The organism is Microvirga sp. GCM10011540, from assembly GCF_042650665.1.
In the GTDB taxonomy this organism is placed as follows: Bacteria; Pseudomonadota; Alphaproteobacteria; order Rhizobiales; family Beijerinckiaceae; genus Microvirga; species Microvirga lenta.
In genome coordinates, this window is record NZ_JBHSBQ010000141.1 from 1 (window position 1) to 111096 (window position 111096).

Below are 111096 nucleotides of genomic sequence, written 5' to 3' on the forward strand. Positions count from 1 at the left end.
CATCGTCTCGTCCACGATCTGGAGTTTGTCCTGGAGGCTCCAGCGCCGCCGGCGCTCTGTGCCGAGAACTTCGATCTTCATTGATCTACTGACCTTAAAGCTAGCCTTAAGGTCAGAACGTCACGTGTAAACAGCACTCTCACAAGAGGGCCCACGCCGAGTGCTTACGCTTTATCCTGCATGAAGCAATAAAGATGCAGCTGAAGCTGCGCTGAGAGCTTATGAAGAAGGCCACCCAGCTATCTGTGAGCCAAAAGAAAGGTCAGATGACGCGTTCGGTGCATTCGGCCCTTCGCATCGTATCCGTCGCCACATCGAAGGGCTATTATATGCACTCATCTTTGTGTTACGATTAAAATATGAACTTCATATCAGTAACTTAGCTTACATAAAGCACATGCCGCGTTGCTAGCCGGCGTGATACACGTAGAGCAACAATCTTCTACCGAGAATTCCATCTGCGAAGCAATTCTAGTAGCCTCTCGTCATTACGAAGAATCGGATTTCCATCACGTATGCGCCGGAGCGTCGCTTCCGTTGCGAAGGGCCAAGCAGCCACATTGTCTGGGAGGATTGCATGTAAAATCGCCAGAACTTTTTCTGGATAAAGGTCAGCAAGATTGTCTTTGGAGCGTCTGAGATTAGGAAGGAACAGATACTCTCGGTCAATTGTCGTAAGAAGCGGCAGCACGATATCAGCTATGATTGGAAAATTCTTAGCATCAGAAAACGCTAAGTCACAAAGCCGGACAGATGCGGAGGCCGTCTTAACAGACTTCTGGCGCGGCCAGACATCTTTGAGAAACTCTATCAATCTGTCCGTATGCGTCTTATGCACACTATGCGCTCCAAGTTCTGACACATGCTCCACCTGCCAAAGCATTTGAGACCTGAACTCGTCGCTGGAATGCAAGATCACCTCATACAATTCTGCATTTGAGATGTAACGCTTTCCAGATTGTTGCTTGGACGCCCAGCCGCTTAAAAGCATGCTGCAAAGTACGTTTTCATACCCCTTACTCAGGCCTCGGAATTCCGAATTCCGTGCAAGACGCAGCAAGCTCGGCTTTAATCTCTCAAACAACTTAGAATTAGGAAACCTAGCTCCCCAGAAGAATCCGTCCCAGATCGCTTCTCGTTCAGATGTTGGGCCTTTCTCCAACCTCGAAATCAGATTTGCCTCAGTCCATTTAGGATCGATAATATGAAACCAGACCAAATTATAGCTAAGGATGGAAAGTACGTGGCAACGTGCATCTCCTTCCAAAAGGAGCATCTCATTTACAAGGCTGAGCCAGCTAGCCGGGAAGCCTTTCCCCGCCTTCAATTCATTCTTATGGGGATGAGAAAATAGCGCCTCTGCGATTTTTCCTGCGCGGGAATTGATTGCTTCAGACGACCAGTCGCGTGCTCCGCTTCCGCGCACGATGCTAGACTTGCTTTCGGGCAGCCTCTCCCGAAGCGCATGGATGCATTTCAGTATGAGAGCTTCGAAAAGCTCAAGATGTTCCGTCGCAAGCCTCTTAGAATTTCGATCTATCCATTCAGATACAGGCCACGTAATTACCCACGGCGTTGCTGGGGCTGGTTTCAGGCGCTGACGGTCGCGAGAATGGTGCCGAAGACGGTGGCACCTGGTGTGAGCCGAGCCGTATCGACGACGGTGCGCACGGCGGCTTCGCCTTCAGCCGCCCACATGGCCCGATAGCCGTTGGTCACCTTGCGCTGAATCACGGCCGGTCGGAGCGCGCGCTCGCAGGCGTTGTTGGTCGCCTCAACCAGGCCGGACCAGTGGGCGAAGGTCAGAAGCTGATCGCGAGCGCGCCGGACCTTGCTCTGCAGGGCGCGGGCGAGATCACAGGAGGTCGGCGCGGCCAGGATATCGTCCAGACTGCGTTCCAGGGCCCGGCGCTTGCGAGCCAGGGTCGAGGCGGCCAGGGTTGCGACTTCCTGCGCCAGGGCAAAGGCCCGGTGCAGCCACAGCTTGAGGCGGGAGGGCAGCACATCCGCGCTTGCCTCATCGGCATAGGCCACATCGCGGGCGAGATGAGCCAGGCAGGCCTGGTGGGCGTCCGCATGGCCCTGCTGCGCGCTGTAGCGGTCGGAACACCAGACCTCAGGCCGGTGTCCGCCCATCACGGTCCGGACCACGATGGCACCGCGGGTCGGCGCGGCGTGATGGACCACCGCCTCCGAGCAGCGAAACACCCAATGGTAGGCGTTCGAGCCCTCAATCCGGACGCCGGTCTCATCGGAAACGACGACCCGGGCTTGCCGCAGTGCGGCCACCGCCCGGGCCCGGCCCTCGGCAAAGCGCCCCTGTGCCCGGCGCAGCAGGTTCATCAGGCCGCCCTGGCTGAGCGTCAGGCCGAACAGGTCGGCGAATGCGCTTTGCAGCCGCTCGTAGGACAGAGCCTGGAAGGTCTTGAGATAGGTCGCCATGGCATGGATGCGCGGCCCGAACGGCGTGCCCTTGGCCGCTTCTGGCACGGGGGCGATAACCTGTGTCCCGCAGGACGGACAGCGCACCGCCAGACGCCGATGGCGCTCGATCCACGGCTTGATGGCGGGCAGCTCGATCCTGTCGTGTTCGCTCACGGTCTCGGTCGGAAGATCGGTCGCCAGCCTGGTCCGGCAGCATGGGCAGTGGTCCGGCTGATGGTCGACGAGGCGATCCACATCCGGGCTCATGGCGCGGCTGTGCCCGTCATGGCCCGGCTTGGCGCCCCCGGGCTTGGCCTGATCACGCCGCTCCTTGCGATCGGTCGCGGGCGGCTTGGAGGAGGTGCGCGAGGTCTTCGGTGGGCGCTGCAGCCGCAGCACCAGCTCAATCAGCTCTTCCTTGCTCAGACGTTCAAGATCGCTGCGGCCCATCCCAGCAGGGAATCAGCGAATCCCGCTTCGCGCAAGGGCCTGGGTAATTACGTTCGTCAGGTATTGATGGTCCGTCCTTGTAGAAGCGCATTGCTGGAGAGACTTTCGATACTTATTTGTTCTGTGGCTATGGCCATTTCCAGCTTTAGGTATGTTGGAGGATGATTGTCCCCAGACCCATACTAATTTCAAGCCTAAATTGCGCTTTTTAACAGTTTGCTGTCGCATAGGTTGTGATATATTTAGGCGCGGCGGCGTGGTTAGACACGCATAACCTGCTTGAGGCCGGGAATTGAGCGCCAAGGTTTCCTAGGAGAAAAAGGCATGGTTACAGGGTAATTCCACCCTCCGCGATCAGTAAGTGGCGGGCCGGGCCAAGTTCTTGAGACGCCGTAGAGCGTCGCCTCCCCTCGCCCGCGCCACACGGCGGCGAGGTCGCGCAGGCCCCGCATCACGAGCCATGTCACCCCCAGCACGGTCACCGGCACGGCGACGAGCAACATTCCTTGAATGAATTCGGGCCAGGTGTGAAACTTCGAGAGCCAATCGGCAATGACGCTGTAGGGCTGGTCCATGACGAACTCCTCCGGTGAGACGACCACCAGGAGCCCTCCTGGTGGCCGGGGAGTTCAGAAGTCGCCTGAGACGACCGTACTGCCCTTTAGGCTTTCGCCCTGGACATACGACAGCACCTCCCCGACCCAAAGGTGAGGAGGCATCGTTGCGGTCGATGCCGACCGCTCAGGTTGAGGTTCTGACGCCCCGAAGCCGGGTGCGCCCGGCTCTACGGTCAGGCTTAGCACGGGGCGATGGGGCGATCCACCGGCAAGCGGTGGCGGACGCGTGCGCGCCCCCGGCGCCGTGGGCCGGAGGCCCCTGCCCGCCCGCGGCCCGTCTCATCGGCGGGTCCGCCCCGTTCGGCTGCGCCACAGAAATCGGGCGCCGGAAACGGGTCGCGCCGCAGGCCGCCATTTGGGATCTCCTTCCCGGGCATCGGGCCCATGCGAAAGAGGAACCCATCCATGACGACACTCATGAACAAGACCGCCATCGTGACCGGCGCGAGCTCCGGGATCGGCTACGCGACCGCGAAACTCTTCGCCCGCGAGGGCGCGAACCTCGTGGTGGCGGCGCGCCGGGCCGACGGGCTGAGCGCGCTCGTCGCCGAGATCGAGCAGGCGGGCGGCAGGGCCGTCGCGGTCGCGGGCGACGTGCGGGACGAGGGGCTTGCCCGCGCCCTGGTCGAGACGGCGGTCGATGCCTTCGGGGGGCTGGACATCGCGTTCAACAATGCCGGCACGAACGGCGAAATGGGCCCGACGCCCGAGGTCTCGCTGGAGGGCTGGAACGAGGCGCTCGCGGTGAACCTCACCGCCGCCTTCCTGGGCGCGAAGCACCAGATCCCGGCCATGCTCGACCGTGGAGGCGGTTCGCTGATCTTCACCTCGACCTTCGTGGGCCACACGGTCGGGATGCCGGGCGTGGCGTCCTACGCGGCCAGCAAGGCCGGGCTGATCGGGCTCACGAAATCGCTGGCGGCCGAGTTCGGCCCCAAGGGCATCCGGGTCAACGCGCTCCTCCCCGGAGGCACGGACACCCCCATGGCCGAGGCTTGGGTCAGCACGCCGGAGGCGAGGGCCTTCGTGGAAGGTCTCCACGCGCTGAAGCGGCGGGCGCGCCCCGAGGAGATCGCCCGGTCGGCGCTCTACCTCGCGTCCGACGCGTCGAGCTTCACGACCGGGGCCGCCCTTCTGGCCGATGGCGGGGTCTCGATCAACCGCACCTGACCCGGTCGCCGGCGCAGGCCCCAGGCGCCGCGAGCGGACCGGCTCTCCACGCCCTTGCCGTTCATGGCCCGGGCCCCTCCCTCCCCCTTGTGGGGAGGGGCGGCTGCTTGGGCAGCCGGCGGAGATGGGCGCGGGTCAGGCCGGTCGGCGGCGTCCGGCGCCTTCGGGACGGCAGCGGACTACTTGCGCTTCAAGCCGATGACGCTGGCATTCGATGAGCCGAGCCGGAGCTTGCGCTCCAGATCCTCGATCTGCCGGGAAACGGCATTGAGGTTGGATCGGATCGCGTAGAGGTCCGACGCAAGGAGCGAGGGGGCGTAGGCCCCGTCGCCCGCAGCGGCCGGAGCCGGGTTCGAAGGAGGTTCGTCACGCGCCGGCCGGCGCGCACCGGTCATCCAAGCCCACAGCTTTCGCCCGAGAAGAACGATCAGGAAGAGCAGCCCCAGGCCCAGAGCCAGGGCCACAGCCAAAATCCCGATCGCAAAGAACTGATCCCCGCCCATATTCACGCCACACGTGCTCCAACACACTCTCGCCTATCGCTCTGATAACTAGAGCGGAATTCGGACGAGGTGAAGAGACGCCTTATCCCGTCGCGGCCGGGAAGCGCGAGTGTTCTTTTTGCATGAGCGCCATGCCGGCAAGCCGCCTGCCGCTCGGAGCCGCTTCTAGCGGCGCATCGGCGTCCGGACCGGACGCGGCCGGCGGCGTCGCTCCCACCACACCACGACCCTGCGGCGAAGCCTGCGCGCGAGCGGCAGATCGATGGAGAGAATGGCCACGCCCAGAGGGATCATCCAGAATCCCAGGATCGGCAGGAAGCCGACGAAGCCCGCCGCCACGAGCGCAACGCCGAGCCCGATCCGAAGGGCACGCGAGCGCGGCAGACCGACACGCCTGCCGCCGAAGCCGATGTGATGCCTGGTCATGACTCACGTCCCGGGCCGCGGCCCGTGCTGCCGAATTCTCTTCGCTCAGGCGGTGGGTGTGGTCCTGTAATAGGCGTCGACCCTCGCGCCGTACTCGTCGTCGGTGAACGGATCCTCGTCGGCCCCGTAGCGCGGAGCCTCGGCAAGCCGGTCCTTGTCGATGTCGACCACGTAGCCGCCCAGCCGGGTGTCGTAGGTCAGCGAGCGCCAGGGCAGCGGATGATAGCTCTCGCCGATCCCCAGAAAGCCGCCGAAGCTCATCACCACATAGGCGACCTGGCCCGAGACCTTGTCGACCATGAAGTTGTACACGGTTCCGAGCTCCTCGCCGGTCCGGTTGAAGACCGGAGTGCCCTCGACCTTGCTGGAGGCGATCAGGCGCCGCGTTTCCTCAACGGCGATGCCCTCGCCCGCGGGGTCGAGCTCCATCGACCCCGGTTCGCGGACCTGTCTCTCGTCTGGCAGTTTCGTCGGCATGGCATCCTCCTCGGAGGGGAACGCCATGGCGCCGAGGCCGTTCCGGCAGGAGCCGGGCCGCGAGGGCCGATCAGGACCTGCAGCCCGACGCCGCCCCCGTCGGCAGCGGCGGAAGCCGTCCTATGCGGGCAGCCGTCCGTCGGGCGTGTAGCTGTCGACCGCCTTGGGCAGATCCCGCGAGAGCCTCGCAAGCAATTCGTCCCGCGGCAGACCGGTCCGCTGGGACAGGTCGTCCAGCACGTCGGGGCCGATGGCCTGTTCGAGCTCCTGCGGCGACATCTCCTTGTTGGGTCCGTGTCCGACCCAGGATTCCGCCGCCTCGCCCTGGCCGTTCTGCTTGAAGCGCTCCACCAACTCGCCGAGGCCGCCGTTCAGCAATCCGCCGGCACCTGCGCCGCCCGCCATGCCGCCCAGGCCGCCTAAACCGCCCAGGCCGCCAAGGAGGCCGCCCAGCCCTCCCTGCTGCTGGTGGCCCTGCTGACCGCCGGGGCCCTGGCCCCCCGGGCCGTTCGAACCCTGCCCGCCGAGCATTTCGGCAAGCTTGTCCCTGTTCTGGTATCCCGCAATCGCGAGCAGGCCCAACAGGGCGGTCATGGATGGAAATCCGCGGCTCATGCCAATCCTCCTCAGTGTCGAACGAAAACCGGAAAGCAAAAAGCCCGCTGCCAGGCAGCAGGCTCCTGTCGTGTCAGGATTCCGGGTGATGCCCACCGGATCCTAACGGCCGGGAATCCAGGAAGATCCCACGCAAGGACAAGCTCCCTTTCCGAAACGGCATCCGGCGCGCTATGAGGGGCAGCGGCCCAACTTCGGGCCCGACGGCACCGGCACTCAGGGGGAAACATCATGCGGATCATCGTCTATGGCGTCGGCGCAATCGGCGGCACGGTCGCGGCGGCCCTCGCGCTGTCCGGCCAGCAGGTGATCGGCATCGCCCGCGGCGCTCAGCTCGAGGCGATCAGAACCGACGGCCTGCTGCTGCGGTCGCCCGACCGGACCGCGCGAGCCCATTTTCCATGCGTGTCCGATCCCGCCGAGATCGACTTCCGTGCGGACGACGCGATCCTGCTGACGATGAAGACGCAGGACACCCTCGCCGCCCTGGAACGGCTTCGTGCCGCGGGCGTCGTCGAGCAGCCGATCTTCTGCGTTCAGAACGGCGTCACCAACGAGCGCCTGGCCCTGCGCCGTTTCCCCGAGGTCCATGGCGTGACCGTCATGATGCCGGCGACGATCTCGGCTCCCGGCGAGGTCAGCGCCTTCTCGACCCCGCGTCACGGCATATTCGACATCGGACGCTATCCGGGAGGCAGCAACAGGCACGACACCGCTCTCGCCGAGGCCCTGGAGGCCGCGAACATCGCCGCCTTCGTCACGCCCGACGTGATGCAGAGCAAGTACGGCAAGCTGCTGCTCAACCTCCGCAACATCCTCGAAGCCGCGCTCGGCCTGGATGCGGACCTGAAGCACTTCGGCGCCCTGCTCCGCGCCGAGGCCGAAGCAGTCTTCGCGGCGGCCGGAATCCCCTGGCGGGATATCGGGGCCTCCGATCCGCGCCGCGAGCAATTGATGCGCTACCAGCCGATTCCGGGCGTCGACCGTTCGGGCGGCTCGACGACGCAGAGTCTCGCCCGCGGAGCCGGCTCCGTCGAGACCGACTATCTCAACGGCGAGATCGTGCTGCTCGGCCGCCTCCACTGGGTACCGGTTCCGGCCAATGCCTATTTCGTCGAGTTGAGCGCCAGGATGGTGCGCGAGAAGCTCAAGCCGGGCGCGATTTCCGTCTCGGAGGCGGAGGCCGGCTTGGCGGCCGCCGGCGCCCATCTCGGGACCTGAACCGTTCGGGCGCAGGCGGCCGGCTTTCCCGCCGCCGGCTCAGCCCTTCCTCTGGGTCCTCTTCCGCTTCGTGGCCTCTTCGGCGGGCTGATCGCTGACCGCCTCCTTCGCGCTCACGGCGGCCACGGGAGGCGCATCCTCGACGGTTGCCGCCGGGCGCTCCTGCGCGGCGTCGCTCAGCTCGCGCTCCGCCCTGTACCAATGATCCTGCGGGTCGCCCGTGCGGCCCTCCCTCTCCCAGATCTCATAGGCTTTCTGGCGGATCATCTCCTCGCTCGCACCCGTGTTTTCCTCCCGGCCGCCACCACCCGGGCCTTCGAGCACCTGACGGCCCAGATCGAGGCCAATGCGGGGTGTTGCATCCGGACCGGTTTTTTCCTGGGTCATGATCGCTCCTATGTGCCTGTCTGAATATCAATGCTGGCCGCGAAACTTGTTTCCTATCGACCCGAGAGGAACTTCGAGGCGCAGGGCCGGTTGCGGCCCGGCATCCGCAGAAAAGCTGGCGAAGGCGCCTCCCGGCCCTCCTGCGCTTCCCGCTCTATTGCGCCTCCAGCACCCGGATGGCGGCCTCCGCCAGACGCCGATGCGCCTGCGTTGTCGGATGAATGCCATCCCAGAACAGGTGCCCTTCGCAGCGCCGGTTCTGAACGCAAGGGGCGGCAATGTCGGTGAAGCCTGCGGCTGCGGGATCGCTGACCACCCGCTCCGCCATCTGCCACACATCGAGGCGGTGCAAACGCAGGCCGGCCCGGCCGGCGAATTCGGAGAGGGCCCGATCCAGGGCGCTGTTGAAATGTGCCGCGAGCGTGTTCGCGGCCTCAACGGCTTGCCTGCCATGGGCGCGCACCGCCGGAGTGATCCCGACGGCCGGCAGATTGGGCACGAGAATATCGGTCGCGCCCTCGCCTGCCAGATCGGCCACGATACTCCTCAGGGAGGCGACGGCGGCGTCCACGATCCGATGAGCCTGGGGCTGGCCGACGGTCGCCAGCAGATCGTTGCCCCCGCCATACACGATGTGAAGCGTCGACCCGCGCGCCCTGGACCCCTGCAGGTACGCGCTGGCCTGCGCCCGCAGGCTGGTGTTGCCGGACCGTGGGTCGAGACGGGCCCCGCCAACGGCATAGTTGGATCCGCCCGTCCGGCTCGGTTTCAGGGTCAGGCCGAACCGTTCGGCCAGATGCTCGACCCAGACCGGTCCGTTCGAGGCCCGTCCGGCATTGCCATTGTCGGACAGGCTGTCTCCGAAGACGACGATCCGATCGAAGGCTGCCAGGGGATGGACGGATGAGCTCATGAGGGTGAATGCTGCGGCGACGATGAGGGAACGGACAAGGCGATGCATGATGCTACCCCCTTGGAAATCGAGACTTCATGCTGCTTCCGCCCTGGCCCGGATGCGCCTCGCCCACCCTTGCAGGACCTGCTTTCCTATGTCCGCCTGTTCCGGCGCGAGAAGTACCAGATTGCGCCGATGACGATGATCACCAGCAGGATGATCCACCAGTAGTCCGTGATGCCGCCGGTTTGTCCGACTTCGGTAGGATCAGTGGCCGGAGGCGAACCGGGAGTTGCCGGAGCTTGCGCCCAAGCAGCGGACACGGCCATGAGGACGAACGCAATCGACGCGATAAGCTGATTCATGAAGCTGTCTCCCCCGGGGCTGCACCTTCGAGTCCGTGCCGCGTGTCCTGAAGAGGACTGAACGCCTCCGGCGAAGAGGCGTTCCTCCGGTTCGAGTGATTACCTTCCCGCCGGACGGCTCGCAGCCGCCTCACGTCCCGCAGAATGTCCGCAGGACACGCTCGTGCGGCTCCGGCGGCTCCGCATAGCGAGCAAGGGAAGGCTGGTCGTCGTAGGGCTTGGAAACGACCGCCAGCAGCTCCTCGAAAGGTGCGAAATCGTTGTGCTCGAGGCCCGCCTGAATGACAGCCTCGACCCTGTGGTTGCGAGGAATGAAGGCCGGATTGACGGCCCGCATCGCCGCTCGGCGGCTTGCCCCGTCCTGCGGCTCCTGAGCAAGCCGCTCCCGCCACCGCACGGCCCAGGCATCGTAGGCAAGGGGATTGATGAAGAGGTTCCTGACGGCCTCGTCGCCTTCAGGGCCGGCCGCTGCATCGCTCAACCGCCGGAACGTCAGGGTAAAGTCCGCCCCGTTCTCGGCCATGGCTTTCAGAAGATCTCCCGCCAGCGCCGGGTCCTCCTCCCGCTCTGTTGCCAATCCGATCTTCCGCCTGAGCCCTTCATGGTAGGCGGTCTCGAATTCCCGAGGAAACGCACCGAGCGCCTCGTTCGCCTCGGCAACCGCCTTTTCCTCGTCGTCGGACAGGAGCGGCAGAAGCGCCTCCGCCAGCCGCGTGAGGTTCCACAGGGCAATGCGCGGCTGGTTGCCATAGGCGTAGCGGCCCTGCTGGTCGATCGAGCTGAAGACCGTGGCTGGATCGTAAGCATCCATGAACGCGCAGGGACCGTAGTCGATGGTCTCACCCGCAACGGACATGTTGTCGGTGTTCATGACACCGTGGATGAAGCCGACATGCAGCCACCGCGCAACGAGATCCGCCTGAGCGGCGATGACCAGGTCCAGGAACGCGCGATAAGGCCGGTCGCTCCCGGCGGCCTGCGGGTAATGGCGGCCGATGACGTAGTCCGCCAGCAGGCGCAGTCCCTCCACATCCTGGCGGGCCGCGAAGAACTGGAACGTCCCGACCCGGACATGGCTCGAGGCGACACGGGTGAGAACCGCTCCGGGGAGCGGCATCTCGCGCGCGACGACATCCCCCGTCAGTACCGCGGCCAGCGCACGCGTCGTGGGAATTCCCAGCGCCGCCATCGCCTCGCTGACGAGGTACTCGCGCAGCACGGGCCCCAGCGCCGCGCGGCCGTCGCCACGGCGCGAAAAGGGGGTCGGCCCGGAGCCCTTGAGCTGGATATCGCGGCGGACATCATCCCGGTCGACCACCTCGCCGAGGAGAATGGCGCGGCCATCGCCGAGTTGCGGCACGAAATGTCCGAACTGATGCCCGGCATAGGCCATGGCGATGGGCTCGGCCTCCTCCGGCACGCGCCTGCCGCACAGGAATTCCACGCCTTCAGGACTGGCGAGCCGGTCAGGATCGAGGCCGAGCTGCACGGCAAGCTCGCGGTTCAGCCGAATAAGCTTCGGTCCCGAGACAGGCGTGGGCGCCACCCGTGCGTAAAACCGATCCGGCAGCCGGGCGTAGGTGTTGTTGAACGGGAAATGGACTGTCATGGGCCGCTTTTCATCCAAGGCATACTGAGATCGTGCCTCTTGCCTTGGAGAACAAGCTTTCAGCCGCAGATTCGGTTCGCGTGGCAGGTCTCGAAAACCGACGATCCTGCAGTCAGGGGGCTCGAATGCACCGTCGATGGCGGGAACGCGAAACCGGATTCACTCGTCCGGATGCGCGATTCCCAGGTGCCGATGGGCCTGGGCTGGGGTCATGTTGCGGATCTCCTCCTCAGTGAAGCCTCTCTCGCGCAATTGCGCTCGCTGCTCCTTGGTGATGATCAGCGACACGCCATCCTTCGCAGCAGGCCGGGCCCGTGCCTTGTCGGATGGAACCAGGCCGAGATCCTGTTCGAGGCTCCGCCTCAATTGGTCGAGATAGTCGTCCAAGCTCTGCTCCTCACAGCCCCTCCGTTCCACATGAATCGGTCGAAGGCCCCATAGGGTAGAGAGGCAACCGGTGTTCTGCCACCGGGTTCGAGCTGAGCAGGGAAAAGTTGCCGTGTGTCCAGGAGGCAGGTCCGCAGGCGACGGGATCTTCGTGTCTCCGACATCGCACCGCACCGGCTCTCGGGAACGGCCGGGGGCGCAGCCCTGCTGCATCCCCGTCGTGGCTCACGCGGCCAGGGACGACGCATCGCGCCCGTCATGGATGATGAACGCGGCAGGCGCAGCCGGATCGGGGCTTCTCTCCTGGTTCAGGAGGTTCAACGCCGCCTTGACCTCCGGCAGGCGCGAGGGCTGGCTCGCAGGCATTCCTTCCCCTTCCGCGAGGTCGATCAGATACTCGTCCCAGGCCCACCGCCACAGGATCTCGCGCTTGCTGTCGATGGTCAGGAGCGGATGGCGCAGGATATCGCCGGGGGAGGCGAACACGGCGGCCGGGTTGACGAAGGCGCGGTCGAGTTCCGGCAATTCGGGAATGTGGCAGCGGCCGTGGCGCCCATGCAGAAAGGACAAGGACACGACCCTGCCCATCGCGTCCGCGGCGTCTCGCTCCGCCTGCTGCGACGGAAGGGCGCCGGGCGCCCAAGGCCGCTCTTCGATCAAACCGGATAGCGGGGGCTGGCTCTGCCCCACGGGGAACACTTGCCGTTCCATTGCACTCCTCCAGGTGCCGTTCGATTGCTGCTCTTCCTCATAGGGTTCGACTAGTTGACCGGCGCCGGTCCGAGCCAGAGATGCAGACCCAGGCTCAGTACGAACGAAAGCGCCGCTTCGTCCCAAGCCGTCAGGTGCAGCGCCAGGGGCTGGTCTCCGCACAGGCAGGCGTAGGCAAGGGATGTCATCCCGGCCAGGAACATCAGGCCCGCAAAGGTGAATGGGATCAGGCTCGGCGGTGCGAGACTGGCGAAGCACAGGCAGAATGCGACCGACATGCACCACCGCAGCAGCACCTCCCTGTTGCGCCGGTCCGGATCGCGACGATCCTCGTCGGGATTGAACCAGTCGTGGAAGGGTGACCAGTCCTGCGGGTTGAACGTGGTCATGGCCGCCTCCTCAGCTGAGGCCGCTCCGGTCGAGGGCCTGCAGGGCCCCGAGAATGTCGTCCAGCGGCACGAGCGTGCCTGTCCCGGGAAGTCTGCGCCAGTTGGGCATGCTGTCGACCGCGCAGGCGTCGGAGGCCCAGGAGGCAAGGAGCTCCCGCTTCTCGCCGTCCGTCATGGCAGGATCGGCCAGGACATTCCACGGCTCGGGAGCGGCAGCACCGGCCTCCAAGGGGTCCGCAACGGGCATTGCCGCTGCCTTGACGGCAACGTTGCGGCTCGGAGCCACCCGGCGGATTTGTTCATCGGAAAACACTCTCTCCATCATCGATCTCCCTCCTAAAAGCATGGCCCGTGGCGGACCGCCTCATGCCTGCGCAGTCGCGCCAGTCTCCCGGTCGAAGCCGACCGTCGACCGGTGGAGAGGGGGAGAAGTCGAAGGTTCTCATCGCCACATCCTCCAATGAGCAACATGGATCCGAGAGCGCCGGACACCCGCCGGCGCCCGCTTCGCCAAGCTCAACGAGCCTTGGCGCTCAACGAGATGATGGCGCCGTCGCGCTTTTTCAAGAGGTCGAACTCTCACTCAGAAACGAGGCTGCGCGGCCTCCTCTCCTGCCGAGAATGCCGCCTCTTTTGGGGACGGGAGAAGGCGACGAACAAATGGAAACCGTTGAGGCGCACACCCGTTCTGGCCGCCTCCCTGTCGAAACCCAGGGGAACCGTTCCGTCTTCGTCCAGGTGGCCGACGGACCGCCATCGGCGCGGCTTGACGAAACCCGGCACGCGCCCGCCCACGGGCACGGCACAGTGAAGGTCCGGCTCGCGCCGGTGCTGAAACAGCCTGTAACGGCACCTCGGTTCAACCGGGATCTTCCAGTCGCCCATGCTTCCGAACGGCAGGCCCTTCTCGGCGAAGGGAACAGGGGGCGTCAGAGCCTCATCAGGGACGAAGGTGCGATGCATCTTGGCCTCCGTGAAAGCTGTCTGTCTCCAATGCGTCTCGTTGGGAGAAGGAGGATGATATCCGAGTCTGCGGCAGTCCTGTGGCAAGTCCGAAGCCGCCACCCGTGCTTAGACCTGGCCCAAGAATCTCTTGATCCTTTCCGGTCCTTCCAGGCAGGACTGCTCGCGACGAAAGGGAGAAGACGCCAAGCGCCCTCTCCCGACCGGCAGGCAGATGCCGGCTGTCCGAAGCCGTTCGGCTCATTCCGCCGCAATGCGATAGGCGCCCTCGCGGTCGCTGCCGACCGGCATTTTATGGCGATCGAACTCGATCACGTGCGGCTCCTCAAACCGGCTGCGGGCGGCGCGAGGACGATCGTTGCGGCGCGGCTCCACCGGACTGCGCAGGAGCATGTCCTTGTCGATCCGCTCGGCCTTGTCCTCGCGCAACTCGCGCTTGGCTCTCCGAAGCTGTTTTGCGACCTTTTCCAGAGCGGTTCTGAAGGCGGCATAGATATCCTTGTTCTTCGCCTCGCCGCTCATCATCCTCAGCGCCCCCATCTGAATGTTGACCGTGCATCGGTACGTGATGCCCTCCCTGGTGAAGTGGACGGTCGCGGTGTTCAGATGTCCGAAATACTTGCCAGCAACCCGCTCGATGCTCTCCCTGGCATAGCCGGGAAGCACCTCGCCGAGATCGATGTTCGAGCTTTGCACCAGGATGGTCCGATCCACGCTTTTCAGCTTCATTCGCTCCTCCTTGGTTGAAGGTTCGCCCTCGACACGGCTCAAGGGCCGGATAATCGCGGGCCGATTTTTGAGTTCGGTATCGTGACCGGTTCCTGCAAGCCCCGCTGCCCCACCCGGCCCTGGAACTTGTTCCGCGCTTTGGCATTGGCGAGGCGCACCCACACCCTGTCGCAACCTCAGCTTCTCAGGGAGGTCTTCATGCACCGTCTTGCACGACATATCGACCTGCGGCGGCAAATCCTGGCTGTAGCTCTGGCAGCCCTCGTCCTGGCGCCCGTGCCGGCGATGGCGCAGCAAATCCCCGCCGATTTTACCGCCATCGTGAAGCAGAAGATGCCTGCCGTGGTCGCGATCACCACGAGGCAGCGCGTCGAGGAACGGGAGCGGATCCAGTCGCTGCCCGAGGACCTGCCTTTCCGTGAGTTCTTCCGCCGGTACTACGACGAACGCCCAGGCCCTCCGCGGCAGCCGCGGCAATCGCTCGGGTCGGGCTTCGTGATCAGCGCCGACGGTCACATCGTGACCAACAATCACGTGGTCGAGGATGCGGACGAAATCCAGGTGGTCTTCGGAGACCGCAACAACGTCCCCGCAACGCTCGTCGGCCGGGATCCGGCGACCGACATCGCGGTGCTCAAGGTCGATCCGCAACCCAACATGGCCGTCGCCCCATGGGGCAACTCGGATGCCGCCGAGCCGGGCTCCTGGGTGATCGCGATCGGAAGTCCCTTCGGCCTCGGCGGGACGGTGACCGTGGGCGTCGTTTCGGCGCGCTCCCGCGACATCCGCTCCGGGCCCTACGACGACTACATTCAGACCGACGCCTCGATCAACCGAGGCAATTCCGGTGGTCCGCTCTTCAATGCCCAAGGCGAGGTGATCGGCGTCAACACGGCGATCTTCTCGCCCTCGGGCGTCAATATCGGCATCGGCTTCGCGGTCCCGTCCAACACGGCCCGATTGGTGGCGGATCAGCTCATCAGAACGGGCCGCGTGGAGCGCGGGTATGTCGGGTTGCGCCTGCAGGAGATTACGCCGGCGATTGCCCAGGCTCTCGGCCTCCCAGGTACGGACGGCGTGCTCGTCGCGTCCGTCGAGCCCGGCGGCCCGGCCGAGAAGGCAGGCATCAGGACGGGGGACGTGGTGACGCGCTTCAACGGGCAGCCCATCGACAGCGGCAGGGATCTCTCCCGCGCCGTCGCGGCGACCAGTCCGGGGACACAGGTTTCCCTTTCCGTCATTCGGGACGGGCAAACGCAGGAGCTGAGTGCCGTCATCGGTCAGCGAAGCGGCGCGATGGCGGCCCTGTCGGAATCCCGAGACGGACCGGATGGCGGCAGGCGGCTCGGCCTGGCGCTCAGCCCGATTCCAGAAGCAGCCCGCGGCCAACTCGGCCTGGAACCCGGAATATCGGGCGTGCTGGTCCAGCGTGTCGAGCCGAACAGCCCGGCGGCGGAATCCGGCCTCAGGCCCGGGGACGTGATCGTCTCCGCCAATAACGGGGCGGTCAGCGCACCATCCGACGTGGCGAGCGCCTGGGCGGAGGCCCAAAGACAGAAGAAGCCCGTTCTTCTGCGGGTCCGGCGCGACGACCAGTACCTCTTCGTCGCCATCGAAGCATAGCGGAGGCGCCTCCTGCGAATGCGAGGCGTCCACTTCGAAGCAAAGGCACCTGGCGCCGGCCGGCTCGGCGCCAGGTGCCGTGCTCAAGCCGCCATCTTACGGAAAGCTCTGCAGTCTCTGCCAGCCTGTCTCCGTGGAGCCCTTGAAACGATTGGGAAACATTCGTTTCGAGAGCGCCTCTTGTCCTCTCGGGGCCTCCGTGCCGTGTGAAACCGCGAAGGCTCCCGAAGGGACCCCTGGAGGGGTTGATAGGCGGGGAAACGATCCCAAATTTGGGGCGACTTCCACGCAACCATGGAGATCTCACATGGCGGAAAGACTGACGCGTCGCGAAGTGGAGGCTCTCATCGGAGCGACAGAGGACGGAACGGTGGCGGAGATCCTGCGCCTCGATCCCAGCCCTGCCGAAATCGCCGAGGCGCAGGCCTGGGTCGAGAACGAGGAGGCGATGCTCAACGAGGGCCGGTCGATCCCATCGGGCCGTGTCGGCCGGTTGATCGAGATCCTCAACCTGCGCGAGGAAGAGCTCCCGGCGGTTCCGAGACTGTAGCGATCCGGAACCGGCTCGTCTCGCCGGTTGCCGATCACCAGGGAGAGGTCCGGAGATGCAGAGGACACTGGTCCCGTTCATTATTGGGAATATTGTGCCCGGAGGACTCGCGGTCCTCTCCTTCCCGTCGGTTTTTCACTCTCTGATGTCCATGCACTATCCCGATGCGCCTCCCTTGCCGCATGTGAAAGCGCTGGACGGGCAACCGCAGCGCGCGCACGAGCATGTCCGGACCCGGGTCCAGCGGCCGCTCCGGAGGAAAGAGCACAGTTCCGCAGGCCGGCGCAGACGGGCTCCTGCGCAGATGGAGGATGCTCCTCGTGCAGCGCCCCAGCCTCGTCGAGGCCATTCGGAGCGCCAGCCGCAGCCCGCTACGACGGCTGCAGACTCACAGGCCGCTCAAAGCTAGCGTTTGCCTCGACGCGTTGGGCGGCAACCTCTTCGATCTGTCGGCGGATGGCCGGGTGATCCGCCAGGAAAGCCTGGAAGGCACGCACATCCAGGCGGAGCAGGAAGCAGTAGCCGATCGCATACACGTCCGACTGGCGCGGAAGCCCCGTGAGCAAGGCAATCTCCCCGACGAAGTCGCCACGGCCCAGCCGCACCTTCTGGCCGGGAGCGTTCACTTCCAGAGCCCCCGAGGAGATGAAGTAGACAGCGTCTCCCGGGTCCCCGCGCCGGATCAGACGCTCGCCGGGCACGGCGAATATCGGGCGCAGCAACCTGGCCAGCGCTCCGATCTGTGCCTCGGAGAGCTCGGCAAAGAGGGGCAACTGCGCCACAAGCTCCCGCGCATTCACCGCGAGATCCAGCCGAGGCTGAATCTCGGCCTTGCGACGCTCCTCCTCCACGGAGCGGCGGAGGTTGGCGTGAAGCTCCGGGCCGATAAGGCCATCGGCGAGAAGAACGTCGTATTCCAGCTCCTCCTGCCTCAGCGCGGTCTTGCGCAGAAGCCGACGCTCCAGAGACTCGGCATAGGTCGGGTACTGGAGACGAAGGGCCTCAAGGGCGCGGTCGATGGCCTCCCGGCGCCTGTCCACCATCTCTCCCAGCACCTCGCCCACCCTCGATCCGAGGATCGGAGCGATCTTGCGGTCGACGAACGGAACCAGCTCCTCCACGATGATCCGGGTTGCGAACAGCATCTCGAACCTCCTCGCGAGGAGGCGCTCCAGAAAACCGCTGATGCCGATCCGGCGATGCAGGAACTGGGCGATGTCGAAGCGCCAGTTGAAGGCCAGCGTCTGCTTCACCGCCCGCTGGAACTCGGTTCGGCCACCGCTCCGGGCGCGGTCGAGGAGCAGTTCGCTCTGTGCCAGGAGCGGCTGGACGAGCCCTGCCGAGACCGTCCGGGCCCTGTAATGCTCCAGAACCACGTCGCGCTCGCGTCCGGCCAGGGTCACCAGCCCCAGGGAGAGGCGGGAGCGATCCGAAAGTTCCTGCCCCTGCTCTGTCTGGGCCGCAGCCTGATCGATCCTCTCGGCGTAGCGGCGGGCCTCGGCAAGGGCTGTCGCCGACTCGACCTTGTACAATTCGGCCACGTCCTCGACCGCCTCCCGGACGTTCTCGAGCGCCACGGCCAGAACCTGTCCGCGCAACGCCAGGTCCTGGGGCGACAGCCGGTCGAGTCCGAGCCACTGGATGAGCCAGCGCATCGTGGTGCCCTGAACGAGCAAAGTGAACAGCACGAAGCCTGTCGCCAGAATGGCCACGAACCGCTTCACCTCCCCCGTCAGGGCATAGTTCTCCGTTACCGCAAGCGCGAGCGCCAGGGTGACGGCGCCCCTGAGGCCGCCCCAGAGGATCACGAGGCGGTAGGGCGGACTGACGGGCGGCGACAGGCGGATGGCCGTCAGGAGCGGCAGGATTCCGAACAGCACCACGACGCGCGCCAGCAACGCCGCGGCGGCCACCACGAGAATGAGAGCCAGATCGAGCCAGGTGAGATCCGCAAGGAGCCTCGGCACCAGGATGGCCGCGAGCACGAACACCAGAGAACTGGCCCAGAAGGCGACCTGCTCCCAAATGCCGGTGAGGTAGCTCCATCCGTCCGGAGAGGCCCGTGCCGGGCCGAGCAGGTTGAGGGTCATGCCCGCGATCACGACGCCGATGACGCCGGAGACGCCGAGAACCTGCTCCGAGACGATGTAGACGAGATAGGGCAGCGCGAAGCTGATCGACACCTTGGCGGGGCGGTGGTCCGGGATCGAGCCGATGAGCCACGCCGCGGCGCGGGCCCCGACATAGCCGACGAACGCTCCGCCGAAGAGGGTTTGGGCGAAGCTGAGGCTCGCTTCGACGAGGCTCAGCGGCTGCGCGGCCACCAGCACCGCCAGGAAGACGCTGAAGAGGGTGATGGCCGCCGCGTCGTTGAGAAGGCTCTCGCCCTCGACGAGCCGCCCGAGCCGAGCGGGAGCTCCGATGTCGCGGAAGATGCCGACGACCGCAATCGGATCGGTGGTCGCGACGATGGCCCCCAGCAGGAGACAGACGATAAGCGGCTGCTCGGCGAACGGCACCAGGGCAAGACCGATGATGACGGTCGCGATGAGCACCGCGAACACGGCCAGGACGAGGATCGGAACCCAGTCGGGGGCCATGCGCCTCACATCGAGCGTCAATGCCGTCTGGAACAGCAGGGTCGGCAGGAAGACATAGAGGAAGACCGTCGAGCCGACCGGGAAGTCGAGGACCGCGCGGGCGACTTCGTTGAAGGCGTCGGTGAGCTCCGTATACCAGAGGAAGGTGGCGCCCGTGCCGATCACGATGCCGATCACCGCCAGGAGAACGCTGAAGGGCAGCCGGACGATGCCTGCCAGGGGCTGGGCCAGACTGATTACCACCAGAAGGACAGCGAGCACCGACAGGATGATTGGCAATTCCACGGCGGGTCGCGCTCCAAGAGGTTCGGGCAGGGATATGTGTGTTTTAGCGGACCCCGTCCGGCGCCGTCCATAGACAGCTGCCGGATCAAGGCACCGGGCGTGTGTCGGCGCACTCCGCGCGGTTTACCCGGCGAGGCAGGCCGCAAGGCAGCCTTGAATTCTTCTTCGGCCGAGGCGGAGGTAACGGGACGGCGAGGAGCGCCCACGGGGAAGGCATGACGGCTCGTCCATCCGCCCGTGCGTCGTCCACCGGTTGCCGGACAGACGCCCGGCGCGGCAATCAAGCAGCGGCGCCAGGCCGCCGCCTGGAAGGTCCCTGCCGGAGCGGGCCTATCGGCTGCGAGACCTCACGGCCCGACATTGCCGCCTGTGCTGCCGAGGACGCTGCCCGTGGTGTAGCTCGAGTCCGGCGCCGCCAGGAGAACGTAGGTGGAGGCGATCTCGGCAGGCTGCCCCGGACGTCCGAGAGGGGAATCGGCGCCGAAGGTAGGGAGCGCATCGGGCAGCTGTCCGCCGCTCGGCTGCAGGGGCGTCCAGTATGGGCCGGGCGCGACCGCATTCACCCGGATCCCGCGACTCGCGAGCTGCTTTGCCAGCGACTTGGTGAAGGCCACGATTCCGGCCTTCGTGCAGGAATAGTCGAGAATCGACTCCGGTGGGTTGTAAGCCACCACCGATGCCGTGTTGATGATGGTCGCACCCGGGGGCAGGTGCGGCAGCGCGGCCTTCGTGATCCAGAACATCGCGTAGAGGTTCGTCTTCATCGTCGCGTCGAACTGCTCGGTCGTGATGTCCTCGATCGAGGGCTGCGCGGTCTGCCGCGCGGCGTTGTTGACGAGGATGTCGAGGCCGCCGAGTTGCTGCACGGCATCGGAGACGAGACGCCGACAGAACTCCTCGTCAGTGATGTCGCCGGGAACGGCAACGGCCTTGCGGCCCTCCGCCTCGATCAGTGCGATCACCTCCCGGGCATCCGGCTCCTCCTCCGGGAGATAGTTGATTGCGACGTCGGCCCCCTCGCGGGCGAAGGCGATGACCGCGGCCCTGCCGATGCCGGAATCCCCGCCCGTCACCAGCGCCCTGCGACCGGTGAGCCGGCCGGATCCACGATAGCTCGTCTCGCCGTGATCGGGCCTCGGCTCCATTCTCGAGGTCAGGCCGGGCCAGTCCTGCTGCTGGGGCGGGAAAGGCGGCTTGGGATACTTGTCGGTGGGGTTCTGGAGCAGCGGCGGGCTTGCGGCCTGACCCGAGGAGCCCTGCGGATTCCCCTGCTGTGCCTGCGCCACGCCCAACAGCGCAGGCGCAGCAACCAGTCCTGTCCCCAACCCGTTCACGATGTGGCGGCGTGTCGGGGGCGCAGTGGGATTCTTCGGGTCCATGATTCTATCCTCTCGGAATGATTGCCGACTGAAATTCGACCGGATTTCGAACTCGTGATCGACCTTCCGTTCGGCTCGATCACACGGCGAGAGCCTCAAGGATGAAATGGAGGGCGCCGGGCGGCGTCTCGGCCTCGCACTCGAGCCGTAACTCTTCGCGACTGCCATCGTTCCTGCGGCGACGGACGAATATTGACTGAGACCGCCGCTACAGCTGAGAGACGAGGCTGTTTGCAGTCGTTGACAACCGTTGCTCATGCAACCAATATTCAGAGAACGTTACGCAAGGCCGACTTGCGGACGACCTGTCATGTTCGCAGACCCGCTCGCCCTGAACCTGTCGGCTCCGGCGCCGCCTCCGGCACCGGAGAGGAGACGACAGCCACCCCTCGCACCACGGAGAAATGCCATGGCTGAGAAGGCCTTCGCCTCCACCGCCGACACTGCCGACAAGACCGTCTCCTTTACCGAGATAGGTCCGGATCTCTACGCCTACACGGCGGAGGGAGACCCGAATTCCGGCATCATCGTCGGGGATGACGGTTGCATGGTGATCGACGCGCAGGCGACCCCGGCGATGGCGGAGGACGTGATCGCACGCGTCCGCAGGGTGACCGACAAGCCGATCAAGTACGTGGTGCTCTCCCACTATCACGCCGTGCGCGTGCTGGGCGCCTCCGCCTACAATGCGCAGGGAATCATCGCCTCGAACGCGACCTACGACCTCATCGTGGAGCGGGGCGAGCAGGACAAGGCCTCCGAGATCGGCCGTTTCCCGCGCCTGTTTCGCGGCGAGAACACGATTCCCGAAGGACTGACCTGGCCGACCATGACCTTCGAGAGCGGCATGTCCGTCTTTCTGGGCAAGCGCGTGGTCAAACTCTTCCACCTCGGGGCCGGCCACACGGCAGGCGACATCGTCGCCTGGGTTCCCGATGCGGAGGTGATGTTCTCGGGGGATCTCGTGGAATACCACTCCGCCTGCTATTGCGGCGATGCCCACCTGCGGGAATGGCCCGGCACCCTGGAGGAAATTCGCGACTTCCAGCCCAAGGCCATCGTGCCCGGACGAGGGGACGCTCTTCAGGGGGAGCAGATGGTGCGCGAAGCCCTGGCGATGACACGCGACTTCGTGACGACGCTTTACGGAGCAGCCGAACTGTCCGTGGCGCGCGGGCGCAACCTGAAGCAGACATTCGCGGCGACGCGCGAGGTCATGGACCCGAAATTCGGCGATTTCGCCATCTACGAACACTGCCTTCCCTTCAACGTCTCCCGCGCCTTCGACGAAGCGTCCGGCATCGACCATCCGGTGATCTGGACGGCGGAGCGGGATCGCGAAATGTGGGCATCGCTCCAGGGATAGGCGGCCATCGAGCGCGAGGGGAAGGGAGACGCCATGAATACCCGCAAAGCCCTCTATCAATTCGGCTATCGCCGCAGTCCGGACCAGGACCGCCCCTCCCCGGCCCGCCATCCCGTCGTCGTGGTCGGGGCCGGGCCCGTCGGTCTGTGCACCGCAATCGATTTGGCGCAGCGCGGCGTGCCCGTGGTGCTGCTCGACGATGCGGACCGGATCGGCGAAGGCTCGCGCGGCATCTGCTATGCCAAGCGAACCCTGGAAATTCTCGACCGCCTCGGGGTCGCGCAGGCCTGCCTCGCCAAGGGAGTGACGTGGAAGGTCGGCAAGGTGTTCCAGCGCCATGACCTGCTCTACGCCTTCGATCTGCTGCCCGAGGACGGGCACAAGATGCCCGCCTTCATCAATCTCCAGCAGTATTACCTTGAGCACGCGCTGGTGGAGCGAGCCGCTGAGCTGCCGAACCTCGAACTGCGCTGGCGCAACAAGGTCAGCGGCCTCACGCGCCGCAACGACGGGGTGACGCTCTCCATCGAAACACCCGAAGGACCGTACGATCTCGACGCGGACTGGGTGGTGGCGGCCGATGGGGCGCGCTCGGGCCTGCGCGGAATGCTCGGCCTCGCATTCCAGGGCGAGGTGTTCGAGGACCGTTTCCTCATCGCCGACGTGAAGATGCAGGGAGATTTCCCGACCGAGCGATGGTTCTGGTTCGATCCGCCCTTTCACGAGGGCCGCTCGGCCCTCCTCCACAAGCAGCCGGACGACGTGTGGCGCATCGATCTCCAGCTCGGTCCCGATGCGGATGCCAAAGCCGAGCAGAGCCCAGAGCGCGTCCTGCCGCGGCTGCGGCAGATGCTGGGACATGACGATTTCTCGCTGGAATGGGTCTCTGTCTACACGTTCCAGTGCCGCCGCCTCGAACGCTTCGTGCACGGGCGCGTCGTCTTTGCCGGAGATTCCGCCCACCAGGTGTCGCCCTTCGGCGCACGGGGCGCGAATTCCGGCATTCAGGATGCGGAGAACCTCGCCTGGAAACTCGCGCTCGTCCTCAAGGGCGAGGCTCCGGAGCGGCTGATCGACACCTACGATCTCGAACGCTCCGCCGCCGCCGACGAGAATCTCGGCCACTCGACCCGCTCGACCGACTTCATCGCGCCCCGCTCCGCTCAGGAGTTGCGCTTCCGCAATGCGGCACTTGCACTGGCGCGCCACACGCCCTTTGCGAAAAGGATGGTGAACTCCGGCAGGCTATCAATGCCATCGACCTACGAGTCTCCGCTCTCGACCCCCGACCAGGACGTCTGGGCCGGATCGGCTCGTCTCGGAGCCCCCCTTCCCGATGCGCCCATGCGGGATCGCCACGGCAGGCAGGTGTGGCTGCTGGAGGCGCTCGGCGACCAGGAAACCGTGCTTCATGTGCCGAACGGCGCTCCGCCGCCGCCTGGCCCTCGCACCCTCGTCGTCGGAGAGGACCTCATCGACGAGAATGGCCTCTTCGCACAGCGCTTCGATTCTCGCCCCGGCAGCACCTATCTCGTTCGGCCGGATCAGCACCTGGCCGCACGCTGGCGGCACCCGCATGTCTCGGCAATCGAGAGCGCTTCGCGCCGCCTGCATGGTCGAGAGGAAGGACACGCATGACCGCACTTCTGAACGAGAGCCGCTTCCCCGACCCGGACCGGGCCTACCGGGCTCTCATCGAAGCGCATCGCGGGTTGTCGGACGAGGAGAGCGCAGCCCTCAACAGCCATCTGGTGCTGATCCTCGCCAACCATATCGGCGATCAGGCCGTCCTCCAGGAGGCAATCGCCCTGGCCAAGCAGAGCATGGCGCAGCCGGAGGCGGTGTCCGGCTGAACAGCGCCCTACGCGCTCAATCGTGCTGAAGCCGGATCTCGGCTATTCGATGCCGAGATAGGCGGCCTTGACCTGAGGATCGGCCAGGAGCGCCGAACCTGCACCGCTATGCGCAACCTTCCCGGTCTCCAGCACGTAGCCGCGGTCGGCGATGCCGAGAGCGGCGCTCGCATTCTGCTCGACGAGCAGCACCGTGATGCCGTCCCGCCTCAGCGACACGATGGCGTCCAGGATCTGGTCGACCAGAAGCGGCGACAGCCCGAGCGAGGGCTCATCGAGAAGCAGAAGCTTCGGGCGCCCCATAAGGGCGCGGCCGATCGCCAGCATCTGCTGCTGGCCGCCTGACAATCCTCCGGCGAGCAGGTGCCTTTTCTCGGCCAGGATGGGGAACATGGCATAGATGCGGTCCCGATCCTGATCGATCTCCTTGTCGCGGCGTCGATAGGCGCCGAGCCGCAGGTTGTCTTCGACCGTGAGCGGTCCGAACACCTGCCGCCCCTCGGGAGACTGGGTGATGCCGCGCTCCACCCTCTGGTGAGGAGACAGGCGGTCGATGCGCTCGCCGTTGAAGCGGATCTCGCCGCCGGTAATCGGCTGGACCCCCGAAAGGGACCGCAGCAGCGTCGTCTTCCCCGCTCCGTTGGAGCCGACCAGCGCCACGACCTCACCGGCGCGGACCTCCAGATCGACGCTCTTGAGCACCTCGATCCGCCCATAGGCGCTTCGCAATCCCTTGACCTCAAGCACGAGCCGCCTCCCGTGCTCCGTGATGTCCGAGATAAGCCTCCAGGACCTTCGGATTGTCCCGCACCTCCCGCGGGGTGCCCTCGGCCAACGGGCGACCGCGTTCGAGAACGAGGATCCGGTCCGAGATCTTCATGACGAGCTTCATGTCGTGCTCGACGAGAACGACCGCGACGCCGCGATCCGCAACCTGACGGATGAGATGGTCGATCTCCTCGGTTTCGACGGCGTTGCATCCCGCCGCCGGCTCGTCGAGCAGGAGCACCTTCGGCTCGGCGGCAAGGGCGCGGGCGATCTCCAGGCGCTTGCAGGCGCCATAGGGGAGCGAGCCCGCAAGCACATCGGCGGAATCCTTCAGGCCCACATAGGCCAGGAGATCGAGCGCCGCGGCTCTGGTTTCCCGGTTCTGGCGCGTCACCGCAGGGGTCCTGAACAGAGCCGGCAGCAGACTGCACTTCTCGCGAAGGTGGCGGCCGACCATCACATTCTCACAGGCCGTCATCCGCTGGAAGATCTGGAGATTCTGGAAGGTGCGGGAGAGGCCGCGCGCCGCGAGCTCGTGAGGCGGCAGACCGGTCACGTCCTCGCCGGACAGATGGATCTTGCCGCGACCGGCGGCGTAGACGCCCGAAACGACGTTGAAGAGCGTGGTCTTCCCGGCGCCGTTGGGCCCGATGATCGAGAGGATCTGGCCGGGACTGACCGAGAAGCTGACCCCGTCGACCGCCTTCACGCCGCCGAACGAGATGCCGACATCCGTTGCCGTCAGGATTGTCATGAGCGCGCCCTCTGGAAAAACAGGGCCGAGAGGCTCGGCACGATGCCGTTGCGCATGAAGATCATCGACACGATGATGATGAGACCGAGCAGGAGATGCTCGTATTCATGGAACACGGTCAGGGCCTGAGGGAGCGTCACCAGGACGGCCGCTCCGACGATGCTGCCGACCACGGAGCCGAGCCCGCCGAGCACCACGATGGTGACGAGTTCCACCGAGTGCAGGAAGCCCGCCTGATCAGGGGTAATGAAGCCGTTCATGAAGGCGAGCGCCGAACCGGCCAGAGAGGCATAGACGGCCGCGATGACGAAGGCCTGCAATTTGAAGCGGGCGATATCGACCCCGACCACCTGCGCCGCGACCTCGCTGTCGTGCAGGGCGCGGAAGGCCCTCCCCGTCGGCGTCTCGTCGAGATTCAGCGCGATCCAGGTTCCGACGAGCAGGAGGCCGCCCGTCACCCAGTACCAGGTATCGGATCCGCTCACGCGCCAGCCGAACAGGGTCAGTCTCGCAACCGGCATACCGTCGGGGCCGCCGGTCCAGCCGCTCTCCGTCGAGATGACGAGCGCCACGAGCACGCCGAGGCCGAGCGTGGCGATGGCAAGATAATGCCCCTTCAAGCGCAGGATCGGCCGCCCGACCAGATAGGCGAGAACGGCGGAGAGCGCCGCGCCGAGGAGAAGGGCAGCCCATGATGGAATGCCCAGATGCGCCGGCCCGATGCCGACCGCATAGGCCCCGATGCCGAAGAAAGCCGCATGGCCGAGACTCACCTGACCCGCCTGCCCCATCAGAATGTTGAGGCCGATGGCCGCGAGTGCCGATACCCACACGAGGGAGGCCACGCGGAAATAGTAGCTGGACGGGAAGACCAGCGGGAGGACGGCAATCACCGCCGCCAGGATCGCGAGGGTCAGGAAACGATGGTTTGCAAAAGCACGCATTCTCAGACCCTCTCGACGACACGCCGTCCGAACAGCCCCTGCGGGGCGGCGAACAGCACGATGAGAATGACCAGGAAGGCGAAGGCATCCTTGTAGGTCGAGCTGAGATATCCGGCGCCGAAGGCCTCCAGAAGACCGAGCAGAAGACCGCCGACGACGGCGCCGAGCGGATTGCCCATGCCGCCCAGCATCGCCGCCGCGAAGCCCTTCAATGCGAGGAGCGTCCCGACGTCGTAGCTGGTCAAGGTGATCGGCGTCACGAGGATGCCGGCGACGGCGCCGATGGCGGCCGACCCGCCGAAGGCAAGCGCCATGATGGTCGTCGTGTTGATGCCGACAAGGCGCGCGGCCAGCCGGTTCGCGGCAGTCGCCAGCACCGCCTTGCCCAGAACCGTGTGCTCAAGGAAGACGTAGAGGCCCAGAACGACGACGCCTGCCCCGCCCAGAACCCAGAAACTCTGGGGCTGAACGGCCGCGCCCATGATGTCGACCGGCGCATCTCCCGTGAAGGCGGGAAGCTTGTGGAACTGCTTATCGAAGACGATTTGCGCGACGCCCCGCAGCAGGATCGAGGCTCCGATGGTGATGATGATCAGCGTCACGGCCGAGGCGCCGCGGGCAGGCTCGATGGCGAGGCGATGGAGCAGCAGCCCGACGACGATTGAGACGACGATGGCGAAAAGCGCCGCCAGTGGCAGCGGAACTCCGGCGGCGAACGTGAAGACCGTCACCATGCCGCCGAGCATGACGAATTCGCCCTGGGCGAAGTTCACCACTCCCGATGCATTGTAGATCAAGGTGAAGCCGAGCGCGACGAGCGCATAGACGGCTCCTACCGTCAGTCCGGAGATGAGGAACTGAAGAAACTCGGCCATTGCGCGGTCTCGCGGCCCCTGGTTGCGAAGCCGGCTGCCGGGAGGCAGCCCGCCATCGTGATGAGACGGGAGCGATGCCTCCGGACCCGTGACGGTCCGGAGGCACCGAGACGAGGGATCAGCTTCCCGACTGCGCCAGGTTCCAGTCGCCGTTCTTGATCTCGAGCATGCGGAAGGCGGAGAGGTCGAGGCCGAGATGGTCCGTCGGCGACATGGTCACGATACCGCCCGTACCGACGAAGCCCTTGGTCTTCTCGATCTCGTCGCGGATCTTCTGGGGATCCGTGGAGTTCGCGCGCTTCATGGCTTCCACGAGGATGAAGAGGCCGTCATAGGCATGACCGCCGAAGGTCGAGACCGGCTGCTTGGTGGCGCTCTCATAGGTCTGCTTGTAGTCCGTGACGACCTTCTTCTGCGGATCGTTCTCCGGCAGCTTGTCGCCGACCAGAAGTGCAGCGGCAGGAAGGCGAACGCCCTCGGCAGCGGGGCCGGCAAGCTCGATGAAGCTCTTCGAGGCGACGCCGTGGCTCTGGTAGAGCGGCGTTCCGGTCATGCCGAGCTGGGCATAGTTGCGGGTCACGATGGCCGGGCCCTGTCCGAAGCCCGGATTCACGACCGCCTGCACGCCCGGCGTGTTCTTGATCTTGGTGAGTTGGGCCGTCATGTCGCTGTCGCGCGGGCCGTAGCTCTCGTCGATGGCGATCTCCATGCCGTAATTGGGCGCGACCTTGATGCACTGCGCCCGCATGGAAGCGCCGAACCCGTCCGTGCCGGAAATCATGCCGATCTTGGTGAGGTTGCGCTTCTTCAGATCCTCGAAGATCTTCTCGCAGGCCATCTTGTCGGTGTGGGGGGTCTTGAACACGTATTCGCGCACGGGATCGACGACTTCGATGGCGCCCGCCAGGGAGATGAACGGCACCTCCGCATCCTGGAAGACCGGGATCATCGCCATGGTCGTTCCGGTGGTGGTGCCTCCCACCATCGCAACCACCTCGTCGTCCTCGACGAGGCGCGTCGCGAAGGTGCGCGCCTTGTTGGCGTCGCCGCCATCGTCGTAGACCACGAGCTCGATCTTCTTGCCGTTGATGCCGCCGGCCTCGTTGATCTTGTCCACGTAGAGCCGGAGCGTCTTGTCTTCAGGCTCGCCGAGGAACGAGGCCGGTCCCGTGGCGGAGAGAACGGAGCCGATCTTGATCGTTTCCTGGGCCTGCGCGGCGCCGGCAAAGGAGAAGCCGAGCGCGCCGGCGGCCAGTACGAATTTGAGGGTGGACGGTGACTTCATCTGTTTCCTCCTGATTGAATTGGCGAGTGTTTTTCTTGTTTTTGCACAGCGGGCCAGACCACTGAAGATCTGCCGACCGCTGCGACCTGAGCTTAGGCCCGAGCGCTGATTGACGCTGTTCCTCCCATCAATATAATTGACCGGACGGTTGGTCAATAGTAAAGGGGCACCACGAGCGGCTGCTCGCAATCGAAAATCGGGAGGGCCACGTTGGATAACGATCCGATCCTCACGGACAGGCGAGAGGGATATCGCGTCATCACCCTCAACCGACCTGACCGTCTCAACTCCTTCAACGAGGCCATGCACGCGGCACTGATGACCGCGCTCCTCGATGCGGAGGCGGACAAGGATTGCCGGGCCCTCGTCCTCACCGGCGCCGGACGCGGTTTCTGCGCCGGGCAGGATCTTTCGGATCGGGTCTTCAGCCCCGGCCAGGTGCCGGATCTCTCCTCCACCCTCGAACGGCTCTACAACCCTCTCGTTCGCAAGCTGCGCAATCTGCAGATGCCGGTGGTCTGCGCCGTGAACGGCGTCGCGGCCGGCGCCGGCGCGAACATCGCCTTCGCCTGCGACATCGTTCTGGCAGCACGCTCCGCCAAGTTCATCCAGGCTTTCGCAAAGCTCGGGCTCGTCTCGGACTCGGGCGGCACCTGGTTCCTGCCGCGGCTCGTCGGACCGGCGCGCGCACGCGCCCTCGCCCTTCTCGCCGAGCCCGTTCCGGCCGAACAGGCGGAGGCCTGGGGCATGATCTGGAAAGCCGTCGATGACGGCGGCCTGATGGACGAAGCGCACCGCCTTGCCGCCCACTTCGCAACACAGCCGACCGTCGGACTTGGCCTGATCAAGCAGGCGCTCGACGCCTCCGAGACAAACGCCCTGGACGAACAGCTGGATCTCGAGCGCGATTTCCAGGGACAGGCCGGGCGCACACCGGACTATCTCGAAGGCGTCACCGCCTTCTTTGAGAAGCGACAGCCCAAATTCACCGGGAGAGCGTGATGGACGCGCAACGGACGGTCGCCGCAGATGCTCCGCACAACCTCGCACAAGCCTGTGCCGACGCCATGTGGGCGGACGACCAGGCGAGCCAGGGCCTCGGCATGGTGGTCGAGTGGGTCGCGCCGGGCGAGGCGGTGGTCTCGATGACGATCCGCCCCGACATGACCAATGGACACGGCATCTGCCACGGAGGCTTCATCTTCACCCTCGCGGATTCGGCCTTCGCCTTCGCCTGCAACACCTACAACCAGCGCACCGTGGCCCAGCACTGCGCCGTCACCTTCCTGCAGCCCGGCCGCCGCGGCGACAAGCTTACGGCACATGCGGTGGAGCGCACCCGCACCGGCCGCTCCGGCATCTATGACGTGACGGTCCGCGACGGCCAGGGCGGGACGGTCGCGGAGTTCCGCGGACATTCCCGGACCATCGCCGGCACGCTGCTCGCGACCGATGCCGCCGATAGCCAATAGATAAAAATCGAGAATGGGAGGTTCCCTTGCTTCAGATTCCGCTTCGTAAGCTTTCCGAACTCAAGCCCCAGCCGACCGAACTCGACCGTTTCGAGCTGGGATCGCGCGACGAGCTCGCTGCATGGCAGCGCGAGCGCCTCGCGTGGTCGCTGCGCCATGCCTACGAGAACGTGCCGCACTACAAGGCCAAATTCGATGCGGCAGGCGTTCATCCGGACGATTTCAAGGATCTGAGCGACCTCGCGAAATTCCCGTTCACCACCAAGGCCGACCTGCGGGACAATTACCCGTTCGGCATGTTCGCCGTGCCTCAGAACCAGATCGCCCGCGTCCACGGCTCCTCCGGAACGACCGGCAAGCCGACGGTCGTCGGCTACACCAAGCGCGATATCGACACCTGGGCCGACGTCGTCGCCCGCTCCATCCGCGCGAGCGGCGGACGCCCGGGCATGAAGGTCCACGTCGCCTACGGCTACGGGCTCTTCACCGGCGGCCTGGGTGCGCATTACGGCGCCGAGCGTCTCGGCTGCATGGTCATTCCCATGTCCGGAGGCATGACGGAGCGCCAGGTCCAGCTCATCCAGGATTTCCAGCCCGACGTGATCATGGTCACGCCGTCCTACATGCTGGCCATCCTGGACGAGTTCCGGAAGCAGGGCCTCGACCCGCGCAAATCCTCGCTCAAGATCGGCATTTTCGGTGCGGAGCCCTGGACGAACGCCATGCGGTCGGAGATCGAGGAGGCGTTCGACATCCATGCCGTGGACATCTACGGCCTCTCGGAGGTCATGGGGCCGGGCGTCGCCTGCGAGTGCGTCGAGAGCAAGGACGGCCTGCACATCTGGGAGGATCACTTCTATCCCGAGGTGATCGACCCCCACACCGGAGAGGTCCTTCCCGACGGCGAAGAGGGTGAGCTTGTCTTCACCTCCCTCACCAAGGAGGCCATGCCGGTCATCCGCTACCGCACCCGCGATCTGACGCGCCTCATGCCCGGCACCTCGCGAGCCATGCGCCGCATGGAGAAAGTCACGGGCCGCACCGACGATATGATGATCATTCGCGGCGTGAACGTCTTCCCCAGCCAGATCGAGGAAAAACTCCTGACCATCCCGGCCCTGTCCGGCCATTACCAGATCGTGCTGACCCGCGAGGGACGGATGGACCAGATGGAGATCCGGGCGGAGATCCGTCCCGAGGCGGATTACGAAGAGACCCGCAAGGCTGCTGCGGACCGGCTCGGCCAGGCGATCAAGGACACGATCGGGATTACGGCCCGGATCAATGTGCTGGATCCCGAAGGTATCGAGCGCTCGCTCGGCAAGGCGAGACGTGTTATCGACCGCAGACCGAAAGAATAGAAGATCCACATGGCACGCACACGCGCCAATGATTACGACGACAAGCGCCGGGCGATCCTCGATCGCTCGGCCGAACTCTTTGCCGAGCACGGCTATGACCGCGCGTCGATGAGCAAAATCGCCGAGGCTTGCGGCGTCTCCAAGGCGAACCTTTACCATTACTACAAGGACAAGGAAGAGCTCCTCTTCGACGTCATCCGCTTCCATCTCGAGGAACTGCTCGGGGTGGTCGAGGCGGCCGACCGTCCGGAGCTGGAGGCCGGACCCCGTCTCAAGGAGCTGATCGCTGCGCTGCTGGAGGCCTATCGCGACGCGGATGCGCAGCACAATGTGCAGATCAACGGCCTGCGTCTGCTGCCGACCGAACGCCAGGCCGAACTGAAGGCCATGGAGCGGGACCTGGTGCGGATCTTTTCCGACGCCGTGGCGGGCATTGCACCCCAATTGAAGGGAACCAAGCTCCTCAAGCCGGTGACCATGTCGCTCTTCGGCATGATCAACTGGCACTATCTCTGGTTCAAGAACAACGGAGACGTGACCCGCTCCGACTATGCCGAGATCGTCGCGCAGCTGATCGTGGACGGCACCCGCAACCTCCATGTGGAGCAGTTCGGCACGCTTCAGCGCGCCAGTGCAGCCGAGTAACGCTTTCGACGCGGCGAATGCGTCGGCTCCTATGCCGAAACCCGCTGCCTCGAAGGAGGCGATCCTTCTTCCGGCTCTCGGATCTGCGGCACGTTCAGTTCGAGCCTGCGCAGGATAGGGTGCACGGCCTCCTGCCACCGGGCGAGGAGTTCCTCCCTGCTCTTCTGCCGCAGCCCGTATTTCCGGTGCTGGTCGAAGTGATCCGACTGGCTGCGGCCGAACGTGTCGGCCACCCGCGGGTACCAGTAGTTCACCGATGCCTGCGCATCGACCTTGTCGTGCCCCTTGCCGAGGGCAACCTGCAGCCCCTCCTCGCCGAGTTCGGCATGGCGCTTCTCGACCGGGAGTATTTCCGACAGCGTATCGGCCAGCGGCTGATAGGAGCCTCGGGTCAGCTCGTCGATCTGCACGACGGTCGCCTGCCCCATGAGCCAGTTCATCACCACCGCGTCGACCCAACCGTTGATGGGGTAATGGAACACGTTGAGGCGCATGTCCCCATCCATTCGACGGGTGCCGAGATTGACGCTCCGGTCGAGCCGCGAGGACCACGGATGCGCCCCGATATACTGGCTGGTATTGGCGCCGAACTGCTCCATCAACTCCAGAACGCGACGGGCATGATTGAACTTTTCGAAGACGATGCGTGTCGCCGTGATGCGCTCCTTCAGACCGGGAGCCAGGTTGATGCAACCGGCAAAGCCGGATGCGCCGGCCATTTCAGAATCGACGAAGATCGCCATGAGACGCATGAGCTCGCCACGGTAGCGCGGCGTCACGTTGTCCGGAGCGCTCAGGCGACCGCCGCCGGCGACGAAGCTGACGAGGCTCTCTTCATCGACCATGGGATCCCCCCTCGGTTACTTGTCGAAATCGACAAGAATCCTGTCAGTCACCGGGTAGCTCTGGCAGGTCAGGATGTAGCCGCGGGCGACCTCGTAGTCCTCCAGAGCGAAATTGGCGTCCATATCGACCTCGCCTTCCACGAGCATCGCCCGGCAGGTGGAGCAGACGCCGCCCTTGCAGGCATAGGGAAGCTCCATCCCCTCGCCCGCTGCCGCATCGAGCACCGAGGCCGTGCCTTTCTCGAACGAGAAGGTCCGGGCGCGTCCGTCGATGATGACCGTCGCCTCGCAGAGATTCTTGCGGTCCTCGGTCTGCGCCTCCTCGGGCCTGCGCTGCCGGCGGCTCGGGGTCGAGGTGGCGAAGAGCTCGAATTTGATCTGGCGCTTGTCGAGGCCGTGCTCTTCGAGGCTTTGCGCAACGCCCAGCATCATGTCCTGCGGCCCGCAGATGAAGGCGGTGTCGATGGACGATACGTCGATCCAATGGTCGAGAAGCTGGTCGCACTTTTCCTTGTTCAGGCGCCCGTTGAACAGGTCGATATCCTGCTGCTCGCGGCTGAGGATGTGGATGAGGCTGAACCGCTCAAGGTGCTCGTTCTTGAGGTCCTCGAGCTCCTCTCGGAACATGATCGAGCTGGAAGCCTTGTTGCCGTAGAACAGGGTGAACGAGGATTGAGGTTCGGCTTGAAGCGTCGCCTTCACGATGCTGAGCAGCGGCGTGATTCCGCTTCCCGCCGCGAATCCGACGAAGTGCCTCTTCCGCTTTTCGTCGAGGGGAACGAAGAAATTGCCCATCGGGGGCATGGCTTCGATCATCTGGCCGGGGGCCAGGTTCTCGCTGGCCCAGTTCGAGAACAGGCCGCCCGCGATTTTCTTGATGCCCACCCGCAGACGGGTATCCGTCGGCGCGGCGCAGATGGAATAGGACCGACGGACCTCATCTCCGTCGATATTGGTTCTCAGCGTCAGATACTGACCCTGGGAGAAGCGGAACGCCTCCTTGTGCTCCTCCGGCACGTCGAGGGTCAGGATGATGGCATCGCGGGTCTCGCGCCTGATGTCGGAGACGGTGACCGGATAGAACTTCGTCATGGAGCGTCCGCTCGTTTCATATGCACTTGAAATAGTCGAAAGGCTCGAGGCAATCGCGGCACTGATACTGCGCCTTGCACGGCGTGGACCCGAACTCGCTGACGCGGAACGTATTCTCCGACCGGCAGCGCGGGCAGGCGATCACAAGCGGCGTGCTGCGCAGGAAGCGATCGAAGGGCGACGGGCTCCCGGCACTCTCCGCAGGAGGCGCAATACCATACGCTTCAAGCCGCCGCCGGCCGCCTTCCGTAATCCAGTCGGTCGTCCAGGGAGGCGAGAGGCGCCGCTCGATCCGAAGTCGCTCGATTCCCCGCGCCCGCAGGGCTGTCTCGATGTCCAAGGCGATGACGCTGGTGGCGGGGCAGCCGGAATAGGTCGGCGTGATCGCCACCACGAGCTCATCGCCGTCCCACCGGACATCCCGGACAATACCGAGATCCATGACCGAGACGGCCGGCACCTCCGGATCCGGAACCTCTTCCAGCCAGCTCTTGATCCGATCGGGGTCCGGCCGCGCCAGGATGCTCGTCATCGCCTCCTCACCACGTGGCGTTGGGATAGGCCCGTTGCAGGAATTGAAGATCGGCCAGGATATAGCCGAGATGCTCCGAGTGGATCCCGCGCTTTCCGCCGCGCTGGGCCCATCCGGGCTGCGGCAGCGTCAGAGTGGCCTCTTCGGCGGTTGCCCGCATCAGGCCGAGCCACGGCTCGCGCAGGGCGCCGAGGTCCGGCCCCACACCCCTGCGGACCATTTCCTGATCCACCTCGTCGGCTTCGAACAACTCGCCCGTAAACATCCAGAGATCGTCGAGAGCCGCCTGCATACGCTCTTGGCTCTCCTCGGTCCCATCGCCGAGCCGGACGACCCACTCGCGGCTCCGCTCCAGGTGGTAGGTGACCTCCTTGAGCCCTTTCGCGGCGATCTCGGCGACGCGGCCGTCAGTGGAATTCATGAGCTCCCGCAGCAGCAGGTAATGCCAGGCATCGAAGTAGAACTGCCGCGCCATCGTGACGGCGAAGTCCCCGTTCGGCTGCTCCACCAGCAGGACGTTCCGGAAATCCCGCGCGTCGCGGAGATAGGCAAGGTTGTTGGCGTCCCGCCCCTTTCCTTCGACCTCCCCGGCCAGATTCAGCCAGAGCTGCGTCTGGCCGATCAGATCGAGGGCCACGTTGGACAGAGCCAGATCCTCTTCCAGGGCCGGCGCATGTCCGCACCATTCGGACAGACGGTGGCCCAGGATCAGGGCGTTGTCGCCGAGACGCAGCAGATACTCGAAGAGGGCTTCCTGCTCGGCCATCACATATGCCCCAGCTCTTCCGGAATTTCATAGAAGGTCGGGTGGCGATAGACCTTGCTGTTGGCAGGCTCGAACAGCGGCCCCTTCTCGCTCGGCGAACTGGCCGCGATGTCCGATGCGCGAACCACCCAGATGCTGACGCCCTCGTTGCGACGCGTATACACGTCGCGGGCATTCATGATCGCCATCTCGGCGTCGGGAGCATGGAGGCTGCCGACGTGCCGGTGAGCGAGGCCGTGCTGGCTGCGGATGAAAACCTCCCAGAGAGGCCATTCTTTCTTGTCGGTCATGATTTACCTCCCGCTCAGGCAGCCTGAGCCTTGGCGCGCGCCGCTTTCTTGGCCGCGTAGGCATCGGCCGCGTCGCGCACCCAGCGCCCCTCTTCATATGCCTTCACCCGCATCCGCAGCCGCTGGCGGTTGCAAGGGCCGTTCCCGTTGATCACCTGATAGAACTCGTCCCAGTCGATCTTGCCGAAATCGTAGTGTCCGCGCTCCGCGTTCCACTTGAGGTCGGGATCCGGCACGGTGAGGCCGAGATACTCGGCCTGAGGCACCGTTTGATCCACGAATTTCTGGCGCAGCTCGTCGTTGGAGTTGATCTTGATCTTCCACCGCATCGACTGGGCGCTGTGCACCGAATCCGCATCGGACGGGCCGAACATCATGAGGGACGGCCACCACCAGCGATTCAGCGCATCCTGGGCCATCTGCTTCTGCTCGGGCGTTCCGCTCGCGAGCTTCATCATGATGTCGTAGCCCTGCCGCTGATGAAAGCTCTCTTCCTTGCAGATCCGGATCATGGCGCGGGAATAGGGACCGTAGGAGCACCGCTGCAGCGGCACCTGATTCATGATCGCGGCGCCGTCGACCAGCCAGCCGATGGCCCCGATATCGGCCCAGGTCAGCGTCGGGTAGTTGAAGATGCTCGAATACTTGGCCTTCCCGCTGTTGAGCTGCTCCATGAGCTCGTCACGGGTCACGCCGAGGGTCTCGGCGGCGCAATAGAGATAGAGGCCGTGCCCTGCCTCGTCCTGCACCTTGGCGAGCAGGATCGCCTTCCGCTCCAGGGTGGGCGCGCGCGTGATCCAGTTGCCCTCCGGCTGCATGCCGATGATCTCGGAATGGGCGTGCTGGGAAATCTGCCGGACCAGGGTCTTGCGATAGGCTTCAGGCATCCATTCCTTGGGCTCGATCTTGATATCCGCGTCGACACGCTCCTGGAAGGCGCGTTCCTCCGGAGACATCTCCTCCTTGGACTGGATGTGATCGACGCCCGTTTTCACCATCTGTGCATACATGGCGTTTCTCCCTGCCTTCGTTGCCTTGTCGCCACCTCACTTCGCACCCCACGGCCCCGTTGAAGATCACCAGGTCCCGGGCAGCATCGAGCGGGTGCCCGCAAGGGCTGAAATACAACGCGGTTTCGGTCGTCAGCGCCCACATTGAACAGCAAACCGAGTTCGAGCACCTTACGAACCCTCCCAATATGTCACAAAAAATACAATATGCAAGAGATTTGTGTAACGGATCAGCCGAGAAGTCCCGCATCGGCAATCGCCGGGAAGGCTGCGAAGCGCTGGCGAAAACCTCCGTCAGCCTCCGGAAGTGCTCCTTCGTCGTTCTGGGCATGGGCGTCGATCCAGCGCTCCGCAGCAGGAAGCAACGTCTTGTAGATCGTCCCGCAGAGCGCCCGGGCCGCGGTTCCGGCCCAGGGTTCCGGCAGAAGCGGCGGCGGCAGCAGCGGGTCCTTCAGAACGGCCCGGCGGTAGTCGTGGATCAGGAGGATCCGCACCAGCAACGCATCGAGATCGGTGAAAGGGGCCCCGCTCTGGAGAGCCTTGAGCGTTCCCGAATAGATGTTGGTGAAGCGCGTATAACGGCTTTCGATCTCCTCCAGCGGCCATGCCCGCTCCACCAGCCGCCGGGCGGTCGGCAGGTCGGCCGGTGTCGCGGCCAGGCGCAGGAACGCCCCCTCACCGCCAGTGGCCGCCGCTGCCGCTATGAACAGATCGGGTCCAAGGGCTCCATATCCCGCCTCCGACAGCTTGGCCTTGGCAGTCTGCCGGTCCTGCGCGTTCTCGAGCAGAACGAGGTCGAAGCCCCCCCGCCAATCCTGCGGCGGATCGGCATAGATCCTCTGCGTCGCCTGGGCGAAGGCCCCCCGCCCCTGGCTGGTGAGCTGGTAATAGCTGTTGCGCCCGACCTTCCACCGCTCAAACCAGCCATCCGAGACGAGGCGGGACAAGGCCGTCCGTACGAGCGTGTCGCTGATGCGGAACGCCCTCATGATTTCATGGAGCGAGGTCAGGGACAGAACCCCACCGCGGGGAACGACCGCATCCCCGAAGACCGTCACGATCAGTGAACCGGCCCTGATCGGCGTCCTCTCGTGAAACCGATCCAGAAGGGCCTCAACGAACGCTGCCATGCGGCCTACTCCAGTTCCTTTGCAGGTTCGGGCGGCATGCGCCCTTTCGCATATTGCACAGCTAACCTATTCCTCTTCCGCGCTTCTCTGTCGAGCCGTGCACGGCCGGAGCCGCGCTTCCAATATTCCTTGACTAACCGGTCGGTCGGTTAATAATACGGAAAAACAGCGCAGCCGTCACATGGGCGCGGGAACACCAATTCAGGGTATCGATATGAGACTTGAGAGCTTCGTTCGCGGAAGTTGGACCGCTCCCGGTCAGGAACTGGCCGAAGTTCGCAGCGCCGTCACGAGCGACGTCGTCGCGCAGGTCGTCAGCGGCGGCCTGGATATGGGCGAGGTCCTCGCCTATGCCCGGCAGGTCGGCGGCCCCAATCTGCGGCGGCTGACGTTCCATCAGAGAGCCGAGCTTCTGAAGCGTCTCGCGATCTATCTGACCGAGCGCAAGGAGCAACTCTACAAGATTTCCTACCAAACCGGCACCACGCGATCCGACAACTTCATCGACGTGGACGGCGGCATCGGCACTCTCTTCGTCTATGCCTCCAAGGGCCGGCGGGAGTTGCCCAACTCCACCTTCCTTCTTGATGGCTCTGTCGAGCCCCTCTCCAAGGCGGGAAGCTTCGTCGGCCAGCACGTTCTGACGTCGCTGAACGGCGTCGCGGTTCATATCAACGCCTATAACTTTCCGTGCTGGGGCATGCTGGAAAAGCTCGCCCCGGCCCTGCTCGCCGGCGTGCCCGTAGTCACGAAGCCGGCGACGATCACCTCCTACGTAGCGCACGCTCTCGTCCGCATGATTGCGGAGTCCGGGATTCTGCCCGAGGGCGCCCTTCAATGCGTCATCGGATCCACCGGCGACCTCTTCGATCACCTGACCTGTCAGGATGTGGTCTCGTTCACCGGGTCGGCCGACACGGCCCAGAAGCTCCAGCGGCACCCGGTCATCGCGCGCGAGGCCGTTCGCTTCATCGCCGAGCGCGACTCGCTCAATGCCGCCATCCTTGCTCCTGACGCAGGCCCCGGAACGCCGGAATTCGACCTCTTCGTCAAGGAGGTGGCGAAGGAGATGACCGTCAAGGCGGGCCAGAAGTGTACGGCCATCCGCCGTGCCATCGCTCCGAACGCACATGTACCGGCTGTCATCGACGCCTTGCGCGAGCGTCTGTCGAAGGTTCAGATCGGCAATCCGGAACTCGAGAACGTTCGCATGGGCCCCGTGGTCGGTCTGGGACAGCGGCGTGATGTGCTGGCCCAAGTGGAGAAACTCCGCGCCGAGGCCGACATCGTGGTGGGGGACCTGGAGAACTTCAATGTCGAGGGAGCGGACCGCGAGCGCGGCGCCTTCATGCCTCCCCTCGTCCTGCACTGCCCGGATCCGATCCGCGCCACCAACGTTCATCGGGTCGAGGCCTTCGGCCCGGTCTGCACCGTCATGGGCTATGACGGGCTCGACGAAGCCGTCACCCTGGCAAACCGCGGCGACGGCAGTCTCGTGGCATCGCTCTACACCTATGACCCCGGCGCGGCGGCGGATCTCGTCTTCGGCGTCGGCGCCTTCCACGGGCGCCTGGTCCTGATCGACCGCGACTGCGCCAAGGAGCAGACGGGCCACGGCTCACCGATGCCGCACATGGTCCACGGCGGTCCGGGCCGGGCCGGCGGCGGCGAGGAACTGGGCGGCATGCGCGGCGTGCATCACTATATGCAGCGTACGGCCCTTCAAGGCTCGCCGGGCATGCTCTCCAAGGTGACGCAGAGCTGGATCAAGGGCGCGCCGGCAATCGAGAAGGACCGGCATCCCTTCCGCTACCACTTCGAAGATCTCGAAATCGGGCAGACCTTCGTCTCAAAGCTGCGGACGATCACCCTCGAGGATATCGAACACTTTGCAGAATTCACAGGCGATACCTTCTATGCTCATATGAGCGAGGAAGCCACGAAGGACCACCCGTTCTTCCCGGGCCGCGTGGCCCACGGCTATCTGCTGCTGTCGTTCGCGGCAGGTCTCTTCGTCGATCCTGATCCGGGGCCGGTGCTCGCCAATTACGGGCTGGACTCGCTGCGCTTCATCAAACCCGTGCAACCGGGGGAGGCCATCAAGGTGCGGCTTACGGCGAAGGCGAAGTCGCCGCGCAACGAGCAATATGGCGAGGTGCGGTGGGACGTGGAGATCACGACCGACAAGGACGAGACAGTCGCGAATTATGAGCTCCTCACGATGAATGCGGTGCGCCCATGACGACAATCTCAGCCCCCTCGCCTGTTCAAGCCGACGGGACTGCAAGCGAACCCGTCCGGCTCTTCCGGACGGGACCTGTCGCCGTGATCGAGATCGACAATCCGCCCGTGAACGCGACGTCGCAGGCCGTTCGGGCGGGCCTGCTCGAAGCAATCCGGGAGGTCGATCTCGACCCGGAGATCGAAGCCGCCGTGATTGCCTGCGCGGGCCGCACCTTCGTGGCCGGCGCGGATATCCGGGAATTCGGGCAGCCCCCGCGCGAGCCGCACCTGCCTGACGTGATCAACGCCATCGAGGACTGCTCCAAGCCTGTCGTCGCAGCCCTTCACGGCACGGCTCTCGGTGGAGGATGCGAGATCGCCCTCGCCTGCCATGGGCGTGTGGTCGACGCCAAAGCGTCCTTCGGCTTGCCCGAGGTGAAGCTCGGCCTCGTCCCTGGTGCCGGCGGCACGCAGCGGCTCCCCCGGCTGGTCGGAACGGAAGTCGCCATCGACCTCGTATCGAGCGGCCGGAACGTCAAGGCTGCGGAGGCCTTGCATCTCGGTTTGGCCGACCGGATCTCGACCGGAGATCTTCGCGCCGACGCGATGGATCTCGCCCGGGAAATGATCGGCAAGCCGCTCCGGCGAACGGGAGACCTGCCCGCGACCCGAATGGGCGCAGAGGTCGCAGCCGCGAAGCTCGGCGAGATTCGCCGGAAAGCGAGAGGCGCAGAAGCGCCCGTGAGGGCGGCCGAACTTGCCATGCTGGCCGCCGACGTTCCGCTGAACGAAGGGATGGCGCGCGAACGCGAAACATTCCTGGAGCTCCGCTCCTCCGAGCAGTCTGCCGCCCTGCGGCATGCCTTCTTCGCCGAGCGCGAGGTCACGCGGGTGCCGGGCCTCGACAATGTCGAACCTCGCCCGGTTCAAAAGGTCGGGGTCATCGGGGCCGGAACAATGGGTTCCGGAATTGCCGTTGCCTTCGCGGATGCAGGCTTCGACGTGAAGGTGGTCGAGACGAACGAGCAGGCTCTGGCGGCAGGCAGGGCAAGGGTTGCCGACATTTACGACAAGCAGGTTGCGAGCGGGCGCCTCACGGACGCCACCCGCAACGAACGCCTAAGCTCGATCAGCTATGATGTCGGCCTCGCAACCCTCTCGGACCGGGACTTGGTGATCGAGGCCGTTTTCGAGGACATGGAGGTCAAGCGCACCCTCTTCCGCGATCTCGACGGGATCCTCCCGCCCGGGACGGTGCTGGCGACGAATACCAGTTATCTCGACGTCGGTGCCATTGCCGACGCCACGGCACGGCCAACGGACGTGGTGGGACTGCACTTCTTCAGTCCGGCGAACATCATGAAGCTCCTCGAGATCGTGAAGACCGATACGACGGCGCCCGACGTGGTGGCGACGGGCCTCGCCGTCGCGAAGCGTTTGCGGAAGGTGCCCGTGGTCTGCCGCGTCTGCGACGGCTTCGTGGGCAACCGCATCCTATCCCGCTACCGCCAGCAGGCGGAGTATCTGATCGAGGAAGGCGCCCTGCCGCATGAGGTCGACGCGGCAATGGAAGCGTTCGGCTTCCCGATGGGACCGTTCGCAGTGTCCGATCTGGCAGGTCTCGACATTTCCTGGGCGAGACGCAAACGCCTCGCGCCCACGCGCGACCCGCGCGAGCGCTACGTGGATGTCGCCGACCGTCTCTGCGAGGCGGGCCGCTTCGGCCGCAAGACCGGTGCAGGCTGGTATCGCTACGAAGGCGGAAAGCGGATCCCCGATCCGTTCGTGACGGAGTTGGTCGAAGGCGCGTCGCGGCGCCGCGGGCTGACCCGTCGCCCGATCTCTGCCGACGAGATTCAGGCGCGCATCCGCGCCGCCATCGTCAACGAAGCCAGCAAGATTCTCGACGAGCACATCGTCGAGCGCCCGCTCGATGTGGATGTGGTGATGATGCACGGCTACGGATACCCTGCCTGGCGCGGCGGACCTCTGTTCGAGGCCGATCGCGTCGGTCTGCAGGCTATTCTCGACAAGGTTACCGAACGGGCCGCTCAGGACGGTCCAGGATGGGAGCCTGCTGCCGGCCTCGTTAGCCGCGCCTCCTCGGGCGCACGCTTCTATTCCTAATACGGAAAACCTCAACGAAGGAGCTAGGACCATGGCCGATGCCTATCTTGTCGACGGCGTGCGGACGCCGATCGGCCGCTATGGCGGCAGCCTTGCCTCAGTGCGGCCGGACGACATGGGAGCGCATGTCATCCGCGAACTGCTGAAGAGGCAGTCATCCGTCGCGTCCGACGCCATCGACGAGGTGATCTTCGGCTGTGCGAACCAGGCCGGAGAGGACAACCGGAACGTCGCGCGCATGTGCGCGCTGCTCGCCGGCCTGCCGACCAGTGTGCCTGGCACGACGATCAACCGCCTGTGCGGCTCCGGCCTCGACGCCATAGGAGCCGCCGCGCGTGCGATCAAGGCGGGCGAGATAGACCTCGCCATCGCGGGCGGGACGGAATCCATGACCCGGGCGCCGCTGGTGATGGGCAAAGCGACGGAGGCCTTCCAACGCTCGGCCGAGATCCACGACACCACCATCGGCTGGCGCTTCGTCAATCCCGTGCTGAAGGCGCAGTACGGCATCGATTCCATGCCTGAAACGGCCGAGAACGTCGCCGAGGATTTCCAGATCAAGCGTGAGGATCAGGACCGTTTCGCGCTCCGCAGCCAGGCACGGGCCGCTGCCGCACAGCGGAGCGGCCGACTGGCGGAAGAGATCGCGCCGGTTTCGATCCCGCAGAGAAGGGGCGATCCCATCCTGGTGGAGAAGGACGAGCACCCCCGCGAGACAAGCCTCGAAAAGCTCGCTGCGCTCTCGACGCCGTTCAGAAAGGACGGATCGGTCACTGCGGGCAACGCATCAGGCGTCAACGACGGAGCGGCGGCGGTTCTGGTTGCCTCCGAGGCGGCGGTCGAGCGCTTCGGCCTCCGTCCGCTGGCTCGGATCACCGGCCTCGGAACGGCTGGCGTCGAGCCCCGCATCATGGGCATCGGCCCTGTTCCGGCAACCCGCAAGCTCCTGGAGCGCCAAGGGCTGAAGGTCTCGGATTTCGACTTGATCGAGCTGAACGAGGCTTTCGCGGCACAAGCTCTGGCCTGCCTGCGCCAATTGGGCCTTCCGGACGATCCGGAGCACGTCAATCCCAACGGCGGCGCCATTGCGCTGGGCCATCCGCTCGGCATGTCCGGGGCACGTCTGGCTCTTACGGCGGCCATCGAGATGAGACACCGCAATGCCAGGCGCGCCCTGGCCACGATGTGCATCGGTGTCGGCCAAGGCATCGCCCTGACCTTGGAAGCGGTTTAGGTTCGGGGTTTATGAACATGGCAGCCGGAACGGGCGAGCCCCGCCGGCGGCCGATCACAACCATGCCACCGGGTGGGAAAGCGAATGATCCTGGTTACGGTGATGTATCCCAATGATGCGGAGGCCGCCTTCGACAGGGATTACTACCTTCAAAAGCATATCCCGCTCGTGAAGGAGCGCTGGACCGAGCTCGGACTGACCGATGTCCAGATCCTGAGCGGCGTCGGACAACCGAACGGCAATCCGCCGATGTACCGGATGATCGCATTGCTGACATTCGGCTCGCTGCAGCAGTTCAAGGACGCGGGCAAAGCTCACGGACGGGAGATCTTCGCCGACATCGCGAACTTCACCAATGTCCAGCCGATCATGCAGATCAACGAGATTGCCGGCTAGCCGAAGCGATCGGGCATCTCTTCGAAAAAGCTCTGACGATGCTATCGTCGGGGACATCAAAGGATGTCGATTGAATGAGGCGCGAAGCCTTGGCGGATAAATCACAAAGGGGGCAACGATGAACAAATTCGACCGCGCGGCGGCGGAGCAGATGCTGACCAGCGTTTTTGCCCGCTGGATTCAGGATCTCGATCTGAGCATCGAAAGCCTGGAGTCCGACGGCGCCGTTCTCCGCATGCCGTTTTCCGATAAGCTCTGTCGCGACAACGGGGTGGTCTGCGGACAGGCACTCATGAGCGTGGCGGACACCGCGATGGTCTTTGCCGTGTCCTCCGCAGCCGGGGCCTACAGGCCCATGACGACGGTCGACCAGACGATGCATTTCCTTCGCCCCGCTGCGAATGCGGACGTGCTTGCGGAGGCGCGGGTCATCCGCCTCGGACGCACAATGGCCTTCGGCAGCGTCACGCTCAGGACGGATGGGGATGGCCGCCCTGTCGCCATGGCGCAGCTTGCTTATGCGCTGCTTCCCGACGGCAAGTAGCGAAGGCTCCGGCCGCTCTTCAGAACGGCAGCGCCACGCTGGTCTTGATCTCCTTCAGGATTACGTTGGTGCGCACGTAGCGGATACCGGGCAGCCGGAACATGAACTCGTCGAGGAATTCGTTGTAGGCCTTCATGTCCCGCACGACCACGCGTAGGTGGTAATCGGCGTCTCCGGTCGTTGCGAAGCATTCCAGAACCTCGGCGCGCGCCGTCACACGCGAAACGAACTCGTCCACGAACTTCGCATCGTGCCGTTCCAGGGAAACGTGCAGGATTGCCGAGGTGGCGAACCCCGCCTTCTCGCGGTCCACCAGAGCCGAGTAGCCAACGATCACCCGGGAATCCTCCAGAGCCCGCACACGCCGCCAGCAAGCCGAAGTGGACATGCCGACGTCTTCCGCCAGTTGCTGGTTCGTCGTCCGCCCCTCCTTCTGCAGCTGCGCGAGGATGTGCTCGTCCTGCTTTTCGATCATGAAATCCTCTGATTCTGGAATTTCCTACCACCTATAGCAGCCGGCGGCATTTTTCTACCAAATCGGTGTTCCGCAGCGGAAAGAATAGGAAACACCTACCAGGTGTTCAGAGTTATCCTTGTCGAGCTCAACGCTCGCTCATAGTTCCGGGGTAGGTCGATGGATACAGGTCAGTTGCTCGATGCCTATCAACTCACCGACCACTACGCCCGCCAGAAGGGCCGGGTCTTCCTGACCGGGACCCAGGCTATCGTTCGGATCCTCCTCGATCAGGCCAGGCGGGACAGGGCGGCAGGCCTCGACACCGCAGGCTTCGTGTCCGGCTACAGGGGCTCGCCGCTCGGCGGCCTCGACCTCGAACTCTGGCGCGTCAAGGAGCAGCTGGAAGCGAGCAGGATCGAGTTCCTTCCAGCCGTCAACGAGGATCTCGCCGCGACGGCCGTACTCGGCTCCCAGCAGGTGGAGACCGACCCAAACCGGCAGGTCCAAGGTGTCTTCGGCCTCTGGTACGGCAAGGGCCCCGGCGTCGACCGCTCGGGTGATGCACTGAAGCATGGCAACGCCTATGGATCGTCGCCGCACGGCGGCGTGCTGGTCGTAGCAGGAGACGACCACGGATGCGTGTCCTCATCGATGCCGCATCAGTCCGACGTCGCTTTCATGAGCTGGTTCATGCCGACGCTGCATCCTGCAAGCGTCAGCGAGTATCTGGAATTCGGCGAGTACGGCTATGCGTTAAGCCGTTTCTCCGGCATGTGGGTCGGCTTCAAGGCGGTCTCGGAAATTGTGGAATCCGGCACCTCGGTCGAACTGCGCCCTCCCCGGACATTTCTCCAGCCGGACTTCACGCCCCCGCCCGGCGGCCTGCACTATCGTTGGCCGGATCTGCCCGGACCCCAGATCGAGGAGCGGATGGAGGCCAAGAAGCACGCGGTCTATGCCTTCGCCAAGGCCAATCCGATCGACCGTCGCATCTACGACATCCCCTGGGCGACATACGGCATCGTCACCTCGGGCAAGGCCCACCTCGATCTGATGGAGGCGCTCCGGCTGATCGGGCTCGACGAAGGAGCCTGCCGGCAGCACGGGATCGATATCTACAAGGTCGGAATGGTGTGGCCGCTCCCGCTGCACGATGCGATGGAATTCGTGAAGGGCAAGCGCGAGATCCTCGTCATCGAGGAAAAGCGCGGGATCATCGAAAGCCAGTTCAAGGAGTATTTCTACGACTATCCGGGCTCCAAGCCCGAGCGCATGGTCGGCAAGCACGACGAGACCGGCGCGCGCCTGATCCCGTGGACGGGCGAGCTGTCTCCGCGCTTCCTCGCCGGCGTCCTGGCCAAGCGGCTGGATCCCATCTTTCCCGACCTCAACCTTGCAGACCGCGCTGCAGCGCTCATACCGGATTCCGAACGGGTGATCTCCGTGCCGGGCGCGACCCGCACCCCTTATTTCTGCTCCGGCTGCCCCCACAACACATCCACGAAGGTGCCGGAAGGATCGAAGGCGCTCGCAGGAATCGGCTGTCACTTCATGGCGAGTTGGATGGATCGGGACACCTCGTCGCTGATCCAGATGGGCGGAGAAGGCGTGAACTGGGCCGCGTCCTCCAGGTTCACAGGGAAAGGTCACGTTTTCCAGAACCTCGGCGAAGGGACCTACTATCACTCTGGCTCCATGGCGATCCGGCAAGCCATCGCAGCGCGCGCCAACATCACCTACAAGATCCTGTTCAACGATGCCGTCGCCATGACCGGCGGCCAACCGGTCGACGGCCCGGTCAGCGTCTATGCCATCGCCCACAGCGTGCGCGCCGAGGGCGTCTCCCGCATCGCGCTGGTGTCGGACGATCCGTCCAAATTCGTGCCTGCGGATTTGCCCGGCGGGGTCACGATCCACCCCAGGGACGATCTTGATTCCGTGCAGAAGGAGCTGCGGGAGATTCCGGGCGTCACGGTGCTGATCTATGAGCAGACCTGCGCCACCGAAAAGCGCCGCCGTCGCAAGCGGGGTCAAATGGAGGATCCCGCCCGTTTCGCCTATATCAACGATCTGGTCTGCGAAGGCTGCGGCGATTGCTCCGTCGCCTCGAACTGCCTCAGCGTCGAGCCGAAGGAAACGCCGTTCGGCCGCAAGCGCAAGATCAACCTCTCGACCTGCAACAAGGATTTCTCGTGCCTCGGCGGCTTCTGTCCGAGCTTCGTCACAGTGGAGGGAGCCAAGCGCCGCGCCAGAACCACGAGCGGGATAGACGCCGGCGCACGCGCCATGAACCTTTCGGCCCCTGCCCTGCCGTCTCTCGAGAAGCCCTTCGATCTGCTGGTCACAGGTGTCGGCGGTACTGGTGTGGTCACCGTCGGAGCGCTCATCAGCATGGCTGCGCATCTCGAGGGCAGAGGGGTTTCGGTTCTCGACTTTACCGGCTTCGCCCAGAAATTTGGGCCGGTTCTCAGCTACATCCGCATTGCCGCACGTCCCGACGAGCTTCATCAGGTTCGTATCGACCAGGGGGCGGCGGATGCTCTGATCGGCTGCGATCTCGTCGTCAGTTCTTCGCCCAAGGCTTCCGGAACCTATCGGCCCGGGACGCGCGCCGTCGTCAATACGGCCGAGATGCCGACAGGCGATGTCGTGCGCTTCCGAGACGCCGATCTCGCGAGCAAGACACGCCTGCGGTCGATGGAGCGGGTACTGGGTTCCGGCAACCTTGCGGCAATCAATGCCAATGCCCTGGCCGAAACGCTGCTCGGCGACACGGTCTACGCCAATGTCATGATGCTGGGCTTCGCGTGGCAGCAGGGCCTCGTTCCCGTTTCCCTCGAGGCGATCTCGCGGGCTATCGAGCTCAATGGGGTCTCGGTCAAGAAAAACCGGGAAGCGTTCGCCTGGGGCCGTCTCTTCAGCGCTGATCCGGAATTCGTGCGGCACGCGGCCGGCGACAGGCCGGAAGAACCGGAGACCTTGGACCAAGTGATCGCACGAAGGATCGACTTCCTGACTGCATATCAGGATGCGGCCTATGCTGCACGCTACGCGGACACCGTCGCCAGGGTTCGCGCGGCCGAGGCCGCCCTCGGATCGGAGGCATTGACCGACGCGGTCGCACGCTCCCTGTTCAAGCTGATGTCCTACAAGGACGAGTATGAAGTCGCGCGCCTTCATATGGAAACCGGCTTTCTTGACGAGTTGCAGCGGGAGTTCGACGGAAACTACAAGGTGAAGTATCACCTGGCGCCGCCGCTCCTGCCCACGAAGCGCGACGCGCGCGGGCGACCGCGAAAGCACGCTTTCGGGCCATGGGTTCAAACGCCGATGAAAGTCCTGGCTCGCCTGAAGGTCCTGCGAAACACACCGTTCGATATCTTCGGATACACGGCCGAGCGACGGACGGAGCGGGCGCTGATCGCATGGTACGAGAAGCAGATCGACATGATCCTCGACAGGTTGAGCGCGGATCGCCTTCCCGATCTCGTGGCGATTGCCAGGGCTCCAATGGAGATCCGGGGTTATGGGCCGGTCAAGGAAGCCGCGATACAGAAGGTCAAGTCGGACGTCGAGCAGCGCGTAAAGCGCCTCGCCACGGAGGCGGTCGTTCTCGACACCCGGCAGCCGGAAGCGCTTCGAGCATAGGAAAGCCGTGGTGGCTTTGCGCTTTCACAGCGGAGGTCCGATCCGAAATCCGGAGTCCTGACCTCAGGCGCTGGCTTCGTGCCAGGTCGCCATCGCCTCGAACACGATCGCATGACGGTGGGCCAGGGCATCAATATCGGCCGAATAGCCACCTCCGATGACCGCCACCAACGGGATGCCGCGGGTGCGCGTCTCTTCGATGACCAAGCTGTCCCGCCGGCGCAGGCCTTCGTCGGAGAGAGCGAGGCGCCCCAGCTTGTCGTCGCGGTGTGGATCGACACCGGCATTCAGGAACACGAGATCGGGCGCAAGGGCATCGAGCAGCCGTGGCAGATGCGCCCGTAGTACATCGAGGTACGCATCATCCTGCACGCCGTCAGGAAGGCCGATATCAAGATCGCTCGGAATCTTGCGGACCGGGTAATTTTTCTCGGCGTGAACCGAGAAGGTGAACAAGTCTGCATCGTCACGCAGACAATCGGCCGTGCCGTCACCCTGATGAACGTCGAGATCGACCACGAGCGCTCGATGGATCCGCCTCTCATGTTTCAGGGCTTTAGCCGCAATGGCGACATCGTTGAACACGCAAAAGCCCGCTCCGGTTTCGCGCTGTCCATGGTGGCTGCCACCCGCCGTGCTCCCGGCCAAGCCATGTTGAAGGGCGAGCTTCGAGGCCAACAGCGTACCGCCGGCTGAGGCTCGCGCGCGGCGTACCACGCCCTCATCCACCGGCAAGCCTATCCGGCGTTCAATCTCGCGCGGGACTGAGCAGGTACAGACCTGATCCACATAAACCGGGTGATGAGCAAGCGCGATGAGATCCGCCCCAGCCTCATCGGGTACGATAAAGCCATGGGAGGCAAGCCCCTTCCCGTGCAAAACCTCGGCCAAGCGCCCGTATTTTCGCATCGGAAACCGATGCCCGTCGGGAAGCGCAGCCTGATAGGCCGGGTGCGATACGATCGGTAATGGCATGAATGCCTATTGTAGCTCCCCATCCGCGTCCGGCAACACGTTCAACCATCGGCAAGCACGGATCGGTCCAGGCGGACCAGGAGGTCTTCCGGGCTATCATAGACCGCAATGCAGCCGGCGGCCCGGAGAGCATCCTCCGGGAAGCCTCCGCACAGAACCCCCACCGACCTGATGCCCGCCTTACGGGCTGCCTCTGCATCGTAAGGCGTATCACCGACAACGACGACCTCCTCCGCCGTCAGGGGTCCGAGCTTAGCCAGAGCTGCGCGAAAGATGTCCGGAAAAGGCTTCGAGCGCTCCGCATCGTCTGATGAGGTGGCGTCCTCGACAAGATCGGCGATATTGGCGATCTCCTTGTAGTGCTCCACCTCGTCCTCTTTTCCGGACGAGGCGAGCACGACCCGCTTTCCCCTGTCCCTGAGGGTTTCGAACAGATCCCGCACGCCAGGGAAAGCTCGCGCCCTGGGCAGGTAGTCGCTCTTGAACAGGTTGGTGCGAAACTCCCGAATCTCCTCTCCCTTTTCGCTCACGAGAGCGGGCGGGAGAAGCCCGTGGAGGATTTGATCGCCACCCTTGCCGATCTGCGCCCGCATGTCCTGGAATGCCACTTCGAAGCCGAAATGCTTGAGTGCCTCAACCCATGCTGCCGCATGCAGATCGACGGTATCGATCAGCGTACCGTCAACGTCGAATATTACCGCCTTGATCATTGGCGCTCCTGAGAAGTGCTTTGACCAGAAAGAGCAGGTAAGCGGAGCCTTTTAGCCATGCTTGAGCTTGAAATAGAGAATGGTGCTCGCAAGCATGAGCGTGATGCTGTTCGCGATGATGAGCGGGATTTCACTCTTCCAGATGCCGTAGACGAGCCAGAGAGACAGCCCAGTCACCAGCACCAGGAACATCTTGAGCGAGATATCCTGGGTTGATCGGGTACGCCAGACGCGAAGCACCTGGGGGATGTATGCGCCGGTTGTGCAAACCGCCGCGGCATAGCCGGCATAATCGAGAAGAGCCATCGCCAATCCATTTGGAAAGGCACGTTAACGCCGCGTCGGATCAGGAGTTCCGCACAACGATCAAGAGGAATTTCAAGCAGGCGTGGAGCCATTCCCGGATCCACAGGTCAAGCTTGCGCAGCAGTCTCATCCCCCCATGCCTCACGGGCCTCGATGCTGCCGTTCAATTATTCGACATGTGAGATCCAACAGGGAGACCGGCCGGAGCACGCCGGCCCCCTCCATTGGACCCCGCGTGAGGAGCCCTCGGTCAAGCTGCCGGGCGCATCCCAGTTTTAGCCGTCGGGATTTCGATATCGACCTCGAGTGTCGAGACGGAAGCGCCACGATCCATTTTGATCTGGACGTTGTCGTGCTCCACGGCCATGTGCTTGGCGATCACCGCCAGGATCTCCTCCCGGAGCGTTGCGACGAGATCGTCCTGCCCTCCCACGATCGTGCGCTCGTGCGCCAGCAGGACCTGGAGACGCTCGCGGGCGACAGGCGCCGATGTCCGGCGGTTGAGGAATTTGAAGATGTTCATGCGGCTCTCCGTGTAAACAACTTGCTCAGCAGGCCCCGCTTCTCCTGCGGAGCGATGACTTCACCGCTCAGACGCCTTGCGGCATCGAGATAGGCGCGGGCCGCGACGCTGTTCGGACTTCCCAACGTGACCGGTGCCCCGATATTGGATGCCCGCAGCACATCGGGGCTCTCCGGGATGATGCCGAGCAGCGGTATGGATAGGATATCGAGGACGTCGTCGACCTTCAGGATTTCGCCACGCTGGGCGCGAGCCGTGTCGTAGCGGGTGAGCAGAAGGTGCTTCTCCACCCTGTCGCCCTGCTCCGCCTTCTCCGTCTTTGCGTCGAGAAGACCGATGATCCGGTCGGAATCCCGGATAGAGGAGACTTCCGGATTGGTTACGACAACGGCAACATCGGCATGCCGCATCGCCAGAGTGGCTCCTCGCTCGATCCCGGCAGGGCTGTCGCAGATGATCCAGTCGAATTGCTCGCGCAACTCGCTGATGACGCGGGCGACCCCCTCCTCGGTCAGGTTATCCTTGTCCCGGGTCTGGGATGCGGGAAGAAGCGAGAGAGTATCGATCCGCTTATCGCGGATCAGCGCCTGGGAAAGCTTCGCATCGCCCTTGATTACGTTGATCAGGTCGAAAACGACCCGCTGTTCGGCGCCCATGATCAGGTCCAGGTTGCGCAGTCCGACATCGAAATCGACGACAGCGACTTTCTGGTTGTTCTGCGCCAACGCCGCACCCAGAGCCGCCGTCGAAGTCGTCTTGCCGACTCCTCCCTTGCCTGACGTCACAACGAGAACCTTTGCCATCCACATCCTCCCGCTAAGGGTCTAGAGCTGTCCTTGCGACTGCATCACCAGCCGGCCTGCGTAGAACCGCGAGCGGGATTGGCGGACGGAAGCCGGTTGCAGCTATCGCGACTGCTACGTATCGCTGCACATCAGTTCACGACCAACATGGTTAGCGGAAGGTTAATGGGGCTTGGCGCAAAAGGAGTATCCTCGACCAGTGCACCGCTATATGAAGGAAAAGCGTTACGAATTCATGATCCCGCCGTGTTGGGACAGCAGAGGCAGGAGAGCGCCTCTCAGAGCCTCCATCTGCAGTTCGGTCTCGCCCTGGCCGCTGTCAGGACCGGAGAGCGCGCGCAACCGGGCATTTTCCGCGGCGAGCCGGTCATTCTCGGCCAGGAGAATCGCCACTTTTTCCTCGGCGATCCGGAGGCGGGCCATCGCGTCGTCGCGCTCCTGCTCACGGATCTGAGCGCGGTCGCGCCATAGCCGCGTCGCGACGGATTCCGCGTCATCGTTCATGTTCGGCTCCTTGCACGATCAGGCCAGATGGCCGAGGGCCGGCCTCCTGCGGGCCTTGTGCCCCTGTTCGGGACAGGAAGGCCCACGCTACCTCGGCCATCATCACCGACAAAGGTTCAAAGGCCGTTATCATACGGCCCTATCCGTGTGCCCTTGTCGCCCCTCTCTCGAGGTGCCACTATTTACTCGGCGGCCGTAGGAACCTGTTCATCAATCCTTGAGCCTTCTGTCGGCACGCTTGGCACCTCGCAGCCGGTTGCGCAGCATCGTCCCGGCTGTTTCGAGACGCGCCTGCCCTCATCGAGAACGCCGCGGTCCAGCAGGCCTTCGACCAGCTCCATCTTCTCCACGACGGGATAGTTGCGCCAGATCTCGCGCTTCATCGCCTCGGGCGAGCCGCCCCCGTGCAAGGAAATCACGGAATACCAGCCCGCCTGGTGGGAAACGGTCAGGTCCTCGATCAGACGGGAAACCTCCATCCGCTGCTCCATCGGGATGTCGGGCCGCCCGCCCAGAACAGCCGACAAGGAGGCCTGGGTCATGGGATTGTGATCCTCGTCCGGGCCCGGCAAGGCCACGATCAGCCCGCCTGACACATAATGAGCCAGCTTGTGCATGTCGTAGATCTTCGTGGCGAGCAGGAGCTTTCCGATGTTGGAGAACACCGCATCCGGCATCACGGAACCACCCGGATCCTTCACGCAGTAGACGGAGGAGGCCACACCGCAGGCATAAAATCCCTCCGTGATCGTGATGAGATCGACCATGGCCTCCCGAATGTGTCCGTGCCGGTCGGGGTCGAGGCCGTTCGCCTCGATCATGAGCGCACCGGCGCCGATCAAAAGGTCCCCGAAGCCAGCACGGGCTCCGATGCAGGAATGGCGGTGATGGGTGGCATAGGACGTGGTGAGAAAGCCGCCCTCCTCATGCTCACCCGCAAGAAACACTCGGTCATGGGGCACGAACACGTCATCGAAGATCACCACGCCGGTCGATTGCCCGTATTTTGCGGAGAACTTCGCGGCCGCCTCACCCGGGCGACCGGCAGGGCGCGCTACGATGGTCACTCCGGGCGCGTCGACAGGCACCGCACAGCACACCGAGAAGTCGGCATCCTCCCTCGTATGTGTCCGGCATGGCATGACAAGGAACTCATGCATGTAAGGAGCACCGGTCACGATAGCCTTGGTGCCGCGGATCACGATGCCGTCCGGGCGACGCTCCTTGATATGAACGTAGACATCGGGATTGGCCTGCTGACCCGGCCGCTTCGAACGATCGCCCTTGGCGTCCGTCATGGCGGCACCGAGTGTCAGGTCTCGATCCTGCACTTCATGAAGATAGTTGAGAAAACGATGGGCATAATCGGTGCCATGAACCTCATCGGTCCGCTTGGTCGCCTGGTAAATGCCGTTGAGAGCATCGTGGCTGAGATAGCGCTGGGCACATCCCGAGATCTTGCAGACCAGTCGGACCGCCTCGAGCTTGTAAAGCAGATCCGTCGAACTCTCGTTGATGTGTAGCATCCGGTTGACGATCTTGCCGGACGTGCCCTGCCGCGCTGTCATGATCGGCAGATGCTCCACCCTGTGAGCCAGATCGTAGGTGATCCCGACCGCGCTCACTCCTGGCGCAAGAAGAGGCTCGTCCGCAACGCTCTCGACAGTACTCCCGTTGACGAAGACGCGCGGCTTGTAAGCACGCAGCGACTCCCGGTACTCGGCGGCATTCATCAGCATGGCGGGCTCCTCTGAGCTTGTTGCAGCATTTGAACAGTGTTAGAAAAATCCGTCAAGCATCGACGAAAGTAGGCCGGAATGACAGCGGAACCGCGCAACCGAGGGCGAGCCCAGGCTGTTCGAGACCTGAAGCGCAGCCTTATCCTCGAGGCCGCGCGGACGATTTTCGAGACCGAAGGTCTGGATGGCGCCTCGCTCCGTGCCATCGCAGCGGAAGCGGGCTACACGCCCGCGGCGCTCTATTTCCATTTCGAGTCCAAGGAGGCGATCTATGCAGAAGTGCTTCAGGCCTCGCTCAACAATCTGAGGGAGGCCATGGCCGCGGCGGTCGCCAACACCAATGGCCCTGCCCCAGGCCTGAGGGCCGCAGCCATGGCCTTTTTCAAGTACTATGCGGACAATCCGCGAGATCTCGACCTCGGATTCTACCTGTTCCGGGGAGGCATGAAGCCGAAGGGACTGGGCCGCGAGCGTGACGAGCAGCTCAATGCCGGCCTCGCAGCCGCACTTCTGCCGATCGCGGAAGCAGCCCGCGCAATGGGAGCTTCTCAAGAAGAGGCGGACCTCATGATGGTCGACACCTTCGCTCATGCGGCCGGCCTGCTCCTTCTGGCGCATACCGGCCGCATCAGGATGTTCGGAACATCAGCTCCCGGCTTGATGGAGCGCTATATCGACGAGAGGATCGGGCAGTTGGAAAGGCTCGTAGGCGCCCAAGCGGCCGCCCCTGCCCTATCCTTCCTCAAGAGCAACGATTAGTCCCTCGTCTGGAGCCAGATCCAGGCAGCCGGCCTCCACATGCCAGTCTCCGCTCCGAACCGTCGACAGCAGCACACGCGCCTTTCCAACCCCGTCAGGCAGGTCGATAGCCTGAGCTGCATGGCCGAAATTAAGCACGATGAGCAACCGCTCCGCTCCATGTCGGCGCTCATACGCGAAGACCTGCCCGCCGGATTGCACCGGCAAATACTGTCCGATGCTGAGGGCCAGGTGGCGACGGCGCAGATCGATGAGGCGCCGGTAGAGACATAGAACAGAGCCTGAATCCTGGGACAGCACTTCCACGTTGCAGGTCTGGAAATCCGGCGCGAGCGGCAGCCACGGCTCGCCGGGGGTGAAGCCGGCATTCGGAGAGGAATCCCATTGCATTGGCGTGCGTGCGGGATCACGACCGAGGCCGAGACCTGGTTCGTTCTTCTCCCATGGGTCCTGCACGGATTCGGGCGGGATCTCGACCTTCGTCATACCGAGTTCGTCGCCGTAGTACATGGTAGGCGTTCCCCGCAGGGTCAGCAGCAGCATCGCCGCGACCCGGGCCTGCGCCTTGCCGATTCTGGCACCAATGCGCGGCTGATCGTGATTGCCGAGAACCCAATTGGGCCATCCGCCGTCGGGCAGGACCCCTTCATACTCGTTGACGAGCTTTTCGATCTCGTGCGCGTTCCACGCGGTCTGGATCAGCTGGAAGTTGAAGGGGAGATGCGCTCCTGATAGGTCCTTACCGTAATAGGCAACAAGGCGCTCCAGGGGCAGGTAGATCTCGCCGATCAGCACCCTGTCTTCGTACTCCTCCAAAACCTGGCGCATCGCAGCGATCACGTCATGGACCTCCGGCTGGTCGGCCGAGTGGACTTGGAGGTACTTGTTGATCTCCGCCTGATGCGACTGGTAGCCGGGATTGGGAGGGTTGTTCCGGAACTCGGCATCCTTGATGAGGTGCCAGATGACATCGACCCGGAAGCCGTCCACACCGCGCCGGAGCCAGAAGCGCAGGCTATCGAACATTGCTTCCCTGACTTCCGGATTACGCCAGTTGAGGTCCGGCTGCTCCTTCAGGAAGGCATGATAGTAATACTGCCCCGTCGCCTCGTCCCACTCCCAGGCAGGTCCGCCGAAATTGCTGATCCAGTTGTTCGGCACTCCGCCGCCCGGAGCCGGATCGCGCCAGATATACCAATCCCGCTTCGGATTCGTTCGCGACGAGCGGCTCTCAAGAAACCATGGGTGTTGGTCGGATGTATGGTTCGGGACAAAATCCAGAATGACCTTCAGGTTTCGGGAATGTGCCTGTTCAAGGACCCTGTCGAAATCGTCGAGAGTGCCGAAGATCGGATCGATGCCGCAATAGTCTGAAACGTCATAGCCGAAATCGGCCATCGGGGACGGAAAGATCGGAGAGATCCAGATAGCATCGACTCCCAGCCATTGCAGATAATCGAGCCTTTGGGAGATCCCTTGAAGATCGCCGATGCCGTCGCCGTTCGTATCCTGAAATGAACGGGGATAGATCTGGTAGACGATTCCGCGCTTCCACCAGGTGGTTTCAGGCATGGACATGCTCTCCGCTCGCTCTTGATGGTCCGCATACCTCTGAAAGTGGATCAAATGCCAATGGCTGGCCCTTGGTGATGGTTCCGCCCTCCGGCCATGACGCCGGAGGGGACAGGGTCTGTCGCCTTCTGAAGAATCCTACCTTGAGGAACCGAAGGCTCTCCGGCGCTTTCTCTTCGAGGCGCTGAAAATATTGCTAGAAGGAGGAGATGAAGGCGACAGGACACGTTCCTTGGTCGCTCTACCATGGCCAAGCGTTTCCTGAGGGCCATGAAATGCACATTTGGATGTGAGACTTCATAGCCCTATAGCAGGACAAAGGCAGGACGCTCGATGCTCGACCTTTGGTACAAGAACGCCGTGATCTATTGCATCGATGTCGAAACCTTCATGGATTCGAACGGCGATGGCGTGGGCGACTTCCAAGGGCTCGCCGACCGCCTCGACCACATCGAGGAACTCGGCGCGACCTGCATATGGCTGCTCCCCTTCTATCCGTCTCCGAACCGGGACAACGGATACGACGTGACGGACTTTTACGGCGTCGATTCACGCCTCGGCACTCTTGGAGATTTCGTCGCCTTCACTCATGCCGCTCAGGATCGGGGGTTACGGGTCATCGTCGACCTCGTCGCCAACCATACCTCCATCGATCATCCCTGGTTCCAGGAGGCTCGTCGAGATCCCCAGTCGCGCTACCGGGACTGGTATATCTGGTCCAAGGAAAAGCCCGACAACATCCACGAGGGCGTCGTCTTCCCGGGCGTGCAGGATTCGATCTGGACCTACGACGAGGTCGCCGAAGCCTGGTACATGCACCGCTTCTACAAGCACCAAGCTGATCTCAACATCGCCAATGAGGAAGTCCGGGCGGAGATCGAGAAGGTCATGGGATTCTGGCTGCAGCTAGGAGTCTCCGGTTTTCGCCTCGACGCCGTTCCCTTCCTGATCGAGTACAAGGGGCTCCCGGAGCGAGAGAGACCAAAGCATGACCCGCACGAATACCTGCGCGAGCTGCGTGACGTCCTCTCCTGGCGTCGTGCCGAGGCCGTGATGCTGGCGGAAGCGAACATCACGATGGAAGAGGTCGACGAGTATTTCGGCCGAAGCGGCGAGCGTATGCACATGATACTGAACTTCATGCTCAACCAGCATGTGTTCCTGAGTCTCGCCCGAGGCGATGCGAAGCCGATCCGCGACATCATGCGAGATACGCCGGAGATCCCGCTAAAGGCCCAGTGGGGAAGTTTTCTACGCAATCACGATGAACTCGATCTCGGCCGCCTCAAGGATGAAGAAAGGCAGGAGGTCTTCTCCAGATTTGGACCCGCCCCCGACATGCAACTCTACGGGCGTGGTCTTCGTCGGCGGCTCGCACCGATGCTCGACGGCGATGAGCGATGGCTCAAGTTGGCATTCAGCCTTATGTTCGCTTTGCCGGCAACACCCGTCCTTTGGTACGGCGACGAGATCGGCATGGGAGAGGATCTTTCTCTAAAAGAGCGCAATGCCGTCAGAACGCCCATGCAATGGGCCGATGAGCCGAATGCCGGGTTCTCGATGGCTTCCGCCGACAAACTCGTTCGTCCCGTGATATCCGATGGGCCCTTCGCCTATCAGCGGGTCAACGTCGCCTCCCAGAGAGATTTGGACGGGTCGCTGATGTCTCATCTGCAGCGGCTTGTCCGCACTCGCCGTGCCTGCCCGGAAGTCGGTTGGGCTCGGGGAGAGATACTGCAGACGGAAGACACAAGCCTGCTTGCGATTCGCTACGATTGGGAAGGCGCCACGGTCATCACCCTCCACAATCTCGCCGACCGCCCCGCAGAAGCCCGCCTGCAGCTTGATGACATCGATCAGATGAGACCCCTGCTCAGCAGCGAAGACGATCGGTCTATGAAGAAAGCTGCATCACCGATCAGGCTGGAGCCATATGGATTCAGATGGTTCCGGGCACATGGCGAGCGCCGCTGACGCAATGCAACTGCTCGCACCGGCGGGGCAGATCGCCCCCTCGGGATCATCTGCCCAGACGCCTGAACTTTCTACGCCCGAACGGGAGCTTATCCGGCCAGCGAGGCCGGCTCGGGAGATACGGCATCTCCCAGGGCGGTCGTCAGCATCTCGGCAAGGCTCTGGTGAAGGAATGGCTTCGTCAGAGTCGGGGTGCCCTTGAAACGCTCCGGAAGAGTGCGGGCGTCGTATCCCGTCGAGAAAATGAACGGGATCCCGCGAAAGCGCAGCACGTCCGCAACCGGAAAGACGACGGAGCCATCAACGTTGATGTCGAGCAATCCGACGTCGATTTCCGCCTGCAGCGCAAGCGTGAGAGCCTGATCGAGCCGGGCGGCCGGACCGACGATGTCGCATCCAAGATCCAGAACCATGTCCTCGATCAGCATCGAGATCATGGCCTCGTCTTCCACGATCAGGACACGGCACTTGCGCCTCTCGCCCATCTCATCCCCCTTGGCCCCAGCGCACCCTCGATGCGGATCACGCAGGCTTTCATTAACCATGACCGTTCCATTGAGTCCTTGCAAGCACTAGGTGCAAAATCCTGCCTGCGTCCAATGGCTCCAGGTCGCTTCAAGGGGTGACGACGCAACAAAAAGATACATTATTTCAATTGTCTTCTCGGCACTGCCCCGCCGGCGGAGGCAAGCCAACCGCATAGGTCTGGACCGGATGGCCTGATCACTCCTGTCAGGTGGCCTTGGCGACACCTCGGCAGTGAAATCCGATTGGCCGAGGCGCGCCATTCACGTAATACTCCTCGACGTTCTCGAACCGGAAGCCGGCCTGCCTCAGCAGGGCCGCTACCGGGCGCGTCAGATTGCATCCCACGGCGAGCGAGCGCCAGATAGGATTCAACCGGTACTGCCAGCGCGCCACGCCGGGCTCTGGTGACAGACCATGTTCGAGGAATAGGACCCGGCCCTCCGGCTTCAGCACACGCCTGACCTCTCGAAGGGCCTGGACCGGATCCTGCACCGAACAGAGCGTGTAGGTGACCACGGCCGTATCGATGGAGGCATCCCCAAGTGGGAGCGCCTCCGCCTGGGCACGGATGATTTCGAGCGGTACACGGCTCGCCCGGTGGCGCACTTCGCCCAGATTGAGAAAGGCTCTGCTCGGATCGACACCGATCACGTTCGTGACCTGCCCCGGATTGTAGAAAGGAAGGTTCAGCCCAGGACCGATCCCGATTTCAAGAACGACCCCTTGTGCCAGCGGAACAACCCGCTCCCGCTCAGCCTCGATGTCCTTCATCGAGCAGAGACAGCTGACGAATTTCGGCCCGATATAGCGAGAATAAAGATTCATGACTGTCCTCTGTCGTGAATGCGGATCCTGAAGACCCAGCTCGGGAGAGTGCAATTCGAAGGTCCGCTCCTCCCGGTTTCACCGCTTGGAATGTTTGGATTCAGCCCAGCCGTGGAAGACCTCATACGGCTCAAGGCCGATGTCCCGAAGGAGGCGGGTATCGAGCTCCAGCAGCTGGCGACGGGTTCGCTCCCGGGCAATGATGCCGCGAACGAGCGCGATTGGGCTCCTTAGAAGGTTGAGATAATCCGAGGAGATTCTCACGTTCCATCGGGAAGCGGATCGCTCCGGGCCGATCAGTAGACCGGTGAAGTACGTCATAGCGTGCCTCCAATCATGTTGGCTGCTAGAATGGGCCGGCCGCAGGCTCGGCCCTGGTGTGACGAAGGCCGTCAGTGTGGTCGGCCCGTGTCACCGTCGAGACTGCTGCACTTGCCGCCCGCGGTCTGTGACGAGGATCACGCGAGCTCGGGCACCCAAAGCGGAGGGCATATTCCATGGCTGAGCCGCGCAACCTCACTGCTCTGCTGGGCGCGAATCCGTTCTTTGCCAGCCTTGGTTCCGAGGCGATCCAAGCAATAGCCCTGCTTTGCCTGACGCGGCACCTCGATCGGGAAGAAGTGCTCTTTTTCAAGGGAGATGCGGGCGATGCTCTTTATGCCGTGCGCCGCGGACAGATCCGTATCGGCACCGGGCTTGCCTCCGGGCGGCGCCTCACTCTCAACCTGCTCGGCCCCGGTGATGTTTTCGGCGAGGTCGCTCTTCTCGATGGAAGGCCGCGGACGGCAGACGCCGTAGCAACGGAGCCGACCGAACTCTATGTGGTTCGCCGCCGGGACTTTCTCGATCTTCTTGCCACCAAGCCTGACGTGGCGGTTCGTATCATCGAGTTTCTGTGCGAACGCATCCGTTGGATGAGCGGGCAGATGGAAGAGAGAGCTCTGTTGCCACTGCCGATCCGCTTGGCTCACCGGCTGGTGGCTCTCAGCGAAGACTATGGCTGTGACTTGCACGTCAGCCAGGAGGAGCTTGCCATCTTCATAGGAGCGACCCGCGAGAGCGTGAACCGGCAACTCCAGACCTGGCGGCGCCAAGGACTGGTGGAACTGAGCCGCAACCGCATCCGCGTCCTGCAACCGTCGCGCCTGTCGACACCTTCGGAGGACGGGACGCGGCCGGACGGGACAGTGTGATTCCCCTCACAGACCCCAGGAAGCCGGCACTCCAATCTTGCGCCATGCCCTGCAAAGGAGGAGCAGTCATGGCTTTCCATCGACCCAAGCTGCCGCAATTGTCCCGTGGCGATTTCCTCACGGATGGCGGGCTCGAGACCACATTGGTGTTTCATCAAGGTCTGGACCTACCCTGCTTTGCCGCCTTTCCCCTCATCATGAGCGAGCGCGGAAAGGAGATCCTTCATGACTATTTCAGGCCATATTTGGCGATTGCTCGACGGCAGGGCATCGGCTTCATTCTCGATACGGTCACGTGGCGGGCGAATGCGGACTGGGGCGCCGAAATCGGCTACTCGGCCGACGATCTTGCAGATATTCAGCGGCGTTCGGTGGCATTCGCCTGCCATGTGCGGGACAGGTACGCGACGCCCAGCACCCCAATCGTTATCAACGGCATCCTGGGGCCGCGCGGCGACGGCTATAAGGTCGGCGCCAAAATGCGTCCTGAAGAGGCCCAACGGTATCACTCTGCACAAATTAAAGTCTTCCGGGATACGGAGGCAGATATGGTAACCGCCATGACACTTACATATCCCGAGGAGGCCATCGGCATCGTGCGAAGCGCACAGGCCAATGGCTTGCCGGTTGTAATCTCGTTCACCGTGGAAACCGATGGACGGCTTCCCTCCGGCGACACGCTCGAAAGCGCCATCGAACAGGTTGATGCCGCGACAGGCAGCGGCCCCGCCTACTACATGATCAACTGCGCTCACCCGAGCCACTTCGAAAGCGTTATCGATGCGTCGGGAGCATGGATCGGGCGGATCCGCGGTCTGCGGGCCAATGCCTCAGAATTAAGCCACGCGGAACTCGACGCCGCCACGGAGCTGGATCCTGGAGATCCTGCCGCTCTGGGAGGCCACTATAGAGCCCTCCGGCAGAGGATGAAGCATCTGTGCGTCATCGGCGGCTGCTGCGGAACCGACCACACGCACATTCAAGCCATCTGTGAAGCGTGCGCCCCACTTGATGCGGCACCATCCGCTGAGCTGGCCTGAGGAACCCTGTCGTCGAGAGGCTCGTCGTTACCTTTGCGATGATCAAGACCGAGCGGTAGCCGGACCAGCGATCCGCTGCCATGGAGAAGGTTTCGGAAACCGAATTCAATATTCAGGAAGATCATCCTGTTCGTACCACTTAAGGGGCTTGCGACATGCTAAAGAGTTGAGCGCGCGTGGATGAGCGCATACTATGGTGCGTGAAGCAAAGCTCAGCAGTGAGGCATAAGTCCAAGGCGATCTGCCCGAGAAACAACCCTCCCGCTAAGGCAGCCGAACGTTCGCACGGACGGTTCGCACCATGCCTCAGCGTTTCGACCGCACTTCATCCTTGGAGGGCCCTTCCCGCCGCCGCGGTTCGGTTGCAAGCCGGCGGCATCGGGCCATGCCTCGCATGGGGAGGTGTGTATGCCACGCATTCCATATATCCTTTACCTGATCTTGCTCGGCATTGCGGCGCTCCTGATCCACAGTCAGCCGGTGCAGGCCCAGCGAAAGGTGCTTCATGTCGACTCCTATCATGCTGGAAATGAATGGAACGACCGCATCGTGGCAGCGCTCCGCGACGGTCTGAAGGACAGGGACATCGAGCTGCGGGTCTTCCATCTGGATACCAAGCGAAGTCCTGCAGACGAAGAAATCAGCGCTTCCGTTCACAATGCCAGGCAGGTGATCGAGGAGTTCAAACCCGACGTCATTACCGTCAGCGACGATCCTGCCGCTCATCACCTGGTTCAGCCCTACCTGCGCAATTTCTCGGTTCCGGTCGTGTTCTGCGGTCTCAATTGGGACGCCTCGATCTACGGCTTGCCCTACCGCAACACCACAGGAATGGTCGAGGTTTCGCCAGTACCGCAGATTCTCCGGCTCATGAGCCAGAATGCTCGCGGGCCAAGGCTCGGCTTCCTCTCGGAAGACACGGACGTCAAGCGCAAGGAACTTGCCTATCACGAGCGCCTCTTCGGGATCAGGTACGAGAAGACCTATTTCGTCAACTCGTATGCGGACTGGAAGGCGGCCTTCCTGCGCGCCCAGCAGGAAGTCGACATGCTCATGATCCTCGGCGTCGGAGCCATCGCCGACTGGGATCCGGCTGATGCCCGTCGCTTGGCCGAAGAGCACAGCGAAATCCCGAGCGGCACCGATTTCGAATGGCTGACGGAGGTCAGTCTCCTCGGCGTCGTCAAAAGCCCGGAAGAGCAGGGCCGCTGGGTCGCTCAGGCAAGCCTCCACATTCTGGAGGGAACCAAGCCCAGCGACATACCGCTGTCCTACAATCGAGAGGGGGAACTCTTCTTCAATGCGCGGATCGCCAAGCAGTTGGGGATCAAGGCGTCCCCTCCCCTTGCGCGAGCCGTGCCATGACCACGACCGATGAGCATCTGGCATCACCGACGGAACCGAAACATTCGGTCACGCGCGAGACGCTCCGCAAGATCACCGTACGCATCAGCATCGTTGTCGCGATCGCTACGATCCTGAGCTATTGGCATGTCCGCTCCGGCTTTGAGCAGCAGGCAACGGAAAACCTCGAGCGCTACGTCGAGCAAAGGCGAGTGCGCGAGAGTGCGATCTTCGATCTTGCAAGCAGCAACATCCGCACCTTTGCGGACGCGTACAAACGCGAAATCAGCCAACTGGACCCTCAGGGAGCCGAACAGCGCTTCTCAGCCCTCTTCCAGCAGCACCCCGATGGAACCACACGGCTCAGCGAGGACGTTTTTCGCACATACGGAGTAACAGGCTTCATCGGCAAGCATGTGGTCGCAGATCGGGACCTGAAGCGCCGCCTTATCGCCGCCTTCGACCTGATCACCCAGTTCGGCCCGGCTTGGCAGAGTCAATTTGCCAACCTCTATGCCATCGCCCCGGAAGGCGCCGTCATCATGTATTGGCCGGGGCAGCCCTGGGCCCTGCGAGCAGGAGATTGGGAAATCTCAGGCAAGCTGAGCCTGCTCTCGGACAGGAAGGACGCTGTCGTCGTCGCTGGCGCCAATGCCGGATCCGCACTCGTGTCCGGCAGGGAGCGCTGGTCCGAGCTCTATTTCGACTACGGCATCAACGATTGGCTGGTCTCGGTCACCCGCCCCACCATTGTCGAGGACCGGTCCCTCATCCAGATCGGCCAGGACATCCTCATGCACGACCTGATCGGACGAGCAGCCAGCGCTGATACGGGCGGGACATACAACGTTCTGTTCTCCGATGAGGGACGGATCATCGCTCATCCCCGATACATGGATGCCATTCAGGCCAAGAGCGGCTCCCTTCCCGTCGCTGAGACGAACGACGCTCATCTCAAGCAGATCCACGAACTCGTGCGCGAGCGCGATCCCGGTCAGACGGTCGTGCGCAACCGAAAGCACAATGAGGTCGTTGCGGTCACGAAGCTTGGCGGCCCGGAATGGACGCTGGCAACGGTCTTCCCTCTTTCCCTTGCCGCCGAGAGCGCCTGGGATACCGCACGCCTTATTCTCATCATGGGAGCTTTGGCCCTCCTGTTCGAGCTCTTCATTCTGAGCTCGACCCTGAGGACGCAGATCGCCATCCCCTTACGCCAACTCGTGCGAGCCACCGGATCGGTCGCCGAGGGGCGCTTCAACACGTCGCTCGATTTCCGCCGCAACGATGAGATCGGGGAACTGGCAGAAGCCTTTACGGCGATGGCACGGCAGATCGACGCCCGCGAATCCGCGCTGAACGAGCGAAGTGCGAGCCTCTCCAAGCTCAACGAAAAGTTGGCGCATGAACTGACCAAGCGCGAACGGGCCGAGCGCGAGCTGGCTCATCACCGGGAGCTCAACGCCCTCCTCGACACCATCGATTACGGAATCCTCTTCCTGAGCCCCGACTTGAGGATCCGACTTGGAAACCGCGCCTACAAGCAGATGTGGAATACGCCCGATCGGTTGATCGCCAATGGAACACCGATCCACGATCTCGTCGCCCACCATTGCCGTATCATGGAGGTGGATCCATCTACCGCCGAAACGAGCATGGCTCATATCGTCGAGCGCATTCGCGGCTGCGACGAGGCACCTGTCGAAATCCGGATTCCCGGCGGGCGGGTGCTCCGCTATAACTGCGTCTCCCTCCCCGATGGCGGGCGGATGCTCACCTATGTCGATATCACGGAGCAGAAACGAGCTCTCGATGCCATTGCGGCAGCCGAGCAGCGCCAGCGGCGCCTCCTGGAACTCGCCCCGTTCCCACTTGCAGTGACCCGGTTATCAGACGGACGGATCCTGTACGCGAATGCCCGCACGGCGGAAGTCACCGGCCTCTCGCCCGAGGAAATGAAGGGAACGTCCGGACTCGACTACTATGCCAACCCGGCGGATCGGACCCGCATATTCGAAATCCTGGCGCGCGACGGTCGCATCAGCGACATGGAGATCGTCATGCGGCGCCCTGACGGGACGAAGCACTGGGCTCTCATCAACGCCGCCATCGCCGACTACGAGGCACAGCCGGCGCTCCTAGCCTCCTTCAACGACATATCGGAACTCAAGAAGCGCGAGGAGCAACTGAAACTCGCAAAGAAGGAAACCGAAGCCGCACTACGCGACCTCAATGCCGTCCTGGAAACCATTCAGTACGGCGTCCTCTTCCTTGATCCCGACCTTCGGATCCGCCTAGCCAACAGAGCGTATCGCGAATTGTGGCAGATGCCGGCAGAGTTCTATGACTGTCTGCGAAATCTCGAAGAGGACATGGAGCAGAGCCGCGTTTCCCAAATCTACGACATTCAGGATGATGAGTGGGAGGCCTACAAGGAGCGCCGTATCGCCGAGATCAGAAGAGGCCATGTCACGCCAACCGAGATGCGCCTCAGAAGCGGTAGGATCATCCAGTATCAATGCACCGCGCTCCCCGACGGAGGGCGTATGCTCACCTACTTCGATATTACCGAGCTGAAGCGAATCGAAGAGGTTCTCCGCCGTCATCTCGCCGCCATGGAGGCGGCGATGGATGGTATGGCCATTCTCGCCCCCGACGAGACCTATGAATACCTGAATGCAGCCCATCTCCGGATCTTCGGCTACGAGCATCCCTCCGAACTGGTAGGCAAAAGCTGGCGAAAACTCTACACTGACGAGGAGCGCGCCCGGATCGAGCAGGACGCCATGCCGACGGTGTTCCAGCACGGTCGCTGGAGCGGTGAGGCTGTAGGGCTGAGGCGGGACGGGAGCACTTTCCCCCAAGACATCTCACTGACGCGGATCCAGGGCGGCGGCCTGATATGCGTGGTACGGGATATTGCGGAGCGCCATGCCCGCGACGAGGCGCTGCGTCAAGCCAAGCAGCACGCCGAAGAGGCCAGTCAGGCAAAATCCCGCTTCCTGGCCAACGTGAGTCACGAACTGAGAACCCCCCTCAATGCGGTTCTGGGATACACGGAACTACTGATCGACGGCCTCTACGGCTCCATGCCCGACAGAGCGCAGAATGTTCTTGGCCGCGTACAGGCGAATGGCCGTCACCTGCTTTCCCTGATCAACGATGTTCTCGATCTCTCGAAGATCGAGGCGGGAGAATTGTCGATTGCGGCCGAATCCTACTCAATCCAGAATCTGGTGCAGGCTGCCGTCTCGACGATAGAACCACTCGCCCGGGCCAAGGGCCTGACCCTTCGCACATCGGTTCCCGAAGGACTGCCCGCCGGGTGCGGTGACGAACGGCGCCTTACGCAGGTGCTGGTCAACCTTGCCGGAAATGCCGTCAAGTTCACCGAGGCAGGATCAATCGACATCGTCGTCAGGGTCGAGGATGGACGGCTGAGGATCGTTATCGAGGACACGGGAATCGGGATCTCGCCGGAGGACCAAAGGCGAATATTCGAGGCTTTCCAGCAAGGCTCCAATCCAGCCACTCACGGGCAGGGTGGAACCGGCCTCGGGCTTGCCATCTCCAAACGCATCGTAGAGAAACATGGTGGAACAATCGACCTTCGTTCCGCTCTCGGATGTGGGTCGACCTTCGTGATCGATCTTCCTCTCGGCCAGAGCCATGTGACGGAGGCCGCATGAAGCGAAAGAGGATCCTGATCGTAGAGGACACCGAAGACAACCGGCAAATCCTGCGCGATCTTCTCACCAACGCGGGTTTTGACCTGGTGGAGGCGCATGACGGGCGTTCGGCTGTCGCAGCAGCGGCGGAATTCCGGCCCGACCTCATACTGATGGATATTCAGCTCCCCATTCTCAATGGGTACGAGGCGATCCGCCAGATCAAAGCCGATACCGCGCTTCACCCCATTCCTATCATAGCCGTCACATCCTATGCCCTGTCGGGTGACCGGGAGAAAGCGCGAGCGGCTGGCTGCGACGGGTATGTTGCGAAGCCCTTCAGCCCTCGCCAGTTGCTCGCGACGGTTCGCGAACTCCTGGACTGAACCGGGAAGCCTGCATGCGTGAGCGCCCTCTCATCCTTGTCGTCGATGACGTCGAAGAGAACCTTGAGATCGTTACGGTACGGCTTGAGGCTCAAGGATACGTGGTCGAGACGGCCCGCAATGGTCACGAGGCTCTTGAAAAGACATCCCGGATTCTTCCCGACCTGATCCTGCTCGACGTGATGATGCCTGGGATCGACGGCATCGAGGTGACCCGCCGCCTCAAGGGAAACGAAGCCCTGCGGGCGATCCCGATCGTCCTTTTGACGGCCAAGTCCAGCGTCGAGGATGTCGTGGCGGGTTTGGATGCCGGTGGCGACGACTATCTCACCAAGCCCTTCGAACCCACGACGCTCGTGGCGAGAGTGCGCTCTCTCCTGCGGATCAAGACACTCTACGACACTGTTCAACGCCAAGCCGCTGAACTGGCCGCGCTGAACAGAACCCTGGAGGAGCGGATCCAGCGACAGGTGCGGGAACTGGAGAGAATGCGGGAGTTGAGGCGGTTTCTGCCGCCACAAGTCGCCGACATGATCGTCTCCGAAGGAGTCCAGGCTGGAATTCTGGAACATCATCGTCGCGAGATTGTCGTTCTCTTCTGCGATTTGCGCGGGTTCACCAGCTTCTCGGAGCTCGCGGAGCCTGAGGAGGTCATGGACCTTCTGAATGCCTATCACGCAACTCTGGGCCCGCTCGTGTACCAGGCCGAGGGCACTCTCGAGCGATTCGCCGGGGATGGAATGATGGTCTTCTTCAACGATCCTATTCCTTGCCCGGATCCGGCGGCACGAGCCGTCCGGCTTGCCATCGCAATGCGGGATCGCACCACCGCGCTGGCACAGAGCTGGCAGCTTCGTGGGTACTCGATCGGGTTTGGGATCGGCATTGCGCAAGGGTACGCAACCCTTGGCCGAATCGGGTTCGAAGGGCGTTTCGACTATGCGGCCATCGGCACCGTTACCAATGTGGCGGCGCGCCTCTGCTCAGAAGCGCGAGACAACCAGATTCTCGTCACGCAACGAGTTGCCTCGCAATTGGACGGAACAGCAGTTCTGCGCCCTCTCGGCGACGTGGCCCTGAAGGGTCTCAGCCGAGCCATTCCCATCTACAACGTCCTGGAACTCACGCCGACAGATCCATGAGCCCGCCGGAGAGGACGCTCCATCGGGGCAGGTCCGACTGCAAACCATGCATGGAACGCATGCCTGTACAGACGTAAAAGGGCAGCAATGCTGCCCTTTTCTGCTTGCTCGAGAAAGCCGCAAGCCTTAATTATCTCAGTGCGATATGGCGACGGCGTCGTCGTATCGCTGCCCTTTTGGGCGTTTCCTCCCTAGACTTCGGGCCGCTGGCAACAGCGGCCTTTTTTCTTCTGAGAGGCATGTCTGGCAGCCCCTCTTTGCACCAATAGCCAGTCCCCTCCTTGGCTCTGCGTGACCTGGCGGAGTCGTGCCGAATCTATCAGGCGCTGACGACCTTCTCCTCTGAAACCACCGCATCTGAATGCATGACCTGAACTTTCTTCAGGATCGACTTTACGTGATCTCTCACGGTGCGCTCGGAAACACCGAGCTCCGAAGCGATCGTTCCACGCGACGCTCCCTCCATCACGGAGCGCAGAATGTCGGCCTCTCGCGCCGACAAGGTGCAGCCACTCGGGTCAGGAGATTTGTGCGTAGTCTCGCGTAAGGTCCACTTTTGCAAGTTGGCCATGTCCCTCCTCCTGGCTTTAAAAGAAGCTCAGGATAGCGAGAGCGACGTACTCCGTCTGTCGGGAAACCGACAGAGAGCCGGCGGCTCCTCTCCCCTTAAGGGTTAGTGAGATAACATTCCCGTGAAGCTTAAGCATTACCAGGAAAGGGGAGCGCGGAAGCGCTATGTCTTGGTATAGGTGTGCGGCAGGAGACCCTCGAAATTCCGGCGGACCTTTCCGTAGCATTCGCAACTGGCCCTCTCGAGTCCCGACCGGTCCGTCACCGCGATAAACCCGCGGCCCTGCTGGATCAGCCCCTCCGCCTGAAGCGCTCGCGTGATAATGCTGACGGTCGAGCGCTGTACGCCCAACATCTCGGCTAGAAACTCATGGGTAAGGGGCAGCGTATCCTGGTTGAGGCGGTCGTGAGTGCTGAGAATCCAGCGACAGCATCGAGCCTCGACGCTATGAACGGCATTACAGGCAACGTTCTGAAGAATCCGGGAAAGGAGGGCCTCCGTGAAGCGGAGGATCAGCTGCCGGATGCTGGGGCGGACATTGATCGCCTCATGCATCCGATCCAGACAGATGCGCGATGCCACGCCGGGAAATTGCACGACATACCGCCCGATCGACTGTCGGGTAACGAAGGCGCTGATGAGACCGACCATGGACTCGCAGCCGAAAACCGCCATTTCGGCTGAACTGCCGTTACTCATATCGGCGACGAGCGATACGATCGTGTCATGTGGGAAGTAGGCATAGCGCAGGGTTTCGCCCGCCTGGTAGAGAATCGTCCCCTTCGGCAGGGCCACGATTTCCAAGTGCGGAGCCAAATAGGCCAGATCTTCCGGCTCCAAAGCGGCAAGGAGCCGATTAGCCCGATGGTCTCTCTTTCCCGCTAGTTCCGAAACGATCGGGCGACGCAGTTTCATTCAGTCAGAATAGTTCACCGGAAGTTGGAGCAGAAGCCCCACCTTCGGAGAATATACAGGTACAACTGGGGAAATTTGGGTGACGGCGGCACGTATTAATCAACCGAATATCGGCAAATTCATCCGCTAAGCGTTGCAGATGCTGGGAAAATGAAGAACATGGCGACAGACCTATTGTAGACCTGTTCGCATCTCAGGAGGGAACCCAGGCGCCGGATGACATGGCTCCGCCCGTGCGGAGCGCGAGTTCCGCCGGCACTGCAACCTTCAAGGGCTCCCGACTTCCGTGCATGCGATCGGCTTGGATCCACCGCCTTGGCGCTGATCGTAAAGTTCCGCCCCCGTGCCTTTCGTCCACCAGATGTAAGGTCCTGCCGCATAGCGCGCTCCAGACCCGGACATGACATTGGCGAAGACCAGAACGCTACCTGAGACAGGCACCACTGCAAGGGAGTTCGGGCCCGCGTTGATGTATTCAACCTTTAGCTGCAGACCTCCCTGGCATTTGTACGAAACATAGTTTCTTTCGACAGGCGACGAGCCAGGAAGGGCGATCGTGACATCGGCAGCAAGGCTGACGGGCGAACACAGGCAGATCATAGCCGTGCAATAAAGGTACTTCATCAACCGGCATTCTCCATTGTCAGAGGATTTGTGGGTGTCGGCTGCAGCGCTGCCGGCAAAGCGGCAATCCGCTGCATGAGCCCTTCCATGGGCGGTGAGGCTCCGGAACCGCGGCGAACTCCTCTCGTTGCCAAGATATGAGCGTATCAGAGTTCAGCTTAAGGGAATCCTGCCGGCGTGCTCTCGCCTCCACCATACGGGTTGGCGCGTATGGCTTGCTTGTGCTGAATCTGATGGCAGCAGCACCCTCGGCCGAAGCGGCAAGCCAACGGAGCGAGGAATGCGGGCAATCCGTGAAGGTTGCCCCCGGCGACACCCTGTCGTCGCTCGCCAGGCGCTGTGGCACAACCGTTTCCGATCTGCTTCGGGAAAACCCGAGCATCAGGAACCCCAATCTCGTCGAGGTCGGGACGACGCTCGCTCTTCCCAATTCAGGGGACGACGAGGCGACGACCAAGACGGCCAGCAAGACGGGCGACGGCATCGTCGCGAGCCTGACCGAGACGGATCGTGGGCACCGGGTCGCCATCGAGGTCTCCGATCTGCCGCCCCGGATGCGCGTCTGGATCAAGGGAGGCAAGAGCCGCTCGCCGAAGCATCACCTTATTCTACGGGGCGCCCGTGTGAATGGGAGAGGTGAGTTGCGCACGACGTTCCGTCTCCCGGAATGGGCGGAGAAAGGCTCGGTTTACCTCAGTCTCTCCATTCCGCGCACGGGTAAGACGCTCGTCTCGGCACCTCTTGAGGTCAGTCCGCGGCGTTCGGCCAAGAAAGCTAAATGAACGGCACCCCTTTTGGCGCCGTCGCCGCTCCGCCGCCCACAGGATCGGTTGGTGCTGCTTAAGGGGGCGGTTCTCATTCCTCCGGTCTGCTCGGCTGCGGGCTTTCCATCCTGTCAAGCCATTGCGCGAGCACTGGCAGGATTCGCTCCGGTGGCTGAAAGCCTTGCGTAACAATACCGTACGGAGCGTTCCCTCCTGGACCGGCCAGCAGCGTCGGAAACCCCGTGATGCCAGCCTATCGCGAAATAGTGAAATCGCTCCAGACCTCCTGCTGCGCCTCCGAGCTCCGGAGTGCATCGGAGAACTCCTCTCGGTCGGCTCCTGCCTGCTCCGCCAGTTCGGTGAGCACCTCAATGGAGGTGACGTCACGATTCTCGGCATAGAAGGCGCGGTGAACTCTCTCCAGGTAAGCCAGCGCTCCGTCCATTCCGCTTCGGCGGACGACAACCACGGCCGTAGAGGCCGGCTCGGTGTCGTAGACGAACCCCTGACGGTCGAAGAATGCCATGTCGAACGGTTGCCCGGAAGCGCTGTGCACGTGGTCCCAGTGCTCGCGGATCGTACGCTTGCCCTTCTCGTCGAGTGGCTCGGTCGTACCCGGCCGCAGTCCGCCCATGATGAGCCGAATGGGAAGGCTGCTGCCGAACTGCTGCGTGATCTGACTGATGACGGGGGAGAATCCCCAGCACCATGAGCACATCGGGTCAGCGACATAAATCAGGTGAGGTCCAGTCACTGAAAGCTCCATCGTTCATGTTCGCCTACGGAATCCCGCTACGACTCAAAGCTGCCTAGCTAGCGCACGAAGGGTCGTCATCGTCCTCTCCAGTGCCTTCTGACGCCTGGAACCCCCAGCAGTACAACTCATTATAGGACCAGTAGGTTGAGCCGCATGCTTCTTCGGCCGAGCGTTCGATCCGGCCGTTTCATATATGCTCTAGGTAGCTTCTGCTGCCGAGCATTCCAGCTCATCCAGATGTCATGACCGGTTTGATGTCATGCCGATTCAGGAGATTATTTCAATGACCAAAACCGTCACCTCGCTCTTTCATGATCGCAGTGCCGCGTCGGCTATCGTAAGCCGCCTCGAACAGGCTGGCCTGTCGCGCAGCGACGTCACCGTTTACTCGGACGCCTCCGACAATGTGTCCGACGCACTCGAAGGTGCCGGCGTGCCGCGCTCCGATGCTCATGCCTATGCCGAGGGCGTCCGCCGGGGTCGTAGCCTTATTGCCGTACGGTGCGAGGACGATGAAGTCGACCGGGTGATCAGCATCCTGGACGGCGACGGCGCTCTGGATCTCGATGAGCAGCAGAACAGCTGGCGCTCGGAGGGATGGCAGGGAATGACGGGATCGATCGCGAGCCTTGGCCAGGGTTCCACGGAGGACCGGAGCCGTAGCACCGGCGGAACCGGCGGCATGACCGGGATGAGCGGTCGCGATGAGGTGATCCCGATCGCTGAGGAAGAGCTCCACGTCGGCAAGCGCGAGGTAAGTCACGGCCGCGTGCGCATTCACTCCCACGTCGTCGAGAGGCCTGTTCAGGAACAGGTTACCCTGCGCGATGAGACTCTCGAGGTCGAACGCCGTCCGGTTTCCGGAGGCGCTCGGACCGGATCGGTCAGCGGCGATCCCTTCCAGGAGCGCACTATCGAGGTCGAAGAGCACGACGAAGAGGCTGTCGTCTCGAAGGAAGCTCGTGTGAAGGAGGAGCTCGTCGTTCGGAAGGATGTGGAGCAACGCACCGAAACCATCTCGGATACCGTCCGCAGCACGGAAGTCGATGTCGAGGATGATCGTGACGGGCGGTTGACCGGCACGTCGGGATCCCCCGAGCGCAAGCGCTAACTTCAGTAGCAGAATGAGCCCGGCCGATCGGCCGGGCTTCCACATGACGTCGCGTTTTCCTGGTGTAAGCGTATGCTACTTGTCGCTCTCATCATCGGGATCGACACGCTCGACGACCGCACGCTGTTTTCTGAGGCTTACCGGCACTTCGACGTTTTCCGTCGTCACACTACGCCGGATATGCAGCTCTTCCTTCAGAACCAAGCGCTTCTCGACAACAAGAACCTCCTCGAACACCGGCACGATCACGACATCGTCTTCCGTGCGGATTGACGGGGGTGCATCAACGACCTGATCCTTGGGAACACGGCTGACCTCGACGACATCCGTTTTCAAGGCTGCACGGGCAAACTCCTCGACCGTATCGACCAGAGTCCGCACCCTCACCTTTCCGGAAACCTTTTCCCGCTTCTCGACGCGCGCGATCTCCTCCGCCAGAGGAATAACCTCCTCGGAAACGGGCCTGCGCTCCGAAAGAACGCTTTCTTCGAGAACAGGCACGGTATCCTGCTGGGGGTTGGGAGTATCTGATCCGGCACTCGGCTTTTTCATGGGAGATGTCCGATTGAGCCGGTGTAACGAGCGGGGTTCAGCTCGGTTCCGCAACATCGCCCCTGCTCGACATGCGCTCTCGATGTCCGCACCTGTTCGGTAGTCATGCATCTGCCCGGTCGCATCGAGATGCGCATCCTGAATCCGTGCGAGATAGATCCGCCGGCGGAAAACTGACGCCATCCAAGATGAAAAAGCCCAGGCTCCGGGGCGAAGGACGAGACGCCTTCGCGTCCCACTCCTCGCCAGCTACGGGCCTGGGCTGAACGGTACCAGTGGACGGGCGCTCGCATCGTCAGGCAAGCGCAGGAACAGATCGAGCCGGAGTTCATCCGTCCTGACCACGATCACAGCGAAGCAGGGCAGTGACGCCTGCCGCTTCGAAGTCCTCATCATGTCCGCTGGGGTAAGTGGGATATGGGGGGCAGGTTCACGTTCTACAAGAGGCAGGCCCGATGAAATCGCGCGCGCTATGGAACGCCTTCGGCGAATGTTTCAGCAGCTGTGAAAGCCACGATCCGGAAGCGGGGCCAGTGCCAGAATGCCGAGGACCCTGGGATCTCCACGCTCCGGATCGATGACGACCGCCGCCCCTTCCGGCAGTGCCGTCCCGCCGACGCCCGGACCCAGCACCATGATCGCCGGCGTTCGATGGCCCACCAGCACACGGTTCACGCCGCTTGGGACAGGATCTGAAAAAAGCCGCCGGTGCTCGGCGAGAACCCACTGCAGTCGATTGCCGGAATAATCGTCGGCGAGGAGACTGTCGGTGACGCGGACACGCTCCGGCCCGAAGGCGATTTCCGCCGTGTCGCGCGCCCGGAAAACCGGACCGGCAAGAACTGGCTCGGCGATCGGAATACCCAAAGCCGACAGGATTTCACCGATCCGGCGCGATTGTTCACGCCCCTCAGGCGAGAGATTGCGCTGTCCCGAACGCTCTCCGATCCTGTACGAGCGGTCGCATGGCATCCCCGTCGTGTCGGCATGTCTGAAGAACAGCACGAGACCTCCGCGGCGAAGGCGCTCGACGAGGCGCTCTCCTTCCGGCTCCTGAATCGTGACAGGGGATGCCGCAGCCTCGGCGCCCGCTACGCCAGCGGCACCGATCAGGGCAATCGCCATGCCGATGGCAGCAGCGACAATCCGCATTCGAGGTCGCTCAGGAATTTTCATTGCCGGCGGCCTGCCCGGAAGGTTTCGCTCCCAGCCAATCCCAAGCCTGGGCTTCGTCTTCCAGCTTGAAGTGACGGGTTTGTATTCCGACGAATGGGGCAGCACCTCGCGTCAATCCCTCCATCCACGCAGGCCCTCCGACGACGGCGTAACGCTCCACCCTCTGCCAGCCTTTCATCTTGGCCTCAATGAGGCCCTCCTGGCGCAGCGCTTCGAGGGTAACGCCGTCAAAGTTGCGGACACGCACGAGAACCCTCAACCGTTCGTGGCCGTCCATGGCCTCGTTGAAGAGCGTAATCAGGCGCCTCATATCGTCGGCCCCTACCCTGCCGCCCACTTCGAAAGCAATGACCCCCGGTTTCGTCGTGCCGATGGGCCGGATCGACGGCTCGCCTGGTTCTGGCTCGGATGCCGAATGAGGTATCGGTTCTGACGCCCATGCCAGCGCCGCGTCCTTCTCTGCGGGCGGGAAAATCCTGACCTCGACGCCGGGCAGGATAGCCTGCTCCACCCGGGCGATCCAGCGAACCCACTCCTGATCCGTGACAACTGCAGCCCTGGGGAACCGGTGGAGCTCCCGCAGTTTACCCAAGCCGTAGCCGATATCCCGCGTCAGCGCCCCAGGCGTAATTCCGGCAATGTCGATCTCCGCATAGAGCGCGATGCGATCCTGGCGAGCGAGTGCGGCCTCGACGGCCGCAATACTTCTCTCGATATCGCTCTCATCGATCCGCCCGGATGCTCGCATTGCTACGACTTGATCTGAAGCAGGAATGATCTCCAGCATGGTTCGCCTCCCGTCTCGGTCTGGGACCAGCCTGAGAGCAGTGCCCTCCTGGCTTTCGCTTGGGGCTATATAGGAAGGCGAGAGACGGGATCAAAAATCAGACGGTCTCACCGGCGATCTCGCTGTAGAGCCGCTCCACATCCGCACGCCTGCAGAGCTCCGTCCCGGGAGTGAGTACGGCCGCCGTTCCTGCAGCAACGCCCCATCGGAAGGCTTCCTGGGCGTCGGAGCGGCGCGCCAGTGCTAGCGTCATGGCGGCAACGAAGCTGTCGCCGGCGCCGACCGCGCTCCGCACCTCGACATTCAATGCGGGCAATCTCGAGACCCGGTCCTTGTGGACAAGAAGCGCCCCCTCGTGTCCCATCGTGATGGCGAGCAGTTCGACCCGCTCCGCTCGGACGAAGTCCTTGGCTGCATCCTCCAAAGCCGCCGGATCCTTCAGTTCGCGCCCGACCAACCGCTCGAACTCGCCGAGGCTGGGCTTTGCAAGATGAACGCCGCCTGCGGAAAGGGCCTCCTTGAGCGCCGGGCCCGAGGTATCGAGCACGAGCTTGGCGCCCTTCGCGCGGACCATCGTGGCCACACGCACATAAAAGTCCGTCGGCACACCGCGGGGCAGACTGCCGCTCGCAACGATATAGTCGCATTCCACCCCGCCAAGCACCTCGAGACATTCCTGCCACTCCGAAGATCGGATCTCCGGCCCCTCGGGAACGAAGCGGTACTCTAGCCCCGAGGAACGCTCGAAGACTGTGTGACTCACCCGGGTATGGTCCTCGATGGCGATCCGCCGCCCCATGATGCGCCGTGTCGTCAGCAAGTTCTCGAAGACGTTGCCCGTAGCCCCACCCGCCAGGTAGAATGCCTGTGAGAGCCCGCCGAGCTCCTGCACGACGCGGCTGACGTTGATTCCCCCTCCACCCGGGTGGTAGCGCTCATTCGTGGTGCGCACCTTGTGAATGGGACGCACAACCTCCGCCTCGCTGGAGCCGTCGATCGACGGATTGAGGGTCAATGTCACGATCGGCTTCATGCTGGTCCTCGTCTCCGTCTCGCTTTCATCAACAAGCGGGGTCGTGCCCACCTGAGATCATGGACTCAAGACCAAGCCGGCTTCGGGAACAAGACCCGTCGAACGGCTATGCGGCCGTGCCTGTTGATGGTTTGCCCTCCCGGGCGATCCTCTCGACGGAGACCTCGTGCACCGCACGGCCCGTGCGCTCGAACGACGTGATGTTGGCGATGGTGGTCTCCGCGATATTGGTCAGGGCCTCTTCCGTGAAGAAGGCTTGGTGCCCCGTGATCAGGACATTGGGGAACGTCAGAAGACGCGCGAAAACGTCGTCGCTGATGAAGCGTTGCGAGAGATCTTCGAAGAAGAGGTCCCCCTCCTCCTCATAGACGTCGAGCCCCAGGCTCCCGATGACACCCTCCTTCAGACCCCGCAGGACGGCGCGCGTATCGACGACGGCGCCACGGCTCGTGTTGATGAGCATCATGCCGGGCTTCATGTGCCGCAATGCCTCTGCACCGATCAGATGATGCGTCGCCGGCGTGAGCGGACAGTGAAGCGAGACGATATGGCTGGAGAAGAGAAGCTCCTCCATCGGGACGTAACGGACGCCCATGCCTTCGCAGACCGGGTTGGGCTGGGGGTCGTAGGCGAGTACGGTACAGCCGAACCCCAGGAGGATCTTCGACACCACCTCTCCGATCTTGCCGGTCCCCACGACGCCGGCGGTCTTGCCGGCCAGGTCGAAACCCAGGAGACCATCGAGGGCGAAATTGCCCTCGCGCACCCGATTATAGGCCCGATGGGTCTTGCGATTCAGTGTCAGGATGAGCGCGACGGTGTGTTCGGCGACCGCGTAAGGCGAGTAGGCGGGAACGCGAGCGACAGTGATCCCCTGATCCCGAGCCGCCTCCAGATCCACATTGTTGAATCCGGCGGAACGCAGCGCCACCAACCTGACGCCCTGGGACAAGAGGCTCGCGAGCACGTCCCTGTTCACTTCGTCGTTGACGAAGGCGCATACCGCCTCGGCACCGGCCGCGAGACCGCTGGTCTCCAGGGAGAGGCGGGGTTCGAGATAGGACAATTCATGCCCCGAACCGTCGCCGGCCCTGCCCAGGAAGCGACGGTCGTAAGGCTTGGCACTGAAGACCGTGACACGCATCGGAGCGGTTCTTCCCGCAGGTCTGATGGGCGTGAAACGCCGACCGGACGGAGGATCCGCCCATCAGGCACCGCAGCTCGTCCGGCGTGCTAACGACCGTCCCGCTTCAGGGAGCCGCTATCCCGGTTCTCGGTCTGAGCTCCGCCTGTCCCGACTGAACCTACGGAAGCCCCTGGTCCGCCGCCGGGAACGACGCCACCCGGCTGCAGGCCCGAACTGATGCCGGAAGGCGCCCGCGGCGGGTTGGCCGAGGAAAACCAGTTGTTGGGAGACGAGCCGTCCGCGCTGTCACCGGATGCGATCTGGTGCGATGCCGCCGCACCTCCAGGCCCGGTCGTGGATTGCGCCGCCTGGCGGCCTGCGAAGGAGCCTGCCGCGCCATGCTCGCCGAGCTTCTCGATCCGGCTTCTGAGGGGGAATGGTGGTTCCGGCTGCACAAAGACAGGACGTATCGCGCTGGCGCGCTTCTGACCCTGGTGGCTCATGCGCCACGCGAGAGCGACACCCCACAAGGCCCCGAGGCCGGCGAGTACGCCGAGCGCCGTGCCTGTAGAGATGCCATAACGCTCCGGCATGATGGCAGCCGGAAGGTGCCAGCGACGTGCCTGTATGGAGGCAATCTTCTCGCGTTCATAAGCGCGCCGAAGCTCCTCCGCCTCGCGGGCGTCCACGACGCCGCGGGCCACGGTCAAAATGCCGTTTTCCTCAAGGCTGAAGTGGAGCCTGATCGTGCTCGTGAGTTCATTGAAGCTCAGCCCCCAGCTACGGCTGTCCTTGTCGGGGCGGGAGGCAAGTTCGTCGAGGCGGCGACGGATCTCGTCATGCTCCTGTTCGAGCTCGTCGAGATATTGCTCCGTGCGCTGGTCCTGAGCCAGAGCCGGATAAAGAACCTTTTCCTCTGCCCGGAAGTGCCGCTCGATCTCTATGTCCAGTTCTTCGAAGAGGTGAGCACGGCTGTTCGGCCCGCCGCCCGTGGCATGCAGGACCTCACGGCAGAGTTCCCTGATATTCGCATGATCTGCCAGAACCATCTGCCACAGGTCCATCGTGAGTCTCCTATCCGTTGAATCGCCTAGCCAGTGAACGGCTTGACGGACATGCTGTTCCGCCTCTCCCCCCGAAGAGGGGCCTTCTGGCGCCCTGAGAATTTCTTCCCGATAGAGGCGTTGGCCGGATCACACCATCCTCACGCCCGGACGGAGATAGACGCTGTCCCAAACGGTTTTATCCCTCTTCATCGCCCTTGGTTTTGCCGCGATTCACATCCTCGGCAAGAACATGGATTTCCTCCGGCGCACGCCCCGGAGCGCTTGGCTGTCCATAGCCGGAGGGGTTTCCGTGGCCTATGTGTTCGTGCACCTCCTGCCCGATCTTGCCGAGCATCAGGAGACCTTCCAGCGAAGGGCCGAGGAAAATCCCGGCCTGTTGTCGCGGTTCGAGAGCCATATCTATCTGATTGCCTTGATAGGCCTTGCTGTTTTCTACGGCCTTGAACGCCTGGCTCGTGGCTCGGCCAGGAGGGAAATGGCGGCAGGCCGGGAGCGGCGCCCCTCAAGAGGAGCTTTCTGGATCCATCTGGGATCGTTCGCGATCTACAACGTTCTGATCGGATACCTCCTTCTTCACCGGGAGGATCCGACGTGGCAGGGGCTTGCGATCTTCGGCATCGCCCTGGGCCTGCACTTCGTGGTCAACGATCAAGGCCTCCGCGAAAGTCACGGCGCGGTCTATGACCGCCAAGGACGCTGGATCCTGGCAGTGGCTCCGCTGGTCGGCTGGCTGACCGGAGTGACGACGACGATTCCTGACCTCGGAATCGCTGCGCTGTTTGCCTTTCTGGCTGGCGGGATCGTGCTCAACGTGCTCAAGGAGGAGTTGCCCGAGGAGCGGGAGAGCCGGTTCTCCGCATTCGCGCTGGGCGCTGGCGCCTATACGGCCCTGCTGCTTGCGATCCAGTGATCCCGCCCCTTCCCCGGCAAAGCAAATGAAACGGATCCCGGGCAGGCGCTTCAGGGAGGGCTGACAAGCTTTTCCTGAGACTTGCCCTGCGACGCCTCACCCTCGATGCCGCGTTCGACCTCCACGGCAACCTTGCGTTCCTGCTCGCCCTCCGCGCCAGCCCTTCTTTGGCCGAGCTTGGCCAATTCGGAGGAGCGCCCGTAAAGAGCAAGAGTGTCGCCGACGTGCACGACCGTGCTCCCTCTCGGAGCGCCCTCATAATTGCCGTCAGGATGAGTGACCCCCAGCACGAGCACACCCTCGTCGGTGAGGCGCAGATCTTGCAGAGCCCGGTTCGAAAGCCAGCTCCCCTCCTGAACCTTCAGCTCCATGATCGCATATTCGCCCGCGAGATGGAGCAGCCCCGCATAGTCACGCGTGTCGAGATCCGTGTACCGCTTGAGAGCCCGGGCAATGACGCGCGACATCCAGTAGCTGATCCAGCGGCTCTTGGCGAAGAACCAGAGCGCGGCCACGCCGACGATCAAGAAGAGCAGCCGGACCAACCCATCGCCACTTTCTTCGACGCTGACGAAGGACAGCATCAGTGTCGAAGCCGCCGTCACCAGACCTGCACTCCGCAGGAACATGAGGGAGCTGACGATCTGCCGCCGCACGGGATGGTTCACCACCTGCTCGGCCTCGGACGTGGTGAAGCCGGTTCCGGTCCAGGCGGAGCGGGCCTGAAAGCGCGCGGCCTCTCGCGAGACACCCGTGAGGATCAGGGCTTCGGCAGCAATGCGGACCACGATAAGGGACAAAAACAGAACAAAAATGAGTGTTCCGACAGCGATCATGCGGGCGATGGCCTCCGCGTCAAACAACCAAACAGTTGAAAAGGTGCAAACCGCCGTCTGGTTCCGCCACCGGACTCCTGCCGAAAAACCCGTACGTTTCCGCCAAGGCTGAAACCCAGGCGGTGCTTGGGAAAACCAGTCCACGCCCTGATCGCCACACGGATCGAGGAAATTTTGGACCTGAACGCCTCGTAGCCTGGTGCGTTGGCGTAGGAGAACCCACGATCACTATCTGAACGAGGTGAACCATGACCAAGCTCAAGCTCTTGGCAGCCACGCCCCTACTCGTCATCGGTCTTGCTGCCTGCGGCGAAGATCAAGTCGCACAGCAGCCTGCAGAGCCTACGACCGCGGAGGCTCCCGTCGCGACCACGGACACGACCACCACGGCAGCACCCGCGACGACCACTGCTCCGCCTCCGACCGAAGTCACGGCAGCCGAGCCGAATGCTGCGCCTCCGGCGACGATGACGATGCCTCCGGCCAATGCAACGGCTCCCAGCGAAACGCCTTCGGAGACCACGGGAGCGGTCGGCGGTGAAAACGCGGCTCTGCAGCGTTATCAGGGCCGCCCCTACACGAGCGGCGCCATCTCGCTCACGCTCAACCCCGGCGGCAACTTCGAGATGACCCAGAACCAGGGCTCCGGACAGGTCAGCGGCCAGTACTCCATGGCCAACGGCGTCGTGACGTTCCAGAATCCGACCGGAGACGTGAGCGGTGCGTCTTTCCCGATGCGCTGCCGCCTGGTGGAATCGGGTGAAGGCTTCACTCTCGAGTCGGTTGAGAACTCCTGCCAGACCCTTGACGGCCAGACCTTCCGCCCGGCCAGCTAAGCTTCGATCGAGGCGCGGCCCGGAAGCCGAGCTTTAGCACGGGGTAGACCGCGCGTCGGAGCCGGAGAACCAGATGGAAGCATCAGGCACGAAGAGACGGGAACCCCTCCTCACCCGCGAGGCATTGCGGGAGGGCTTCGTGCACAAGATGATTGCCAATTCAGGTAGCGCCCTGCCTCTCCTGACAGATCAGGAGAGGCAGGCGTCGCTTGAGGGAACGCTGGCGGCACGGCCGTCGGCCGGGGATGTCTGGTTGTTTGCCTATGGTTCTCTGATCTGGAACCCGGCCTTTCATTATGTCGAGAAGCAAACGGTGTTGATCCGTGGATGGCACCGGCAGTTTTGCCTCTCCACACCGATCGGGCGGGGAACTCCCGACAGGCCGGGCCTCGTGCTCGGCCTCGACCGGGGCGGCTCTTGCCGGGGCGTAGCCTTTCGCATTGCGGCATCCGAGGCGGAGACGGAACTGGAGCTGGTCTGGCGCCGGGAAATGGTGACAGGCGCCTATGTTCCTCGGTGGGTCGAGCTTCAGGGCTCCGGCGTACCTGCCGGAACCTATGCCATTGCCTTCACGATCAATCGCAGAGCCCCGAACTACGTGCGCCCGACATCGGAGGCCGATACGGCGCGCGTCATCGGGGACGCTTCTGGCATCCTGGGCTCCTGCCGCGACTATCTTTTCGACACGATTCACGGGTTGGAAGGCTTCGGAATTCGCGACCGCCACCTCGATCGGATCGCCCGGCTCGTGCACGAGCGACCGACGAACAACTCCGGTTAACCCCGCATTCCATCAGGGTCCGCTAGCGGCCCCGCTAACGCTTCTCACCGCTCGGGCGCCAGAAACCGGAACGCCTTCCGCTTGCCGGCGTTAGAACAAAGTAGGAACATTATGGAGTAGATGCCATGACGCGCCGTGACAACGACGCTCGCGCCACCAACCCGAAGGCAACGCCCTCCCCCGAGTCCAACCAGATCAAGGATCCGGATCAATGGGTCAGCGGCGATGAACCCATGACCGGAGCCCAAGCCTCTTACCTGAAGACATTGTCCGAACAGACGCACCACCCGGATGCTTTTGATCCGGAACTCGACAAGGCCGAGGCCTCGAAGCGCATCGACGATCTCAAGCACGAGCGGGACAAGGATTGACGAATCCTGCCTGCTGCAGGCGTCCCGTCTCCAGCATGAGTCGACCCGAACAGAAACGCGCCCACAGACACGTCTATGGGCGCGCAATCTCCCGAACGGGGCAGTCTCACGGCACGCTGCGGATCCTGAGGTTGTTCTGCACGTGGCTGACGCCGGAGACGGTTTCGACGATATCCTCCACCCGGTGCTTGAGCCCGCGAGAGGCCACAGAGCCCGAGAGCGTCACTTCCCGCTCCTTCACCTCAACCTCGATCTCCGACGCGTCGATGAGAGGATCGTCGGTCAGGCGTTCGCACACATCCTCATGGATCCGCTCGTCCGACCTTTGATACCCTTTGGGGCCGCGTCCGCGATGCTGCCCCTCGCCGGACCGGCTCTCGCTGTCCCGATCCGTCGTTCCGAAGGCGCCATATCCAGAATTGTGACTGTAGCGGGGGGCGAAACCGGCGTCGTCCGGCGGGCCGCCATGCCCGTCACCGACCATGCCGCCTGTAAACTCGTTGGTATCGTCACCGTAACCGCCCGTGTATTCGCGGCCCCGGAGACCGCGCACGCCGACAGCACCCGACGGCACATCGCCATAGCCGTTATCGTCGTTGAACACACCTCTCTTGCGTTGGCGCGTATCCACCATCGTCATCCTCCTGTCGCTGCCAGTAGCAACAGCCCGCTTTGACCGAGGTTCCAACCCGCAGAAGGCTCAAAACCCTGCCCGAATAGCGCTTGCCCGCCCATGAACCGGGATATCCCCAGGCCCACAGCACGCCTGCACTTGCCGTAACGTCATCCTCCGACGAGATTGCCAAGCCGGGAGGCCGATCTAGATTGCCAAGCTGCGCGGAGCATCGGCCTGACAGCCCCGCATGGAGCGAGAGTGTGCCTGGTTATCTCGGAATCGACGTCGGAACCTCAGCGGTCAAAGCCATCCTCGTGGACGAGAGGCAGGTTGTCCTTGCCGAAGCGGATATTCCGCTGCTCGTCTCCCGTCCGCAGGCCCTGTGGTCCGAGCAGGATCCCGAAGCGTGGTGGCAGGCGGTCTGCGCGGCCGTCGAACAGTTGCGCACGAAGGCGCCATCGGCCGTCGCCGATATTCGCGGCATCGGCCTTTCCGGCCAGATGCACGGTGCCGTCCTGCTCGACGAGAGTGATAAACCCCTCCGTCCCGCCATCCTCTGGAACGACGGACGCTCCTTCCGCGAGGCGGAAGAGCTTGGAAGCAGATACTCGAGCCTGTCGCGCGTAATGGGCGTGATCCCGATGCCGGGCTTCACGGCTCCGAAACTGCTCTGGCTTGCGCGCAACGAGCCCGAGACGTTTCGCGCCGTGCGTAAGGTCCTATTGCCGAAGGACTATATTCGCCTGAAGCTGACCGGCATCCGGGAAACCGACATGTCGGACGCTGCCGGCACATGGTGGCTGGACGAGGCGGCACGCTCCTGGTCCGACGAAGCTCTTGCAGCGACGGGGCTCGACCGCACGCAGATGCCGACGCTCATCGAAGGATCGCAACCCTCCGGCACCGTACGGTCCGAGATTGCCCGGCAGTGGGGGTTGCGGAGCGATGTGATCGTCGCGGGAGGAGCAGGCGATGCGGCAGCAGGCGCCGTCGGACTGGGCGCGATCGAGGACGGTTCTGCCTTCATCTCCCTCGGCACGTCCGGACAGTTCTTCGTCACCACCCGGAACTTCAGCCCTGCGCCCGAAGCGCTGATCCATTCCTTCTGTCACGCCGTGCCGGACCGCTGGTTTCAGATGGCCGCCATGCTGAACGGAGCGAGTTGCCTCGCCTGGGCCGCGGGCCTGCTCCGCGGCGACATCGCGGACCTCCTGCAGCGAACGGAGGCTTCCTATCGGAAGCCGGCCGACCTGCTCTTCCTGCCCTACCTGACCGGTGAGCGCACACCTCACAACGATCCTTACGCCCGAGGCGTATTTTTCGGCCTGTCTCCGGAGACACGACAAACCGATCTCGTTCAGGCCGTTCTCGAGGGTGTGGCGTTCAGTTTTGCCGATGCCAAGCAATGCCTCGAACATGCAGGCACGACCCTGTCCCATGTGGGCCTGATCGGCGGCGGGTCACGCAGTTCCTTCTGGACCAGGATCCTTGCAAATGTCCTCGACCTATCGCTCATCCGCTACGAGGGAAGCGACAAGGGGCCTGCATTCGGCGCAGCCCGGCTGGCTCGGCTCGCGGCAACGGGCGAACGTCCGGAGGAGGTCTGCACCGGACCGGCAATCATCGAGACCATCGAGCCCGAGGCGCATCTCGTCGATTCATACCGGCCGAGGATCGAGGCATTCCGCAGATTGTACTCGGCCCTGAAGCCGGAGTTCGGCCGCGCTGCTTCAATTGACAGGCCGTAACGTAACGATAGTATTTTCACTATCCTGCATGAAAAGCCGTGACCGCCCAACACGCTGATATCAGGGAGGAAAGGTTGTGCATCAAAGCCATGCCGAGAACGGTCAGGGCTTGAAACCTGCCATCATCGCTGCATTTTGGGAACTCGACCCAGTTGTTGTCCGAGTATGGTCTGTTGGCATGATGTCCGCTTGGGAATATGAAAGGTTAGATCCCAATCTAAATGAAATATCATTGGGGAACCGTCCATGACAGGACCCTCCCCGATCCTTGAGATGCGCGGCATCACAAAGACCTTCCCAGGAGTAAAAGCGCTCACGGACGTGTCCCTCACCGTCTATCCCGGCGAAATCCACGCCTTGATGGGAGAAAACGGCGCCGGGAAGTCGACCCTGATGAAGATCCTCTCTGGGGCTTACCAAGCCGACCCGGGAGGAGAAATCCGCATCAACGGCCGCCCAGTCGTTATCGACGGCCCTCTGACGGCACGGCAGCACGGCATCTCCATCATTTATCAGGAGCTTTCCCTCGCGCCCAACCTTTCGGTGGCCGAGAACATGCTGCTCGGGAGGGAGCACAAGAGCGGTCCGATGGTGGATCGCCGCTCCATGGAGGAGGCCTGCGGTGCCGTTCTCGACCGGCTCAATGTCGACTTCAAGCCGACGACACTCGTCAGCGAACTATCCATGGCCGAGCGTCAGCTCGTGGAGATCGCAAGGGCACTGATCGCGAATTCGCGCATCCTCGTCATGGACGAGCCCACGACTTCCCTCTCCTCCAAAGAAACCGAGGCGTTGTTCGGTCTTGTCCGCCAGCTTCGGGCCGACGGGCTGGCCATCATCTATATCAGCCATCGCATGGCCGAGATCTACGAGCTTGCCGACCGGGTCACCGTGCTGAGGGACGGCTCCTATGTCGGCACTCTCGCGAAGGAGGAGATCTCGGCCGAGAAACTCGTCCAGATGATGGTGGGACGCGACCTGTCCTCCTTCTACAAGAAGGAGCACAATGCTCATGGCAGCCGGGGGCCCGTGATATTCGCGGTTCGCGACGTCGGCGACGGAAAGCGCGTGCATCACTGCTCGTTCGAGCTGCATGAGGGCGAAGTCCTCGGAATCGCCGGGCTGGTCGGAGCAGGCAGAACCGAGCTTGCCCGCCTCATCTACGGGGCAGACCGCCGGACCAGCGGGGAAATCTTCCTCAATGGGCAACCGCTGTCGATCAACAGGCCGGAAGACGCGATCAATGCAGGCGTGGTGTACCTGACGGAGGACCGAAAGCACCTCGGTCTCTTCCTCGATATGACGGTGAGGGAGAACGTCAATCTGAGCGTCCTCGGAAGAGACGCCCGTGCCGGAGGCGTCCTGAACCTGAAGGCCGCCAAGGATCGGGCCATCGAGGCCATTCGGGCGCTGGCGATCCGCGTCAGCAACGATCTCGTGAACGTCGGAAGCCTCTCGGGCGGCAATCAGCAGAAGGTCCTGCTCTCTCGCCTGCTGGAGACGCAGCCCCGCGTCCTTATCCTGGACGAGCCGACCCGCGGCGTCGACATCGGCGCCAAATCCGAGATCTATCGTCTCATCGACGACCTGGCACGCCGTGGTGTCGGCGTCATCGTCATTTCCAGCGAGCTGCCGGAGATCGTGGGCGTGTGCGACCGCGTGCTCGTCATGCGCGAAGGCAGGATCGAGGGAGAGGTCGGAGGAACGGATCATCCGCCGATCACGCAAGAGAACATCGTAGCAATCGCGACAGGTGTGAGGAAAGCAGCTGCATGAGCCCCGCGGACAAGACCAGCACGACAGTTCAAGGGACCGGAGCGGTGAGCGCTGACGCACTCGCGCAGAGCAACCAGCGGCGCATGGCATGGCGCTCGACCCTGCAGGCGCTCGGCATGCTGCCGGTGCTCATCATCCTGGCCATCGTTTTCGAGCTCATGTCCGGCCGCTTCATGAGTTTCCAGAACCTGTCCATCGTCGCCCAGCAGGCGTCGATCAACATCGTCCTTGCCGCCGGAATGACGTTCGTCATCCTCACCGGTGGCATCGACTTGTCCGTGGGTTCGATCCTGGCCGCCGCCGCGATGGTCGCCATTCTCGGCTCACTCATTCCCGAATGGGGCATGATGGGCATTCCAGCCGCCCTCCTGGCCGGCCTCATCCTCGGCTTCGTGAATGGCGCCCTCATCGCATTCGGCCGCCTGCCCCCGTTCATCGTCACGCTGGGCTCGCTCACGGCGGTGCGCGGCCTCGCGCGCCTTCTGGGCGGCGACACCACCCAGTTCAATCCGCAGCTCCCCTTCGCCTTCATCGGCAACGGCACCCTCTTCGGGCTACCGTGGCTGGTCTGGATCGCATTCGCGGTCGTGCTGATTTCCTGGTTCATCCTCCGACGCACGGTGCTCGGCGTGCACATCTACGCCGTCGGCGGCAATCCGGATGCGGCGCGGCTAACGGGCATCAAGGTCTGGGCGGTCCTGCTGTTCGTCTACTGCTTCTCGGGCCTCGCCGCCGGGCTGGGCGGCGTGATGTCGGCCGCCCGGCTCTATGCCGCCAACGGGCTGCAGCTCGGGCAATCCTACGAACTGGATGCCATCGCGGCGGTCATTCTGGGAGGCACGAGCTTCGTCGGCGGCATCGGCTCCATATGGGGCACCCTCATCGGGGCGCTCATCATCGCCATTCTGTCGAACGGCCTGATCCTCGTCGGCGTGTCCGACATCTGGCAGTTCATCATCAAAGGGCTCGTGATCATCGGGGCCGTGGCGCTCGACCGCTACCGGCTCAAGGGATCAACGCGCACCTGATCAGGAATACCAGCGCCCGGATCCGGGCGCTCGTATATGCAGCCTCGAAGGCCGGACCCGCTTTCGAAGCGTCATAGGTTACCCAATACCAGGAGGAAGCAATGAAACTTTCAAGACTGACGTCCGGCCTTGCTCTCATGGCCGCACTGGCGAGCCCTGCCTACGCAAAGGACCTCCAGAACGTCGGCATCTCCGTCGGCTCGCTCGGAAACCCCTTCTTCGTCGCGACGATCAAGGGCATCGAGGACAAGGCGAAAGGCATCAATCCCAACGTCAGGGTCACCGCCGTCTCGTCCGACTACGACCTCAACAAGCAGTTCACGCAGATCGACAACTTCATTGCCTCTGGCGTGGATGTCATCATGCTGAACGCGGTCGATCCTGTTGCGATCGAGCCGTCCGTGAAGCGCGCGCAGGCGGCCGGCATCGTCGTGGCGGCCTTCGACGTGGCCGCGGCAGGCGCCGACGTGACCGTCATGACCGACAACGTCAAGGCTGGTGAGCTCTCCTGCCAGTACATCGTCGACCAGCTGAAGGGCAAAGGCGATGTCATCATCGTCAACGGCCCGCAGGTCTCGTCGATCGTCGACCGGGTGAAGGGCTGCAAGTCCGTGTTCGACAAGAACCCCGGCATCAAGGTCCTGTCCGACAACCAGGACGGCAAGGGCTCCCGCGAGGGCGGCTTCGCCGTCGCACAGAGCCTTCTGACCCGCTTCCCGAAGGTCGATGCGATCTTCGCGGTGAACGACCCGACGGCGATCGGCGTCAATCTGGCGGCAAAGCAGCTCAACCGGAGCGAGTTCATCATCACGGGCGTCGACGGCGCACCGGATATCGAGCAGGAGCTGAAGTCCGGCAACTCGCTGATCAAGGCGTCCGCCTCGCAGGATCCCTACACCATGGCGGGTCAGTCGCTTGAACTCGCGGCCGGCATCCTCAACGGCAAGAAGCCCGAAAAGAACGTGATTCTGCTCGAGCCGAAGCTCATCACTTCCGAGAATGTCGGCCAGTACCAGGGCTGGACGGCAGTTCGCTAAAACCACGTGACAGGCGGCGGCCGCAATCGATGGATTGCGGCCGCCGTTTCAGATTCCACCCGATGATCGGGCATTGGAGGCATTCGATGCTGAGGCAGCTGCGGGAGCAGGTTCTGGAGGCCAATCTGGAAGTGGTCCGCCGCGGGCTTGTTCTTTACACGTTCGGCAATGTCAGCGGCATCAGCCGCGACGAGAACCTCGTCGTCATCAAGCCCAGCGGGGTGCCTTACGAGCGCATGACCCCTGACGACCTCGTCGTGACGGACCTCGACGGGAAGGTCGTGTGGGGCGAACTTCGCCCCTCCTCCGACCTCGCGACCCATCTTCACCTCTACAAGTCCTTCACCGAAATAGGCGGGGTCGTGCACACCCATTCGGAATTCGCGACCGCCTGGGCTCAGGCGCGCCGTCCGATTCCTCCCATGGGAACCACGCACGCCGACTATTTCTACGGACCCGTGCCGGTCACACGGGAGCTGACGGCCGAGGAAATCGACCGCGACTACGTGCGTGCGACAGGGGTCGCCATCGTCGAATGCTTCGGCAACCGCGATCCCATGGAAGCTCCGGCGGCCCTGGTGGCCGATCACGGCCCCTTCGCCTGGGGAAGGACCCCGGACGACGCCGTTCACAACGCGGTCGTGCTCGAGGCGGTCGCGCGCATGGCGACCTACACGCTCTCGCTCCGTCCCGACAAATCCGGCGTGCCTCAGGCCCTTCTTGACAGGCACTACTTCAGGAAGCATGGCCAAACGGCGACCTATGGACAGTCCGGGTCATAGAACTTGGCTCCCTGAGCCACTCCTTGAGCAGTCTCACGAGGTCTTCAGATGGCCATTGTAGCGGGCGCCGATTTCGGCACTCTCAGCGTACGCGTCACCCTGGTCGACGACCGCAAGGGGCCCCTCGGGCTCGCGACGGCGGAATACCCTCTCCACAGGCGGCGGGACGACCCGGACTACGCGACGCAGTCCCACGCGGATCACATGAACGCCTTGGCGCAGGCCGTGCGGGGCGCCCTGGCCTCCGCGGGCGTACGAGGCGAGGATGTGGCCGCGCTCGCCATCGATACGACAGGCTCGAGCGTCGTCATGGTCGGCGAAGGGCTCGAACCGCTGGACGATTACTATCTCTGGTGCGACCACCGGGCCAAGGCGGAAGCAGAGGAGATCACCGCACTGGCGCACCGAGAGGGCCTCGAGGCCATCCAATGGTGCGGCGGGGTCTATTCACACGAATGGGGCTTCGCCAAGCTGCTCCACTGGCTGCGGCACAACCCTGAAAAGCGCGACCGGCTGGTCACGGCTCTCGAGCATTGCGACATGGCCGCAGCGACACTGACCGGCGTGACCGATCCGCGCCAGGTCAAGCGCAGCGTTTGCGCCATGGGCCACAAATGGATGTGGAATCCTCGTTGGGGAGGACTGCCCTCGCAGGACTTCCTGTCGAAGGTCGATCCCCTGTTCGATGGCATCCGCGACAAGCTCTCCGGCGATTACCAGACGTCCGACGTCGTCGCGGGCCATCTGTCCCCCGCCTGGGCCGAGCGCCTCGGCCTTTCGGCCGGCATTCCCATTCCGGTCGGGGCGTTCGATGCACACTGGGATGCCATCGGGGCCGGATGCCGCGTGGGCGACGTCGTCAACGTGGTCGGCACATCCACCTGCATCATTGCGATGGCCCCTGAGACGGGCCTCATCCCCGGCGTCTGCGGAGTGGTCCCCGGAAGCGTCGACCCGAACCTGGTCGGCATCGAGGCGGGCCTTTCCGCGACGGGCGACATTTTCGAGGCCATCGCCCGCCGCGCCAATACGAGCATCAAAGAGCTCTCGAAGGGGCTGGAGCAGTACCGCGCCGGCCAGACGGGCCTCATGCGCCTGACCTGGGACAACGGCGACCGGACGGTTCTCGTCAAGGCGGATCTCGGCGGCATCACGCTGGGATGGAACCTGCTGCACACGGCCCAGGACGAGCTTTTCGCGGCCATCGAGGGAACGGCGTTCCACACCCGGATCATCCTCGAACGTCTCGCGGAAGGAGGCGTCCCCGTCGAACGCGTCATCAATGCGGGCGGCATCCCGCAGCACAACCATGTGCTGAACCAAGTCTATGCAAACGTGCTTGGGAGGCCGGTTCTGGTGCCCGCAGGAATTCCGACCGGTCTCGGCTCCAGCATTTTCGCAAGCCTCGCCGCCGGGTCTTATCCGGACCTGAACCAGGCTCAGGAGACGATCTGCCTTCCGTTCCGCACTTTCGAGCCGGACCCTGCCACCCGGGATACGTATGAGCAGCTCTTCGCCATCTACAGGAAGCTGTATTTCGGTTTCGGCGGCGCCAGCGGCCCCGTTTCGCTCGATCACGTGCTGCGCGATCTCAAGCGGATCGCAGCAATGCCCTCCCAGCCCGTTCCTGCCGATCCGGTTCCCGCTTAATTGCGAAGGCTTCGCATGATATCGGTCCTGCCCAACATCCTCATGCCTGGAGGCCTCCCATGATCCTGGTCTGCGGCGAAGCCCTGATCGACCTTTTCATCGGAGCGACCTCGCCGGAAGGACTGCCGGCCGAGGCCGTGGCAGGAGGCTCGCCCTTCAACGTCGCCATCGGCATCGGCCGCTTGGGCTGCCCCGTCGGCTTCCTTTCGACGCTCTCGGAAGACGCTTTCGGCTCCTTTCTCGCGAGCCGTCTGGACGAAGCCGGCGTCAGCTCCGATTTTCTGCACCGCAGCCCCAAGCACACGACCCTGAGCGTGATCGCGACCAATGCGGCCGGAGCGCCCCAATATTCCTTCTATGCAGAGAACTGCGCCGACCGGGCGCTCACGGCAGACGCTCTGCCTTCAACGCTCCCGGCGACGGTCAACGCTATCGCGGCAGGGTCCTACTCCCTCGGCGTGGAGCCCGTTTCCACCGCCATAGAGACCCTTATCCGGCGCGAGGCCGGGTCGCGGGTCATCTCGCTCGACCCCAATGTCCGGCCACGGGTGGTCGGGGATCTCTCAGCATTCCGGCAGCGTTTCGAGAGGCTTCTGGCCGATGCCACCATCATCAAGGCCAGCGACGAGGACGTGGAACTCCTCTACCCCGGCAAGGCGCCCGTGGCCGTCGCCCGGGAATGGCTTGAGCAAGGCCCGAAGCTCGTCGTCATCACCCGCGGCGCGGAAGGCCCCATGGCCGTGTTCGACGGATCCGTTCTGGAGCGTCCGGCGCCGCAGGTCCAGGTCGTGGACACGGTCGGGGCCGGCGATACGTTCCATGCCGCTCTTCTCGCCTGGCTCGATGCCCAGTCCCGGCTGACGCCGGAGCAGGTTGCCCGCCTCGACGGCGCCCAGGTCGAGGCAGCTCTCGATTTCGCGGCTGCGGCGGCCGCAATCGTCTGCACCCGCCGGGGCGCAAACCCACCGACTTGGGACGAGGTGGAAAGCTTCATGAAGGCGCGATAGCAGCTCGCCCATTCCTGGAACCGCAAGCCAGTTTCGAAAGATCCGGAGTTCGACATGCAAGCCAACCAGCCCATTCTTCCTCCCACCGGCTCGAGCTGGCGGACACGGCCGTTTCATCGGCAATGGCTTGCCGACCAGGCGAACAACCTGTTCGACTTCTTCCAGCACCGGCTCATCAATCCAGCGGGCGGCTTCTTCGATCTGGACGAAACCGGACAGCGGACGGACGACGGCAATCCCGTCCGCCAGATTCACAACACGACCCGTATGGTGCACTGCTTCGCCATCGGTACATTGCTGGGCCGTCCGGGATGCGATGCCATCGTCGACCACGGAATGGAGTTCCTTTGGAACGGCCATCGCGACACACGGCACGGCGGCTATGTCTGGTCTCTCGACGACAACGGTCCGAAAGACGACACGAAGCAGGCCTATGGCCATGCCTTCGTCCTCCTGGCGGCATCCAGCGCGAAGGTCGTCGGACATCCGCTCGCCGATCGGGTTCTGGAAGACATCACCCAGGTTCTCGAACAGCGTTTCTGGGAAGACCAGCACGGTGCCGTGGCCGAGGAGTTTGCCCGGGACTGGTCGCCCGTCAGCCAGTATCGCGGGCAGAATTCCAACATGCACCTGACGGAAGCCCTCATGGCCGCCTTCGAGGCGACGGGCGACCGATCCTATCTGGAGAAGGCCGAGCGCATCGCATCGCTCATCATCGGCCGCCACGCCGCCGCGCTCGACCACCGGGTGGCCGAGCATTTCACATCCGATTGGGCGCTCGACAAGGACTACCGCGGCTACGACGTGTTCCGTCCCTATGGCCTTACGCCCGGTCACTGGCTGGAATGGGCGCGGCTGCTGCTCCAGCTCTGGGCCCTCGGCGACAAGCGCCACGCCTGGCTCCCCGAGGCCTCGCGCGCGCTGTTCAGGCAATCGGTCGAACTCGGATGGGACAAGGAGAAGGGGGGCTTCTTCTATACCCTCGACTGGGACAACAAGCCTGTTCTGCGCCAGAAGCTCTGGTGGCCATGTGCCGAGGCAATCGGCGCTGCGTCCTTCCTGACCGAGCACAGCCCCAGCGAGTTCCACGAGGCCTGGTATCGCCACCTCTGGGGCTTCGCGGATCGCCACCTGATCGATCACCGTCATGGAGGCTGGTATCCCGAGCTTTCGGAAGACCTGCAGCCGGCCACGACCCTCTTCACGGGCAAGCCGGACCTCTATCACGCCCTTCAGGCCTGCCTGATCCCGCTCTTTCCCTCGACGGGCAGTCTGACCCGGGTCATCCAGCAGGAAAGCGAGACCCCTTAGCCCTGCGCGCGGGCCTTCTCGAGTTCATGTCTCAGAGGCATCCCCGCCTGCGCGCCTGCGGTGAGGCAAGCATGGGATGCTGCGAGGCACGCCCTTTGCATGGCCTCGCCGACCTCCAGTCCCTCCGCGAGACCGTTGGCAAGCACGCCCACGAAGGTATCGCCTGCGCCCGTCGTATCGACGGGCGTAATCGGCCGCGTGGCGGCATGAATTTGTGTACCGTCGGGATTGACGGCAACAGCGCCCCTCGCGCCTGCCGTGACGATGCAGACGGGGCCATAGGATCGCGCCAGAACGCCGGCCGCCTTCAGATACTCTCCCGCCACTGCCTCGCCCAACACTTCCGCTACGGAAATGGCTTCGTGCTCGTTGACCACCAGCACGTCCGTGGCGGCGAGGAGTTCAACCAGATGGGCACGGTCTTCGATGGCTGGGACAGGCGCGAAATTCCACACGACGACGGCTCCGCTCCGGCGCGCCCGCCTTGCCACTTCGAGGCTTTCGGCAACAGGCACCTCCATCTGCAGGACGAGGACCGACGCCCGGGCAAGAAGCTGTTCCGGCATATCGGTCGCACGAACGGCCATATTCGCGCCACTGGCGACCGTGATGGCGTTCTCGCCGCTCTCGTCGACGGTAATGAAGGCGCACCCTGTCGGCTCGTCAAGGATCCTGACGGCTTCGACATCGACTCCATTGTCACGAAGATTGTCGAGGCAGGCGCTCCCGAACGGATCGGCTCCCACGGCGCCTGCCATGGCGACCGCCGCCGGTCCACCGCGTCCGATCCGTGCCGCAGCAACGGCCTGATTGGCTCCCTTGCCGCCGTAGAAACTGTCGGCGCGACGCGACAGGACCGTCTCCCCAGGACGCGCGATGGTTCGTACCCTCGCGACAAGATCCATGTTGATGGACCCGAATACCACGATCATGTCGCCTACCCCTTTGCCACCTGAACCTCAGCACCGCTTCTTTGCGGCACAGTGGGTCCAAGCGGCAAGAGGTTCAAGTCGGCCGGCGCGCATCAACCCATGTGCGGGGGCCCCGCCCACCACGCACGGTTCCGGCGAGACCGGCTGCGGACTACCGGAACCAGCCGAAATAGAGCGCCCACAGGCTGGGCGACCGGATCCCGCGGACACGGCGTGCAGCCTCCTCGGACCTCATGGATTCGCCCCCGTGACACGAGCAGAGGACGATGTGAGCGTCATGTTCGGAAATCTGGAAGAAATCGACAGCGTCGCCGAACCTGTCGCTTCCCAAGCCGTCGGACCGAAGCACCGGGTCGTTGAAGGCAATGGTCAGGGCCGAATCGTCGGCCCGCAAGGCGCGGCGTTCCGCTTTCGGCTTCCATTCGATCTCGTCGAGCGTTCTCAGCAGGCGATCCGGCTCGCGCTCCAGGAGTTCGGCCCAACGGTCCAGGCGCTCTCGCCTCGACAGCACTCGAACGGGTTTCTTCAGATCCGCGACGCTACTGAGCTCAGACAGGGGCCTGTGTTCCATGCTTGTCTCCTTATCGGAAAAGCGTTCTGGGGACCCGCCAACCTGTAAGCTCAACAATGTGTCAGATGAAAAGTTCGCGAGTTCTGCGGCCGGTTTGAGCTGATTTTTTAGGCATCCTGTTCGTCCCCGAGAGGCCGACGCGAGGCGCGCCGCTCGCCTAAGGTCCGGGCGACGACAGCCGTACACCCGCTCGGCTCTTCAGCAATATTTGTCGCTTCGCCGAACAGGCAGCCTCGTGGCGCATTCTTGTAATGTGGATTCTGATCCGGAACGGGAGGTGTTTGATGAGCGTGAAGAAAGAAGAGGACGACCTGGTCGATGCCGGCTCGGAATATTCCTTTCCCGCAAGCGATCCGCCCTCGTACATGGCAGGAGCGGCCGTGGCAGGCGCTCCACCGCATGGGGACCTGCCGTCGCGCGAGGCCGCCAGCCATGAAATTACGAACGCGGATGAGGTGAAACCGGCAGAGGACGCTCCGCAGGGAACCGATCCCGCGCGGACCGGAAAGGCTCCGCCACAGCCGGGCGTTGGGAGCAATCAATAACGCAACGGGCTGGAGATGGCATGGATTCGCACAGAACAACAGGACAGACACGGAACAAACGTAGCCAGTCGCGAAGATCTATCCTGTATTTCAACAATCGCGTCTGTTGTTTGTCGATCTCGAAACTTGGCAATTAATGGGCGGCGAGATAAATTGCTGAAGCCACCCGCATTCTGAGCTGAAACGTCTTCATCTCATCATAGGTTAATGCATCCCTCCTCCTCTCGTGGCTCCCTGTAAGTCTTGAGATCGACGTGGAGGTGATGCGTGCCGGTTGAGGCCTCTCTGGAGCAGCAGATGCTTGCTGCTATTCCGCACCTACGCGCTTTCGCCGTCTCCCTCACGGGAGATCTCGATCGCGCGGACGACCTTGTTCAGGGAGCCTTGCTGACAGGGATCGACAAGATCCACACCTTCCAGATCGGCACAAACATCCAGGCGTGGCTGTTCACGATCCTGCGCAACAGGTTCCGCACGGAGTATCGCAAGCGCAAGCGTGAGGTGGAGGACCCGGATGGCGTCTGGGCTCAGCTGGCCGCCGTGGCACCCTCTCAGGAGTCGCATCTCGACTTCTGCGACCTGCAACGTGCGTTAGCCGAGCTTCCGCTCAACCAGCGCGAGGCCCTCCTCCTCGTATCGGCCGAAGGCATGTCGTACGAGGAGGCGGCACAGATTTGCGGCACCAATATCGGCACCATCAAAAGCAGGGTCAATCGCGCCCGCAGCACCCTCGCCAAACTGCTGAGGGTCGGTCGCGAGGAGCTCGGGCCCGATCGCTCGATGAAGGCTGCCGTGCCCGTGCATCTCTCGCTGTAGCCGGTTCGGGATTCAGCTATCACCGTGACAGGGGCGTCAGGGCCGCATCCTTCTGACGAGATCCGCGACAACGGTCGGATCGGCAACCGTCGAGGTGTCGCCGTGGTTCTCGAAATCACCGGCGGCGATGCGCGTGAGGATCCGGCGCAGAATCTTGCCCGAACGGTTCTTGGGAAGCTGGGGCGCCCATTCGATACGGTCGGGCGTAGCGATGGGGCCGATCCTGGTGCGCACCAGTTGCACGAGCTCCCCCCGAAGCTCTTCCGTCTCCTGCGCATCATCCTTCAAGGTGACGAAGGCAAAGATGCCCTGGCCCTTGATTTCATGGGGGAATCCGACCACGGCCGCCTCTGCGACCGACGCATGGGAGGCAAGGGCCGCCTCGACCTCCACCGTTCCGAGCCGGTGACCCGAGACGTTGATGACGTCGTCCAGCCGACCTGTGATCCAGTAATAGCCATCCGCATCCCGGCGTGCGCCGTCGCCTGTGAAATAGAATCCCGGGAACGTGCTGAAGTAGGTGTTCAGGAAGCGCTCGCGGTCTCCCAGGATCGTCCTTGCCTGTCCTGGCCATGAATCGGCAAAACACAGATTGCCCGTCCCCTCCCCCTCGACCACGCTCCCGTCGCCCGCGAGCAGCGCCGGACGAACGCCGAAGAACGGCTTTGCGGCGGAGCCCGGCTTCAGGGCCATCGCACCGGGCATCGGGCAAAGGAGAACCGCCCCTGTCTCGGTCTGCCAATAGGTATCGACGATGGGGCAGCGCCCGCCACCGACGACCTCGTGATACCAGAGCCACGCTTCCGGATTGATCGGCTCGCCTACGGAGCCCAGGACACGCAGCGACGAAAGATCGTGCTTCCGCACCGGTGCCTCGCCCTCCCTCATCAGAGAACGGACCGCCGTCGGCGCCGTATAGAAGATGTTGACCTTGTACTCCTCGACGATCTGCCACCACCGGGACGCATCAGGCCAGCTCGGCACGCCCTCGAACAGCACGATCGTGGCTCCGTTCGCAAGGGGGCCGTAGATGAGGTAGGTGTGGGCTGTCACCCAGCCGACATCCGCCGTGCAGAAATGGACGTCGCCGGGCCGATAGTCGAACATCGCCCTGAAGCTCACAGCAGCGTGCACGAGATAGCCGCCGGTCGTATGGAGCATGCCCTTCGGCTTGCCGGTCGAGCCCGATGTGTAGAGCACGAAGAGCGGATCCTCGGCTCCGACCTCGACCGGCGCGCAGTCCGGCGAAGCTGCGGCGAGAGCCTCGTCGTACCAGCGGTCGCGACCTGCCGTCATGGGAACGGCCGCGCCGCTTCTCCGCACGACGAGCACATGCTCGACGAAGGGCAGGCCTTGGAGAGCGGCGTCTGCGTTCCCCTTCAACGGAACGCGCCGCCCCGCCCTCATTCCCTCGTCGGCGGTGATGAGAACCCGCGAGCGGCAATCCTCGATCCGACCTGCCAGGGCCTCTGCCGAGAAGCCGCTGAAGACGACCGAGTGAACGGCGCCGATGCGGGCGCAGGCCAGCATTGCGGCAATCGCCTCGGGAATGACCGGCAGGTAGACGCTGACGAAGTCGCCCTTGCGAACGCCCAATTCCTTCAGAACGTTGGCAAGGCGGGAGACCTCCCGCTGCAGCTCTCTCCACGTGACCTGCCGACGGTCGCCAGGAGTATCGCCCTCCCAGAGAATCGCAGGCTGGTCCCCCTGCCGCGCCACGTGCCTGTCGAGGCAGTTGAAAGAGGCATTGAGACTGCCGTCGCCAAACCATTCGACGGTCACGTCGTCCGGCGAGAAGCGCGTGTTCTTCACCCGGGAGAAGGGGTGGCTCCAATCCAGGATCTGTGCCTGCTCCCGCCAGAAGGCCTCCGGATCGTCGAGGGAACGGCGATAGGATTTCTCATAAACCGGAGCGCTCACGTGTGCTGCCGCTTCCAAAGCGGAGGGAACAGGAAAGATGCGCTGAGTCATCGCTATGCCAACCTATGTGAATATGCCTCTCGGAGACGAGGGCTAGGGTCAGGACGAACAGGATTGGTTCGGGCAGGCACTGCCCGTTACGGATCGGCCCTATCCGAGATCCGACACAGATGCCGCGACACGTGCTTTATGTCAATCGTTTCGTTCTTTACAAAGAACAAGGACAGTCGATCCTTCCCTGAAGGTCGTCCGCATTTTTCCCGCTTGACCTTACCACCATGGGAACCTCTAAACCCTTTGGGACCCTGATGAAGAAGGATCCTCACATGCATCGCTTTCACGTGCCCGGCATGAAGTGCGGCGGCTGCTTGGGCGCCGTCACCCGCGCCATCCGGAGCATCGACCCCGCGGCTCACATCGAAGGCAACCTCGACACCCGCGAGATCGACGTTTCGTCAGAGGCCACGGAATCCGCTCTCCTGACCACTCTCAGTCAGGCAGGTTACCCCGCTGAGCCGGTACAACCTAACGCCCAATAGAGCCACACCGCTCATATCCCCCCTTTCCCGTTACCCTGACGAAGGAGAATTTCAATGAAAGTGCCCGTTCTCGCCCTTGGACTCGCAATGGCCGTCCTGCCGAACTTCGCATCGGCGCAGGGTGCCCATCATGGTGGTCACTCCGGCCATGCCACGCCCCCGGCGGCTGCGCAGACCACCGAGGCGCCCGCAACGAAGGCCTTCCGTGATGCGAACGCCAAAATGCACCGAGGCATGGATATCCCGTTTACGGGAGATGCGGAGGTCGACTTCGTCCGCAGCATGATTCCCCACCACCAGGGCGCCATCGAAATGGCGAAGATTGCTCTCGATCATGCCAAGGATGAGCAAGTCCGCAGATGGGCAACCGACGTCATCCGCGAGCAGGAGCGCGAGATTGCCGAGATGCAGGCCTGGTTGAAGAAAAGAGGCGCCATGTAGCCTTAGCGGGTGCGTGGCAGATCCATCCGCACATAACGCGTGCTCTGGCGGCGACGGGACGCGCTCCCCTGCCGCTCAGGCTTTTTCGATTTCATGGTGCCGGGCAATGGCTTCGGCACCCTGCGTGCTTCTGAGAAGGTACAGGGCCGCGCCCTCGTCCACCAGAGGCAGGACGCGGACGATCTCGTAGATTCCACCGGTCAGCTTCCTGAAGCGCACGAACTGCCCCACGGAAAAGACGGACTGCACAGGAGCCTCCATCGCTGCTCATGAGATGGAGAAGTTTATGCTGCATTGCACAATTAGCAAGTTCGCCCGATGCTGATTTAGCAGGCAGGCCCATCCGCCCTTTCTGTCGCTCATTAAGAAGCTGAAGAGATTACTGTTTCCGAAGAGAAGCCGAAATCGAAGCCGCTTTTTCAGTCATTGCTGCAGGTTCCCTGCGACCCGCGCATAGGTCATATTCGTTGACCCATATTCCGCAGCGCAGCGAAAGCTCGCACACTCATCATCAAGAACAAAATCGGGAACGCTCGGGATTACCGCCAACGACGATCAAGGGGTGCCCCATGCCTGTGTCGGGTGTCGCAGTTAACCGCTCGTAGGCGGCACGGCCAAACGGCTCACTCGACCTGATGCTGCTTGATGTGCCCTGCCACCCGAGAAGGCAGGCTTTCCATGTTGATCACGCTCGCTCTCAACCGCTTCCGCAAATGGCTTATCTACCGGGAGACGGTTCGCGAACTCGACCGCCTGGACGACCGCGACCTCACCGACCTCGGGATCGGTCGCGCCGACATCAGAGCCGTCGCCAGACAGGCGGCGCAATAACACCGGCGGTCGCATTCGCAAGCCTTCAACCCGACTGCCCTGTCGGGGGCCGAGGAGGCACGCCAACCACTGCCCTAGAGCCGAGCAACCAGATCGACGAGTTCGCCCAGGTGGCCGAGACGCCGGAAGCGTGGCTCTCCGACGGGCTCTTCGTCATGCTCCAGAGCCCAGGTGAGATCGTGGGGAACATATACGCCCCAACTCCCGGCCCGTATCGCCGGAACCACATCGGATTTGAGAGAATTGCCGACCATCATGCTGCACCCTGGACCGTCGCCGTAGCGGGAGAAGATCCGCTCGTAAGTCGCAGCATTCTTGTCGCTGACGATTTCCACCGCATCGAACAGGTCGCCCAGGCCGGACTGGGCGAGCTTGCGCTCCTGATCGAAGAGATCGCCCTTGGTGATGAGGATCAGCCGATATTGGCCCGAGAGCTGCTCCAGGGTTTCTCTGACATAAGGGAGGGTTTCGATGGGGTGGCTGAGCATTTCGCGGCCAGCCGCGAGAATCTGCTGGATGACCAGGGAAGACACCTTGCCGTCCGTCACCTCGATGGCCGTCTCGATCATCGAAAGCGTGAATCCCTTGATGCCGAAGCCGTAGATGCGCAGGTTCCGCCTCTCGGCATCGAGCAGCCGCCGGGAGATATCCTGCGCCTCCCCATGCTCCGCGAGCAGAGATGTGAAGCGCTCCTCGGTAAGCCGATAGAAGGTCTCGTTCTGCCAGAGGGTATCGTCGGCATCGAACCCGATGGCGGTGAGGGAAGACATCAGGCGCTCGCTTCGTAGGTTCCTTGCCGCCGCAACTCTAGTCTCGTCACGGGCGCCATTTCAACGCCCCCTCCCTGCCCTAGATGCGCAGGCGCGAACGTTTTCGGATTCGATGTCGATGAGTCGGATATCATGGGAGCAGGACAGCGTGGCGGGGGTGCCGCTTCAGCGGCACGTCGGGTTCGTCGGCACCGTCGAGGTCGGATCCGTTCAATACGACGGCAGCAACCGGTTCTGGATCTGGTCCAGCCCGCTCCAGGAGGATGCCTGGGGCTACGGCCCAACGGAGGGCGCCGCCAAGAGAGCCATGGAGCTGTGGCTGGCGTCCTGGCTCGAGAACTTCCGGGCCTTCTTCGAGCCGGCACCCGACCCGCCCGCGGGCCGCTGACCACATGCAATTGCTTTAAGGTTGAAATATCTTCGCTCGAATTTCATAATGCTCTCAGGGCGAAGACCTGGCAGCCGATAAGAAGGAGATGATGGCATGTCGACAGAAACGAACGACATACACACCGACTTCTCCGAAGGCATGAGCTACGGCGACTACCTCAGATTAGACGTCCTGCTCTCGGCCCAAAGCCCTATTTCCGACGAGCACGACGAACTCCTCTTCATCGTCATCCATCAGGTGAAGGAACTGTGGCTGAAGCTCCTGAACCGGGAACTGGACACGGCACTCGCCCATATACGCGCGGACGAGCTTCAGCCCTCCTTCAAGTGCTTCGCGCGCATCAACCGCATTCAGGAGCAGTTGATCCAGGCCTGGACGGTTCTGTCGACCATGACGCCCTCGGACTATCTCAGGTTCAGGCCGTCTCTGGGACGCTCCTCCGGTTTCCAGTCATGGCAGTACCGCCTCGTGGAGTTCAAGCTCGGCGCGAAGGATGCCATGAAGATCGCCCCCCATCGGCATCGTGGCGAAATCGCGGATCTGCTGGAGGGGGTCTACCATGCCCCGAGCCTTTACGACGAGGTGTTGCGCCTGCTTGCAAGGCGCGGATATGCCATTCCGGCCGAAATCCTCACCCGCGACGTGACGCGGCCTTACGAAGCCCATCCGGCCGTCGAGGCCGTGTGGGAGGAGATCTACCGGCATTCGGACGAGCGCTTCGACCTCTACGAGCTCGCCGAGGAACTCGTCGACCTCGAGGACGCATTCCAGCAATGGCGTTTCCGGCACATGAAGACGGTCGAACGCATCATCGGCATGCGGCAGGGCACCGGCGGCAGCGCCGGGGTCGCGTACCTGCGCAGGGCTCTCGAACAATCCTTTTTCCCCGAACTCTGGTCGGTCCGGACGAAGCTCTAACGAAACAGGTTCCATGCTCGATCTGCGCGCTCATTTCTCCCGGTTCCTGAACACAGAACCCGGTCGTCTCCATTTCGCGGCTCACAGCCACCATCCATGGCCCGACGTGACCCGGGACGCCCATCTCCAGGCGTGGGACGACGCGGCACGCCTGATGGACGACAAGTGGGAACATGTCCTCGGGCCGGTGCTGGAGGAATTCAGGTCGCATGTGGCGCGAAATCTCAGCCTGCCGGATTCGACAACCCTTGCGGTGGCACCCAACACCCATGAGTTCCTGAAACGCATCCTTTCATGCTTCCCGGCCGGGCAGAGCATCAGGATTCTGACATCCGACAGTGAATTCCACTCGTTCAGCCGGCAGATCGCGCGGCTCGAAGAGGACGGCGATGTTCTTGTGACCCGCGTTCCGGTCGAGCCCCTTGCCAGCTTTGAGGACCGGTTCGAGCAAGCGGCGGCAGCAGGGCACGACCTCGTCTTCGTCAGTCAGGTATTCTTCAGTTCCGGCTTTGTCGCCGACATCGAACGGATCGCAGAGATTGCCGGCGATGCCATGCTCGTCATCGACGGCTATCACGGGTTCATGGCCCGCCCGACGGATCTGAGCGGGTTGGCCAACCGGGCCTTCTATGTCGCGGGCGGGTACAAATACGCCATGGCGGGCGAAGGCGCATGCTTCATGCACTGCCCTCCCGGATGGGGAGCGCGGCCGAGCGACACCGGCTGGTTTGCCGCGTTCGGCGACCTGTCGAAGGCGCAGGGCGGCCAAGTTGCCTATAGCGAGGACGGCTGGCGCTTCATGGGAGCCACGTTCGACCCGTCCGGCCTCTATCGCTTCAATGCCGTGATGCGGTGGCTCGTCGGCGCAAGCATTACGGCAGAAGCAATCCACGACCATGTCGCGGCCTTGCAACAGGACTTTGTGCGGCAGGCGGCCCATTGCGCCGGCTTCGACCCGTCATCGCTCGTGGTGCCTGTCAGGGAGTCGAGGCGCGGGAACTTTCTCACCGTCGAGAGGCCGGATGCTCAGGCCGTCTATGACCGCCTGAAAGCCCAACGGGTCGTCACCGATGTCAGGGGAAACCGGCTCAGGCTAGGATTTGGGATCTATCAGACGCCGGAAGACGTGACTGAACTGGTTCGGCGCATCCACCAGGCAGACGCATTCCGGAAGGGCTCCATCGGAGCCCCCGTCTCGGCCTGAGCTGGATCCGTAGCGCCGGGCGTGTCAGGCGGGGAACTCTTGCAGGAGAGCGACCTGCCCCTAAACGGCGCTTCGACGGCCTCTCAACCGCCTTCGCTCCCAGCCATAAGGCCCGGTCCGGATGACGGTTCGCGCCGGCCTCAACTCGGCTGAGGGAACGCGGTCACCCTCCACGATGAGAAACCCGGCTTCACCCGACGCCGGGCGGAGATGGCGTGGTTCCGAGACCCTGGCGCCGACGGAGTTCGACTGGACGAGAACGGGATAGGATTGAGCCGGGGCGGACTGAGGCGCCGGGAGAGCAAGTGGCTGTTCATCCGCCTCGTCGGCACCGAAGGATACGCCCACGAAATCACCCTGCCGCCAGCGCATACGCGCCCGGTGAACCCGGATGTCGTGCGCGCAGATGAAAAGGTCGAATTGCTCGGGCAGGGCCACGTGCTGCTTGATGGCGATCTTTGCGCCGCCGGCCGAGAGATCCCGCACTTCGCAATGAAGCATGACCTCGGTGCCGATGACGATCTTCGCCTGCTGAAGCACCCGCATCCGCCTCGTGCGCCGGAGATTCAGCCTGCCAACGCCTGGAATTCTGGAACCGACCGGCTTCATCCGACAACCCGACGCAAACGTTAACGCGGATTAATCTTTGATCACACCTTCCCCGCTCCCTCAAGCGGCCGGGAAACGATATCCCACGATATTAAGCATAATGCACGGTCGTGGCAGCACCGCGCATCATCTGGATCAAGCCGCCGCGTGGGTCGTCGTCCGTCCCTCGTGCACCGCATGGCATGCGACGCCGCCCAGCAGCGGCGGCGCCTGCTCGACGCACCGCTCATTGGCCAAGGGGCACCGCGGATTGAAGGTGCAGCCGGATGGCGGACTGATGGGATTGGGGATTTCGCCGCTCACGGGAATGCGCTGACGGCCGGTCATGCCCACGTCCGGCACCGCGTCCAGAAGCATCCGCGTATAGGGGTGCTTCGGGTGGGTGAAGAGCTCGCGCCCCTCCGAGATCTCGACGATGCGGCCGAGATACATCACGCCGATCCTGCTCGCCATGTGGCGGACGACGGCGAGATTGTGGCTGATGAACAGGTAGGTCAGCCCGAGGCGGTCCTGCAGATCGCGCATGAGGTTGAGGATCTGCGCCTGAACCGACACGTCAAGGGCCGAAGTCGGCTCGTCGCAGACGATGAACTCGGCATCGGATGCAAGCGCCCGCGCGATGGCGACGCGCTGCCTCTGGCCGCCGGAGAACTCGTGCGGATACTTCTTGCCGTCGGCGGGATGGAGACCCACGAAGGACAGAAGCTCGCCGACCCGTGCGTTGATGTCCTTCTCGTCCTCGATCAGGCGGAAGGCCCGGATCGGCTCGGCGACGATCCTGTCGACCGACCACCTCGGATTGAGGCTGGCATAGGGATCCTGAAAGATCATCTGGATCCGGCGCCGGAGACGCTGGCGCTCACTGGACGCGGCCTGGCTCGACATGGAGATGCCGTCGATCATGACCTCGCCGCTCGTCGGCGGCAGCAGGCCCACGACCATGCGGGCAACCGTGGACTTGCCGGAGCCGGACTCGCCCACCAGGGCGAATGTCTCACCCTTGGCGATGTTGAACGAAACGCCGTCGACAGCTTTCAGGTACTGCTTCTCGCCGCCCTCAAGGACCCGGTTGAGCCATGGCTTCGACACGTCGAAAACGCGACGCAGGTCTTTGACTTCGACATAGGGACGCTCAGTCACGCAACAGCCTCCGACCGGACGGGAGATTGATCGTAGAGATGGCAGGCCACCCGGTGCTCGCTGTGCTGGATCGGGTCCGGACGCTCGACCCTACAGCGGTCGAACACGTTGGGGCAGCGCGGATTGAAGGGGCAGCCGGGAGGAATGGCCGAGAGGCGCGGCATGGAGCCCGGGATCTGCACGAGACGCTCCGAGGAGTCGTTCTCGAGAGACGGAATGGCCCCCATGAGCCCCTTGGCATATGGATGGAGCGGATTCTGCACCACGTCGCGCACGGGCCCGATCTCGGCGATCCGCCCCGCATACATGACGGCGACCCGGTCCGCCGTCTCGGCGATGACGCCCATATCGTGGGTCACCAGCATGATCGCGGTTCCATGCTCCCGCCCAAGACGCTTCAGGAGCGAAATGATCTGAGCCTGCACGGAGACGTCGAGCGCCGTGGTCGGCTCGTCGGCGATGATGAGCTCCGGCTCGGCGCAGAGGGCAAGGGCGATGACGACGCGCTGACGCATGCCGCCCGAGAATTCGTGCGGATAGCTGTCGATCCGCTTGTCCGGCGCCGGAATGCCGACCTCGGCCAGCAGGTCGATGGCGCGCTTGCGGGCCGCCGAGGCCGAGAGGTTGGTGTGGGTGCGGATGGTCTCGATCAGCTGCTCGCTGACCCGGTAGAGCGGATTGAGGCTCGTCAGCGGGTCCTGAAAGATCATGCCGATGCGCTTGCCGCGCACCCGGCGCATCTCCTCCGGCGGAAGATTGTCGATCCGCATGCCCGAGAGATGGATTTCGCCCCCGGCGATCCTACCAGGCGGGTCGATGAGGCCGATGACGGCGGAACCCGTGACCGATTTGCCCGCGCCGGATTCACCCACGACGCCGAGCACTTCGCCCTTGGCGATATCGAAGGAGATCCCGTCGATCGCCTTGAGGATGCCGCGCCGGGTGACGAACTCGACGCGCAGGTCGCGGACGGAGAGAACCGGATGCAGTACTGACATGGCTTTCTCCCTCACCTCAGCCGTGGATTGAGTGCGTCGCGCAGCCAATCACCCAATAGATTGATCGAGAGGACGAGAAGCGCCAGAGCGATACCCGGGAACGCGACGATCCACCACTCCCCCGAGAACAGGTAGTTGTTGCCGATGCGGATCAGGGTGCCGAGGGACGGCATGGTTTCGGGCATGCCGGTGCCCAGGAACGACAGGGTCGCCTCGGTGATGATGGCCAGTGCGAGGTTGATGGTGGCGATCACGAGGACCGGACCCAGCACGTTGGGCAGAACGTGCCGGAACATGATGACCGGAGCCGGCAGGCCGATGAGCCTCGCGGCCGCGATGTAGTCCTTGTTCTTCTCCACCATCACCGAGCCGCGCACGGTGCGGGCATACTGCACCCAGAAGCTCAGGCCGATGGAGAAGACCAGAACCGAGAGCGTCGTCCCCGCATCGAGCTGCCCGCCCAGCACCGACTTCACGACCCCGTCCACCAGGAGGGCGATCAGAATGGCCGGGAATGTGAGCTGCACGTCGGCGATGCGCATGATGACGGCATCGACGGTTCCGCCGACATAACCGGCGATGAGACCGAGCGCGATCCCGAGGGTGGCCGAGAAGGCGACGCCGAGAATGCCGACCGCAAGGGAGATGCGAAGGCCGTAGAGAATGGCCGAGAAGATGTCGCGCCCCTGCTCGTCGCTCCCCAGGAGGAACGGCGCCATACCCTCCGCATTCCAGATGGGAGGCAGGCGGCTGTTCAGGAGGTCGAGCTGAGCCGGATCGAAGGGATCCTGCGGCGCAAGGACTCCTGCGAGAACGGCCGCCGCCATGAAGAGCACCGTCAGGAACGCCGCCGCGATCGTCAGCTTGGAGCGTTTGAAACTCGCCCAGACATCGCTGTCCAGGAACCGGCCGACCCAGGAGGCCGGCTCCGATGGTGTCGTGGGCGCCGTTTGGATTGCTTCCGCCAAAGTACTCTCCTCAGGTCGGTTGACGGATGGTGGTTCTCAGGCGCGGGTCCACTACCGTGTAGAGGATATCGACGGCGAGATTGATCGCCACGAAGATCAGGGCGACGAGCATGAGGTATGCCGCCATGATCGGAATATCGACGTTCTGCACGGCCTGGACGAACAGGAGTCCCATGCCGGGCCACTGGAACACGGTCTCGGTGATGATCGCGAACGCGATGACCGAGCCGAACTGGAGGCCCACGATGGTGATGACCGGAACCAGGGTGTTCTTGAGGGCGTGGCCGAAGTGGATGGCGCGGGTGGTGAGTCCCCTCGCCCGGGCGAACTTGATGTAGTCCGTGCGCAGCACCTCGAGCATCTCGGCCCTGACGATACGCATGATCAGCGTCATCTGGAACAGGCCGAGCGTAATGGAGGGCATGATGAGCGCCTTCAGGCCCGAACCCGTCAGGAGCCCGGTCGACCACCAGCCCAGCTGCACCGTGTCGCCCCGTCCGTAGGATGGGAGCCATCCCAGCGTGACCGCGAACAGGTAGATGAGCAGAATGCCGATCAGGAATGTCGGCAGCGAAATGCCGATGAGCGAAATCGTCTGGAAGACCTTCGCCAGGACGCTGTCGCGCTTCAGACCGGAATAGACGCCCATCAGCACGCCGAACACCGTCGCGAAGATCGTGGCGCAGAGCGCCAGTTCGAGGGTGGCCGGCATTCTCTCGGCCAGAAGATCCGAGACCGGCTGGCGGAACTGGTAGGAAACGCCGAAATCCCCCTGGGCCGTCCGGACCAGATAACGTGCCATCTGGACGGGGACTGGATCGTCGAGGCCCAGAGAGCGCCGCACCTGCTCCCGCTCCGCCGCAGGCGTATCGATGGAGACGATCTGGTTCACCGGATCGCCGGCGAAGCGGAACATCGCGAAGGCGATGATGCCGACAGCCAGAAGAACACCGATGGCCTGGAGAGCCCTTCGGACGATGAAAGCAAGCATGAAAGGTCTCTTGATCGCAGCGCCGCGAGCCAAGCCGTTTGGCTCGAGCGTCCACCAATAAATTGTCCCGGGCAGCGTGCTGCCCGGGACGAGCGATCAGGCGCGGATTACTCCGTCTTCTGCGCCCAGTAGAGCAGCACCGAGTTGTCCGCACGCTGGTTGAGCTTCACCTTGTTGGAGACGCCCCAGGCCAGAGCCTGCTGGTGCAGCGGGATATAGCCGTACTCGTCGAACGTGATCTGGAAGGCTTCCTTGATCATCTGATCGCGCTTGGCCTTGTCGGTCTCCACCAGGATCTTGTCGGTCAGCTCGTCATGCTTCTTGTTGCAGAAGTTGCCGAGGTTCGACTCGCCGCGAGCGGATTGCGGGTTGTCGCGGCAGCCCTCGATATCGTGCAGCACGTTGTGGCTGTCGAAGGTGCCGGGGGTCCAGCCCAGCAGGTAGAAGGAGGTGTTGTAGTTGCCGGACTTCAGCACCTTGGCGAAATACTGCGCCTTCGGCTGGGCCATCAGGTTCACCTTGATGCCGGCACGGGCGAGCATGCTGACGACGGCCTGGCAGATCGCCTCGTCATTGACGTAGCGGTCGTTCGGGCAATCCATGCCGACCTCGAAGCCGTTCGGATACCCGGCTTCGGCCAGGAGCTTCTTGGCGCCTTCGAGGTCGTATTTCGGACGCTCGAAGTCCTTGGAATGGGCGAAGAGTTCCGGCGCGATCATGAGGGCCGACGGCGTGGCCAAGCCGCGCATGACGCGGGACTTGATGGTCTCGACGTCGATGGCCTTGTAGAACGCCTCGCGGACGCGCTTGTCCTTGAACGGGTTCTTGCCCTTGACGTTCGAGAAGAGGAGCTCGTCGCGGGTCTGGTCCATGCCGAGGAAGATCGTGCGCAGTTCAGGACCGGACAGAACCTTGGCGTTCGGGCTGCTGTTCACGCGCTGGATGTCCTGCAGCGGAACCGGCTCGATCACGTCCACCTCGCCTGATAGCAGCGCGGCGACACGGGTCGCATCGGAGCCGATCGGGGTGAAGACGATCTCGTCCAGATTGTGCTCGGGCTTGTCCCACCACTCCTTGTTGGCCTTGAAGACGGTCTTCACGCCCGGCTGGTGGCTCTCGATCTTGAACGGACCGGTGCCGTTCGCATTCAGAGCGGCGTAGCTGGGGGTGGTGGCCGCCGCCGGCGTCGGAGCCGTGGCGTTGTTCGCCTCCGCCCATTCCTTGTCCAGGATGTACCAGGTATCCCACTGGGAGTTCAGGATCGGGTTGGGGGTCTTGAGCTTGACGTCGATGGTGTGGTCATCGACCTTCACGAACTCGGCATTGCTCGGCACGCGGGTCTGGAAGTTGGAGCCCTGCGCCCGCACGCGGTTCGCGGAGAAGATCACGTCATCGGCCGTGAAGTCGTTGCCGTTGTGGAACTTGACGCCCTTGCGCAGGAAGAAGCGCCAGGTCAGACCGTCCTCGCTGACCTCCCAGCGCTCAGCGAGGCCGGGCTGGATGGCGAGGTCCTTGCCACGCTTGGTGAGGCCCTCGTAGACGTGGCCGAGATGGGCGTTGGTGGTCGTCTCGTTCACCGTATAGGGGTCGAGCGACTTCAGGTCGCCCTGGTTGGCGTACCGCAGGGTCACGGCCATGGCCGGCACAGCTGCGCCCACCAGAAGCGCGGCAGCGGTGGCTGCAAGAATTTTGGTTCGCATCGTCATTGCGTATCGTTCTCCACTGGAAGTCCCGCGTCGTTGCGCGATGTTCTTTATTCATGGAGGAGCTCGGCCTGAGGCAGTCTCCTCCCGGGAGGGCAAGGTTAGGCAGGAAAAGGTGCCATGGTCTAGCCCTGACTTTGAATATCTTGGTCAGGATTTAGGCACAAAGGTCGCTCACCAGGCGGCGCAGCACCCGCTCACCGGCCGCAAACTCGCTGATTTCGATGTATTCGTCCGGCTGGTGCGCCTGGGCGATGTCCCCCGGGCCGCAGACGACCGTGGACCACCCGACCTTCTGGAACAGGCCCGCCTCGGTGCCGTAGGAGACCACATGGGTCCCGTTGTCGCCGGTCAGGCGCCGCATGAGGCGCTCCGCCTCGCCGTCCGTCTCGGGCCGTAGGCCCGGCACCTCGGCGATCAGCTCGACGGCGATTCCGGTCTCCGGAACGACGGCCTTCATCCGGGGCTCGATCACGTCGCGGATATAGGCCTTATAGCGCTCCATGTACTCCACCGGATCCTCGGTCGGAATGGCGCGGATGTCGCTGAAGAACCAGGCGGAGGACGAAACGATATTGGCGGCGGTGCCGCCGACGATCATGCCGCAATGCAGGGTCGTATAGGGCGGCTCGAACGGATTCGCGGGATCGACCCGGCGCCTGTTCTCCTCCATCACATCTTCGTGCCAAGTGATCAGGCGGGCGGCGTTCATGACGGCGCTGACGCCCTGATCGATGCGGCTCGAATGGACGGCATATCCGGTCACATGGGTGCGCAACTGCACGGAAGCCTTGTGTCCGGTGACCACCGCATGGCGCGTGGGCTCGCCCACGATCACGGCAGCCGGAGTGGGAATAGTGTCCGCCATGGCCCGCACCATCGACGGCGCGCCGCGGCAGGCCAGCTCCTCGTCGTAGGAGAGGGCGATGTGGACGGGGCGCTTCAGCGGAGCCTGCACCATGTCCGGCACGAGAGCCAGAACCAGGGCATCGAAGCCCTTCATGTCGGTGGTGCCGCGCCCATACAGGCGGCCGTCCCTCTCCGTCAGAGTCCACGGATCGCTGGTCCATGCCTGCCCCTCGACCGGCACCACATCGGTATGGCCGGACAGCACGATGCCGCCTTCGACACGCGGACCGATCGTTGCATAGAGATTGGCCTTGTCCCCCTCGGGGCTCATCACGAGGGTGCTTTCCACCCCATGGCTCTGCAGCCAGTCGCGGCAGAAGTGGATGAGATCGAGATTGCTGCTGGTCG

Annotated in this window: 113 protein-coding genes (1 of these 113 only partly in view); 47 read left to right on the forward strand and 66 right to left on the reverse strand. The window is 63.3% G+C overall.

Annotated features, from left to right (window positions below):
- Window positions 1-442: 442 nt before the first annotated feature.
- From ACFOYU_RS23030 to ACFOYU_RS23040, 3 genes are all read right to left on the reverse strand, one after another.
- Entirely contained in the window at window positions 443-1426 is a 984-nt protein-coding gene (locus tag ACFOYU_RS23030; RefSeq protein ID WP_377035367.1) for a hypothetical protein, read from the reverse strand.
- Window positions 1427-1590: 164 nt separating this feature from the next.
- Window positions 1591-2874, reverse strand: coding sequence for an IS66 family transposase (locus tag ACFOYU_RS23035; RefSeq protein WP_377035368.1), 1284 nt, complete (start codon window positions 2872-2874; stop codon window positions 1591-1593).
- A 260-nt stretch (window positions 2875-3134) separates the two neighbouring features.
- Complete coding sequence (locus ACFOYU_RS23040) at window positions 3135-3449, reverse strand: hypothetical protein (protein WP_377035369.1); 315 nt, start codon at window positions 3447-3449, stop codon at window positions 3135-3137.
- A 447-nt stretch (window positions 3450-3896) separates the two neighbouring features.
- On the opposite strand from ACFOYU_RS23040, the gene ACFOYU_RS23045 reads away from it, so the two are divergent.
- Entirely contained in the window at window positions 3897-4661 is a 765-nt protein-coding gene (locus tag ACFOYU_RS23045; protein ID WP_377035370.1) for an SDR family oxidoreductase, read from the forward strand.
- Window positions 4662-4840: 179 nt separating this feature from the next.
- On the opposite strand, the gene ACFOYU_RS23050 is transcribed toward ACFOYU_RS23045, so the two are convergent.
- The 4 genes from ACFOYU_RS23050 to ACFOYU_RS23065 all read right to left on the reverse strand — a co-directional run bounded on the left by ACFOYU_RS23050 (window position 4841) and on the right by ACFOYU_RS23065 (window position 6682).
- Window positions 4841-5125, reverse strand: coding sequence for a hypothetical protein (locus tag ACFOYU_RS23050; protein WP_226740780.1), 285 nt, complete (start codon window positions 5123-5125; stop codon window positions 4841-4843).
- A 204-nt stretch (window positions 5126-5329) separates the two neighbouring features.
- Window positions 5330-5590 (reverse strand): PGPGW domain-containing protein, encoded by a 261-nt coding sequence (locus ACFOYU_RS23055; RefSeq protein ID WP_226740778.1) that lies wholly within the window; start codon window positions 5588-5590, stop codon window positions 5330-5332.
- 45 nt (window positions 5591-5635) lie between these two features.
- Window positions 5636-6067 (reverse strand): PRC-barrel domain-containing protein, encoded by a 432-nt coding sequence (locus ACFOYU_RS23060; RefSeq protein ID WP_377035371.1) that lies wholly within the window; start codon window positions 6065-6067, stop codon window positions 5636-5638.
- Between the two features lie 120 nt (window positions 6068-6187).
- On the reverse strand, window positions 6188-6682 hold the full coding sequence (locus ACFOYU_RS23065) for a YidB family protein (protein ID WP_377035372.1): 495 nt from the start codon (window positions 6680-6682) through the stop codon (window positions 6188-6190).
- Window positions 6683-6913: 231 nt separating this feature from the next.
- Between ACFOYU_RS23065 and ACFOYU_RS23070 the strand changes: the two genes are divergently transcribed.
- Window positions 6914-7903 carry a ketopantoate reductase family protein gene (locus ACFOYU_RS23070; RefSeq protein WP_377035373.1) on the forward strand — a complete coding sequence of 330 codons (990 nt, stop codon included), beginning with the start codon at window positions 6914-6916 and terminating at the stop codon, window positions 7901-7903.
- 39 nt (window positions 7904-7942) lie between these two features.
- Here ACFOYU_RS23070 and ACFOYU_RS23075 read toward each other — a convergent pair whose 3' ends face one another.
- From ACFOYU_RS23075 to hpf, 9 genes are all read right to left on the reverse strand, one after another.
- Complete coding sequence (locus tag ACFOYU_RS23075; RefSeq protein WP_377035374.1) at window positions 7943-8290, reverse strand: DUF2934 domain-containing protein; 348 nt, start codon at window positions 8288-8290, stop codon at window positions 7943-7945.
- A gap of 154 nt (window positions 8291-8444) precedes the next feature.
- Window positions 8445-9251 carry an SGNH/GDSL hydrolase family protein gene (locus ACFOYU_RS23080; RefSeq protein WP_377035375.1) on the reverse strand — a complete coding sequence of 269 codons (807 nt, stop codon included), beginning with the start codon at window positions 9249-9251 and terminating at the stop codon, window positions 8445-8447.
- 86 nt (window positions 9252-9337) lie between these two features.
- Window positions 9338-9550: an LPXTG cell wall anchor domain-containing protein gene (locus tag ACFOYU_RS23085; protein WP_377035376.1), complete on the reverse strand. Its 213-nt coding sequence runs from the start codon at window positions 9548-9550 to the stop codon at window positions 9338-9340.
- Window positions 9551-9680: 130 nt separating this feature from the next.
- On the reverse strand, window positions 9681-11159 hold the full coding sequence (locus ACFOYU_RS23090) for a YdiU family protein (protein ID WP_377035377.1): 1479 nt from the start codon (window positions 11157-11159) through the stop codon (window positions 9681-9683).
- 159 nt (window positions 11160-11318) lie between these two features.
- Complete coding sequence (locus tag ACFOYU_RS23095; RefSeq protein WP_377035378.1) at window positions 11319-11546, reverse strand: hypothetical protein; 228 nt, start codon at window positions 11544-11546, stop codon at window positions 11319-11321.
- 225 nt (window positions 11547-11771) lie between these two features.
- Window positions 11772-12257 (reverse strand): hypothetical protein, encoded by a 486-nt coding sequence (locus ACFOYU_RS23100; protein WP_377035379.1) that lies wholly within the window; start codon window positions 12255-12257, stop codon window positions 11772-11774.
- 50 nt (window positions 12258-12307) lie between these two features.
- The gene (locus ACFOYU_RS23105) at window positions 12308-12646 is read right to left on the reverse strand and encodes a hypothetical protein (RefSeq protein WP_377035380.1); all 339 of its coding nucleotides are present in this window, start codon (window positions 12644-12646) and stop codon (window positions 12308-12310) included.
- Window positions 12647-12656: 10 nt separating this feature from the next.
- On the reverse strand, window positions 12657-12971 hold the full coding sequence (locus tag ACFOYU_RS23110; protein WP_377035381.1) for a hypothetical protein: 315 nt from the start codon (window positions 12969-12971) through the stop codon (window positions 12657-12659).
- A gap of 878 nt (window positions 12972-13849) precedes the next feature.
- The gene (gene hpf, locus ACFOYU_RS23115) at window positions 13850-14338 is read right to left on the reverse strand and encodes a ribosome hibernation-promoting factor, HPF/YfiA family (protein WP_377035382.1); all 489 of its coding nucleotides are present in this window, start codon (window positions 14336-14338) and stop codon (window positions 13850-13852) included.
- A 198-nt stretch (window positions 14339-14536) separates the two neighbouring features.
- Here hpf and ACFOYU_RS23120 point away from each other — a divergent pair, with 198 nt between their 5' ends.
- Entirely contained in the window at window positions 14537-15961 is a 1425-nt protein-coding gene (locus tag ACFOYU_RS23120) for a Do family serine endopeptidase (protein WP_377035383.1), read from the forward strand.
- A gap of 307 nt (window positions 15962-16268) precedes the next feature.
- Window positions 16269-16511 (forward strand): hypothetical protein, encoded by a 243-nt coding sequence (locus ACFOYU_RS23125; RefSeq protein ID WP_226740751.1) that lies wholly within the window; start codon window positions 16269-16271, stop codon window positions 16509-16511.
- Window positions 16512-16882: 371 nt separating this feature from the next.
- Here the strand turns inward: ACFOYU_RS23125 and ACFOYU_RS23130 are convergent, their stop codons facing one another.
- Together ACFOYU_RS23130 and ACFOYU_RS23135 are read right to left on the reverse strand one after the other, a co-directional pair.
- Window positions 16883-19396 carry a cation:proton antiporter gene (locus ACFOYU_RS23130; RefSeq protein WP_377035384.1) on the reverse strand — a complete coding sequence of 838 codons (2514 nt, stop codon included), beginning with the start codon at window positions 19394-19396 and terminating at the stop codon, window positions 16883-16885.
- Window positions 19397-19743: 347 nt separating this feature from the next.
- Window positions 19744-20775, reverse strand: a complete 1032-nt coding sequence (locus ACFOYU_RS23135) for an SDR family oxidoreductase (RefSeq protein ID WP_377035385.1) — start codon at window positions 20773-20775, stop codon at window positions 19744-19746.
- Between the two features lie 409 nt (window positions 20776-21184).
- Here ACFOYU_RS23135 and ACFOYU_RS23140 point away from each other — a divergent pair, with 409 nt between their 5' ends.
- The 3 genes from ACFOYU_RS23140 to ACFOYU_RS23150 are packed head-to-tail and all read left to right on the forward strand — an operon-like array spanning window position 21185 to window position 23994.
- Window positions 21185-22141, forward strand: coding sequence for an MBL fold metallo-hydrolase (locus tag ACFOYU_RS23140; protein ID WP_377035386.1), 957 nt, complete (start codon window positions 21185-21187; stop codon window positions 22139-22141).
- A 33-nt stretch (window positions 22142-22174) separates the two neighbouring features.
- Window positions 22175-23779 carry an FAD-dependent oxidoreductase gene (locus ACFOYU_RS23145; RefSeq protein ID WP_377035387.1) on the forward strand — a complete coding sequence of 535 codons (1605 nt, stop codon included), beginning with the start codon at window positions 22175-22177 and terminating at the stop codon, window positions 23777-23779.
- The gene (locus ACFOYU_RS23150) at window positions 23776-23994 is read left to right on the forward strand and encodes a DUF2783 domain-containing protein (RefSeq protein WP_377035388.1); all 219 of its coding nucleotides are present in this window, start codon (window positions 23776-23778) and stop codon (window positions 23992-23994) included. The genes ACFOYU_RS23145 and ACFOYU_RS23150 overlap by 4 nt, the downstream gene beginning before the upstream one ends.
- 42 nt (window positions 23995-24036) lie before the next feature.
- Here ACFOYU_RS23150 and ACFOYU_RS23155 read toward each other — a convergent pair whose 3' ends face one another.
- The 5 genes from ACFOYU_RS23155 to ACFOYU_RS23175 all read right to left on the reverse strand — a co-directional run bounded on the left by ACFOYU_RS23155 (window position 24037) and on the right by ACFOYU_RS23175 (window position 28620).
- Window positions 24037-24741: an ABC transporter ATP-binding protein gene (locus tag ACFOYU_RS23155; protein WP_226740738.1), complete on the reverse strand. Its 705-nt coding sequence runs from the start codon at window positions 24739-24741 to the stop codon at window positions 24037-24039.
- Window positions 24734-25516: an ABC transporter ATP-binding protein gene (locus ACFOYU_RS23160; protein ID WP_226740734.1), complete on the reverse strand. Its 783-nt coding sequence runs from the start codon at window positions 25514-25516 to the stop codon at window positions 24734-24736. Before ACFOYU_RS23160 ends, ACFOYU_RS23155 begins: the two co-directional genes overlap by 8 nt.
- Window positions 25513-26460: a branched-chain amino acid ABC transporter permease gene (locus tag ACFOYU_RS23165; protein ID WP_226740731.1), complete on the reverse strand. Its 948-nt coding sequence runs from the start codon at window positions 26458-26460 to the stop codon at window positions 25513-25515. Before ACFOYU_RS23165 ends, ACFOYU_RS23160 begins: the two co-directional genes overlap by 4 nt.
- A 2-nt stretch (window positions 26461-26462) precedes the next feature.
- Window positions 26463-27335, reverse strand: a complete 873-nt coding sequence (locus tag ACFOYU_RS23170; RefSeq protein WP_226740728.1) for a branched-chain amino acid ABC transporter permease — start codon at window positions 27333-27335, stop codon at window positions 26463-26465.
- A gap of 118 nt (window positions 27336-27453) precedes the next feature.
- Entirely contained in the window at window positions 27454-28620 is a 1167-nt protein-coding gene (locus tag ACFOYU_RS23175; protein ID WP_377035389.1) for an ABC transporter substrate-binding protein, read from the reverse strand.
- Between the two features lie 210 nt (window positions 28621-28830).
- On the opposite strand from ACFOYU_RS23175, the gene paaG reads away from it, so the two are divergent.
- From paaG to ACFOYU_RS23195, 4 genes are read left to right on the forward strand one after another with little or no spacing between them, the layout of a single operon-like run.
- Window positions 28831-29622: a 2-(1,2-epoxy-1,2-dihydrophenyl)acetyl-CoA isomerase PaaG gene (gene paaG / locus ACFOYU_RS23180; protein WP_377035390.1), complete on the forward strand. Its 792-nt coding sequence runs from the start codon at window positions 28831-28833 to the stop codon at window positions 29620-29622.
- Entirely contained in the window at window positions 29622-30092 is a 471-nt protein-coding gene (gene paaI / locus ACFOYU_RS23185) for a hydroxyphenylacetyl-CoA thioesterase PaaI (protein WP_377035391.1), read from the forward strand. Before paaG ends, paaI begins: the two co-directional genes overlap by 1 nt.
- A 26-nt stretch (window positions 30093-30118) precedes the next feature.
- Entirely contained in the window at window positions 30119-31453 is a 1335-nt protein-coding gene (paaK, locus tag ACFOYU_RS23190; protein ID WP_377035392.1) for a phenylacetate--CoA ligase PaaK, read from the forward strand.
- 9 nt (window positions 31454-31462) lie between these two features.
- Window positions 31463-32098 carry a TetR/AcrR family transcriptional regulator gene (locus ACFOYU_RS23195; protein WP_377035393.1) on the forward strand — a complete coding sequence of 212 codons (636 nt, stop codon included), beginning with the start codon at window positions 31463-31465 and terminating at the stop codon, window positions 32096-32098.
- Window positions 32099-32127: 29 nt separating this feature from the next.
- On the opposite strand, the gene ACFOYU_RS23200 is transcribed toward ACFOYU_RS23195, so the two are convergent.
- From ACFOYU_RS23200 to ACFOYU_RS23230, 7 genes are all read right to left on the reverse strand, one after another.
- The gene (locus ACFOYU_RS23200; protein WP_377035394.1) at window positions 32128-32943 is read right to left on the reverse strand and encodes a Phenylacetic acid catabolic protein; all 816 of its coding nucleotides are present in this window, start codon (window positions 32941-32943) and stop codon (window positions 32128-32130) included.
- A 15-nt stretch (window positions 32944-32958) separates the two neighbouring features.
- Window positions 32959-34035 (reverse strand): 1,2-phenylacetyl-CoA epoxidase subunit PaaE, encoded by a 1077-nt coding sequence (paaE, locus tag ACFOYU_RS23205; protein WP_377035395.1) that lies wholly within the window; start codon window positions 34033-34035, stop codon window positions 32959-32961.
- Window positions 34036-34051: 16 nt separating this feature from the next.
- Complete coding sequence (paaD, locus tag ACFOYU_RS23210) at window positions 34052-34567, reverse strand: 1,2-phenylacetyl-CoA epoxidase subunit PaaD (RefSeq protein ID WP_377035396.1); 516 nt, start codon at window positions 34565-34567, stop codon at window positions 34052-34054.
- 7 nt (window positions 34568-34574) lie between these two features.
- Window positions 34575-35333: a 1,2-phenylacetyl-CoA epoxidase subunit PaaC gene (gene paaC / locus ACFOYU_RS23215; RefSeq protein ID WP_377035397.1), complete on the reverse strand. Its 759-nt coding sequence runs from the start codon at window positions 35331-35333 to the stop codon at window positions 34575-34577.
- Window positions 35333-35623, reverse strand: a complete 291-nt coding sequence (gene paaB / locus ACFOYU_RS23220; RefSeq protein ID WP_226740698.1) for a 1,2-phenylacetyl-CoA epoxidase subunit PaaB — start codon at window positions 35621-35623, stop codon at window positions 35333-35335. Before paaB ends, paaC begins: the two co-directional genes overlap by 1 nt.
- Window positions 35624-35637: 14 nt before the next feature.
- Window positions 35638-36633: a 1,2-phenylacetyl-CoA epoxidase subunit PaaA gene (paaA, locus tag ACFOYU_RS23225; RefSeq protein ID WP_377035398.1), complete on the reverse strand. Its 996-nt coding sequence runs from the start codon at window positions 36631-36633 to the stop codon at window positions 35638-35640.
- A 230-nt stretch (window positions 36634-36863) separates the two neighbouring features.
- Window positions 36864-37763 carry a PaaX family transcriptional regulator C-terminal domain-containing protein gene (locus ACFOYU_RS23230; protein ID WP_377035399.1) on the reverse strand — a complete coding sequence of 300 codons (900 nt, stop codon included), beginning with the start codon at window positions 37761-37763 and terminating at the stop codon, window positions 36864-36866.
- Window positions 37764-37977: 214 nt separating this feature from the next.
- On the opposite strand from ACFOYU_RS23230, the gene paaZ reads away from it, so the two are divergent.
- The 5 genes from paaZ to ACFOYU_RS23255 all read left to right on the forward strand — a co-directional run bounded on the left by paaZ (window position 37978) and on the right by ACFOYU_RS23255 (window position 44287).
- Entirely contained in the window at window positions 37978-40005 is a 2028-nt protein-coding gene (paaZ, locus tag ACFOYU_RS23235) for a phenylacetic acid degradation bifunctional protein PaaZ (protein WP_226740690.1), read from the forward strand.
- Window positions 40002-42113: a 3-hydroxyacyl-CoA dehydrogenase NAD-binding domain-containing protein gene (locus tag ACFOYU_RS23240; protein WP_377035400.1), complete on the forward strand. Its 2112-nt coding sequence runs from the start codon at window positions 40002-40004 to the stop codon at window positions 42111-42113. The genes paaZ and ACFOYU_RS23240 overlap by 4 nt, the downstream gene beginning before the upstream one ends.
- Window positions 42114-42144: 31 nt before the next feature.
- A complete protein-coding gene (pcaF, locus tag ACFOYU_RS23245) occupies window positions 42145-43347 on the forward strand; it encodes a 3-oxoadipyl-CoA thiolase (RefSeq protein WP_377035401.1) in 1203 nt (400 codons plus the stop codon).
- An 84-nt stretch (window positions 43348-43431) separates the two neighbouring features.
- Window positions 43432-43743: an EthD family reductase gene (locus ACFOYU_RS23250; protein WP_226740684.1), complete on the forward strand. Its 312-nt coding sequence runs from the start codon at window positions 43432-43434 to the stop codon at window positions 43741-43743.
- A 118-nt stretch (window positions 43744-43861) separates the two neighbouring features.
- Window positions 43862-44287: a PaaI family thioesterase gene (locus ACFOYU_RS23255; protein ID WP_377035402.1), complete on the forward strand. Its 426-nt coding sequence runs from the start codon at window positions 43862-43864 to the stop codon at window positions 44285-44287.
- A 19-nt stretch (window positions 44288-44306) separates the two neighbouring features.
- On the opposite strand, the gene ACFOYU_RS23260 is transcribed toward ACFOYU_RS23255, so the two are convergent.
- Complete coding sequence (locus ACFOYU_RS23260; RefSeq protein WP_226740681.1) at window positions 44307-44762, reverse strand: Lrp/AsnC family transcriptional regulator; 456 nt, start codon at window positions 44760-44762, stop codon at window positions 44307-44309.
- 159 nt (window positions 44763-44921) lie between these two features.
- On the opposite strand from ACFOYU_RS23260, the gene ACFOYU_RS23265 reads away from it, so the two are divergent.
- Window positions 44922-48392: an indolepyruvate ferredoxin oxidoreductase family protein gene (locus tag ACFOYU_RS23265; RefSeq protein WP_377035403.1), complete on the forward strand. Its 3471-nt coding sequence runs from the start codon at window positions 44922-44924 to the stop codon at window positions 48390-48392.
- A gap of 63 nt (window positions 48393-48455) precedes the next feature.
- Here ACFOYU_RS23265 and ACFOYU_RS23270 read toward each other — a convergent pair whose 3' ends face one another.
- From ACFOYU_RS23270 to ACFOYU_RS23300, 7 genes are all read right to left on the reverse strand, one after another.
- Window positions 48456-49367 carry a histone deacetylase gene (locus tag ACFOYU_RS23270; RefSeq protein WP_377035404.1) on the reverse strand — a complete coding sequence of 304 codons (912 nt, stop codon included), beginning with the start codon at window positions 49365-49367 and terminating at the stop codon, window positions 48456-48458.
- Between the two features lie 41 nt (window positions 49368-49408).
- Window positions 49409-50077: an HAD family hydrolase gene (locus tag ACFOYU_RS23275; RefSeq protein ID WP_377035405.1), complete on the reverse strand. Its 669-nt coding sequence runs from the start codon at window positions 50075-50077 to the stop codon at window positions 49409-49411.
- 51 nt (window positions 50078-50128) lie between these two features.
- The gene (locus ACFOYU_RS23280) at window positions 50129-50383 is read right to left on the reverse strand and encodes a SemiSWEET transporter (protein ID WP_226740673.1); all 255 of its coding nucleotides are present in this window, start codon (window positions 50381-50383) and stop codon (window positions 50129-50131) included.
- Window positions 50384-50633: 250 nt separating this feature from the next.
- Complete coding sequence (minE, locus tag ACFOYU_RS23285) at window positions 50634-50906, reverse strand: cell division topological specificity factor MinE (protein ID WP_226740671.1); 273 nt, start codon at window positions 50904-50906, stop codon at window positions 50634-50636.
- Window positions 50903-51709 (reverse strand): septum site-determining protein MinD, encoded by an 807-nt coding sequence (gene minD, locus ACFOYU_RS23290; RefSeq protein WP_226740669.1) that lies wholly within the window; start codon window positions 51707-51709, stop codon window positions 50903-50905. The genes minE and minD overlap by 4 nt, the downstream gene beginning before the upstream one ends.
- A gap of 225 nt (window positions 51710-51934) precedes the next feature.
- Window positions 51935-52213 (reverse strand): hypothetical protein, encoded by a 279-nt coding sequence (locus ACFOYU_RS23295; RefSeq protein ID WP_377035406.1) that lies wholly within the window; start codon window positions 52211-52213, stop codon window positions 51935-51937.
- A gap of 182 nt (window positions 52214-52395) precedes the next feature.
- Window positions 52396-53952 carry a 4-hydroxyphenylacetate 3-hydroxylase family protein gene (locus ACFOYU_RS23300; protein WP_377035407.1) on the reverse strand — a complete coding sequence of 519 codons (1557 nt, stop codon included), beginning with the start codon at window positions 53950-53952 and terminating at the stop codon, window positions 52396-52398.
- 78 nt (window positions 53953-54030) lie between these two features.
- Between ACFOYU_RS23300 and ACFOYU_RS23305 the strand changes: the two genes are divergently transcribed.
- On the forward strand, window positions 54031-54711 hold the full coding sequence (locus ACFOYU_RS23305; RefSeq protein ID WP_377035408.1) for a TetR/AcrR family transcriptional regulator: 681 nt from the start codon (window positions 54031-54033) through the stop codon (window positions 54709-54711).
- Here ACFOYU_RS23305 and ACFOYU_RS23310 read toward each other — a convergent pair.
- The gene (locus ACFOYU_RS23310) at window positions 54685-56283 is read right to left on the reverse strand and encodes an alpha-amylase family glycosyl hydrolase (RefSeq protein ID WP_377035409.1); all 1599 of its coding nucleotides are present in this window, start codon (window positions 56281-56283) and stop codon (window positions 54685-54687) included. The two genes, ACFOYU_RS23305 and ACFOYU_RS23310, sit on opposite strands and share 27 nt — an antisense overlap.
- A gap of 333 nt (window positions 56284-56616) precedes the next feature.
- On the opposite strand from ACFOYU_RS23310, the gene ACFOYU_RS23315 reads away from it, so the two are divergent.
- On the forward strand, window positions 56617-58257 hold the full coding sequence (locus tag ACFOYU_RS23315; RefSeq protein WP_377035410.1) for an alpha-amylase family protein: 1641 nt from the start codon (window positions 56617-56619) through the stop codon (window positions 58255-58257).
- A gap of 89 nt (window positions 58258-58346) precedes the next feature.
- Here ACFOYU_RS23315 and ACFOYU_RS23320 read toward each other — a convergent pair whose 3' ends face one another.
- From ACFOYU_RS23320 to ACFOYU_RS23330, 3 genes are all read right to left on the reverse strand, one after another.
- Entirely contained in the window at window positions 58347-58742 is a 396-nt protein-coding gene (locus ACFOYU_RS23320; protein ID WP_226740659.1) for a response regulator, read from the reverse strand.
- 247 nt (window positions 58743-58989) lie between these two features.
- Window positions 58990-59610, reverse strand: coding sequence for a class I SAM-dependent methyltransferase (locus tag ACFOYU_RS23325; protein ID WP_377035411.1), 621 nt, complete (start codon window positions 59608-59610; stop codon window positions 58990-58992).
- A gap of 78 nt (window positions 59611-59688) precedes the next feature.
- Complete coding sequence (locus ACFOYU_RS23330; protein ID WP_377035412.1) at window positions 59689-59931, reverse strand: DUF1127 domain-containing protein; 243 nt, start codon at window positions 59929-59931, stop codon at window positions 59689-59691.
- Between the two features lie 176 nt (window positions 59932-60107).
- On the opposite strand from ACFOYU_RS23330, the gene ACFOYU_RS23335 reads away from it, so the two are divergent.
- The 6 genes from ACFOYU_RS23335 to ACFOYU_RS23360 all read left to right on the forward strand — a co-directional run bounded on the left by ACFOYU_RS23335 (window position 60108) and on the right by ACFOYU_RS23360 (window position 68380).
- Entirely contained in the window at window positions 60108-60803 is a 696-nt protein-coding gene (locus ACFOYU_RS23335) for a Crp/Fnr family transcriptional regulator (protein WP_377035413.1), read from the forward strand.
- A 68-nt stretch (window positions 60804-60871) separates the two neighbouring features.
- Complete coding sequence (locus tag ACFOYU_RS23340; protein ID WP_377035414.1) at window positions 60872-61843, forward strand: homocysteine S-methyltransferase family protein; 972 nt, start codon at window positions 60872-60874, stop codon at window positions 61841-61843.
- 408 nt (window positions 61844-62251) lie between these two features.
- Window positions 62252-63208, forward strand: coding sequence for an ABC transporter substrate-binding protein (locus tag ACFOYU_RS23345; protein WP_377035415.1), 957 nt, complete (start codon window positions 62252-62254; stop codon window positions 63206-63208).
- The gene (locus ACFOYU_RS23350) at window positions 63205-66873 is read left to right on the forward strand and encodes a PAS-domain containing protein (RefSeq protein WP_377035416.1); all 3669 of its coding nucleotides are present in this window, start codon (window positions 63205-63207) and stop codon (window positions 66871-66873) included. Before ACFOYU_RS23345 ends, ACFOYU_RS23350 begins: the two co-directional genes overlap by 4 nt.
- On the forward strand, window positions 66870-67238 hold the full coding sequence (locus ACFOYU_RS23355) for a response regulator (RefSeq protein WP_226740646.1): 369 nt from the start codon (window positions 66870-66872) through the stop codon (window positions 67236-67238). The genes ACFOYU_RS23350 and ACFOYU_RS23355 overlap by 4 nt, the downstream gene beginning before the upstream one ends.
- Window positions 67239-67252: 14 nt before the next feature.
- Window positions 67253-68380, forward strand: coding sequence for an adenylate/guanylate cyclase domain-containing protein (locus tag ACFOYU_RS23360; protein WP_226740644.1), 1128 nt, complete (start codon window positions 67253-67255; stop codon window positions 68378-68380).
- Between the two features lie 319 nt (window positions 68381-68699).
- Here the strand turns inward: ACFOYU_RS23360 and ACFOYU_RS23365 are convergent, their stop codons facing one another.
- The 3 genes from ACFOYU_RS23365 to ACFOYU_RS23375 all read right to left on the reverse strand — a co-directional run bounded on the left by ACFOYU_RS23365 (window position 68700) and on the right by ACFOYU_RS23375 (window position 70490).
- On the reverse strand, window positions 68700-68951 hold the full coding sequence (locus ACFOYU_RS23365) for a LuxR C-terminal-related transcriptional regulator (protein WP_377035417.1): 252 nt from the start codon (window positions 68949-68951) through the stop codon (window positions 68700-68702).
- A gap of 162 nt (window positions 68952-69113) precedes the next feature.
- Window positions 69114-69866 (reverse strand): Crp/Fnr family transcriptional regulator, encoded by a 753-nt coding sequence (locus ACFOYU_RS23370; RefSeq protein WP_377035418.1) that lies wholly within the window; start codon window positions 69864-69866, stop codon window positions 69114-69116.
- Window positions 69867-70133: 267 nt separating this feature from the next.
- Window positions 70134-70490 carry an MliC family protein gene (locus ACFOYU_RS23375; protein WP_377035419.1) on the reverse strand — a complete coding sequence of 119 codons (357 nt, stop codon included), beginning with the start codon at window positions 70488-70490 and terminating at the stop codon, window positions 70134-70136.
- Between the two features lie 233 nt (window positions 70491-70723).
- Between ACFOYU_RS23375 and ACFOYU_RS23380 the strand changes: the two genes are divergently transcribed.
- Complete coding sequence (locus tag ACFOYU_RS23380) at window positions 70724-71272, forward strand: LysM peptidoglycan-binding domain-containing protein (RefSeq protein WP_377035420.1); 549 nt, start codon at window positions 70724-70726, stop codon at window positions 71270-71272.
- A gap of 235 nt (window positions 71273-71507) precedes the next feature.
- Here ACFOYU_RS23380 and ACFOYU_RS23385 read toward each other — a convergent pair whose 3' ends face one another.
- Window positions 71508-72008 carry a DsbA family protein gene (locus tag ACFOYU_RS23385; RefSeq protein ID WP_377035421.1) on the reverse strand — a complete coding sequence of 167 codons (501 nt, stop codon included), beginning with the start codon at window positions 72006-72008 and terminating at the stop codon, window positions 71508-71510.
- A 262-nt stretch (window positions 72009-72270) separates the two neighbouring features.
- Here ACFOYU_RS23385 and ACFOYU_RS23390 point away from each other — a divergent pair, with 262 nt between their 5' ends.
- The gene (locus ACFOYU_RS23390) at window positions 72271-73122 is read left to right on the forward strand and encodes a YsnF/AvaK domain-containing protein (protein ID WP_377035422.1); all 852 of its coding nucleotides are present in this window, start codon (window positions 72271-72273) and stop codon (window positions 73120-73122) included.
- Between the two features lie 75 nt (window positions 73123-73197).
- On the opposite strand, the gene ACFOYU_RS23395 is transcribed toward ACFOYU_RS23390, so the two are convergent.
- The 6 genes from ACFOYU_RS23395 to ACFOYU_RS23420 all read right to left on the reverse strand — a co-directional run bounded on the left by ACFOYU_RS23395 (window position 73198) and on the right by ACFOYU_RS23420 (window position 78860).
- Entirely contained in the window at window positions 73198-73674 is a 477-nt protein-coding gene (locus ACFOYU_RS23395; protein WP_377035423.1) for a YsnF/AvaK domain-containing protein, read from the reverse strand.
- Between the two features lie 495 nt (window positions 73675-74169).
- Window positions 74170-74826 carry a histidine phosphatase family protein gene (locus tag ACFOYU_RS23400; protein WP_377035424.1) on the reverse strand — a complete coding sequence of 219 codons (657 nt, stop codon included), beginning with the start codon at window positions 74824-74826 and terminating at the stop codon, window positions 74170-74172.
- Window positions 74827-74836: 10 nt separating this feature from the next.
- Window positions 74837-75637 (reverse strand): STAS/SEC14 domain-containing protein, encoded by an 801-nt coding sequence (locus ACFOYU_RS23405; RefSeq protein WP_377035425.1) that lies wholly within the window; start codon window positions 75635-75637, stop codon window positions 74837-74839.
- Window positions 75638-75734: 97 nt separating this feature from the next.
- Window positions 75735-76670 (reverse strand): 1-phosphofructokinase family hexose kinase, encoded by a 936-nt coding sequence (locus ACFOYU_RS23410; RefSeq protein ID WP_377035426.1) that lies wholly within the window; start codon window positions 76668-76670, stop codon window positions 75735-75737.
- A gap of 106 nt (window positions 76671-76776) precedes the next feature.
- Window positions 76777-77814 carry a 2-hydroxyacid dehydrogenase gene (locus ACFOYU_RS23415; protein WP_377035427.1) on the reverse strand — a complete coding sequence of 346 codons (1038 nt, stop codon included), beginning with the start codon at window positions 77812-77814 and terminating at the stop codon, window positions 76777-76779.
- Window positions 77815-77903: 89 nt separating this feature from the next.
- Complete coding sequence (locus ACFOYU_RS23420) at window positions 77904-78860, reverse strand: hemerythrin domain-containing protein (protein WP_377035428.1); 957 nt, start codon at window positions 78858-78860, stop codon at window positions 77904-77906.
- Window positions 78861-79152: 292 nt separating this feature from the next.
- Between ACFOYU_RS23420 and ACFOYU_RS23425 the strand changes: the two genes are divergently transcribed.
- Window positions 79153-79773, forward strand: a complete 621-nt coding sequence (locus tag ACFOYU_RS23425) for a hypothetical protein (protein ID WP_377035429.1) — start codon at window positions 79153-79155, stop codon at window positions 79771-79773.
- 50 nt (window positions 79774-79823) lie between these two features.
- Here ACFOYU_RS23425 and ACFOYU_RS23430 read toward each other — a convergent pair whose 3' ends face one another.
- Window positions 79824-80609, reverse strand: a complete 786-nt coding sequence (locus ACFOYU_RS23430; RefSeq protein WP_377035430.1) for a TrkA C-terminal domain-containing protein — start codon at window positions 80607-80609, stop codon at window positions 79824-79826.
- Between the two features lie 248 nt (window positions 80610-80857).
- Here ACFOYU_RS23430 and ACFOYU_RS23435 point away from each other — a divergent pair, with 248 nt between their 5' ends.
- The 3 genes from ACFOYU_RS23435 to ACFOYU_RS23445 all read left to right on the forward strand — a co-directional run bounded on the left by ACFOYU_RS23435 (window position 80858) and on the right by ACFOYU_RS23445 (window position 82597).
- Window positions 80858-81445 (forward strand): hypothetical protein, encoded by a 588-nt coding sequence (locus tag ACFOYU_RS23435; protein ID WP_226740616.1) that lies wholly within the window; start codon window positions 80858-80860, stop codon window positions 81443-81445.
- A gap of 73 nt (window positions 81446-81518) precedes the next feature.
- Window positions 81519-82226: a gamma-glutamylcyclotransferase gene (locus ACFOYU_RS23440; RefSeq protein ID WP_377035431.1), complete on the forward strand. Its 708-nt coding sequence runs from the start codon at window positions 81519-81521 to the stop codon at window positions 82224-82226.
- A 125-nt stretch (window positions 82227-82351) separates the two neighbouring features.
- Complete coding sequence (locus ACFOYU_RS23445) at window positions 82352-82597, forward strand: DUF3072 domain-containing protein (RefSeq protein ID WP_226740612.1); 246 nt, start codon at window positions 82352-82354, stop codon at window positions 82595-82597.
- Between the two features lie 106 nt (window positions 82598-82703).
- On the opposite strand, the gene ACFOYU_RS23450 is transcribed toward ACFOYU_RS23445, so the two are convergent.
- A complete protein-coding gene (locus tag ACFOYU_RS23450) occupies window positions 82704-83231 on the reverse strand; it encodes a BON domain-containing protein (RefSeq protein WP_377035432.1) in 528 nt (175 codons plus the stop codon).
- 242 nt (window positions 83232-83473) lie between these two features.
- Here ACFOYU_RS23450 and xylB point away from each other — a divergent pair, with 242 nt between their 5' ends.
- The 8 genes from xylB to ACFOYU_RS23490 all read left to right on the forward strand — a co-directional run bounded on the left by xylB (window position 83474) and on the right by ACFOYU_RS23490 (window position 93552).
- A complete protein-coding gene (gene xylB, locus ACFOYU_RS23455) occupies window positions 83474-84961 on the forward strand; it encodes a xylulokinase (RefSeq protein ID WP_377035433.1) in 1488 nt (495 codons plus the stop codon).
- A 246-nt stretch (window positions 84962-85207) separates the two neighbouring features.
- Window positions 85208-86737 carry a sugar ABC transporter ATP-binding protein gene (locus ACFOYU_RS23460; protein WP_226740606.1) on the forward strand — a complete coding sequence of 510 codons (1530 nt, stop codon included), beginning with the start codon at window positions 85208-85210 and terminating at the stop codon, window positions 86735-86737.
- A complete protein-coding gene (locus ACFOYU_RS23465) occupies window positions 86734-87765 on the forward strand; it encodes a ribose ABC transporter permease (protein WP_377035434.1) in 1032 nt (343 codons plus the stop codon). Before ACFOYU_RS23460 ends, ACFOYU_RS23465 begins: the two co-directional genes overlap by 4 nt.
- Window positions 87766-87866: 101 nt before the next feature.
- Entirely contained in the window at window positions 87867-88802 is a 936-nt protein-coding gene (locus tag ACFOYU_RS23470; protein ID WP_226740604.1) for an ABC transporter substrate-binding protein, read from the forward strand.
- A gap of 86 nt (window positions 88803-88888) precedes the next feature.
- Window positions 88889-89584: an L-ribulose-5-phosphate 4-epimerase gene (locus ACFOYU_RS23475; RefSeq protein WP_377035435.1), complete on the forward strand. Its 696-nt coding sequence runs from the start codon at window positions 88889-88891 to the stop codon at window positions 89582-89584.
- Between the two features lie 48 nt (window positions 89585-89632).
- On the forward strand, window positions 89633-91234 hold the full coding sequence (locus ACFOYU_RS23480; protein WP_377035436.1) for a ribulokinase: 1602 nt from the start codon (window positions 89633-89635) through the stop codon (window positions 91232-91234).
- A 59-nt stretch (window positions 91235-91293) separates the two neighbouring features.
- On the forward strand, window positions 91294-92241 hold the full coding sequence (locus ACFOYU_RS23485) for a carbohydrate kinase (RefSeq protein ID WP_377035437.1): 948 nt from the start codon (window positions 91294-91296) through the stop codon (window positions 92239-92241).
- A 54-nt stretch (window positions 92242-92295) separates the two neighbouring features.
- Window positions 92296-93552: an AGE family epimerase/isomerase gene (locus ACFOYU_RS23490; protein ID WP_377035438.1), complete on the forward strand. Its 1257-nt coding sequence runs from the start codon at window positions 92296-92298 to the stop codon at window positions 93550-93552.
- Here the strand turns inward: ACFOYU_RS23490 and ACFOYU_RS23495 are convergent.
- On the reverse strand, window positions 93549-94484 hold the full coding sequence (locus ACFOYU_RS23495) for a ribokinase (protein ID WP_377035439.1): 936 nt from the start codon (window positions 94482-94484) through the stop codon (window positions 93549-93551). The genes ACFOYU_RS23490 and ACFOYU_RS23495 overlap by 4 nt on opposite strands.
- Before the next feature lie 151 nt (window positions 94485-94635).
- A complete protein-coding gene (locus tag ACFOYU_RS23500; protein ID WP_226740591.1) occupies window positions 94636-95055 on the reverse strand; it encodes a hypothetical protein in 420 nt (139 codons plus the stop codon).
- A gap of 284 nt (window positions 95056-95339) precedes the next feature.
- On the opposite strand from ACFOYU_RS23500, the gene ACFOYU_RS23505 reads away from it, so the two are divergent.
- Both ACFOYU_RS23505 and ACFOYU_RS23510 read left to right on the forward strand, forming a co-directional pair.
- Window positions 95340-95600, forward strand: coding sequence for a hypothetical protein (locus ACFOYU_RS23505; RefSeq protein ID WP_377035440.1), 261 nt, complete (start codon window positions 95340-95342; stop codon window positions 95598-95600).
- A gap of 267 nt (window positions 95601-95867) precedes the next feature.
- Window positions 95868-96416 carry a sigma-70 family RNA polymerase sigma factor gene (locus ACFOYU_RS23510; protein WP_226740588.1) on the forward strand — a complete coding sequence of 183 codons (549 nt, stop codon included), beginning with the start codon at window positions 95868-95870 and terminating at the stop codon, window positions 96414-96416.
- A 36-nt stretch (window positions 96417-96452) separates the two neighbouring features.
- Here the strand turns inward: ACFOYU_RS23510 and acs are convergent, their stop codons facing one another.
- Window positions 96453-98387, reverse strand: a complete 1935-nt coding sequence (gene acs, locus ACFOYU_RS23515) for an acetate--CoA ligase (protein ID WP_377035441.1) — start codon at window positions 98385-98387, stop codon at window positions 96453-96455.
- Window positions 98388-98662: 275 nt separating this feature from the next.
- Here acs and ACFOYU_RS23520 point away from each other — a divergent pair, with 275 nt between their 5' ends.
- Both ACFOYU_RS23520 and ACFOYU_RS23525 read left to right on the forward strand, forming a co-directional pair.
- The gene (locus tag ACFOYU_RS23520) at window positions 98663-98875 is read left to right on the forward strand and encodes a heavy-metal-associated domain-containing protein (protein ID WP_226740584.1); all 213 of its coding nucleotides are present in this window, start codon (window positions 98663-98665) and stop codon (window positions 98873-98875) included.
- A gap of 54 nt (window positions 98876-98929) precedes the next feature.
- A complete protein-coding gene (locus tag ACFOYU_RS23525; protein WP_377035442.1) occupies window positions 98930-99316 on the forward strand; it encodes a DUF305 domain-containing protein in 387 nt (128 codons plus the stop codon).
- 75 nt (window positions 99317-99391) lie between these two features.
- On the opposite strand, the gene ACFOYU_RS23530 is transcribed toward ACFOYU_RS23525, so the two are convergent.
- On the reverse strand, window positions 99392-99565 hold the full coding sequence (locus ACFOYU_RS23530; RefSeq protein ID WP_226740580.1) for a hypothetical protein: 174 nt from the start codon (window positions 99563-99565) through the stop codon (window positions 99392-99394).
- Between the two features lie 429 nt (window positions 99566-99994).
- On the opposite strand from ACFOYU_RS23530, the gene ACFOYU_RS23535 reads away from it, so the two are divergent.
- Window positions 99995-100147 carry a DUF1127 domain-containing protein gene (locus tag ACFOYU_RS23535; RefSeq protein ID WP_226740578.1) on the forward strand — a complete coding sequence of 51 codons (153 nt, stop codon included), beginning with the start codon at window positions 99995-99997 and terminating at the stop codon, window positions 100145-100147.
- 74 nt (window positions 100148-100221) lie between these two features.
- Here ACFOYU_RS23535 and ACFOYU_RS23540 read toward each other — a convergent pair whose 3' ends face one another.
- Window positions 100222-100917, reverse strand: a complete 696-nt coding sequence (locus ACFOYU_RS23540) for an HAD family hydrolase (protein ID WP_226740576.1) — start codon at window positions 100915-100917, stop codon at window positions 100222-100224.
- Between the two features lie 118 nt (window positions 100918-101035).
- On the opposite strand from ACFOYU_RS23540, the gene ACFOYU_RS23545 reads away from it, so the two are divergent.
- From ACFOYU_RS23545 to ACFOYU_RS23555, 3 genes are all read left to right on the forward strand, one after another.
- Window positions 101036-101305 (forward strand): hypothetical protein, encoded by a 270-nt coding sequence (locus ACFOYU_RS23545; protein ID WP_226740574.1) that lies wholly within the window; start codon window positions 101036-101038, stop codon window positions 101303-101305.
- Window positions 101306-101401: 96 nt separating this feature from the next.
- The gene (gene kynA / locus ACFOYU_RS23550; RefSeq protein ID WP_226740571.1) at window positions 101402-102226 is read left to right on the forward strand and encodes a tryptophan 2,3-dioxygenase; all 825 of its coding nucleotides are present in this window, start codon (window positions 101402-101404) and stop codon (window positions 102224-102226) included.
- A gap of 13 nt (window positions 102227-102239) precedes the next feature.
- Window positions 102240-103430, forward strand: coding sequence for an aminotransferase class V-fold PLP-dependent enzyme (locus ACFOYU_RS23555; RefSeq protein ID WP_377035443.1), 1191 nt, complete (start codon window positions 102240-102242; stop codon window positions 103428-103430).
- Between the two features lie 60 nt (window positions 103431-103490).
- Here the strand turns inward: ACFOYU_RS23555 and ACFOYU_RS23560 are convergent, their stop codons facing one another.
- From ACFOYU_RS23560 to argE, 7 genes are all read right to left on the reverse strand, one after another.
- Window positions 103491-104039: a PilZ domain-containing protein gene (locus ACFOYU_RS23560; RefSeq protein ID WP_377035444.1), complete on the reverse strand. Its 549-nt coding sequence runs from the start codon at window positions 104037-104039 to the stop codon at window positions 103491-103493.
- Window positions 104040-104174: 135 nt separating this feature from the next.
- Complete coding sequence (locus ACFOYU_RS23565; RefSeq protein ID WP_377035445.1) at window positions 104175-105179, reverse strand: ABC transporter ATP-binding protein; 1005 nt, start codon at window positions 105177-105179, stop codon at window positions 104175-104177.
- On the reverse strand, window positions 105176-106177 hold the full coding sequence (locus tag ACFOYU_RS23570; RefSeq protein WP_226740564.1) for an ABC transporter ATP-binding protein: 1002 nt from the start codon (window positions 106175-106177) through the stop codon (window positions 105176-105178). The genes ACFOYU_RS23565 and ACFOYU_RS23570 overlap by 4 nt, the downstream gene beginning before the upstream one ends.
- 11 nt (window positions 106178-106188) lie before the next feature.
- Window positions 106189-107145: an ABC transporter permease gene (locus tag ACFOYU_RS23575; protein WP_226740562.1), complete on the reverse strand. Its 957-nt coding sequence runs from the start codon at window positions 107143-107145 to the stop codon at window positions 106189-106191.
- Between the two features lie 10 nt (window positions 107146-107155).
- A complete protein-coding gene (locus ACFOYU_RS23580; protein ID WP_226740560.1) occupies window positions 107156-108136 on the reverse strand; it encodes an ABC transporter permease in 981 nt (326 codons plus the stop codon).
- Between the two features lie 107 nt (window positions 108137-108243).
- The gene (locus ACFOYU_RS23585; RefSeq protein WP_226740558.1) at window positions 108244-109842 is read right to left on the reverse strand and encodes an ABC transporter substrate-binding protein; all 1599 of its coding nucleotides are present in this window, start codon (window positions 109840-109842) and stop codon (window positions 108244-108246) included.
- Between the two features lie 154 nt (window positions 109843-109996).
- Window positions 109997-111096 carry the 3' portion of an acetylornithine deacetylase gene (argE, locus tag ACFOYU_RS23590; RefSeq protein ID WP_377035446.1) on the reverse strand. It continues 55 nt past the right edge of the window, so the window shows 1100 of its 1155 coding nt (coding positions 56-1155); its start codon lies off the right edge, out of view — the gene reads right to left on this strand; it ends in the stop codon at window positions 109997-109999.

Excerpts from the sequence above, each read along its gene's own strand:
- ACFOYU_RS23310 (WP_377035409.1), bottom strand. The coding sequence starts at position 56,283 with ATGCCTGAAACCACCTGGTGGAAGCGCGGAATCGTCTACCAGATCTAT.
- ACFOYU_RS23100 (WP_377035379.1), bottom strand. The coding sequence starts at position 12,257 with ATGGAACGGCAAGTGTTCCCCGTGGGGCAGAGCCAGCCCCCGCTATCC.
- ACFOYU_RS23350 (WP_377035416.1), top strand. The coding sequence starts at position 63,205 with ATGACCACGACCGATGAGCATCTGGCATCACCGACGGAACCGAAACAT.
- ACFOYU_RS23505 (WP_377035440.1), top strand. The coding sequence starts at position 95,340 with ATGAGCGTGAAGAAAGAAGAGGACGACCTGGTCGATGCCGGCTCGGAA.
- acs (WP_377035441.1), bottom strand. The coding sequence starts at position 98,387 with ATGACTCAGCGCATCTTTCCTGTTCCCTCCGCTTTGGAAGCGGCAGCA.
- ACFOYU_RS23480 (WP_377035436.1), top strand. The coding sequence starts at position 89,633 with ATGGCCATTGTAGCGGGCGCCGATTTCGGCACTCTCAGCGTACGCGTC.
- ACFOYU_RS23390 (WP_377035422.1), top strand. The coding sequence starts at position 72,271 with ATGCCGATTCAGGAGATTATTTCAATGACCAAAACCGTCACCTCGCTC.
- ACFOYU_RS23065 (WP_377035372.1), bottom strand. The coding sequence starts at position 6,682 with ATGAGCCGCGGATTTCCATCCATGACCGCCCTGTTGGGCCTGCTCGCG.
- ACFOYU_RS23240 (WP_377035400.1), top strand. The coding sequence starts at position 40,002 with ATGACGACAATCTCAGCCCCCTCGCCTGTTCAAGCCGACGGGACTGCA.
- ACFOYU_RS23580 (WP_226740560.1), bottom strand. The coding sequence starts at position 108,136 with ATGCTTGCTTTCATCGTCCGAAGGGCTCTCCAGGCCATCGGTGTTCTT.
- ACFOYU_RS23110 (WP_377035381.1), bottom strand. The coding sequence starts at position 12,971 with ATGATGGAGAGAGTGTTTTCCGATGAACAAATCCGCCGGGTGGCTCCG.
- paaE (WP_377035395.1), bottom strand. The coding sequence starts at position 34,035 with ATGACGAAGTTCTATCCGGTCACCGTCTCCGACATCAGGCGCGAGACC.
- minD (WP_226740669.1), bottom strand. The coding sequence starts at position 51,709 with ATGGCAAAGGTTCTCGTTGTGACGTCAGGCAAGGGAGGAGTCGGCAAG.
- ACFOYU_RS23360 (WP_226740644.1), top strand. The coding sequence starts at position 67,253 with ATGCGTGAGCGCCCTCTCATCCTTGTCGTCGATGACGTCGAAGAGAAC.
- ACFOYU_RS23175 (WP_377035389.1), bottom strand. The coding sequence starts at position 28,620 with ATGAAGTCACCGTCCACCCTCAAATTCGTACTGGCCGCCGGCGCGCTC.
- ACFOYU_RS23060 (WP_377035371.1), bottom strand. The coding sequence starts at position 6,067 with ATGCCGACGAAACTGCCAGACGAGAGACAGGTCCGCGAACCGGGGTCG.
- ACFOYU_RS23440 (WP_377035431.1), top strand. The coding sequence starts at position 81,519 with ATGGAAGCATCAGGCACGAAGAGACGGGAACCCCTCCTCACCCGCGAG.
- ACFOYU_RS23555 (WP_377035443.1), top strand. The coding sequence starts at position 102,240 with ATGCTCGATCTGCGCGCTCATTTCTCCCGGTTCCTGAACACAGAACCC.
- ACFOYU_RS23160 (WP_226740734.1), bottom strand. The coding sequence starts at position 25,516 with ATGACAATCCTGACGGCAACGGATGTCGGCATCTCGTTCGGCGGCGTG.
- ACFOYU_RS23380 (WP_377035420.1), top strand. The coding sequence starts at position 70,724 with ATGGCAGCAGCACCCTCGGCCGAAGCGGCAAGCCAACGGAGCGAGGAA.
- ACFOYU_RS23325 (WP_377035411.1), bottom strand. The coding sequence starts at position 59,610 with ATGAATCTTTATTCTCGCTATATCGGGCCGAAATTCGTCAGCTGTCTC.
- ACFOYU_RS23330 (WP_377035412.1), bottom strand. The coding sequence starts at position 59,931 with ATGACGTACTTCACCGGTCTACTGATCGGCCCGGAGCGATCCGCTTCC.
- pcaF (WP_377035401.1), top strand. The coding sequence starts at position 42,145 with ATGGCCGATGCCTATCTTGTCGACGGCGTGCGGACGCCGATCGGCCGC.
- ACFOYU_RS23035 (WP_377035368.1), bottom strand. The coding sequence starts at position 2,874 with ATGGGCCGCAGCGATCTTGAACGTCTGAGCAAGGAAGAGCTGATTGAG.
- ACFOYU_RS23275 (WP_377035405.1), bottom strand. The coding sequence starts at position 50,077 with ATGATCAAGGCGGTAATATTCGACGTTGACGGTACGCTGATCGATACC.
- ACFOYU_RS23270 (WP_377035404.1), bottom strand. The coding sequence starts at position 49,367 with ATGCCATTACCGATCGTATCGCACCCGGCCTATCAGGCTGCGCTTCCC.
- ACFOYU_RS23470 (WP_226740604.1), top strand. The coding sequence starts at position 87,867 with ATGAAACTTTCAAGACTGACGTCCGGCCTTGCTCTCATGGCCGCACTG.
- paaB (WP_226740698.1), bottom strand. The coding sequence starts at position 35,623 with ATGACCGACAAGAAAGAATGGCCTCTCTGGGAGGTTTTCATCCGCAGC.
- ACFOYU_RS23415 (WP_377035427.1), bottom strand. The coding sequence starts at position 77,814 with ATGCGTGTCACGGTCTTCAGTGCCAAGCCTTACGACCGTCGCTTCCTG.
- ACFOYU_RS23490 (WP_377035438.1), top strand. The coding sequence starts at position 92,296 with ATGCAAGCCAACCAGCCCATTCTTCCTCCCACCGGCTCGAGCTGGCGG.
- ACFOYU_RS23125 (WP_226740751.1), top strand. The coding sequence starts at position 16,269 with ATGGCGGAAAGACTGACGCGTCGCGAAGTGGAGGCTCTCATCGGAGCG.
- ACFOYU_RS23075 (WP_377035374.1), bottom strand. The coding sequence starts at position 8,290 with ATGACCCAGGAAAAAACCGGTCCGGATGCAACACCCCGCATTGGCCTC.
- paaA (WP_377035398.1), bottom strand. The coding sequence starts at position 36,633 with ATGTATGCACAGATGGTGAAAACGGGCGTCGATCACATCCAGTCCAAG.
- ACFOYU_RS23250 (WP_226740684.1), top strand. The coding sequence starts at position 43,432 with ATGATCCTGGTTACGGTGATGTATCCCAATGATGCGGAGGCCGCCTTC.
- ACFOYU_RS23395 (WP_377035423.1), bottom strand. The coding sequence starts at position 73,674 with ATGAAAAAGCCGAGTGCCGGATCAGATACTCCCAACCCCCAGCAGGAT.
- ACFOYU_RS23320 (WP_226740659.1), bottom strand. The coding sequence starts at position 58,742 with ATGGGCGAGAGGCGCAAGTGCCGTGTCCTGATCGTGGAAGACGAGGCC.
- ACFOYU_RS23265 (WP_377035403.1), top strand. The coding sequence starts at position 44,922 with ATGGATACAGGTCAGTTGCTCGATGCCTATCAACTCACCGACCACTAC.
- minE (WP_226740671.1), bottom strand. The coding sequence starts at position 50,906 with ATGAACATCTTCAAATTCCTCAACCGCCGGACATCGGCGCCTGTCGCC.
- ACFOYU_RS23445 (WP_226740612.1), top strand. The coding sequence starts at position 82,352 with ATGACGCGCCGTGACAACGACGCTCGCGCCACCAACCCGAAGGCAACG.
- ACFOYU_RS23150 (WP_377035388.1), top strand. The coding sequence starts at position 23,776 with ATGACCGCACTTCTGAACGAGAGCCGCTTCCCCGACCCGGACCGGGCC.
- ACFOYU_RS23405 (WP_377035425.1), bottom strand. The coding sequence starts at position 75,637 with ATGCTGGAGATCATTCCTGCTTCAGATCAAGTCGTAGCAATGCGAGCA.
- paaZ (WP_226740690.1), top strand. The coding sequence starts at position 37,978 with ATGAGACTTGAGAGCTTCGTTCGCGGAAGTTGGACCGCTCCCGGTCAG.
- ACFOYU_RS23040 (WP_377035369.1), bottom strand. The coding sequence starts at position 3,449 with ATGGACCAGCCCTACAGCGTCATTGCCGATTGGCTCTCGAAGTTTCAC.
- paaD (WP_377035396.1), bottom strand. The coding sequence starts at position 34,567 with ATGACGAGCATCCTGGCGCGGCCGGACCCCGATCGGATCAAGAGCTGG.
- ACFOYU_RS23465 (WP_377035434.1), top strand. The coding sequence starts at position 86,734 with ATGAGCCCCGCGGACAAGACCAGCACGACAGTTCAAGGGACCGGAGCG.
- kynA (WP_226740571.1), top strand. The coding sequence starts at position 101,402 with ATGTCGACAGAAACGAACGACATACACACCGACTTCTCCGAAGGCATG.
- ACFOYU_RS23570 (WP_226740564.1), bottom strand. The coding sequence starts at position 106,177 with ATGTCAGTACTGCATCCGGTTCTCTCCGTCCGCGACCTGCGCGTCGAG.
- ACFOYU_RS23520 (WP_226740584.1), top strand. The coding sequence starts at position 98,663 with ATGCATCGCTTTCACGTGCCCGGCATGAAGTGCGGCGGCTGCTTGGGC.
- ACFOYU_RS23255 (WP_377035402.1), top strand. The coding sequence starts at position 43,862 with ATGAACAAATTCGACCGCGCGGCGGCGGAGCAGATGCTGACCAGCGTT.
- ACFOYU_RS23280 (WP_226740673.1), bottom strand. The coding sequence starts at position 50,383 with ATGGCTCTTCTCGATTATGCCGGCTATGCCGCGGCGGTTTGCACAACC.
- ACFOYU_RS23540 (WP_226740576.1), bottom strand. The coding sequence starts at position 100,917 with ATGTCTTCCCTCACCGCCATCGGGTTCGATGCCGACGATACCCTCTGG.
- ACFOYU_RS23145 (WP_377035387.1), top strand. The coding sequence starts at position 22,175 with ATGAATACCCGCAAAGCCCTCTATCAATTCGGCTATCGCCGCAGTCCG.
- hpf (WP_377035382.1), bottom strand. The coding sequence starts at position 14,338 with ATGAAGCTGAAAAGCGTGGATCGGACCATCCTGGTGCAAAGCTCGAAC.
- ACFOYU_RS23105 (WP_377035380.1), bottom strand. The coding sequence starts at position 12,646 with ATGACCACGTTCAACCCGCAGGACTGGTCACCCTTCCACGACTGGTTC.
- ACFOYU_RS23300 (WP_377035407.1), bottom strand. The coding sequence starts at position 53,952 with ATGCTGATGAATGCCGCCGAGTACCGGGAGTCGCTGCGTGCTTACAAG.
- ACFOYU_RS23070 (WP_377035373.1), top strand. The coding sequence starts at position 6,914 with ATGCGGATCATCGTCTATGGCGTCGGCGCAATCGGCGGCACGGTCGCG.
- ACFOYU_RS23535 (WP_226740578.1), top strand. The coding sequence starts at position 99,995 with ATGTTGATCACGCTCGCTCTCAACCGCTTCCGCAAATGGCTTATCTAC.
- ACFOYU_RS23200 (WP_377035394.1), bottom strand. The coding sequence starts at position 32,943 with ATGGTCGATGAAGAGAGCCTCGTCAGCTTCGTCGCCGGCGGCGGTCGC.
- ACFOYU_RS23495 (WP_377035439.1), bottom strand. The coding sequence starts at position 94,484 with ATGATCGTGGTATTCGGGTCCATCAACATGGATCTTGTCGCGAGGGTA.
- ACFOYU_RS23140 (WP_377035386.1), top strand. The coding sequence starts at position 21,185 with ATGGCTGAGAAGGCCTTCGCCTCCACCGCCGACACTGCCGACAAGACC.
- ACFOYU_RS23485 (WP_377035437.1), top strand. The coding sequence starts at position 91,294 with ATGATCCTGGTCTGCGGCGAAGCCCTGATCGACCTTTTCATCGGAGCG.
- ACFOYU_RS23450 (WP_377035432.1), bottom strand. The coding sequence starts at position 83,231 with ATGGTGGATACGCGCCAACGCAAGAGAGGTGTGTTCAACGACGATAAC.
- ACFOYU_RS23560 (WP_377035444.1), bottom strand. The coding sequence starts at position 104,039 with ATGAAGCCGGTCGGTTCCAGAATTCCAGGCGTTGGCAGGCTGAATCTC.
- ACFOYU_RS23355 (WP_226740646.1), top strand. The coding sequence starts at position 66,870 with ATGAAGCGAAAGAGGATCCTGATCGTAGAGGACACCGAAGACAACCGG.
- ACFOYU_RS23460 (WP_226740606.1), top strand. The coding sequence starts at position 85,208 with ATGACAGGACCCTCCCCGATCCTTGAGATGCGCGGCATCACAAAGACC.
- ACFOYU_RS23090 (WP_377035377.1), bottom strand. The coding sequence starts at position 11,159 with ATGACAGTCCATTTCCCGTTCAACAACACCTACGCCCGGCTGCCGGAT.
- ACFOYU_RS23085 (WP_377035376.1), bottom strand. The coding sequence starts at position 9,550 with ATGAATCAGCTTATCGCGTCGATTGCGTTCGTCCTCATGGCCGTGTCC.
- ACFOYU_RS23335 (WP_377035413.1), top strand. The coding sequence starts at position 60,108 with ATGGCTGAGCCGCGCAACCTCACTGCTCTGCTGGGCGCGAATCCGTTC.
- ACFOYU_RS23170 (WP_226740728.1), bottom strand. The coding sequence starts at position 27,335 with ATGGCCGAGTTTCTTCAGTTCCTCATCTCCGGACTGACGGTAGGAGCC.
- ACFOYU_RS23500 (WP_226740591.1), bottom strand. The coding sequence starts at position 95,055 with ATGGAACACAGGCCCCTGTCTGAGCTCAGTAGCGTCGCGGATCTGAAG.
- ACFOYU_RS23400 (WP_377035424.1), bottom strand. The coding sequence starts at position 74,826 with ATGCGGATTGTCGCTGCTGCCATCGGCATGGCGATTGCCCTGATCGGT.
- ACFOYU_RS23135 (WP_377035385.1), bottom strand. The coding sequence starts at position 20,775 with ATGGACCCGAAGAATCCCACTGCGCCCCCGACACGCCGCCACATCGTG.
- ACFOYU_RS23315 (WP_377035410.1), top strand. The coding sequence starts at position 56,617 with ATGCTCGACCTTTGGTACAAGAACGCCGTGATCTATTGCATCGATGTC.
- ACFOYU_RS23230 (WP_377035399.1), bottom strand. The coding sequence starts at position 37,763 with ATGGCAGCGTTCGTTGAGGCCCTTCTGGATCGGTTTCACGAGAGGACG.
- ACFOYU_RS23410 (WP_377035426.1), bottom strand. The coding sequence starts at position 76,670 with ATGAAGCCGATCGTGACATTGACCCTCAATCCGTCGATCGACGGCTCC.
- ACFOYU_RS23545 (WP_226740574.1), top strand. The coding sequence starts at position 101,036 with ATGAGTCGGATATCATGGGAGCAGGACAGCGTGGCGGGGGTGCCGCTT.
- ACFOYU_RS23375 (WP_377035419.1), bottom strand. The coding sequence starts at position 70,490 with ATGAAGTACCTTTATTGCACGGCTATGATCTGCCTGTGTTCGCCCGTC.
- ACFOYU_RS23195 (WP_377035393.1), top strand. The coding sequence starts at position 31,463 with ATGGCACGCACACGCGCCAATGATTACGACGACAAGCGCCGGGCGATC.
- ACFOYU_RS23120 (WP_377035383.1), top strand. The coding sequence starts at position 14,537 with ATGCACCGTCTTGCACGACATATCGACCTGCGGCGGCAAATCCTGGCT.
- ACFOYU_RS23045 (WP_377035370.1), top strand. The coding sequence starts at position 3,897 with ATGACGACACTCATGAACAAGACCGCCATCGTGACCGGCGCGAGCTCC.
- ACFOYU_RS23340 (WP_377035414.1), top strand. The coding sequence starts at position 60,872 with ATGGCTTTCCATCGACCCAAGCTGCCGCAATTGTCCCGTGGCGATTTC.
- ACFOYU_RS23305 (WP_377035408.1), top strand. The coding sequence starts at position 54,031 with ATGACAGCGGAACCGCGCAACCGAGGGCGAGCCCAGGCTGTTCGAGAC.
- ACFOYU_RS23370 (WP_377035418.1), bottom strand. The coding sequence starts at position 69,866 with ATGAAACTGCGTCGCCCGATCGTTTCGGAACTAGCGGGAAAGAGAGAC.
- ACFOYU_RS23080 (WP_377035375.1), bottom strand. The coding sequence starts at position 9,251 with ATGCATCGCCTTGTCCGTTCCCTCATCGTCGCCGCAGCATTCACCCTC.
- ACFOYU_RS23585 (WP_226740558.1), bottom strand. The coding sequence starts at position 109,842 with ATGACGATGCGAACCAAAATTCTTGCAGCCACCGCTGCCGCGCTTCTG.
- ACFOYU_RS23345 (WP_377035415.1), top strand. The coding sequence starts at position 62,252 with ATGCCACGCATTCCATATATCCTTTACCTGATCTTGCTCGGCATTGCG.
- ACFOYU_RS23525 (WP_377035442.1), top strand. The coding sequence starts at position 98,930 with ATGAAAGTGCCCGTTCTCGCCCTTGGACTCGCAATGGCCGTCCTGCCG.
- ACFOYU_RS23055 (WP_226740778.1), bottom strand. The coding sequence starts at position 5,590 with ATGACCAGGCATCACATCGGCTTCGGCGGCAGGCGTGTCGGTCTGCCG.
- ACFOYU_RS23295 (WP_377035406.1), bottom strand. The coding sequence starts at position 52,213 with ATGAACGATGACGCGGAATCCGTCGCGACGCGGCTATGGCGCGACCGC.
- ACFOYU_RS23435 (WP_226740616.1), top strand. The coding sequence starts at position 80,858 with ATGACCAAGCTCAAGCTCTTGGCAGCCACGCCCCTACTCGTCATCGGT.
- ACFOYU_RS23260 (WP_226740681.1), bottom strand. The coding sequence starts at position 44,762 with ATGATCGAAAAGCAGGACGAGCACATCCTCGCGCAGCTGCAGAAGGAG.
- paaI (WP_377035391.1), top strand. The coding sequence starts at position 29,622 with ATGGACGCGCAACGGACGGTCGCCGCAGATGCTCCGCACAACCTCGCA.
- ACFOYU_RS23430 (WP_377035430.1), bottom strand. The coding sequence starts at position 80,609 with ATGATCGCTGTCGGAACACTCATTTTTGTTCTGTTTTTGTCCCTTATC.
- ACFOYU_RS23420 (WP_377035428.1), bottom strand. The coding sequence starts at position 78,860 with ATGGACCTGTGGCAGATGGTTCTGGCAGATCATGCGAATATCAGGGAA.
- ACFOYU_RS23165 (WP_226740731.1), bottom strand. The coding sequence starts at position 26,460 with ATGCGTGCTTTTGCAAACCATCGTTTCCTGACCCTCGCGATCCTGGCG.
- ACFOYU_RS23365 (WP_377035417.1), bottom strand. The coding sequence starts at position 68,951 with ATGGCCAACTTGCAAAAGTGGACCTTACGCGAGACTACGCACAAATCT.
- ACFOYU_RS23475 (WP_377035435.1), top strand. The coding sequence starts at position 88,889 with ATGCTGAGGCAGCTGCGGGAGCAGGTTCTGGAGGCCAATCTGGAAGTG.
- paaC (WP_377035397.1), bottom strand. The coding sequence starts at position 35,333 with ATGGCCGAGCAGGAAGCCCTCTTCGAGTATCTGCTGCGTCTCGGCGAC.